General features: G+C 32.4%; 99 protein-coding genes and 1 pseudogene. 33 read left to right on the top strand and 67 right to left on the bottom strand.

Features of this window, described 5'->3' with window-relative positions; translation table 11 throughout:
• The 11 genes and pseudogenes from KLA_RS10470 to KLA_RS10420 form a co-directional block, all read right to left on the bottom strand.
• Nucleotides 1–146: pseudogene (locus KLA_RS10470) on the bottom strand (carbonic anhydrase); the annotation flags it as partial.
• 244 nt (nt 147–390) lie between these two features.
• Nucleotides 391–666 carry a hypothetical protein gene (locus KLA_RS10465; protein ID WP_013620723.1) on the bottom strand — a complete coding sequence of 92 codons (276 nt, stop codon included), beginning with the start codon at nt 664–666 and terminating at the stop codon, nt 391–393.
• Nucleotides 667–730: 64 nt separating this feature from the next.
• Nucleotides 731–1,483 (bottom strand): tetratricopeptide repeat protein, encoded by a 753-nt coding sequence (locus KLA_RS10460; RefSeq protein ID WP_013620722.1) that lies wholly within the window; start codon nt 1,481–1,483, stop codon nt 731–733.
• Nucleotides 1,484–1,485: 2 nt separating this feature from the next.
• A complete protein-coding gene (locus tag KLA_RS10455) occupies nt 1,486–3,264 on the bottom strand; it encodes a BatD family protein (RefSeq protein WP_034645696.1) in 1,779 nt (592 codons plus the stop codon).
• Between the two features lie 8 nt (nt 3,265–3,272).
• Nucleotides 3,273–4,160 carry a tetratricopeptide repeat protein gene (locus tag KLA_RS10450; RefSeq protein ID WP_034645693.1) on the bottom strand — a complete coding sequence of 296 codons (888 nt, stop codon included), beginning with the start codon at nt 4,158–4,160 and terminating at the stop codon, nt 3,273–3,275.
• Nucleotides 4,161–5,207: a vWA domain-containing protein gene (locus KLA_RS10445; RefSeq protein WP_034645690.1), complete on the bottom strand. Its 1,047-nt coding sequence runs from the start codon at nt 5,205–5,207 to the stop codon at nt 4,161–4,163. It lies immediately after the preceding gene.
• Between the two features lie 15 nt (nt 5,208–5,222).
• Entirely contained in the window at nt 5,223–6,221 is a 999-nt protein-coding gene (locus KLA_RS10440; protein WP_013620718.1) for a vWA domain-containing protein, read from the bottom strand.
• A complete protein-coding gene (locus tag KLA_RS10435) occupies nt 6,222–7,895 on the bottom strand; it encodes a hypothetical protein (protein WP_034645687.1) in 1,674 nt (557 codons plus the stop codon). It lies immediately after the preceding gene.
• Nucleotides 7,895–8,761 carry a DUF58 domain-containing protein gene (locus tag KLA_RS10430; RefSeq protein WP_034645684.1) on the bottom strand — a complete coding sequence of 289 codons (867 nt, stop codon included), beginning with the start codon at nt 8,759–8,761 and terminating at the stop codon, nt 7,895–7,897. Before KLA_RS10430 ends, KLA_RS10435 begins: the two co-directional genes overlap by 1 nt.
• A gap of 82 nt (nt 8,762–8,843) precedes the next feature.
• Nucleotides 8,844–9,845, bottom strand: coding sequence for an AAA family ATPase (locus KLA_RS10425; RefSeq protein WP_013620715.1), 1,002 nt, complete (start codon nt 9,843–9,845; stop codon nt 8,844–8,846).
• A gap of 245 nt (nt 9,846–10,090) precedes the next feature.
• Nucleotides 10,091–10,444: a hypothetical protein gene (locus tag KLA_RS10420; RefSeq protein ID WP_034645680.1), complete on the bottom strand. Its 354-nt coding sequence runs from the start codon at nt 10,442–10,444 to the stop codon at nt 10,091–10,093.
• Nucleotides 10,445–10,590: 146 nt separating this feature from the next.
• Here KLA_RS10420 and KLA_RS10415 point away from each other — a divergent pair, with 146 nt between their 5' ends.
• The 7 genes from KLA_RS10415 to KLA_RS10385 all read left to right on the top strand — a co-directional run bounded on the left by KLA_RS10415 (nt 10,591) and on the right by KLA_RS10385 (nt 17,543).
• On the top strand, nt 10,591–11,466 hold the full coding sequence (locus KLA_RS10415; protein WP_013620713.1) for an aldo/keto reductase family oxidoreductase: 876 nt from the start codon (nt 10,591–10,593) through the stop codon (nt 11,464–11,466).
• Nucleotides 11,467–11,481: 15 nt separating this feature from the next.
• Nucleotides 11,482–12,240: an SDR family NAD(P)-dependent oxidoreductase gene (locus KLA_RS10410; protein WP_034645678.1), complete on the top strand. Its 759-nt coding sequence runs from the start codon at nt 11,482–11,484 to the stop codon at nt 12,238–12,240.
• 26 nt (nt 12,241–12,266) lie between these two features.
• Nucleotides 12,267–13,403, top strand: a complete 1,137-nt coding sequence (locus tag KLA_RS10405; protein ID WP_034645674.1) for an ATP-binding protein — start codon at nt 12,267–12,269, stop codon at nt 13,401–13,403.
• Nucleotides 13,404–13,509: 106 nt separating this feature from the next.
• Nucleotides 13,510–14,646: an SPFH domain-containing protein gene (locus tag KLA_RS10400; RefSeq protein ID WP_034645670.1), complete on the top strand. Its 1,137-nt coding sequence runs from the start codon at nt 13,510–13,512 to the stop codon at nt 14,644–14,646.
• A gap of 57 nt (nt 14,647–14,703) precedes the next feature.
• Complete coding sequence (locus KLA_RS10395; protein WP_013620709.1) at nt 14,704–15,786, top strand: hypothetical protein; 1,083 nt, start codon at nt 14,704–14,706, stop codon at nt 15,784–15,786.
• Nucleotides 15,783–16,508: a metallophosphoesterase family protein gene (locus KLA_RS10390; RefSeq protein WP_013620708.1), complete on the top strand. Its 726-nt coding sequence runs from the start codon at nt 15,783–15,785 to the stop codon at nt 16,506–16,508. Before KLA_RS10395 ends, KLA_RS10390 begins: the two co-directional genes overlap by 4 nt.
• Before the next feature lie 39 nt (nt 16,509–16,547).
• The gene (locus KLA_RS10385) at nt 16,548–17,543 is read left to right on the top strand and encodes an acyl-ACP desaturase (RefSeq protein ID WP_013620707.1); all 996 of its coding nucleotides are present in this window, start codon (nt 16,548–16,550) and stop codon (nt 17,541–17,543) included.
• A 73-nt stretch (nt 17,544–17,616) separates the two neighbouring features.
• On the opposite strand, the gene KLA_RS10380 is transcribed toward KLA_RS10385, so the two are convergent.
• The 6 genes from KLA_RS10380 to KLA_RS10355 form a co-directional block, all read right to left on the bottom strand.
• Nucleotides 17,617–18,216, bottom strand: coding sequence for a hypothetical protein (locus KLA_RS10380; RefSeq protein WP_013620706.1), 600 nt, complete (start codon nt 18,214–18,216; stop codon nt 17,617–17,619).
• 20 nt (nt 18,217–18,236) lie between these two features.
• Nucleotides 18,237–19,154 (bottom strand): OmpA family protein, encoded by a 918-nt coding sequence (locus tag KLA_RS10375; RefSeq protein ID WP_013620705.1) that lies wholly within the window; start codon nt 19,152–19,154, stop codon nt 18,237–18,239.
• Nucleotides 19,155–19,539: 385 nt separating this feature from the next.
• Complete coding sequence (locus KLA_RS10370) at nt 19,540–21,093, bottom strand: aldehyde dehydrogenase family protein (protein WP_034645666.1); 1,554 nt, start codon at nt 21,091–21,093, stop codon at nt 19,540–19,542.
• A gap of 114 nt (nt 21,094–21,207) precedes the next feature.
• The gene (locus KLA_RS10365) at nt 21,208–21,750 is read right to left on the bottom strand and encodes a 3-hydroxyanthranilate 3,4-dioxygenase (protein WP_013620703.1); all 543 of its coding nucleotides are present in this window, start codon (nt 21,748–21,750) and stop codon (nt 21,208–21,210) included.
• A 66-nt stretch (nt 21,751–21,816) separates the two neighbouring features.
• Nucleotides 21,817–22,278, bottom strand: a complete 462-nt coding sequence (locus KLA_RS10360) for a CAP domain-containing protein (protein ID WP_051456088.1) — start codon at nt 22,276–22,278, stop codon at nt 21,817–21,819.
• Nucleotides 22,279–22,448: 170 nt separating this feature from the next.
• The gene (locus KLA_RS10355; protein WP_034645663.1) at nt 22,449–22,919 is read right to left on the bottom strand and encodes a CAP domain-containing protein; all 471 of its coding nucleotides are present in this window, start codon (nt 22,917–22,919) and stop codon (nt 22,449–22,451) included.
• A 185-nt stretch (nt 22,920–23,104) separates the two neighbouring features.
• On the opposite strand from KLA_RS10355, the gene KLA_RS10350 reads away from it, so the two are divergent.
• On the top strand, nt 23,105–28,615 hold the full coding sequence (locus KLA_RS10350; RefSeq protein ID WP_034645661.1) for an alpha-2-macroglobulin family protein: 5,511 nt from the start codon (nt 23,105–23,107) through the stop codon (nt 28,613–28,615).
• A gap of 71 nt (nt 28,616–28,686) precedes the next feature.
• Nucleotides 28,687–29,193: a DUF5004 domain-containing protein gene (locus tag KLA_RS10345; RefSeq protein ID WP_034645657.1), complete on the top strand. Its 507-nt coding sequence runs from the start codon at nt 28,687–28,689 to the stop codon at nt 29,191–29,193.
• A 69-nt stretch (nt 29,194–29,262) separates the two neighbouring features.
• Here the strand turns inward: KLA_RS10345 and KLA_RS10340 are convergent, their stop codons facing one another.
• Nucleotides 29,263–29,778: a CvpA family protein gene (locus KLA_RS10340; protein ID WP_034645654.1), complete on the bottom strand. Its 516-nt coding sequence runs from the start codon at nt 29,776–29,778 to the stop codon at nt 29,263–29,265.
• A gap of 94 nt (nt 29,779–29,872) precedes the next feature.
• Between KLA_RS10340 and KLA_RS10335 the strand changes: the two genes are divergently transcribed.
• Together KLA_RS10335 and pbpC are read left to right on the top strand one after the other, a co-directional pair.
• A complete protein-coding gene (locus KLA_RS10335; protein WP_013620696.1) occupies nt 29,873–30,229 on the top strand; it encodes a hypothetical protein in 357 nt (118 codons plus the stop codon).
• A gap of 22 nt (nt 30,230–30,251) precedes the next feature.
• Nucleotides 30,252–32,624 (top strand): penicillin-binding protein 1C, encoded by a 2,373-nt coding sequence (pbpC, locus tag KLA_RS10330; protein WP_034645651.1) that lies wholly within the window; start codon nt 30,252–30,254, stop codon nt 32,622–32,624.
• A gap of 35 nt (nt 32,625–32,659) precedes the next feature.
• Here pbpC and KLA_RS10325 read toward each other — a convergent pair whose 3' ends face one another.
• The 3 genes from KLA_RS10325 to KLA_RS10315 all read right to left on the bottom strand — a co-directional run bounded on the left by KLA_RS10325 (nt 32,660) and on the right by KLA_RS10315 (nt 34,697).
• On the bottom strand, nt 32,660–33,508 hold the full coding sequence (locus KLA_RS10325) for a hypothetical protein (RefSeq protein WP_013620694.1): 849 nt from the start codon (nt 33,506–33,508) through the stop codon (nt 32,660–32,662).
• Nucleotides 33,509–33,521: 13 nt separating this feature from the next.
• On the bottom strand, nt 33,522–34,190 hold the full coding sequence (locus tag KLA_RS10320) for a hypothetical protein (protein WP_034645648.1): 669 nt from the start codon (nt 34,188–34,190) through the stop codon (nt 33,522–33,524).
• A 132-nt stretch (nt 34,191–34,322) separates the two neighbouring features.
• Nucleotides 34,323–34,697, bottom strand: a complete 375-nt coding sequence (locus KLA_RS10315) for an ester cyclase (protein ID WP_034645645.1) — start codon at nt 34,695–34,697, stop codon at nt 34,323–34,325.
• Nucleotides 34,698–34,801: 104 nt separating this feature from the next.
• Here KLA_RS10315 and KLA_RS10310 point away from each other — a divergent pair, with 104 nt between their 5' ends.
• Nucleotides 34,802–35,431 carry a 2OG-Fe(II) oxygenase gene (locus KLA_RS10310; protein WP_013620692.1) on the top strand — a complete coding sequence of 210 codons (630 nt, stop codon included), beginning with the start codon at nt 34,802–34,804 and terminating at the stop codon, nt 35,429–35,431.
• An 11-nt stretch (nt 35,432–35,442) separates the two neighbouring features.
• Here the strand turns inward: KLA_RS10310 and KLA_RS10305 are convergent, their stop codons facing one another.
• From KLA_RS10305 to KLA_RS10250, 12 genes are all read right to left on the bottom strand, one after another.
• Nucleotides 35,443–35,856 (bottom strand): zinc finger-like domain-containing protein, encoded by a 414-nt coding sequence (locus KLA_RS10305; RefSeq protein ID WP_034645643.1) that lies wholly within the window; start codon nt 35,854–35,856, stop codon nt 35,443–35,445.
• Nucleotides 35,857–35,872: 16 nt separating this feature from the next.
• Entirely contained in the window at nt 35,873–36,331 is a 459-nt protein-coding gene (locus KLA_RS10300; protein WP_034645640.1) for a hypothetical protein, read from the bottom strand.
• Between the two features lie 78 nt (nt 36,332–36,409).
• On the bottom strand, nt 36,410–38,983 hold the full coding sequence (locus KLA_RS10295; protein WP_034645638.1) for a DEAD/DEAH box helicase: 2,574 nt from the start codon (nt 38,981–38,983) through the stop codon (nt 36,410–36,412).
• Between the two features lie 4 nt (nt 38,984–38,987).
• Nucleotides 38,988–39,875 carry a DUF1837 domain-containing protein gene (locus KLA_RS10290; RefSeq protein ID WP_034645635.1) on the bottom strand — a complete coding sequence of 296 codons (888 nt, stop codon included), beginning with the start codon at nt 39,873–39,875 and terminating at the stop codon, nt 38,988–38,990.
• A 255-nt stretch (nt 39,876–40,130) separates the two neighbouring features.
• On the bottom strand, nt 40,131–40,709 hold the full coding sequence (locus KLA_RS10285; RefSeq protein WP_034645631.1) for a hypothetical protein: 579 nt from the start codon (nt 40,707–40,709) through the stop codon (nt 40,131–40,133).
• Between the two features lie 22 nt (nt 40,710–40,731).
• Nucleotides 40,732–41,115, bottom strand: coding sequence for a DUF3037 domain-containing protein (locus KLA_RS10280; protein WP_034645630.1), 384 nt, complete (start codon nt 41,113–41,115; stop codon nt 40,732–40,734).
• The gene (locus tag KLA_RS10275; protein ID WP_034645627.1) at nt 41,105–41,884 is read right to left on the bottom strand and encodes a HipA family kinase; all 780 of its coding nucleotides are present in this window, start codon (nt 41,882–41,884) and stop codon (nt 41,105–41,107) included. Before KLA_RS10275 ends, KLA_RS10280 begins: the two co-directional genes overlap by 11 nt.
• A gap of 37 nt (nt 41,885–41,921) precedes the next feature.
• The gene (locus tag KLA_RS10270) at nt 41,922–42,503 is read right to left on the bottom strand and encodes a hypothetical protein (RefSeq protein ID WP_034645624.1); all 582 of its coding nucleotides are present in this window, start codon (nt 42,501–42,503) and stop codon (nt 41,922–41,924) included.
• A gap of 16 nt (nt 42,504–42,519) precedes the next feature.
• Nucleotides 42,520–43,026 carry a DUF2314 domain-containing protein gene (locus KLA_RS17610; protein ID WP_051456087.1) on the bottom strand — a complete coding sequence of 169 codons (507 nt, stop codon included), beginning with the start codon at nt 43,024–43,026 and terminating at the stop codon, nt 42,520–42,522.
• Between the two features lie 11 nt (nt 43,027–43,037).
• A complete protein-coding gene (locus KLA_RS10260; RefSeq protein WP_013620683.1) occupies nt 43,038–43,454 on the bottom strand; it encodes a hypothetical protein in 417 nt (138 codons plus the stop codon).
• Between the two features lie 94 nt (nt 43,455–43,548).
• Complete coding sequence (locus KLA_RS10255; RefSeq protein ID WP_034645621.1) at nt 43,549–44,136, bottom strand: hypothetical protein; 588 nt, start codon at nt 44,134–44,136, stop codon at nt 43,549–43,551.
• Nucleotides 44,137–44,398: 262 nt separating this feature from the next.
• Nucleotides 44,399–45,400, bottom strand: a complete 1,002-nt coding sequence (locus KLA_RS10250) for an NAD(P)H-dependent glycerol-3-phosphate dehydrogenase (protein WP_034645618.1) — start codon at nt 45,398–45,400, stop codon at nt 44,399–44,401.
• Between the two features lie 274 nt (nt 45,401–45,674).
• Between KLA_RS10250 and KLA_RS10245 the strand changes: the two genes are divergently transcribed.
• Entirely contained in the window at nt 45,675–46,595 is a 921-nt protein-coding gene (locus KLA_RS10245; RefSeq protein WP_034645615.1) for a hypothetical protein, read from the top strand.
• 74 nt (nt 46,596–46,669) lie between these two features.
• Here the strand turns inward: KLA_RS10245 and mqo are convergent, their stop codons facing one another.
• Complete coding sequence (mqo, locus tag KLA_RS10240) at nt 46,670–48,151, bottom strand: malate dehydrogenase (quinone) (RefSeq protein ID WP_034645612.1); 1,482 nt, start codon at nt 48,149–48,151, stop codon at nt 46,670–46,672.
• A 154-nt stretch (nt 48,152–48,305) separates the two neighbouring features.
• On the opposite strand from mqo, the gene KLA_RS10235 reads away from it, so the two are divergent.
• Nucleotides 48,306–49,874 (top strand): SulP family inorganic anion transporter, encoded by a 1,569-nt coding sequence (locus tag KLA_RS10235; RefSeq protein WP_034645611.1) that lies wholly within the window; start codon nt 48,306–48,308, stop codon nt 49,872–49,874.
• Nucleotide 49,875: 1 nt separating this feature from the next.
• Here the strand turns inward: KLA_RS10235 and KLA_RS10230 are convergent, their stop codons facing one another.
• Together KLA_RS10230 and KLA_RS10225 are read right to left on the bottom strand one after the other, a co-directional pair.
• Nucleotides 49,876–50,937 (bottom strand): aldose epimerase family protein, encoded by a 1,062-nt coding sequence (locus KLA_RS10230; RefSeq protein ID WP_034645608.1) that lies wholly within the window; start codon nt 50,935–50,937, stop codon nt 49,876–49,878.
• 20 nt (nt 50,938–50,957) lie between these two features.
• On the bottom strand, nt 50,958–51,722 hold the full coding sequence (locus KLA_RS10225) for an exodeoxyribonuclease III (RefSeq protein ID WP_013620675.1): 765 nt from the start codon (nt 51,720–51,722) through the stop codon (nt 50,958–50,960).
• Nucleotides 51,723–51,847: 125 nt separating this feature from the next.
• Between KLA_RS10225 and KLA_RS10220 the strand changes: the two genes are divergently transcribed.
• Entirely contained in the window at nt 51,848–52,366 is a 519-nt protein-coding gene (locus tag KLA_RS10220; protein WP_013620674.1) for a hypothetical protein, read from the top strand.
• A 75-nt stretch (nt 52,367–52,441) separates the two neighbouring features.
• Here KLA_RS10220 and KLA_RS10215 read toward each other — a convergent pair whose 3' ends face one another.
• Complete coding sequence (locus KLA_RS10215) at nt 52,442–53,983, bottom strand: glycine--tRNA ligase (protein ID WP_034645605.1); 1,542 nt, start codon at nt 53,981–53,983, stop codon at nt 52,442–52,444.
• A gap of 36 nt (nt 53,984–54,019) precedes the next feature.
• A complete protein-coding gene (locus KLA_RS10210; protein WP_013620672.1) occupies nt 54,020–54,916 on the bottom strand; it encodes a hypothetical protein in 897 nt (298 codons plus the stop codon).
• An 85-nt stretch (nt 54,917–55,001) separates the two neighbouring features.
• Here KLA_RS10210 and KLA_RS10205 point away from each other — a divergent pair, with 85 nt between their 5' ends.
• Both KLA_RS10205 and KLA_RS10200 read left to right on the top strand, forming a co-directional pair.
• Nucleotides 55,002–55,646 carry a ComF family protein gene (locus KLA_RS10205; protein WP_013620671.1) on the top strand — a complete coding sequence of 215 codons (645 nt, stop codon included), beginning with the start codon at nt 55,002–55,004 and terminating at the stop codon, nt 55,644–55,646.
• A 47-nt stretch (nt 55,647–55,693) separates the two neighbouring features.
• Nucleotides 55,694–57,304 carry an Ig-like domain-containing protein gene (locus tag KLA_RS10200; protein WP_034645601.1) on the top strand — a complete coding sequence of 537 codons (1,611 nt, stop codon included), beginning with the start codon at nt 55,694–55,696 and terminating at the stop codon, nt 57,302–57,304.
• Here the strand turns inward: KLA_RS10200 and KLA_RS10195 are convergent.
• Nucleotides 57,294–58,070, bottom strand: a complete 777-nt coding sequence (locus KLA_RS10195; RefSeq protein ID WP_013620669.1) for a nitrilase family protein — start codon at nt 58,068–58,070, stop codon at nt 57,294–57,296. The genes KLA_RS10200 and KLA_RS10195 overlap by 11 nt on opposite strands.
• 142 nt (nt 58,071–58,212) lie before the next feature.
• Here KLA_RS10195 and KLA_RS10190 point away from each other — a divergent pair, with 142 nt between their 5' ends.
• The 3 genes from KLA_RS10190 to KLA_RS10180 all read left to right on the top strand — a co-directional run bounded on the left by KLA_RS10190 (nt 58,213) and on the right by KLA_RS10180 (nt 61,621).
• Complete coding sequence (locus tag KLA_RS10190; protein WP_013620668.1) at nt 58,213–58,818, top strand: DinB family protein; 606 nt, start codon at nt 58,213–58,215, stop codon at nt 58,816–58,818.
• A 194-nt stretch (nt 58,819–59,012) separates the two neighbouring features.
• Complete coding sequence (locus KLA_RS17605; protein WP_013620667.1) at nt 59,013–61,211, top strand: PAS domain-containing sensor histidine kinase; 2,199 nt, start codon at nt 59,013–59,015, stop codon at nt 61,209–61,211.
• Nucleotides 61,212–61,216: 5 nt separating this feature from the next.
• Nucleotides 61,217–61,621 (top strand): response regulator, encoded by a 405-nt coding sequence (locus KLA_RS10180; RefSeq protein ID WP_013620666.1) that lies wholly within the window; start codon nt 61,217–61,219, stop codon nt 61,619–61,621.
• Here the strand turns inward: KLA_RS10180 and KLA_RS10175 are convergent.
• Nucleotides 61,618–62,970 (bottom strand): DUF5689 domain-containing protein, encoded by a 1,353-nt coding sequence (locus KLA_RS10175; RefSeq protein ID WP_034645598.1) that lies wholly within the window; start codon nt 62,968–62,970, stop codon nt 61,618–61,620. The genes KLA_RS10180 and KLA_RS10175 overlap by 4 nt on opposite strands.
• Before the next feature lies 1 nt (nt 62,971).
• A complete protein-coding gene (locus KLA_RS10170) occupies nt 62,972–65,704 on the bottom strand; it encodes a TonB-dependent receptor (protein ID WP_034645596.1) in 2,733 nt (910 codons plus the stop codon).
• A 65-nt stretch (nt 65,705–65,769) separates the two neighbouring features.
• Between KLA_RS10170 and KLA_RS10165 the strand changes: the two genes are divergently transcribed.
• The gene (locus KLA_RS10165) at nt 65,770–66,831 is read left to right on the top strand and encodes an endonuclease/exonuclease/phosphatase family protein (RefSeq protein ID WP_034645592.1); all 1,062 of its coding nucleotides are present in this window, start codon (nt 65,770–65,772) and stop codon (nt 66,829–66,831) included.
• Between the two features lie 78 nt (nt 66,832–66,909).
• Here the strand turns inward: KLA_RS10165 and KLA_RS10160 are convergent, their stop codons facing one another.
• From KLA_RS10160 to uvrC, 11 genes are all read right to left on the bottom strand, one after another.
• Nucleotides 66,910–67,347 carry a hypothetical protein gene (locus KLA_RS10160; RefSeq protein WP_013620662.1) on the bottom strand — a complete coding sequence of 146 codons (438 nt, stop codon included), beginning with the start codon at nt 67,345–67,347 and terminating at the stop codon, nt 66,910–66,912.
• Between the two features lie 48 nt (nt 67,348–67,395).
• The gene (locus KLA_RS10155) at nt 67,396–68,772 is read right to left on the bottom strand and encodes an endonuclease (protein WP_235183533.1); all 1,377 of its coding nucleotides are present in this window, start codon (nt 68,770–68,772) and stop codon (nt 67,396–67,398) included.
• 140 nt (nt 68,773–68,912) lie between these two features.
• Nucleotides 68,913–70,046, bottom strand: coding sequence for a hypothetical protein (locus KLA_RS10150; protein ID WP_013620660.1), 1,134 nt, complete (start codon nt 70,044–70,046; stop codon nt 68,913–68,915).
• Between the two features lie 20 nt (nt 70,047–70,066).
• Nucleotides 70,067–72,598 (bottom strand): TonB-dependent receptor, encoded by a 2,532-nt coding sequence (locus KLA_RS10145; protein WP_034645585.1) that lies wholly within the window; start codon nt 72,596–72,598, stop codon nt 70,067–70,069.
• Between the two features lie 175 nt (nt 72,599–72,773).
• Nucleotides 72,774–74,420 (bottom strand): glucose-6-phosphate isomerase, encoded by a 1,647-nt coding sequence (pgi, locus tag KLA_RS10140; RefSeq protein WP_013620658.1) that lies wholly within the window; start codon nt 74,418–74,420, stop codon nt 72,774–72,776.
• A gap of 2 nt (nt 74,421–74,422) precedes the next feature.
• Complete coding sequence (locus KLA_RS10135; RefSeq protein WP_013620657.1) at nt 74,423–75,712, bottom strand: peptidoglycan DD-metalloendopeptidase family protein; 1,290 nt, start codon at nt 75,710–75,712, stop codon at nt 74,423–74,425.
• Nucleotides 75,712–76,677: a tryptophan 2,3-dioxygenase family protein gene (locus KLA_RS10130; protein WP_034645582.1), complete on the bottom strand. Its 966-nt coding sequence runs from the start codon at nt 76,675–76,677 to the stop codon at nt 75,712–75,714. Before KLA_RS10130 ends, KLA_RS10135 begins: the two co-directional genes overlap by 1 nt.
• A gap of 6 nt (nt 76,678–76,683) precedes the next feature.
• Nucleotides 76,684–77,463: a DUF3108 domain-containing protein gene (locus tag KLA_RS10125; protein WP_013620655.1), complete on the bottom strand. Its 780-nt coding sequence runs from the start codon at nt 77,461–77,463 to the stop codon at nt 76,684–76,686.
• 316 nt (nt 77,464–77,779) lie between these two features.
• Nucleotides 77,780–78,922, bottom strand: coding sequence for a 4-hydroxyphenylpyruvate dioxygenase (gene hppD / locus KLA_RS10120; protein WP_034645579.1), 1,143 nt, complete (start codon nt 78,920–78,922; stop codon nt 77,780–77,782).
• 211 nt (nt 78,923–79,133) lie between these two features.
• The gene (locus KLA_RS10115) at nt 79,134–81,395 is read right to left on the bottom strand and encodes a patatin-like phospholipase family protein (RefSeq protein ID WP_034645575.1); all 2,262 of its coding nucleotides are present in this window, start codon (nt 81,393–81,395) and stop codon (nt 79,134–79,136) included.
• An 8-nt stretch (nt 81,396–81,403) separates the two neighbouring features.
• A complete protein-coding gene (gene uvrC, locus KLA_RS10110) occupies nt 81,404–83,194 on the bottom strand; it encodes an excinuclease ABC subunit UvrC (RefSeq protein WP_013620652.1) in 1,791 nt (596 codons plus the stop codon).
• A 353-nt stretch (nt 83,195–83,547) separates the two neighbouring features.
• Between uvrC and KLA_RS10105 the strand changes: the two genes are divergently transcribed.
• A complete protein-coding gene (locus KLA_RS10105; protein ID WP_034645702.1) occupies nt 83,548–84,108 on the top strand; it encodes a 5-formyltetrahydrofolate cyclo-ligase in 561 nt (186 codons plus the stop codon).
• Here the strand turns inward: KLA_RS10105 and KLA_RS10100 are convergent.
• Genes KLA_RS10100 through ileS form a run of 4 tightly spaced genes read right to left on the bottom strand, consistent with a single transcriptional unit; the run spans nt 84,080 to nt 89,199 of the window.
• A complete protein-coding gene (locus tag KLA_RS10100; protein ID WP_034645572.1) occupies nt 84,080–84,718 on the bottom strand; it encodes a lipoprotein signal peptidase in 639 nt (212 codons plus the stop codon). The two genes, KLA_RS10105 and KLA_RS10100, sit on opposite strands and share 29 nt — an antisense overlap.
• A gap of 33 nt (nt 84,719–84,751) precedes the next feature.
• Complete coding sequence (locus KLA_RS10095) at nt 84,752–85,372, bottom strand: DUF4097 family beta strand repeat-containing protein (RefSeq protein WP_013620649.1); 621 nt, start codon at nt 85,370–85,372, stop codon at nt 84,752–84,754.
• Nucleotides 85,373–85,408: 36 nt separating this feature from the next.
• Nucleotides 85,409–85,792 carry a TraR/DksA family transcriptional regulator gene (locus KLA_RS10090; RefSeq protein WP_013620648.1) on the bottom strand — a complete coding sequence of 128 codons (384 nt, stop codon included), beginning with the start codon at nt 85,790–85,792 and terminating at the stop codon, nt 85,409–85,411.
• 5 nt (nt 85,793–85,797) lie between these two features.
• On the bottom strand, nt 85,798–89,199 hold the full coding sequence (ileS, locus tag KLA_RS10085) for an isoleucine--tRNA ligase (RefSeq protein WP_034645568.1): 3,402 nt from the start codon (nt 89,197–89,199) through the stop codon (nt 85,798–85,800).
• 343 nt (nt 89,200–89,542) lie between these two features.
• Here ileS and KLA_RS10080 point away from each other — a divergent pair, with 343 nt between their 5' ends.
• Nucleotides 89,543–89,998 carry a hypothetical protein gene (locus KLA_RS10080; RefSeq protein ID WP_034645567.1) on the top strand — a complete coding sequence of 152 codons (456 nt, stop codon included), beginning with the start codon at nt 89,543–89,545 and terminating at the stop codon, nt 89,996–89,998.
• 70 nt (nt 89,999–90,068) lie between these two features.
• On the opposite strand, the gene KLA_RS10075 is transcribed toward KLA_RS10080, so the two are convergent.
• From KLA_RS10075 to KLA_RS10060, 4 genes are all read right to left on the bottom strand, one after another.
• Complete coding sequence (locus KLA_RS10075) at nt 90,069–92,498, bottom strand: TonB-dependent receptor plug domain-containing protein (protein WP_034645564.1); 2,430 nt, start codon at nt 92,496–92,498, stop codon at nt 90,069–90,071.
• The gene (recO, locus tag KLA_RS10070) at nt 92,482–93,201 is read right to left on the bottom strand and encodes a DNA repair protein RecO (protein WP_013620644.1); all 720 of its coding nucleotides are present in this window, start codon (nt 93,199–93,201) and stop codon (nt 92,482–92,484) included. Before recO ends, KLA_RS10075 begins: the two co-directional genes overlap by 17 nt.
• Before the next feature lie 115 nt (nt 93,202–93,316).
• Nucleotides 93,317–94,660, bottom strand: a complete 1,344-nt coding sequence (gene gdhA, locus KLA_RS10065; protein ID WP_013620643.1) for an NADP-specific glutamate dehydrogenase — start codon at nt 94,658–94,660, stop codon at nt 93,317–93,319.
• A 105-nt stretch (nt 94,661–94,765) separates the two neighbouring features.
• Nucleotides 94,766–95,920: a cystathionine gamma-synthase gene (locus KLA_RS10060; protein WP_013620642.1), complete on the bottom strand. Its 1,155-nt coding sequence runs from the start codon at nt 95,918–95,920 to the stop codon at nt 94,766–94,768.
• Between the two features lie 73 nt (nt 95,921–95,993).
• Here KLA_RS10060 and KLA_RS10055 point away from each other — a divergent pair, with 73 nt between their 5' ends.
• Nucleotides 95,994–96,743, top strand: a complete 750-nt coding sequence (locus KLA_RS10055) for a DUF3298 and DUF4163 domain-containing protein (RefSeq protein WP_034645560.1) — start codon at nt 95,994–95,996, stop codon at nt 96,741–96,743.
• A 28-nt stretch (nt 96,744–96,771) separates the two neighbouring features.
• Here the strand turns inward: KLA_RS10055 and KLA_RS10050 are convergent, their stop codons facing one another.
• Entirely contained in the window at nt 96,772–97,233 is a 462-nt protein-coding gene (locus KLA_RS10050) for a DinB family protein (protein ID WP_034645557.1), read from the bottom strand.
• 99 nt (nt 97,234–97,332) lie between these two features.
• Here KLA_RS10050 and KLA_RS10045 point away from each other — a divergent pair, with 99 nt between their 5' ends.
• Nucleotides 97,333–97,686 carry an arsenate reductase family protein gene (locus KLA_RS10045; RefSeq protein WP_013620639.1) on the top strand — a complete coding sequence of 118 codons (354 nt, stop codon included), beginning with the start codon at nt 97,333–97,335 and terminating at the stop codon, nt 97,684–97,686.
• Complete coding sequence (locus KLA_RS10040) at nt 97,683–98,582, top strand: DMT family transporter (protein WP_013620638.1); 900 nt, start codon at nt 97,683–97,685, stop codon at nt 98,580–98,582. Before KLA_RS10045 ends, KLA_RS10040 begins: the two co-directional genes overlap by 4 nt.
• Here the strand turns inward: KLA_RS10040 and KLA_RS10035 are convergent.
• Nucleotides 98,579–99,058: an acyl-CoA thioesterase gene (locus tag KLA_RS10035; RefSeq protein ID WP_034645554.1), complete on the bottom strand. Its 480-nt coding sequence runs from the start codon at nt 99,056–99,058 to the stop codon at nt 98,579–98,581. The genes KLA_RS10040 and KLA_RS10035 overlap by 4 nt on opposite strands.
• A 132-nt stretch (nt 99,059–99,190) precedes the next feature.
• On the opposite strand from KLA_RS10035, the gene KLA_RS10030 reads away from it, so the two are divergent.
• From KLA_RS10030 to KLA_RS10015, 4 genes are all read left to right on the top strand, one after another.
• On the top strand, nt 99,191–100,165 hold the full coding sequence (locus tag KLA_RS10030) for an NAD(P)H-dependent flavin oxidoreductase (RefSeq protein WP_034645551.1): 975 nt from the start codon (nt 99,191–99,193) through the stop codon (nt 100,163–100,165).
• 4 nt (nt 100,166–100,169) lie between these two features.
• Complete coding sequence (locus KLA_RS10025; RefSeq protein ID WP_034645549.1) at nt 100,170–101,132, top strand: YheT family hydrolase; 963 nt, start codon at nt 100,170–100,172, stop codon at nt 101,130–101,132.
• Between the two features lie 41 nt (nt 101,133–101,173).
• A complete protein-coding gene (locus KLA_RS10020) occupies nt 101,174–101,656 on the top strand; it encodes a c-type cytochrome (RefSeq protein WP_013620634.1) in 483 nt (160 codons plus the stop codon).
• 165 nt (nt 101,657–101,821) lie between these two features.
• Nucleotides 101,822–102,862 (top strand): aldo/keto reductase, encoded by a 1,041-nt coding sequence (locus KLA_RS10015; protein WP_034645545.1) that lies wholly within the window; start codon nt 101,822–101,824, stop codon nt 102,860–102,862.
• Nucleotides 102,863–102,932: 70 nt separating this feature from the next.
• Here KLA_RS10015 and radA read toward each other — a convergent pair whose 3' ends face one another.
• From radA to panC, 5 genes are all read right to left on the bottom strand, one after another.
• A complete protein-coding gene (gene radA, locus KLA_RS10010; protein WP_013620632.1) occupies nt 102,933–104,294 on the bottom strand; it encodes a DNA repair protein RadA in 1,362 nt (453 codons plus the stop codon).
• Between the two features lie 89 nt (nt 104,295–104,383).
• The gene (locus KLA_RS10005; RefSeq protein ID WP_034645541.1) at nt 104,384–105,517 is read right to left on the bottom strand and encodes an alpha/beta hydrolase; all 1,134 of its coding nucleotides are present in this window, start codon (nt 105,515–105,517) and stop codon (nt 104,384–104,386) included.
• Between the two features lie 28 nt (nt 105,518–105,545).
• Nucleotides 105,546–106,511, bottom strand: coding sequence for a YbhN family protein (locus tag KLA_RS10000; RefSeq protein ID WP_034645538.1), 966 nt, complete (start codon nt 106,509–106,511; stop codon nt 105,546–105,548).
• A gap of 5 nt (nt 106,512–106,516) precedes the next feature.
• Nucleotides 106,517–106,867 (bottom strand): aspartate 1-decarboxylase, encoded by a 351-nt coding sequence (panD, locus tag KLA_RS09995; RefSeq protein WP_013620629.1) that lies wholly within the window; start codon nt 106,865–106,867, stop codon nt 106,517–106,519.
• A gap of 13 nt (nt 106,868–106,880) precedes the next feature.
• Nucleotides 106,881–107,726: a pantoate--beta-alanine ligase gene (gene panC, locus KLA_RS09990; RefSeq protein WP_034645534.1), complete on the bottom strand. Its 846-nt coding sequence runs from the start codon at nt 107,724–107,726 to the stop codon at nt 106,881–106,883.
• Nucleotides 107,727–107,831: 105 nt separating this feature from the next.
• Between panC and KLA_RS09985 the strand changes: the two genes are divergently transcribed.
• The 3 genes from KLA_RS09985 (at nt 107,832) to glmS (ending at nt 112,490) form a co-directional block, all read left to right on the top strand.
• Entirely contained in the window at nt 107,832–108,641 is an 810-nt protein-coding gene (locus tag KLA_RS09985; RefSeq protein ID WP_013620627.1) for a glycogen/starch synthase, read from the top strand.
• 5 nt (nt 108,642–108,646) lie between these two features.
• Nucleotides 108,647–110,515, top strand: coding sequence for a DUF4270 domain-containing protein (locus tag KLA_RS09980; protein ID WP_034645530.1), 1,869 nt, complete (start codon nt 108,647–108,649; stop codon nt 110,513–110,515).
• Nucleotides 110,516–110,642: 127 nt separating this feature from the next.
• A complete protein-coding gene (glmS, locus tag KLA_RS09975; RefSeq protein ID WP_034645527.1) occupies nt 110,643–112,490 on the top strand; it encodes a glutamine--fructose-6-phosphate transaminase (isomerizing) in 1,848 nt (615 codons plus the stop codon).
• Nucleotides 112,491–112,667 lie beyond the last annotated feature (177 nt).

Genomic DNA, 112,667 nt, shown 5'->3' with positions numbered 1-112,667 from the left:
TGGCCTTCACTAGTGTCATTAACTTGCTCTAACAGGTTGCGGTGAGCTTTTAAATTGTTTTGAAATCTTTGGTTTCCTTCTTTTAAAAATTGCAATGACTTTTCTGGTGTCATTGTAGCTTGTGTTTCTTTTGTATGCGCTTTCATAAAATAATTATGTTTTATATAAGTTGAATTTTTAGTTGATATATTAAACTAAAAAATGAATTTAAATTTTAATAATAGTCAGTCCGTAAATATGCGTAAAAGCAAATTTATAGCTGATAAATTTTTGGTTCTAACACTAAGTTTAAAACTAAAAATAGATATAAAATAATTTGACTTAAAAGTACTGTTTTACTTTTTGGGTGTAGTGTATTTTAGTCTAAAAAAGCTAAAATATAACCAAGTGTTAACTTAGCTCTGGAGGTGGCAATAGTAGGTTAAAATGTGGTTTAGAATAGGTTTTGCTATAATAAACTGGTGTAATACTAGATGTAAAAGGGTGTAAAAAAGTCCAATTAGTGGTTGAAGATATAATCTCTAAAGAGTTGCACTCTTCATCCTCACCAGAATTAAGTGTTATAGATATTTCTATGCTATCATCTAAATGCAAAAGCACGGTTGGAGTAATAATAAAACCAACGAGTAAAATTGCTAAAAATATGGATGAAAACTTTTTGAACATTATAAATTTTAGGAGGGCAAATGTATAAAACTGAAATTTAAATTAGGTTGTAATAAACGTAAAGTTATTTAATTTCTTTTATTTCTTCAGATGAAATCCAGCCCGTTTTACCGTCAGCTAATTTTATTTTATAATACTGTTTTAATTCGTCAAGTACAAAAACTTTAGTGCCCTCATGTAGTCTAAATACTTCTTTGCTTCTAGTATTTGGTTCCTCTAACACTAAAGATTCTTCATTAAAAACAATTGCAGGTCTATTTTTTTTAAAATCAGAATAATTTAAATATGCAGCTGTAATTGCTGTAATTGATAAAAGTAAAAAGGTGATGCTTGCTACAAACGAAATTCTTTTTTTAGTTGAGTAATTAAAAAACTTAAAAGCAATATAACTAATAACAAACAAAATTATTAGCACAACGCTTAAGTATGCCCATTGGTCAAAATTAAAATGACCAACTACTTTATTGTAAATAGATTTTAGTGTAGTAACCGGCAAAGGGTTAATAACATCTAAAGTCATATTTTTTGCATACGCTAAGTTATTTTTTATTTCGCTGTCATTTGGTTTTAGTAATAGTGCTTTTTCATAATAGTAAATACTAGGAGCAACCTTGTTAAGCTTGTAGTAAGAGTTTCCTAGGTTGTAGTAAAGCTCTGCAGAGTGCTTGCCGTTGTCAATTATTTGCAGATAATCTTTTATAGCAGCATCATACTTGCCATTATTATAAGCATCAGTAGCTTTTTTAAATAGGTCGTTGTTTTGAGAATATCCCAAAAACGAAACGCATAAAACAAGTATAAATAGTATTTTTTTCATAATTATAATTGTTTATCCATTTGTGAAATTACTTCACTTGCTTTATTGTAATCTTGTTGCATTTGCACATTAGAAAACGGACTATAACGTGCCATTTCACAGTTTTTTAAGAGTGATATAAATCCGTCTATAGTGCTTTGTTCTATGCCTTTCTGATTTAGTAAATCTGTAATTTTATCTTTACTAAAATCAGATGTTTCAATTTTAAGTTTTGCTTTTAAATAATTATGCAACGCTTTTTCTAGGGCAACATAAAATGCTTCTTTTTTACCCAGAGTTTTCTTGGCTGCAGATAAATATTTACGAGCCAGTTTATTTGCTTTTCTAACTTTGTTACCCACTACGTCAGATGCCATTGCTTCTCTTTTACGACCCAACAATATAGCTATAGGAATTAATAATATAGGCAGTAATAACCATAAATAATAAGCCGTAGACTTAAAAAAGTACGTATTAGAAATTGGCTTTAGGGTGGTTTGCGTTTTTATAAAATTAAATTGCTTGCCTTTAGTTTCTACAACTTGTTTAGTAGTTGCGTTGGCGTTTTTAGCCGCAGTATCTTCTGTGTTAGTTGGTCCTTCTACCACATTTATAACCAATTCTTCTGAGTTAAGCGTGTGGTATTTTTTAGTTTTAGGGTTAAAATAACTAAACGCAATACTAGGTATTGGGTATTTGCCTCTGTATTCTGGTACAATAGTGTAACTGTCACTAATTTTACCTTCCATACCGGTGTAAGAGGTAGTTACTTTTTCGTCGTGTTCAGGATCATAAACCTCTAATGAACCAGGTAAATTTAACGTAGGGATATCAAATAACTTTAAATTACCTTTTCCGTTAATTTCTACTTTAGCTTGCAGAGATTCTGAAGCATTTAAATGGGTTTTACTTGTGGTAACCAAGAAATTAAAATTTCCTACAGCACCTGTAAAACTTGCTGGTTTACCTTCTTCTGGCAAAGGTTTAACATTTATATACCTGTTACCAGCAGATACTCTTAAGTTGGCTTGTGCGTATATTGGTCCACCAAAAAAGTCCCTTCGTTGTGTAGGTACTTGCACACCAACGTCTAAAGAAAGTGGCTCTAAAGTAAGTTTGCCTGTTTTTTGTGGATACAGAACAACACGTTTTAAAATTACAGACCTGTATTCTTCTCCTTTATACGTATCATCTTTAGTTGTGTATCTTTTTACAGGAATATCTTGACTCCAAAAATTATTGTACTTAGGGTTGTCTACAGCTTGGAAACCAGACACCTCTATAGAAGGACTAACATACATTTTATAAACAACTGTAATAGCCTCGTTTAAATAAGGGTTTGGTTTGCTTATTTCTGCAACAAGATGTAAATTTTCTTGAGCTATGTCGTTAGCAGAGGGCGGAGCATTAGGGTTTACAACAGCATCTGTAACCGTTATAGTTTTTGCGTCAGATTTATATTCTTGATCATCTATAGTAATTTTTGCAGGATCTATAGTAATACTTCCTTTGGTAGTAGGCTGTAAAATGTAAGAGTATGATAATGAAAATTTACGCTTACCATTGTTCCAAGATCTACTTATAGATGTTGCTGGCCCCATTAATACAGTAAATCCGTTAAAATTAGGAGCAACAAAATTATCACCTTGTTTATTGGTGGTAAACTCTACCTTTAAACGCTCATTAAGCCCTAGTTTTTCTTTACTAAGTTTTACAGAAAACGTAACTTTATCTTCTTGTGCAACAGCACTACTGAGCGTAAAAAAAGTTAGAATATATAATATGTATAGTTTCGTTTTCATGTGTTTAATTACCAATCTTTTTCGTTCTTTACTTTAGCGCCTTTTACTTTTTGGGCATCCATTTTTTCTTGAACTTTTTTCTCCTCATTCTCCATAGCTTTTAATAGGTTTTTTACCTGTTGCTTAGAGAGCTGATTAGGCCTTGGTTGCTGTTGTTGGTCTTGCGGCTTTTTATCTCCTTTATCATTTGGCTTTTTTTGGTCTTTTTTATCGTCACCTTTGCCGTTCTTATCATCTTTATTTTCTTTGTCTCCTTCGTCCCCTTTATCCTTTTTGTCTTCGCCGTCTTTTTTATCTTTATCTTTTCCTTGGTCGTCTTTTTTATCGTCTCCGTCCCCTTCGTTCTTTTCTTTGTCTTCGTTTTTATCTTTTTGGTCTTCCTTATTGTCTTTTTTGTCGTCCTTGTTTTGGTCGTTTTTCTTTTGCTCGTCTTGTTGTTTTTTTAGTAGCTCTTTAGCCAAGGCAAAATTGTACCTGGTTTCTTCATCAGAAGGGTTATTTCTAAGAGCTTCTTTGTATGCTTCTACCGCTTTTTCATACTCTTTGTTTTTCATAAAAACATTACCCATATTGTGGTATGCCTTATGTTTATCTGCTTTGCTGCTAGCTAACTCACTAGCTTGCTTAAACCTGCCAAAAGCTTCACTATACGTTTCTTTATTGTAATAAGCACTCCCTAAATTATATGGAGCAACAGCATTTTCTGAACTTTTAGAAATTGCTTTACGGTAATTTGCTTCTGCTTGTGAAAAATTATTTTCAGATAGTTCTTTATTAGCCTCCCAAGTTAAATTTTTAGAGGTGTTTAATGCTTTTTCTTTTTCTTTAACGTCTGCATCATCTTGTGCATAAGTAAAGCATCCTATTAAAAAAACAATGTATACTAGCTTTTTCATTTATTCTACTTCTTTTTCGTTAAACAAATTAAGTTTTTGAAGCCATTTTGTTTTTCGGTCTAAAAGAAAAATATCTATAAATAAAAAGAACAATCCAGCACCAATAAACCATTGAAACTGGTCTTTGTACTCAGAAAATTGTTTGGCTTCAAACTCTGTTTTATCCATTTTATTTAATTCTTCTTTAATAATAGTTACAGCATCATTAGTATTTGTACCATCTATAAATTGGCCATTACCTTCATCTGCAATATCTTCTAAAACGCTTTTGTTAAGTTTTGTAATTACAACTTCTCCTTGTAAGTCTTTTTTAAGACTTTGTAAAACTCCATTACGCTTTATAGGTATTGGAGCTCCTTTTTCTGTGCCAACCCCAATGGTAAATATTTTTATACCTTGGTCTACTGCTTTTTCTACTGCACCTTCTGTAGATCCTTCAGAGTGGTCTTCTCCGTCAGAAATTATAAATAACACTCTGTTTGTTTGCTCATCATCATCATAATACGTAGAAGCCAAATCTAACGCTTGGTTAATAGCTGTACCTTGAGATGATAGCATATTGGTGTTTAAACCTTGTAAAAACATTTTAGCCGCACCATAATCTGTAGTAATTGGTAATTGTGGGTACGCTTGCCCTGCGTAAGCAATAATACCAATACGGTCACTACCAAGTTGCGCAATAATTTCTGAAACAATACGCTTTGCTTTAGCTAACCTGCTAGGAGCAATGTCTTCTGCAAGCATACTTTTAGATACATCTACAGCAAAAACAATATCTACACCTTCTCTTTTTACAGTTTCAAGTTTTGTGCCAATTTTAGGGTTTGCCAATCCAACTATTAAAAGTGTTAATCCTAAAATAAATACACAGAATTTTAAAATTGATTTAAAGGTAGATTTAGTAGGTGTTAAGCGTTTTAGTAAGTGTAAATCTGCAAATTTCTTTTGCGCTCTTTTTTTCCAGATTAAAAGCAGCACAAAGATGACCACCATTACAGGAATGATGAACAGTAAATAGAAATATGTTTTTTCGTCTATTTGTATCATTTGTCTTTCTTAATCTTAGATAAAACTTCTAAATAAAGTGTTACGCATTATCCATTCTAGTAAAAGTAAAATACCAGCTAACAGTATTAATGGTCTAAACTTTTCTTCAAAATTGGTATATTTAATTTCTTCAATATCTGTTTTTTCTAGCTTATTAATTTCATTATAAATAGCGGAAAGCTTTTCATTGTCTGTAGCTCTAAAATATTGTCCGCCTGTTACAGTAGCAATTTCTTCCAGCAGTTTTTCATCAATTTCTACTTGCCTCATACCATACCTGTAAGTACGGTCTGGATTAAAAGCAATTGGAGTTAATGCGTTACCATTTGTACCCAAACCAATGGTGTATGTTTTAATTTTATATTCTACAGCTAAATCTGCTGCAGTTTTTGGCTCAATAAAACCAGAGTTGTTTACGCCATCTGTAAGTAATATTATGACTTTGCTTTTAGATTTACTGTCTTTTAAACGGTTAACAGCCGTTGCTAAACCCATACCAATTGCGGTGCCATCTTCTAATTGCCCGTGCGTTATTTGGCGTAATGATGATAGTACAATAGACTTGTCACTAGTAATAGGTGTTTTAGTATAACTTTCAGCAGCATAAGCAACTAAGCCAATACGGTCATTAGGTCTTTTTTTAATAAAATCTGCTGCAACTTTTTTAAGGGCAGTTAGCCTGTCTGGTTTTAAATCTCTGGCAAGCATACTAGAAGATACATCTATAGCCATAACAATATCTATACCCTTAGTAGTTTTTGTTCTGGTAGAAACGTCTTTAGTTTGTGGGCGTGCTAAGGCGGTAATTATTGCAGCCATAGCTAACAAGCGTAAAACAAAAAGTATAGGTTTTAATTTAGATAAAATACTGGTATCTGTAAAACCTTGTGTACTTGATATTTTTAGTGCTGCAGTTTCTTCTTTATGTTTAAAAAAATACCATAGCACAGCCAATGGTAGCAATAATAGCAACCAAAAAAGCTGAGGATTTGCAAAAGTGATATTCTCTAACATTTATTCTTTTTTATCTTCTTTAACTTCAATTGAATTAAATATGCGATCTGCAATTTGTTGTGCATACTCGTCATCTGCCAAGTAGGTTACAAGTATTTGTTGCTGAAAACCTTTGCCTCCAAAACAAATTATTGCATACTCACCATTAACCAATTCTTTAGAATTTGGCATTTTAAACTTGCCAGAACCATATATTTTTAAGCCTTTAGTGTCCGATGAAAATGTATTAAACTCCTCTTGCTTTGTGGTTATATTTTTAGTCCCAGAAGCCTCAAACTCTGCCAATATTTTTTCTGCTACCTGATTAAAATCTGGTTCTGTTTGCGGATTAGCAAATGTTGCAGATGAAACACTAACAGCAAACAGTGTTTTGTTGCTTTTATAGGTGAACAATTGCAGTTCTTTAATATTTGCTTTAGCCTCTGGAGGCAAATTAACTTCTTGTCTAATTAAAACCTCTGGTGTTTCTATTTGTATTGGTGGGTAGCCATAAGAGCTTTGTATCCAATCGTTCTCTAATAATTCTTTTACAGGGTGGCCTAAAGCTGTGTCCTTTACTGTTTTAAAGCCATATACTTTAATTAAGACCCCTAAACCAATTAATAAAGCACCTACAAAAGTGGCAATGGCAATAATCCATTTTTTCTTTTCTTTTTTACGCGCTAATTCTTCTAGGTATTCTTCATTTTTAAGCAATTCTTCCTCTGTAGGCTCTGGTAACGCCTCATGTGTTTTTTCTACAATCTGAGCTATTGCCACGCGGTCTTGTTCTGCAATAGAAGTTTCTGGTTTCTTTTTGGCAAATTTTACTAAATCTGCAGTTTGCAAAACACGTTTAAATTGTGATATAGTATCATTATCTAACTTTAATTGCCCTGCATCTTTTAAAAGTTCTAGCTTGGTAATAAGTTGGTCTGTAGTGCTTTCTAGGGCAGATATTTTTACATCTTCCTCTAAATAAGAACGTACAATAGTGGTAAGCTCAGAGTAATACTCCTTATACTCATCTTGTATAATGTATTTAGAATTTTCTAGTTTTTTAAGTTCTATAATTGCTCGGTCATATGGTGGTAATAGCGCTATTTTTTCTTCTTCAGTTAATGGTTTTTTACGTAAAATAAACCAGTAAATTAAACCTATAACCACTAGTAAACTAGCTACAATAATACTAACTAGCAACCAAGGGAATGAAGAAGATTTTTCTACCTCCATAAGTGGTTTAATGTCGTACATTTTTTGAGCAAAAGTATCTACTTTAACAGTACCAACATTAACCCTTAAAGAATCTGTAAAAAAAGCTTTACCATTAATTTCTATACGTTGTATAGGAATGGTATAAGCACCAGAATCAAACTGAGTAAGGGCATAAGAACGCTGTAATGTAATACGGTCTTTATACTTTGTGGTATCTATTTCTAAGGCCTCAACCATTTCTAAAGGAGAAAAGGTTTGGTCTTCAGGGAACAACACTTGTGCGGTAGAATCTGCATCTACAAAAATGGTATATTTAATTTGCTCACCAATTCTAATAGCAGTAGTATCTATATCTGCTGTTATTTTAGGTTGGTTTTGGGCATAACTAAAAAATGAACCAAAAACAAGGCACACTAAGGCACACATTATTTTTGGTAATGTGTTACTTGTACTAATTATTTGCTTGCTACTAATTGTCATTATCCTCTTCGCTTAAAATAGCCTAATAGCTTTTTAACATAACTCTCGTCTACCCTACAGCTTAGTGTTCCGCAGCCCGATTTTGTAAATGTTTCTTTAAAGTAAGTTACTTTATCTTGGTAGTACTTACCATAAGCTAACCTTACTTTTTTAGATTGTGTGTTTATAAGTTTTATGGCGCCAGTTTCTGCATCTTGCATTTGTACCATACCTATGTTTGGTATAGTTTCTTCTCTTTCATCAAAAATACGTATGCCTGTAACATCATGTTTTTTACCAGTAATGCGTAACGTTTGTAAATAATTATCAGTAATAAAATCAGACAGCACAAATACTATGGCTTTCTTTTTCATTACATTGGTTAAATACTTTAGGGCTTCAGATAAATTTGTTTTAGTGCTTTTTGGTGTAAATTCTAACAGCTCTCTAATAATGCGCAATGCGTGACTTTTTCCTTTTTTTGGAGGAATAAAAAGCTCTACTTCATCAGAAAATAAAATTAAACCAACTTTGTCATTGTTTTGAAGTGCAGAAAAAGCAAGTGTAGCAGATATTTCTGTAATAATATCTTTCTTAAACTGATTGGTTGTGCCAAAGTTTTCAGAGCCACTTACATCTACCATAAGCATCATTGTAAGTTCTCTTTCTTCCTCAAAAACTTTAATGTAAGGTTCGTTATAACGTGCGGTAACGTTCCAGTCTATAGCACGTACATCATCGCCAAATTGGTATTGGCGCACCTCACTAAACGTCATACCACGTCCTTTAAACGTAGAATGGTACTCTCCACCAAATATGTGGTTAGAGAGACGTCTAGTTTTTATCTCAATTTTTCGTACTTTTTTAAGTAATTCTTTAGTATCCATTTTTCAGTTTGCAGTGTACATTATTAGATTGTAGTTTTTGTTTGTATAAAAACAGAACCACGACATATAACTGACGACTGATTTAAGGCACTTCTACTTCGTTTACAATCTTGTTAATTATTTCTTCAGAAGTAATGTTTTCTGCTTCAGCCTCATAAGTTATTCCAATTCTATGTCTTAACACATCATGTACAATGGCTCTAACATCTTCAGGAATAACATACCCTCTACGTTTAATAAAAGCATAACATTTAGCTGCTGTAGCTAAGTTTATACTACCACGAGGAGATGCTCCAAAACTTATAAGTGGTTTTAAATTTTCTAGATTGTATTTTTCTGGGTAACGTGTGGCAAATATGATGTCTAAGATATATTTTTCAATCTTTTCATCCATATATACTTCCTTTACAGCTTTTTGTGCATTTAATATTTGCTGTACAGTAACCACAGGTTTAACCTCATCATAAGAACCTTTTAAGTTTTGACGCATAATTAACTGCTCCTCATTAATTTTAGGATAGTCAATTACTGTTTTTAACATAAAACGGTCTACTTGTGCCTCTGGCAGTGGGTACGTACCTTCTTGCTCAACAGGGTTTTGTGTAGCCATTACTAAAAAAGGTTTTTCTAAAACAAAAGTTTCATCACCAATAGTAACTTGTTTTTCTTGCATTGCTTCTAACAAAGCCGACTGAACTTTTGCAGGGGCTCTGTTAATCTCATCTGCCAAAACAAAGTTTGCAAATATTGGTCCTTTTTTAATAGAGAAATCGTTCTCTTTAATATTGTATATCATTGTACCTACAACATCTGCAGGCAATAAATCTGGTGTAAACTGTATTCTGCTAAAGTCACCGCGGACTGCTTTAGATAAAGTGTTAATTGCTAATGTTTTAGCTAGTCCTGGCACACCCTCTAATAATATGTGTCCTCGTCCTAGTAATCCAATTAGTAGGCGTTCTACCATATGCTTCTGACCCACAATTACTTTGTTCATCTCTAGCATTAGTAGATCTATAAAAGCACTTTCTTGAGCAATTTTCTCGTTAACCGCACTAATATCTACTGTAGTATTTTCTTCCATAAGCCATTAAAATTGTTCTGCAAAATATAAAAGTATTTAATAAGATGCAAAATCTTAATTTATTTACGGTTCTGCTGTTAATAATAGGTTAAATGTTGTATAACGCTACTATTATTATGAACTATTTAAGGAAAATATTTTTAATTTTCACATAGTGTTATGAAAACCAGATGATAGCAGTTAAAAGAAGGATTTTTTGAATGTACTTAAAAAGTTGAAAAAAGTTTTTAAAACCGGACAAAAAATTAGTTCATTTTTTCTTTAGCTTCAAGAGTAATCGGTTTTATAAATATACTAGAAACTTCATCTGGAGATAAATTTAAGTCGTAAGTAGCTAGTTTTTTTCTAAAAGCATCGCTCTTTTCAGCCTTGTTATCTCCTAATTCATTTAGAATATAATAATAACTACTTTTATTTAAAGCTTTTGATGTTGTAAGGTTAAATTTTTTATAGTTAAAAAGGGTATAGGCTAGTAACGAGGAATGCCATTCTTTGTACTCTGTAGTTTGTTTAATTTCTTGCATAATTTTAGAATTGTCTTGTTGAGAAAAACAATTGTAAGAGTTTAAAAAGAAAAGTATAAGTATGAGGTTTTTCATAATTAAGTCGTTTGTTAAAACAATCAACTTAATGAAGTTAAGAAAAAACTCTAAAATATAAAAGGACGATAATAAAATACTTCTTGCTATAATTCATTTCTTATTGTTATTTGTTGGAGATTTTATTTTTTACTTTTACAACTATTATGAAGATAACGCAAAATTACTCGAGAATTATAGCTGGTACAATGACCTGGGGAAGCTGGGGGAAAAACTTATCTACAGCAGAAATAGATAAGCTAATACACCATTGTTTAAATGTTGGTATAACAACTTTTGACCACGCAGATATTTACGGTGGCTATACAAATGAGGCTATGTTTGGTGCTGCATTTGCAAACAGCGGAGTTTCTAGAGAAAATTTACAGCTTATTACCAAATGTGGTATACAATATGTTTGTGATGCTAGAGAGGCTAAAATTGGACATTACCAATACAACAAGGAATATATTATTGAGTCGGTTCATCAATCTTTAAAAAATTTAAAAACAGATTATATAGATTTTTTATTGCTTCATAGGCCAAGTCCATTAATGCATCCTTTAGAAATATCAGAGGCTATTTATCAGCTTAAAAGCCAGGGTAAAATAATAGATTTTGGAGTCTCTAATTTTACACCTTCGCAAATACAAATGATTGAGACTGTGGTTCCTGTTGCTGGTAATCAGGTAGAGTTTTCATTAACCCAAAACACTGTTATGTATGACGGTACTTTAGATGACTGTATTACAAATAAAAGAATGGCAATGGCTTGGAGTTCTTTAGGGTCTTATTTTAAGGAGACAAATGAGCAAACTAAACGTATTAAGGATAGTTTAAATCAACTTACTAAAAAATACAATGCAACCGAAGATCAGTTGTTGTTGGCTTGGGTTTTAAAACACCCTGCTAACGTACATCCTGTAGTTGGGACAGCAACACCAGAGCGTATAGCGGCATCTGTTAACGCTTTAGATATTAAGTTAGAATTAGAAGATTGGTTTGTGTTGTTAAAAGCTAGTCAGGGGCATCCTGTTCCTTAAAAAATTATACAAAAAATGAATAAAAATAAAATTGCATTAATTACTGGCGCTACAAGTGGTATTGGTATGGCAACGGCCAAATTATTTGCTCAAAATAATATAAACTTAGTGCTATGCGGACGCAGACAAGAGCGTTTAGATACGCTTAAAAGGGAGTTAGAGAAAGAGGTTGCTGTGCACACTTTAACTTTTGATGTACGCAACAAAACAACTGTTTTAGCACAAATAGAGAGTTTGCCAAACAATTTTAAAGATATTGATATTCTTATTAATAATGCAGGTAACGCACACGGTTTAGAGCCTATACAAGATGGAAGTTTAGAGGACTGGGACGCAATGCTAGATATTAATGTTAAAGGGTTGTTATATGTTTCTAAAGCTGTAATTCCTAATATGATAGCTAAAAAGTCTGGGCACATTATAAATATTGGTTCTACAGCTGGTAAAGAGGTATACCCAAAAGGCAACGTGTATTGTGCTAGTAAGCACGCCGTAGATGCCATAAATCAAGGAATGCGTATAGATTTAAATCCGTATAATATTAAAATTGGTGCTGTAAATCCAGGAATGGTAGAAACCGAATTTAGTGAAGTAAGGTTTAAGGGAAATACAGAAAAAGCGGCAAAAGTTTACCATGGCTTTAAACCATTACAACCCGAAGATATTGCAGATATAATACATTTTGTTGTAACCAGGCCATACCATGTAAATATTGCAGATTTGGTGGTAATGAGTACAGCACAAGCAAGTAGTACAATTGTAAATAAAAACTGATTTTTTTGTAACGCAGCACTTTTAAAATGATTAATAAGCGACTTTTAGTTAAAAACCTTCTGGCTCATAATGACGAGAATAGTTTTTATGACAAAAAGCGCTTTATAGATATTGGTCAAAAAGAAGGCAAAGCAAAATTTTTAAAGCACGTATGCGCTTTAGCAAATAGTAATCCTCACAACAATTCATTTATTGTAATTGGCGTAGAAGATGAAGATAACACAATAGTTGGTGTAGATTTTTTTGATGATAGTAAAATACAAAATTTAGTAAATGCGTATTTAGATAATCCTCCTTTAATTTCTTATGAAAACATACCGTTTCCTCAGCTTCCAGAAGGTAAAGTGGTGGGGCTAGTAACCATAAAATCTAATGGTAAAGTATGTGCACTGCGTAAAAATATTTGGAAATATTACGGTGGCTCTGTATTTTTTAGAGAGGGTAGTATAAGCTTGCCAAAAGCATATAATGTAGAACTAAAAGATATTAATTCTGCAGCAGTTGCAACTATAGAGAAACACGCCAAAAATAACATAGAACTTACTTTAGATGGTGTTATAGACTTTATAAACAACCGTCATAAAGACCTAACAAGTAATTATAAAGTTTTTAAAGAACAGTTTGTGGTTTGTTGGGCCGGAAATCAAAAAAAAATAAAAGACCAAACATTCTATTCCAGGGTAGATATAGAATTAATTAACGAGCAAGTAAAACTGTTTTATTCTAATTTAGATGAAATAACAATAGCCTTTAATGACGATTCTTTTACCACTACAGAGTATGTGCAATTGGGTTTGGGTAAGCAACAAAAGTATTATCCGTTTGAAAAAGTAATTTTAAATTTTAATGATAACGGAAAGTATTTTATACAAAGTACTTTAATATTTAATCCGCCACAATACAATAAAAAATCATTGCATCATATTTTTAATGCAACCAATACTTTAGTAGATAAGTTAGAAAAGCAACAACAGCTAACAAAACAAGAAGAAGCAGATTTGCTACAGTTGCCAGACATTTATTTAATTTGTTTTTTAAATGATTTTCCTGATGCATTTTTACAAATGGAAAGAGCAAAACCATTAATAAAAAAACACAATAAAAATGTGTATATGTCTTTAAAAGAGGCTTTTAGAATTTTAAGAAAAGTAAAGTACAATTAAACTTGCCTAGTTAAGAACATAAATTTAATAGCTTTTTAAAGTTTTTTAGTTTGATGATAGCCTTAAAAACACTATCTTTTTTCAGTAAAATTAAAACACTACCACAATGGGAATATTTGATGAAATTAAAAAGAAATTAAGTCACGAATTTATAGATATAATAGAATGGTTAGATAATACTGACGATACTATTGTACACCGTTTTGAGCGTTACCAAAACGAAATTAAAAATAACGCAAAACTAATTGTTAGAGAAGGGCAAGTTGCAGTATTTGTAAACGAAGGGCAACTAGCAGATGTTTTTAATCCAGGGACATATACTTTAAACACTCAAAACTTACCAATTTTAACCACTTTAAAAGGTTGGAAATATGGTTTTAATAGTCCGTTTAAAGCAGAGGTTTATTTTGTAAACACACGCTTATTTACAGATGAAAAATGGGGTACTAAAAACCCAATTATGCTTAGTGATGAACGCTTTGGGTTAACAGAAATTAGAGCATTTGGTACGTATAGTTTTAGAATAGAAGAAGCAGGTAAATTTGTAGTAGATGTTGTAGGTACAGATGGTAATTTTACAAACTATGAAGTTAATGAACACCTTAAAAGTTTAATAGTTACACGTTTTACAGATACTGTTGGTGAGGCTAATTTGCCAATAGAACTATATGCAGCTAATACAACAGAATTGTCTGACACTTGCCAAGAGGTAATGAAGCCAGAGTTTAGTCGTATTGGTATAGAATTAGAGAAATTCTACATAGAAAATGTGTCTATGCCAGAAGAGCTTAAAAAAGAAATTTTTGAGTACAGTAGGTTAGATAAGTTAGATTTAAATAAATTAACCCAATTTAAAACAGCAAAAGCAATTGAAGCAGCTGCCAAAAATGATGGTGGTACAGCAGGTGCTGGTATGGGAATGGGAATGGGCTTTGTTATGGCGCAACAAATGGGCGGAATGATGAATCCGCAAATGATGCAACAACAGCCAGCAGTACAGCCACAAGGAGCGGCCGTGCCTCCGCCAATGCCAACACAAGTACAGTATTTTTATGCTGCAAATGGTCAACAAATGGGTCCTGTTACTTTTGATAAGCTAAAAGAGCTTTTTGCAAACAGAACTATTAATAAAGATTCATTAGTTTGGAAACAAGGAATGGCAAATTGGTCTGCTTTGCAAAACGTAGAAGAATTAAAAGTGTTTTTAGGCGGTAACACACCACCACCTTTACCAACAGTATAATACTCTAATCTTCATCAACCTAAAAAAAGTTTTACCCTTTAGTTAGTGGTAATTTTTATGGAAGAATTAAAACAATCTGAACAAAAGAAATCTTGTGCCAATTGTGGTGCAGAGTTAAAATACAAACCCGGCTCACAGCAATTAAGCTGTGGGTATTGTGGGTATGAAGAGTTTATAGAACAAGCTAAAAGTAGTTTTGAAGAGCTAGAACTAGAGCATTACTTAAAAGCTGTTGGAGACAATGCTTATACAGAAACTATAGAGTTGTTGCATTGCAAAAACTGTGGAGCAAATCAGCATATAGAAGAAAACTACAAGTCCTTACACTGTGTGTATTGTAGTGAGCCCTTAATTACAGAAGACATAGAAAAGGAAGGTTGGATTTTGCCAAGTGCTGTAGTGCCTTTTCAAATAGATACAAAAAAAGCAAGAAGCATTTTTAAAAACTGGGTTAATGGTATTTGGTTTGCGCCTAATAAGCTAAAAAAAGCGGCGCTAGATCCAGAAGGTATTCGTGGGTTGTATATGCCACATTGGACTTTTGATGCTAATATGACTGCAGATTATATAGGCAAAAGAGGAGAGTATTATTATGTTACCAAAACATATAAAACCAAAAACGGAACAAGCACAAGGCAAGAGCGTAGAACAAGATGGTACCCAGCATCTGGTACTGTTAATGGCTTTGTAGATGATATTTTAATTAATGCGTCAGAAAAAAAACAGAGAGAAGTACCATCAAAAGTTGCTTTTTGGAATCTGAAAGAATTAAAACCGTACAACTCTAGTTTTTTAGCAGGTTTTGTAACAGAAAAGTATACCATTTCTTTAAAAGAAGGGCATCATCAATCTTTTGCTAAGGCCAAACAAATTGCACACAATTGGATACGAAGTGATATTGGTGGAGATACACAGCAAATATCTTCAACAGATATCAAACTAAAAGATGAAACTTTTAAGCATATTTTATTGCCAATTTATATTAGTGCATACAATTACAATGGTAAAGAGTATAGGTTTTATGTAAACGGACAAACAGGAAAAATAAGTGGTACCAGACCATATTCATTCTGGAAAATATTCTTTTTAATACTTTTTATAGTGCTAGTAATTGCATTATTTATATTATTTGCTCAATGAGAAAATTAGTAATAGGAGACATACACTCAGGCTTAAAAGCATTAGAACAGTTGTTGCAAAAAGCAGCTGTAACTACAAACGATCATCTTATCTTTTTAGGTGATTATGTAGATGGGTGGAGTGATGCCGTAGAAACAATTAATTATTTAATAGCGTTAAATAAAACGCATAACTGTACTTTTATTAGAGGTAATCATGATGAGCTTTGTCTTAATTGGTTAAAAACAGATGAGCATAATGATACTTGGGTTTTACACGGCGGGCAAGCTACACAAACCTCTTACTTAGGTATTGATAATGCTACAAAAAAAGAACATATAGCTTTTTTAGAAAATCTAGAAAACTATTATTTAGATGAAGAAAACAGGCTTTTTTTACATGCAGGTTTTACCAATTTAAAGGGTGTAGATTTTGAGTATTTTGAAAAAACTTTTTATTGGGATAGAACATTGTGGGAGCTTGCCTTAGCAGTAGATCGTGCCTTAGCAAAGGAAGATAAAAAATACCCGCCCCGCTTATTAAAATATAACGAAATATATATAGGGCACACACCTGTTACACGCATAGGAAAAACAGTGCCGCAAAATGCTGCAAATGTTTATAATATAGATACAGGTGCTGCTTTTAAAGGACCTTTATCTATGTTAAATGTAGATACAAAAGAGGTGTGGCAAAGCGACCCTGTTACAACTTTTTATCCTACAGAAAAAGGAAGGAATTAAAAATTATTGTCGACCTTTGTTAAAAATAACTAGTATTATATGTCTGCACACAACATAAGATTAGAGGTAATGAAAGCCATTGAGGACAAAGTAGAAGGTTTTATAGACAGCTACTTAGTTCCTATTGAAAAAATATGGCAGCCAACAGATTTTTTACCAGACTCTCAGAGCGATAACTTTTTTAATGAGGTAGAGCAAATTAGAGAAGAGGCCAAAGAATTAGGATATGATTTTTGGGTTACTTTAGTGGCAGACACTATTACTGAAGAGGCATTACCAACCTATGAGTCTTGGTTAATGGATGTAGAAGGTGTAGACCAACATGATGGTCCTGAAAATGGATGGGCTAAATGGGTTAGAAACTGGACAGCAGAAGAAAACAGACACGGAGATGTGTTAAACAAATATTTATACTTATCTGGTAGAGTGAATATGCGAGAGGTTGAAATTACTACGCAGCATTTAATTGCAGATGGTTTTGATATTGGAACGGATAGAGATCCGTATAAAAACTTTGTTTATACTTCTTTTCAAGAATTGGCTACCAACATATCTCATAAAAGAGTTGGGCAAATGGCTAAGAAAAAAGGAAATACTTTACTAGGTAAAATGTGTAATATTATTGCTGGTGATGAAATGCGTCATCACTTAGCATACAGAGAGTTTGTTAAAGTAATTATGGATCAAGACCCTAACGGAATGATTTTAGCTTTTGCAGATATGATGAAGCGTAAAATTGTTATGCCAGCACACTTTTTGCGCGAGTCTGGCGGTAGCATAGGTACTGCTTTTGAAACTTTTAGTAATTGTGCACAAAGGTTAGGAGTATATACAGCTCAGGATTATATAGAAATTCTTAGCAAGCTTAACGGTTATTGGGATATTGAAAATTTAAGAGGTTTAAATGATTCTGCAGAAAAAGCAAGAGATTATTTAACTAAATTACCATCTAGATTACAACGTATATCAGACCGTATGAAAATTGATGAAGACCAATACCACTTTAAATGGGTACAGGCAAATGGTATGCTTTAATACCGTTTTATACATAAAACAAAACCCCAATTCTTATAAGGAATTGGGGTTTTTTGCTTGGTTGTTGATGTTGTTATAGTTTACCGTGTTTGTGCTCACTTTGCCATTTTTGCAAATCGGCCCATTTGCCTTCATAGCACATTTTTGCTTGCATTGGCCATGAAGATGGGTCATGTATTCTATAACGTTCTCCACCAGAGTTTAAAACTTCTTGGCACTTAGCTACTGTAGCTTCAGATAATGCTTTCCAAGTTTTAATATCAAACGTATGAAAAAGACCTTCAATTTTAGGTCCAATTCCTTCTACTAGTTTTAAATCGTCTTGTTTTACTTTTTTACCAAAAACAGCTTTTGCTGCAGCAGCATCAAAAGCAATGCCGGCATCTTGTGTTGGAGTTGGTGCCATTGCAGCTACAGGTGGTGTAACAACTGCTTTGGCAGCTTCTTTGGCTTTAGCTCTACAAGTATCTAAATCTGCCTGTAATTGTGTATTTTTAGCGGTAAGTTGGTCTTTGTCTGTTGTTAGCTTACTGTTTTTGTCTTTCCATAACTGTAAGTCTTCAGAGTTGTCTATAATCTCTTTATTGCCTTTGCCTAACAGATAGCCAAGAATTGCACAAATTATGCCTACTAAAGCAGGTATAATCCAGCACCAGATGTTTGTGTTTTCCATATTTAAGATAGTTTGTGTGTTTATTTTAATGTTATTACTGTTCTTCTATTTTGAGCTTTACCTTCTTCTGTGTCATTGGTTGCTATAGGCTCATCAGGGCCTTTAGAAGATGTGTTTATTTTAGAAGGAGAAATGCCGTTGTTTGTTAGGTATTCTTTAGCAAATTCTGCTCTTTTAAGTCCAAGGCCAATATTTGTTGTTCGGTCTCCTGTATTATCAGTATGGCCAACTACATTGCACATTGCTCCTTCTACTTTATCTAAATATGTAGATATATCTGCTATTTTTTGTCTCTGTTCTGCAGTTAAATTTATGGCTGCCTGTCCTGTTTTAAAATGAAGAACTAATGGATTGGATTTAATTTTTAAGTAAAGAGCATCCATTTGTGCTGTGTTGTCTTCTGCTATAACAGCGTCATAGGCAACTGGACCAATATAAATACTATCTTTAGGTACCATAGAATTCATTAATTGTCCGGAAATATTTAATTTAGAAGAGGGTACGCCGCTTGCAACTACATAATTTTTAATGGTATTTGCCCTGGCTATACCTAAGTTTGGGTAAGCAGACTTGTTCTCTTCTTCAGCCGTGTAGTAGCCTGTAATGGTAACTGCGTTTTTAGGATCTTTATCTATGTACTGTTGTATTGCAACTACACCTTTATTTACATTTTCAGATAATGGCTCTTGGTATGCAAATTCTGAGCTTTTAAAGTTAAAATTGTCATTGCTGTCAAATTCAAAACCATTTCCTTTTAAAGAAAAAGGATAAGCGGTTGCTTTTGGTTCAATTGGGGTTTGAACTTCTTCATTTGTGTCTGTTACAGTATTTGAATCTGTAGTTGCAAATCCGCAACATGTACAGCACGTAATAAAAAAGTAAGTTCCTACCAGAATTGTGATAATAATTCCGAGTAGATACATTAGTTTTTTTGTCATAATGGTCTGGTTTTTTTGTGTTTACGCTACAATGTAAAAAAAAATTATTTAAAATGTTAAAAATGTTAAAGAAATACGCATTCTTAAACTTTTTTTAATGAATTTTTTACTTTTTGCAGTTTAACTTACCAGTTATGTACTAAAACCTACCAAATATACATTGTTTGCTTGTAAATATATAATTCTATGCAAAACGCAGAAATATTAATATTACTTTTATGGTATCATAGTAGGAAAAAAACCCTGTTCTCCCGCAAAGTGCGGCATTGAATTTGGGTTTTTTTCATTATAATATTAGTTAGTTAGCTAAGTTTATTTAGTGATTACAAAAAAAAGCCGCTGTATACAATTGTATGCAGCGGCTTTGTATGTTGTATTAAACTAGTTACAAGTTAAATTTAATTCCTTGTGCCAGTGGTAATTCTGTAGTATAGTTAATAGTATTTGTTTGTCTTCTCATATATACTTTCCAAGCATCTGAACCAGACTCTCGTCCTCCTCCAGTTTCTTTTTCGCCACCAAAAGCACCACCTATTTCTGCACCAGAGGTACCAATGTTTACATTAGCAATACCACAGTCAGATCCTTGAACAGATAAAAAGTGTTCTGCTTCTCGTAAATTATTAGTCATAATTGCAGAAGACAAGCCTTGTGCAACACCGTTTTGCATTTCTAGGGCATTTTCTACACCACCAGAATATTTTAATAAGTATAAAATAGGAGCAAACGTTTCATGTTGTACAATTTCAAAAGAGTTTTTAGCCTCTGCAATTGCTGGTTTAACATAGCAACCACTTTCATAATCTTCTCCTTCTAAAACACCGCCTTCTACTACAATGTTGCCACCTTCTTTAACAACTTTGTCTAAAGCATCTTGATACATTTTTACTGCATCTTTATCTATAATTGGTCCAACGTGGTTATTTTCATCTAAAGGATTACCAATACGCAGCTGATTGTATGCACTAATAACGGCATCTTTTACCTTATCATAAATAGAGTCATGTATAATTAACCTACGTGTAGATGTGCAACGTTGGCCAGCAGTACCAACAGCACCAAATACAGCGCCAATAACAGTCATTTTTATATCTGCATCTGGTGTAACAATAATGGCGTTGTTACCGCCTAATTCTAACAAAGATTTACCCAAACGCCCAGCAACCTCTTTAGCAACAATTTTACCCATTCTTGTAGATCCTGTGGCAGAAACTAGAGGAATACGGGTGTCTTTAGTCATCATTTCACCAACCTTATAATCGCCATTTATTAAGTTGCAAATACCTTCTGGCAAGTTATTAGCAGCAAAAACTTCTGCAGCAATGTTTTGGCATGCTACGCCGCACATAGGTGTTTTTTCGCTAGGTTTCCAAACGCATACATCTCCGCAAATCCAAGCTAAAGCAGTATTCCAAGCCCACACAGCAACAGGAAAATTAAATGCAGATATAATACCAACTACGCCAAGTGGGTGGTATTGCTCATACATTCTATGTCCTGGACGCTCAGAGTGCATTGTTAGTCCGTGTAGTTGTCTAGATAATCCAACAGCAAAGTCGCATATATCTATCATTTCTTGAACTTCACCTAAACCTTCTTGGTAGCTTTTTCCCATTTCATAAGATACAAGTTTACCAAGCGCTTCTTTTTTTTCTCTTAATTTTTCTCCAAACTGACGTACAATTTCTCCACGTTGTGGAGCTGGCATTGTCCTCCAGGTTTTAAAAGCACTAGTAGCAGTTTGCATTACAATATTGTAATCTTCTTTTGTGGTAGTTTTTACTTTACCAATAAGTTTGCCGTCTACTGGTGAATAACTTTCTATAATGTCTCCGTTAGAGAAATTATTAGAACCGGTAGAAGTTCCTTCATTAATATCTTTAAGGCCCAATTCTTTTAAGGCGCTTTCTATTCCAAAAGATGCTGCTATTTCTGACATTTTTATAACTTTTATATTAAAAATTGTTACGTTTCACACAAAGTTACAAATAAATGTTCTTTGTTTAACAAAACTAGGTATTGGTTTGTTTTAGGAATTTTTATGCTTTGGTAGCTAATCTTCATCTGCCGTATACCTACTATCTACAGGCATTACAGTGCCGCAGTTGTTGCAAGTACGGTGTTCTTTAGAACCATAAAATATTTTAAAATGACTTAGAAAGTCTTTTTCAATATCGTTTAAGGTAAAATAAGCTTCATATAGTTTATGGTTACAATTGTCACAATACCAAAGTAAACCATCATCTACACCAAGGTTGTTTCTTTTGCGTTCTATAACTAAGCCAATAGAGTCTTTGTGGCGTACAGGAGAATGTGGTACTTTTGCGGGGTGCAGGTACATATCTCCAGGGCCTAGTTGCATAGTTTTCTTTTTACCGTCTTCTTGTATGTGTACTTCTATAGTACCTTCTAGTTGGTAAAAAAGTTCTTCGGTTTCATTATAGTGGTAGTCTTTTCTGGCGTTTGGGCCTGCTACAACCATAACTATATAATCACCTGCATCTTTATATAAGTTTTTATTACCTACAGGTGGCTTTAAAGTATCTCTATTTTCAGAGATCCATTTGTTTAAATTAAAGGGTGCTTTTATAGCCATATATCTTTTCTTTTGTTAGCAACAATGCTTATCAAATTTAAGAAAAGAAAATAGTTTAACCGCGTGTTACTTGTATAAGATTTGGGTAACGTAGTGTTCACCGTTGGTGTTTGTAAGTATACAAATTCCTGTATACTCATAATTGGTTTCTATATTATCTTTATGGTTAGGACTATTTAGCCAAGCGTTTAGTATTTGTTGGGCGTTACTGTATTGGTTTGCTACATTTTCTGCTACTAAAGTTGCATTAGTTTCAGAAGATAAATTTTCTGCTCTTTCTATAAAATTATCATGATTAATAGCATTAATTTTTATCATATAAATATTGTGCTCTTTAGCGTACCTGTAAGCATTATTACTTATTTGTAATTTTTCTAAGCCAATATTGGTTCTGTGGTTGTTAATTAAAGTAATTAGTTCAGCCTCCATTTGAGTTGCTGCAACTTCTTCATAAAGTTCATCTACACCATCAGTTTTATTACAGCTTATAAAAAAAATAAGCAAAAGAGAAATTAGGGGAATTTTCATCTTACACATAACAATCAATTTTCATTTAAAAAATATAGTTGTTGTAAAGGTATAAGTATAAGTGCTTGTGTTAGTGTTAAATACTATGTATGACGAATTAAAAACGGTGAAATGTTTTTTTTTAGATTAAGTGCATTATTAAAAGTTAATTGTAGTTACCAATGGTATTTTTACTTGTAAAAAAGTTGGGTATAATAATAATCGCCGTTTTGTTTGTGCATAACACTAATACCTGTGTGGGTGTAATCTCCTTCTAAATTGGCTTTATGTCCTTCACTTTGTAGCCAACTTTGCAATGTTTCTTGAGCAGATGTGTAACTACTAGCAATGTTTTCTGCTATGTAATTGGCTCCGGTTTCATTGGCTATGGCTTTTGCCCTTTCCTCAAAATTAGCATGGCTTAAATCTTTTGTGTTAGCCATATACTCGCTATGTGATGTAGCATATTTTTTAGCAATAGTACTTGTTTTTAATGGCTGTAAACCTAAAGATTCTCTATGAGAATTAACTTGTATGAACAAGTTGTTTTCTAGTTCTGCATTGCTCATTAAGTTAATTTCATCTTCTAAATTATCTTTAGAGCAGCTAAAAACAATAGAGGTTATAAGGAATAGTAATACGTAAGTTAACTTTTTTAACATGGTTAGTGTAAAAGAGGTTTAATGGTTAAGTTGGTTTAATTTATGGTTAAGATAAATAAAAAGTCGCAACAAAAGGATAAATAAATACGTTGTTGTTAAATAATTTATTTTTAACAGGATAATACCCAGTTTACAGGGAGTATTCTATGTATTTTAAATAGTACTTTTACCAAAACTAATTTTTTATGAAAACCAAGTCTATCTTTTTTGTTTTATGTTTAGCCCTTTTTTTTGGGTGTAAAAAAAAGGTCACAACTGTAGATGCAGAGTCCGCAGCAAAATATGCAGAGTATGTGTCTGAGTATACACAAGGTATTATTTCTACAAAAGCACCAGTGCAAATTGTTTTAAGTAAGCCTGTAAATGATTGGACAAATGGTAAAGATTTAAGCTCAAGTATTTTAGATGTTTCTCCTAGTGCATCAGGAAAAATAAAAGCTATAAATGAAAATACTATAGTTTTTACTCCGTCAAAAGCTTTAAAGCAGAATACTGAGTATACCTTTTTAGTAAACTTAAAAGAAATTTATAAAGATATTCCTAGTGATTTAGAAGAGTTTGCTTTTTCTGTTAATACAATAAAGCAAGAGTTTAGTGTAACGTTAAGTCCTATGCAGGCATACTCAAAAGAATATCAATATATAGATTTGCAATTAAGGTCTGCAGACGTTTTAACTCTAGAAACCGTAAAAAAACTAACCACTGCTACTTATAAAGGTACAAAGTTAGCTTTTAAATATAATAACAACCCTAAAAATGGAACTCAGTTTCAGTTTAAGTTAGATAGTATTAAAAGGTACAAAGAAGATGAAAAGTTAGAATTGGCTTATGATGGTAATTCTTTTGATATTGACACAAAGGGTAAAATTGATGTTGTGATTCCTGGTAAAAACAACTTTTCAATATTAAACGTAGATGTAAGACAAACAAGTAGTCCGGTTGTAAAAATTAATTTTTCAGACCCATTAAAAAAAGGTCAAAATTTAAAAGGGTTAGTAGTTTTAGAGAATGATGCAAACCCTAAATTCTCTATTAAAGGAAATACATTATACCTATACCCGTCACAAAACCACACAGGATCCTTATTGTTAGAGGTTTTTGATGGTATACAACGAGGAGACGGTGTAAAACTTAAGAAAAAATATACAGAGCGTATAGCTTTTGAGCAAATTAAACCACAGGTTAGAGCGTTGTCTAACGGTGTTATTTTGCCATCATCTACCAACTTAAAAGTAAATTTTGAGGCCGTAAACTTAAAAGCTGTAGATGTTAAGGTATTTCGTATTTATGAAAACAATGTACTTCAGTTTTTACAAGTAACAGAGTTAGGTGGTAACAACCAATTACGTAGAGTTGCAAGGCCAATTGCAAGTAAAAAACTAGAATTAATAGATGAGCTTACGGTAAATAGTGGTAAATGGCAAGCACATGCTTTAGACTTAACAAAATTAATAACACCAGAAAAAGGAGCTATTTACAGAGTAGAGTTTTCATTTAAGCCGCAATACAGTTTATATACTTGTAGTGATGGCACAAACTTTAGTCCTTTTGATGAAGAGGAAGACAATGATGATTTTGATGAAGAAACTGAAAGTAGCTATTGGGATAATTCTGAAAGTTACTACAACAATGATTATAGCTGGAGTGAAAGAGAAAATCCTTGTCACACATCATACTATGTAAATAAAAAAGTAGGAATTAATGTTTTGGCCACAGATATAGGTGTTACTGTAAAAAAAGGAATTAATAACAGCTATTTTGTTGCAACATCAGACCTAATAACAGCCAAGCCAATAGTAGGTGCCAAAGTTACTTTTTACAATTACCAGCAACAAGCATTAGGTACTGTAACAACAAGTGCAGAAGGAGTTTCTTTTTTTGATGCAGACCACTTAGCATTTTTTGCAGTAGCAGAGTTTAAGGGGCAAAAAACTTACGTTAAACTTAATGACGGTAACGCATTATCTGTAAGTAAGTTTAAAGTAAATGGTGTTAAATTACAAAAAGGAATTAAAGGGTATATTTTTGGAGAACGTGGTGTTTGGCGTCCAGGAGATATGTTGCACTTGTCTTTTGTTTTAAATGATAATGCAAATAAATTACCAGCAAATCATCCTGTAAAATTAGAATTATTAGACCCATATAATGATGTGGTTCATAGAGAGGTAAAAACTGTAGGTGTAAATAATTTTTATAGTTTTCCTATACAGACAGATGAAGATGCTATGACAGGAGACTGGTTGGCAAAAGTATCTGTAGGAGGTGCGCAGTTCACAAAAACCATTAAAATTGAAACCATTAAACCAAATAGGTTAAAAATTAAAAACGATTTTGGAGAGGGCATCTTAAAAGGAGGAAAACCAATAAAAGGAACAATGGAAGTTAAGTGGTTGCACGGTGCAATTGCAAAAAATTTAAATACAGATATAGCTGCTAAATTTAATGCGGTAGAAACAAAATTTAAAAATTACCCAGGCTATATTTTTGATGATCCAAGTAGAGGTTTTTCTGCAGAAGAACAAATGGTTTATAATGGTAAAATAGATGCAGAGGGTAAAGCTAATTTCGCTATAAATCCACAATTAGAGAGTAACCCTCCAGGAATGTTAAAAGCATCTTTTGTAACTAAAGTTTATGAAAACGGAGGAGATTTTAGTACAGATGTTTTTACTAAAGAATACTCTCCTTACCAAACCTATATAGGTCTTAATGTGCCAAAAGGCGATAAGTCTAAAGGGATGTTGTTAACAGACATAAAGCATAATTTTGAAGTGGTTTCTGTAGACGAAAACGGAAAGCCAAAAGCAACTAAAAACTTAAAAGTAGCCATATATAAAATACAATGGCGCTGGTGGTGGGAGACTTCTGAAGATAACCTAACGCACTATGGCAATAGCGGTTACAGAAATAAGATTTTTGAAACTACAATTAGCACAAACTCTAAAGGAAAAGGAAATTTTGAATTTGAATTGAAATATCCAGATTGGGGAAGGTATTTAGTTAGAGTAGAAGATGAGAATGGCGGACACGCAACCGGTAAAGCGGTTTATATAGATTGGCCAGGTTGGGCAGGTAAGTCTAAAAAGAACGATCCGTCTGCGGCTACAATGCTATTATTTTCATCGGATAAAGAAAAATACAATGTTGGTGAAACAGCAACCTTTACATTTCCTAGCTCAGAAAATGGAAGAGCATTGGTTACCGTAGAAAATGGTAATGAGGTTTTAGAGTCTCTTTGGGTAGAAGCCCAAAAAGGAGAAACTAAGTTTACAATACCAATGACAAAAGAGTTTACACCTAACGTGTTTATTCATATTTCTTTATTGCAACCACACGCTTCTACACAAAACGATTTGCCAATACGTATGTATGGTGTAATTCCAATCTCTGTAGAAAATAAAGAAACAAAATTAGAGCCAGAAATTGAAATGCCAGATGTGCTTAGGCCAGAAGAAACAATTAATGTTAAAATAAGCGAAAAAGACGGCAAAGCAATGACGTATACTATTGCTATTGTAGATGAAGGTTTGTTAGATTTAACAAGGTTTAAAACACCTAACCCTTGGGGAACTTTTTATGCAAATGAGGCATTAGGAGTAAAAACTTGGGATATTTATGATGATGTTATTGGTGCCTTTGGCGGTAGAATAAATCAGGTATTTGCTATTGGTGGTGATGATGAACTTGCTGGGGCTAAAAACAAAAAAGCAAATAGGTTTGAGCCTATGGTGGTGCATTTAGGCCCTTTTAAGTTAGAAAAAGGACAAACTAAAGCGCACAAAATAAAAATACCAAAATATGTAGGTTCTGTTAGAACTATGGTTGTTGCAGCAGACTCAGAAAAAGAAGCCTATGGTAGCCAAGAAAAAACAACCCCTGTACGTAAACCGCTAATGATTTTAGCATCATTACCACGTAAAATAACTCCAGGAGAATCTGTAATATTACCAGTTACTGTTTTTGCTATGGAGAAAAAGGTTAAAAACGTAACAGTAAAAATTAAAGAAAATAAAGCCTTTACTATAGAAGCAGGCAATAGCAAGTCGTTAAAGTTTACTACTCCAGATGAAAAAATGGCGTATTTTGTTCTTAAGGTTTCAGACTTTAAGGGTATTGGTAAAGTAGTTGTAGAGGCGTCAGGTAACGGAGAAAAAGCATCTTTTGAAATTCCAATAGATGTGGTAAATCCAAATCCAGTAACAGCAGAGGCTACAAGCTATGTATTAAACGCTAATAGTAGTAAAACCATTAGTTTAGAAACCTTTGGTGTAGACGGTACTAATACTGCATCTGTAGAGCTATCTACATTACCTCCAATGAATTTTAATGGTAGAATGCAGTATTTAATTCGTTACCCACACGGTTGTGTAGAGCAGACTACATCTGGTGCTTTTCCACAGTTATTTTTAGCAGATATTTTTGATATGCCTAAGTCTAAAAAAGAAAAAGTACAGAAAAATGTAGAAATGGCTATAAACCGTTTAGCAGGTTTCCAAAAATCAAACGGAGGTTTATCATATTGGCCAGGTCAAAGTAATGCTAATGACTGGGGAACAACCTATGCAGGACACTTTATGTTAGAAGCAGAAAAAAGAGGATATGTGTTGCCAATAGGGTTTAAATCTAAATGGATTACATATCAAAAAAATATAGCAAAGCAGTATAGAACCAGTGGTAGATATACACTGTTGCCGCAAGCATACCGTTTATACACTTTGGCATTAGCTGGTAGTGCAGATGTTGCGTCTATGAACAGGTTACAAGAAACAAAAGACTTGTCTAACCAATCTAAATTAAGACTAGCAGCTGCTTATGCCCTTATTGGTCAAAAATCTGTAGCAGCTAAGTTAATGAACAGTGCAACGTTAGATTTTACAAATAGTAAACATAATTATGGCACTTATGGGTCTACAGAGCGTAACAAAGCTATGGCATTAGAAACTATGTCTATAATGGAGAACAAAAAAGCGTCTCAGCAGTTGGCAAAAGAAATTGCAGAAGCTTTAAATAGTGATAAGTATATGAGTACACAAAGTACAGCATATAGCTTATTAGCAATGGCTAAGTTTGCAGATATGGTTGGTGGTAAAGGCATTAAAGCTACGCTAAAAGTTAATGGTAAAAGAGATAATGTTAGCACTAGTAAAACATTAGCTAACAGAGCGCTTTCTATTAAAAAAGGAAGCAATTCTGTAGAAATTAAAAATAATGAAGGTAATACACTTTATGTAACCTTAGTTAATAGTGGTAAGTTACCTGTTGGGCAAGAAAAAACAGTGCAAAATAACCTTAGTGTTAATGTAGTGTATAAGTCTAGAAATGGAAATGTTATAGATGCATCACAAATACAACAAGGAACAGATTTTGTTGCTGAGGTTGTACTTAAAAATACTACCAATAGTAAAATTGAAGATGTAGCGTTAACAGAAATTTTTCCTAGTGGATGGGAAATTGTAAACACACGTTTTACAGATTTTGGAAGCTTTGCAGAAAACAATGTAACCTATACAGATTTAAGAGATGATAGAGCTAATTTTTATTTTGACTTAAGAGAAAATGAAACTAAAAGCTTTAGAGTTTTACTAAATGCATCATACCTAGGAACATATTATTTACCTGGTGTGCAAGCAGAAGCTATGTATGATAATGATTACCTGGTACGTACAAAAGGACGTTGGGTAGAGGTTGTAAAATAAATACAACTTCTACGCAACCTTTTTTAAATTTTTGGTTCTAATTAGTATATAACAATTATAAAATTAGAATTATGAAATTTAAATTAGCTTGTATTGGTTTACTTGGTGTTTTATTCTTGAATTGTTCTTCAGATGATGATCTTGTTTGCGCAGAAGATTATACAGGAGAATTAACAGCGGTAGAAAGCGTGTTACAAGGTACTTGGGTATTAACGGCGGTAGAATCTAGTGTGGCGGTAGATTTAACAGATGATGAAGAAGATAACCCTATAAAAGACATTTTTGTACAAAGTACAGATTGCCAAAATGATGCTATATACAGTTTTATGGCAGACAGAAGTTTTACGTTTAAACAAGGTTTAACAGCTGCAGATTGTGAGCAAAAGAGTGATATTTTAGGAACTTGGCAATTTACGGGTAGCGTTTTAAATTTTTCTAGTGCGTGTACAATTTTTAGTTCGCAAATAAATTTAAATGAAGATGAAACAGCTTTTTCTATAGAAAGTCTGTTAAATATAAGAGATATAAATAACCAATTGGTTGAAGCTGAGGTAACATATACCTACACTAAAAATTAATTATAACCAACAAAGCTTAGAGCGTCTAAGTTTTACTTAGGCGCTTTTTTATGCTTAAAAAAGTAGTTTTTAAAGGGTTTCTGTAGGGTGTTCTTGTGTTTGTGTTTCTTCCATAACAAAAGTAAAAACTAGCTCGCCTATAGTTTTTATAGGTGTGTAAAGAGCAGAACTTTTTATAGTTTCTTGTTTTACAATTTGTAGTTTGTTGTTGGCTTGGTCTAAAAACAAAAGTAATGCTCCAATAATCACGGCAACCTTTAACGCACCAAATAGTCCGCCAGCAATTCTATTTAAAGTGCCTAGCATAACAGCTTTAGCTACTTTGGTAAGTAATTTGCCAACCAAATTAATAATAAGTACAACAACAATAAATGTTAATATAGAAGATGCAATATGTATAGTGCTTTGGTCCCATTGCCATTTTTCAGTTAGGTAATTGCCAATAATATAAGAGAAGTGTATGGCGGTATAAATACCAGCAACTAAAGCTACTAGGGAGGCTATCTCTATTAAAAGTCCGTTTTTAATGCCTTTGTAAAGTCCCCAAATTAGTAGTATGCCAAGTATAATGTCTAAAAAATTCATTCTCAAGTGTTTTTACAAATATAGGATATTGATTTGTACCTTTACATCTTATTAAAAAACAGAATAAAACAACATAAATTTTGCAACTATAACAATGTCAAGAGATACCGAATTAAAAGAGAGATGGGATGTTTTAGTAGAAAAACTATCAGCACAATTTGCAGATGGTGATACGCTAGAGCTAGATGCAATTATATACTTGGTAGGCATACAAGAATTAGGTAAACCACACGCTAAATATAAAAAAGACGAAAAAATAAATTTAATGCATATTGCCATATGTAGGTTACTAGAGCCTTATGGTTATTATGAGTTTGAAATGTTTGATGAAGACGGATGGCCACATTATAAAATAAAAGAAGAGTTGCCAACATTAAAAGCAGGCGAACAAAGTGTTTTAATGAAAGAAGCTTTGGTAAACTATTTTGTAGAAAAACAATACATAGACTAAATGGTAAAGTACAATTATTAATATGGGTTTTGTAGGCAAACTTAAAAATACGGTAATTGGTAAATTTTTACGCAACAACCCTAAAAAAAGCATAGCAGTAGCAGTACTGCTTATTGCATATTATTTTTGCTTACCAAAACAACTTTTTAATGTGCCAACAGCTACTGTTGTAGAGAGTGAAGAAGGTTTGCTTTTAGGAGCGCAAATTGCTAGTGATGGTCAATGGCGTTTTCCTAAAGTAGATAGCATACCTAAAAAATTTGAGCATTGTTTACTACAGTTTGAAGATGCACACTTTTACAAGCATTTTGGTTTTAATCCTGTTTCTATAGCAAAAGCTGTTGGGCAAAATATAAAAGCAGGTAAAACAGTACGTGGTGGTAGCACCATAACACAACAGGTAATACGTTTAGCGCGTAAGGGAAAAAGCAGATCTTATGCAGAAAAATTTATAGAGCTTATATGGGCAACACGCCTAGAGTTTAGGTATAGCAAAGAAGAAATACTAAAAATGTATGCTAGTAATGCACCCTATGGAGGTAATGTTGTAGGCTTAGAGGTTGCATCTTGGCGTTATTTTGGACTAAAATCTCATCAATTATCTTGGGCAGAAACTGCAACATTGGCCGTTTTGCCAAATGCTCCAAGTTTAATATATCCGGGTAAAAACCAGCAACGTTTGTTAGTAAAAAGAAATAAATTACTGCGTAAGTTGTTAGCTAATGGTATAATTAACAAAACAACTTATGACCTAGCCTTGCTAGAAGAGTTGCCTCAAAAACCATATGCTTTGCCGCAAAATGCACAGCATTTGGTTACACATTTATCAAAAAAACATAAAGGAGAAAGGGTAGTAAGTACTATAAAAGCTCCCTTGCAGGCAAGTGTAAATGCTGTAGTACAAAAACACTACTCTCACTTAAAACAAAACCAGGTTTACAATGCTGCTGTTCTAGTTTTAGATGTAAATACACGAAAAGTATTAGCATATGTAGGTAACACAAAAACAGATAAAAATCACCAAAAAGATGTAGATATGGTGCAAGCCAACCGTAGCGCAGGTAGTACCATAAAACCATTATTGTATACCGCAATGTTAGATGCTGGTGAGCTATTACCCAATATGTTGGTTGCAGATATACCTACACAAATTGCTGGGTACACACCTCAAAATTTTAATGAAGACTTTAGTGGTGCTGTAGAGGCTAAAAAGGCATTAGCTAGATCATTAAATATACCTGCTGTTAGGTTGTTACAATCCTACGGGCTGCAAAAATTTAGAGATCAGTTAGACTTGTTTAACCTAAAAGGTATAAACAAATCTGCAGATCATTATGGATTAACATTAATTTTAGGAGGTGCAGAAAGTAGTCTTTGGGACTTGTGTAAAACTTATGCATCTATGGCATCTACGGTAAACCATTTTAATACAACATCTAGCGAATATTTTACAAAGGAATTTGCAGAACCAGTGTTAAAAGCAAATGAAACTGTAGATTTTGGAAAAAAATCTACTGAAAAAACAATTTTTGATGCAGCAAGTATATACCTCACTTTTGAAGCAATGAAAGAGGTAAATAGACCAGAGGGACAAGAATCTTGGGAGTTTTATGACTCGTCTAAACCAATTGCCTGGAAAACAGGTACCAGTTTTGGTAATAAAGATGCTTGGGCAATTGGAGCAACCAAAAATTATGTTGTTGGTGTTTGGGTTGGTAATGCAGATGGTGAGGGTAGGCCAAATGTTACAGGTGTTACTAGTGCAGCACCAATTTTATTTGATGTTTTTAATGTTTTACCTAAAACAAGTTGGTTTTTAAAGCCTTTAGATGAGTTTACAGAAATAGATGTATGCAGTAATAGCGGTTATTTAGCAACGCCTAACTGCCCTACTAAAAAAATAAGTATACCTGCCAAACAAAACTATGTAAAGGCTTGCCCTTACCATAAATTAGTGCATTTAGATGCCAAGCAGCAGTTTCAGGTAAATACTTCATGTGAGTTGTTAGAGAATATGGTAACTAAGCCTTGGTTTGTATTGCCTCCTATACAAGAGTTTTACTATAAAAAAACCAACGTTACGTACAAAACATTACCAGATTTTAGAAACGATTGTAAAACTGAAAATGCTAAGGTAATGGAGTTTATTTACCCAAAATCTGGAGCAAAAATAACCTTGCCTAAAAATTTTGAAGGAGAAACCAATGAGCTGGTTTTAAAAATAGCACACTCTAAATCTAAAACAAAAGTATTTTGGTATGTAGACGATAGATTTGTAAAGCAAACAACAACATTTCATGAAATAGCTATTTTGCCAAAACCAGGCGTGCATAAAATTACCGTTGTAGATGAGGTTGGTAATGATGCTGTTATTTGGATAACAATACTAGAGTAGTGGTAACTGTAGCTACCCTAGTATTATATTATATTTTATGGTAAAAGAACACTAGCTATTTTAAACTTTAGTTCTTTTAATGCTTGTTCGCTTTCTACTAAAACTTCTATAGTCCAGTTTGGCTGTGCTTCTTCTTTTAAGCTAATACTAAGCTTATGTGAGCCATACTTACTACTGCCGTAATTCATTTTTTCACCATCAGCATTATAAATTAAAATTTCAACAATTTTTTCGTTAGGATCTTCTACATAGAAAGACAATGCATTTTCATTTCCAAAGCTTCCAAAACCATCAAAAAACTGTTTAAAAGCATCAACAGTTTCTGCCATACCTTCTGCTATTACTCCAGATTCTTTTAACTCGTTAAGCTTTTTTTGGTATTCTTTTTCATCTTTTTCTTTAAGTTTTTCCAAAGCAGCTTTGTCTACTAAGGTAACTTTAACGTCTTTGTATTTTTTACCAAGTAAATTTTTATTGTAGTAGTTAAGCGGATTTTTAACAACTACTTTTCCTCCATTAGCTTCGGTAGGACTAAAATATTTTAAAACACCTTCTATGTTAACCAAATTAGTGGCTTTACGCGTTGGTGCTTCAAGCTTAATATCTAATTCGTTATTATTGCTATAGTCATCACCAAAAAAGCTTTCCTTTTTTTGTAATGTGCTACCATCATCAGCAGCTGCGTTAGTGATAGATTTTATTTTTACCTGGTTAAATTCATCAACCTTAATGCCTTTAATTAGAGCAGAAAGTTCTACAAAACTTTTATCAGACTCTAAATGTCGTTCTTCTTTAATATCATTTACAAATAAATTTACGTCTTGTGCTAATGTTAATTTGGTGCATAATCCTAATGCTATACAAACAAGTACTTTTTTTGTCATTTTTTTAATGTTTTTAAAGTTGAATAGTAGAAAAATAGATGGTTTTTTTAAAACCTGCGGTGTATAGTTTATTTCGTATTTTTTTATACTGCTGCACGTGTGTTGGTGTATAAATAAAATAGGTAGGAATCTCTTGGTTGTCTACGGTTAAAAACAGTGGTATTAATGCTTCAGTTTTATTCTCTAACGGTAGTTTGTGCATTACTTTATATTCGCATTTTATACCTTTAGCCTCACATTCTTTAGTTATTTCACTAATAGCAATAATAGCATCTACCCTAAGTTTGCCAGTTACACTAATTTCCGGAACATTTAAAAATAGCTCGTTGTTAATATTGGTTTTAAAAGTAAGATTGTCTTTTTCTAAGTTTAAATCTTGATACTGAAAAAACAAGCCCTCGTCTAACAAATTATTTACTTTTTTGGTGCCCATTGCACTTCTTATTAAAATAATTGGAGCAATAATAACAAAAATAATAATGGCTAAAATTAGCCCAATGATTGAGGAAATAATAGCGCGCCCACTAAAGCAACTTTTAAAAATTAAGTCCCAATAATTGGCAATAGAGTTGGTTTGAAAACAGTATTTAACAATTTTAATAATGTTTCCAGAGTTGATAAAAAAATTGATAAGTAAAATAATAACACCTGCTACAAGCAAAAGTACTCTTAGTCCGTCCATAAGGTTATAAATTTGGTTAAGGTTATTTGTTTTAGGCAAATGCTTAAAACTGGTTAAAACTTATAACGGAGCTATTTTTGTAAAAGTACTTTTGGGTAGTTTTTTTAGTTCTAGTGCATAAAACAATGCACATTAGTACATTGTATTTGGGTTTTTAGACGTTTTAGGTATTTGCTGTATAGCATCCCAGTGTTCTACAATTTTACCATTTTGGTCAAATCTAAAAAAATCCATAGTAACGTATTGGTCGTTACCAGGCCACGTTTGGTGCGTGTGTAAAGCAACAAGGTTACCCTCTGTAATTGCTCTTACAAACTCAATGCTTTTATCTGGGTATTCTGTTTGCATACGCTCAAAATATGCTATAAAACCTTCTGTGCCATTCTCAACATCTGGGTTGTGTTGTATATATTCTTCACCAACATATAATTCTACTGCTTTTTTAGGATTTCCTAAATATGCAGTTTTGTAAAATGCAATTGCCTTTTCTTTTAAATCCGTACTCATTATCGCTTTTTTATTTTAAAGATAATGCTTTTTCAAGGGAGTTGTTATCTGCGTGTTTTACGCACACTTTTTTAATCTATATTTGCCGACTTTCTTAAAAGAATTTGAACACTGAAATACAAATAGAGAAGTGGCTCTCCTGGGTGGATGAGCTTTCTTGTAACGATTATGTGGTAATTGATAATTTTTTAGATACAAGCACGTATTTAGAAGTTAGAGAATTCTTTTTATCTAAGCTAAATTATTTTGCACAAGCAGGTATAGGCGCATTAGATAAAAATGCAGTACACACAGAAATTAGAGGCGACTATACTTTTTGGTTAACTAAAGAACGAGATACAGAAATTGCTGCATTTTGGGAGGTTGTAGACCAAGCAATACAAGTGTTTAATAGGTATTGTTTTTTAAGTTTATCTGGGTACGAGTTTCATTTTGCAAACTATCCTCCAGGCGGTCATTACACTAAACATCTAGACCAATTTAAAAACCGAAATAACCGTACCATTTCTTTTATTGTGTATTTAAATGAAGGTTGGCAAAAAGGAGATGGAGGAGAATTAGAAATTTTTAAACCAGATAATAGCTCGTTTTTAGTAGAGCCATTAGCAGGTAGGTGTGTATTGTTTAAGAGTGATGTTGTGCCGCACGCTGTACTAAAATCTTATAAAGATAGATATAGTTTAACAGGATGGTTGCTACAGACACCATTTAAATTAGGGCAGTTTTTAGGGTAGAGACTTACTATTTAAAAGAAAGACAATATTTTTTCTCCCCAGATGGCAAAAACAATGATGGTTATAGTTAGGGCTGTCATAAAAAAGTAAAACCAACGGTACACTAAAAAAAAGCAAATTAAACCTATAGCAGCAGCTATGTAAAACGTATCTGTAAAATGCTCTAAAGTTATCCAGTAGCCAAAAATAAAAGCAATTGTACTTATAGCAAGTTTAATAAATTTAGTGTTTTTGTTTGGTTTAGGACCAGTTTTATCCGTACCCGAAGTTGTAGGAGGTTTTGGTGGTGGCGGCTGTATAGGGTCTGCTATTCTAATGTTACCTGTGCCATCACAAGCGTTACAATGTTCTGTGGTAGCGTGTGTACCACCTACAAAAGTTTTTTGTCCAGTACCAGAACAAGCATTACAGGTTTTATATGCCATAACAGGGTTATTTTTATTACTTACTACGCATTGCCATATTTCTAAGATCAATAAGAGTTTGCTCTGCGTCTTTACTCTCAAAAGAAAGTAAAGATCTATTGTTCATTATTAGGTATTTCTCTTGACTTTTGTCTTCGTTTTGCATTTCTACAATAGTGTATTTAGATCTTTTTAAATGAAAAGACTTTGGATATCCTATTTTATCAAACGGGTAGTGTTTAGCTGCTCTAAACTTCTTTTTTAACACTAGTTTGTCTCCAATTACACGAGCATCACAGATGTACATAAATTGGTACACAATAAACCCAATAAGCGCTATAAAAACAGCAGCAGCTACAATCATACCCATATGAAAATCTTGATCTTGGGTGACTTTTGCTAAAATTGGAATCATTATGAGTACTACAATTGTACCCAAGTACAAACCAAGGTTGGTCCAGTTAGATGATAATTTAATTTCTGTATTACTTCCCATTTTTTTCTTTTAAAGATATGAAAGTTTGTGGTTCGTAGTCGTTATAGTTGTTTTTTTGAAGTAGGAATTTGATTTTTTTTAAAGAATTCTGTTTATTTCGTCATATTCAAGTGTTCCGTTTTTAAACTCTGATAATATTAAATTTTTATTTATACTTTTAAGTTTGTCTTCTTCTACATTAAGAGCGCGCCTACATTTTCTATAAATAGCTAAAGCTGTATGTCTTGAAAGACCAATGTTTTGAAGTGCTATAGCAATTCTGTTTTGTGTTCCATATTCAAGTAAAGAAGCCCAATTTTCACCCGCGGAATCTTCTCCTAAAATATTAGAAATAACTTGGTAATAATGATTAAAATATTTTTCAAACAAGAATCTAAGAACATATTCTATATCTTCTATAATTTTTTCTATTAAGGCATTGATGTGATCTACGTTGCCTTTCTCATATTGAATAAAATTAGGTTTATTATCAATGTAACCTAAATGAATTAAACTTCTGTTGTTTTCATAATGTTCTATTGACATTTTAATTATTTGATTTAATCCAAAACCATTAATCCATTGGTTCATTAATAGAGCATAATATTTCAGGCTTTTTTCGTTATTAAGTTTTTTTTCTGCTTTATCCCATTCATACAAAATGTATAGGTTTTTAAGTGTGTCAAGGCATATTTCGTAATTTATATGATTACTAATAAGTTTTATGTTTTTACCTTGTTTATGTGCTTTTTTTATAAGATTAAAAACTTTGTTTTGAATAGTTAAGTTGATTGATTGATTTGAATTTAGAATGTATGATGGTATTTCAAAATCTTTAACTTTAGAATTTGCAAGTTCAATTATTTTATCTTTTTTCTTTTCAATCAGTTTCTCTATTAATGGACTCTTATAATTTGATTTTATCTCTAGAGTATCTACACTTATAATATTCGCGATATATCTTAGTATTGCTTGTTCTTCTTTTGATCCTGTTATTTTTTGGTTTTTAAGTATACTTTCTATTTTTCGTAAGTTTCTATCAATTTTAGTTAAAACAGTTGGTTTTAAAATTATCTCAGTTTTGTTCAATATCTCTTTATTTTCCCATAACCAATCCGAATGTTGAACACAAAAGATATTTCCATAGAGTTCTTTAGATAATCTGCCTGCTCTTCCAGATAAATTCCAAAAATCTATTTGTGATAAAGGTTTACGACCATTTTTTCCATTTAAAATAAAAATATTCTGAGTAGGCATATTTACACCTTCAAGTAATGTTGAAGTGCAAAAAACATTTTGTATTTCCTCTTTCTTATACAAATCTTCAACAAGATTTCTTATTAATTGAGGAAGTTTTCCATAATGAAAAGCAACTTTATGTTCTAATAGATTAGCTAAGTAGTATTGCGGATGAATATATTCTTTAATTTGTTTTATTGCTTTTTTTAAAGCTTCGCTCAATTGAAATTTACCAACTATTTTTGAAAACTCATTCGCTTCAAAAATAGTTTTAGACTTACTGTTACAGTAAATCAAGTTGTTTTTATCGAAGCCTAAATGTTGAATAAGTGTAGTTGTAGAATTAACTACTTGAAATAAATTTGAGTTTTCAATATTGACATTATTGTCTTTTTGTATCAATTCAACATTTTTACTCAATAAATCTATAAAAAACAAATTTTGTGAAACTGGAGATTCGTTTGTTTTAAATGTGTTATTTGGTTTATTTCGGTCAAATAGTTTGAGGAAAACTTCAGGATTAGATACATTTGGAGAAGAAAAATACAATTTTATGTTACCATACTTTTTAATTGTTTTTTCTATTGCTGTATAGGTTGTTACACTTCTTGAATCTTTTTCATTAGCTAATTTGTGTGCTTCATCCACAAATACAAACCCAATTGGTGGATTATTATCTTGTGATAAATAGCTAATAAGTCTTTCTGGTGTCAATATTAGAATGTAATTATGAGGTTCATCACCTATGAAACCATTCACATTCGAATTTGTAAGAATGCGATATTTATATTGTTCAGAAAGTTCTCTTATTTCGTCTTTTAAGTCAAGTGTAAATTGATTTATCAAAGCTCTTGTTGGAACAATAATTACTAAGTTTTCAGGAGGACTATTTCTCATTACTTTTTTTATAAAAGCTTTGATAATAAATGATTTTCCCATTGACGTTGGTCCAGAAAAACTATATTCAAGTGTGTTGCTTAGTTGCGAATATAACTCAAACTGCGAATCTGTAAAAACGAAATTTTCTGAATCAGGAACTTTTTGAATGACTTTTTTTGCCTCAACCTCTATGCTTCTAAAAAAAGGCAATGTTGCAATATTTGCATTGTAGTTAGTTAAATAGTTAATAGCTGGAAAATTTCCCAATTTTGAATAAACAGCTTTGGAAACAGTTCTGTAAATCTCATTATTTTTAAATTGATGATTTAAGTACGTTATTATTTGATATGCTTTATTCCGTGCTTCTGAATTTTTTGAATTAGAGAGGATATCAGAGAACCTTAAAGCATCTGTTAATTCTTTATTAGTCAAAATATTGTCAGAGAGCTCAATATTTAAGTTATTTTCTGCTGATATTAAAGAACATTTACTAAATATTAACTTGAAATATTCATCATTCAAAACATCTTTTGTTAACTTTTCTATTATGGTCATAGCTTTAAGTTAACTGTTGAATGATTTCTTTTCTTTTCTCTGCTAAATTTGAAAAAGGTATAATATACAAATGAAAATTATAGCCAGTAAATTCTGATTTGTTTATTTGAAAATTTATTGAATCAATTAAATTTTCTACTTCTTGCTTAATTTTCTGTCTGATATGAGTTCTAAATTCACTATTTGATTTATTACTTTCTTCTTCCGTTATTCCAACATCATAACCTAAAAATATACCAAAAGAATAATCAGTACTTATTTTATTCTCACGAGCATTTGGAATAATTACATTTTTAAGAAATTCATATAATTCAGGATTAGCTGTTTCCTTGATTAATTGACTATTTACTAAACCAATTTCAAATTCAATTTTATTTTCACTTAAAAGTTTAGATAGTGAGCCAAATGCCTCATATATTCCTGTTTTTAAATTTGAATTAAGTTTTGACTCTCCAAATATTAATTGATAATCTGTTTCTGTTACCTTTAACAAGTGAACACCGTCAGCTCCTTTTACATAATCGTTTTTTGCAGTTTTAATTTCTAATTTTGTTAGAATTTTAGGTGCATTTAAATGTGATTCTAATAAACAATAAAGCAAAATTTCACCTAGTTCTCCTTCATTTGATGAATAACGTCTAAGCTTATCTTGTGCCTTAGAAACTAGTGTTGCATATTCCTTAGCATCAATTAGTTTTTGAACCTCTGTTCTTGATAATGCAAAATGGTAGAGTTGGTTTGATATGAGCTTCACAAGTTCATCATATGCAAATGCATTGTTTTTCACTTTTAATGTAAAGACATTAACCTTATTTGATTTGGCTAATTCTAAATTTTCTATATCGTGATAGAACAGGTCTAAAAAGATGTTTTTGACATTTGTTTCTATCATAAATTTAAGTATTTCATTTTTTAAGTATTAATCTGCGCTTATAACTTCTCAATTTACTCCCTTCCTCTTTACCAAAAAAACAGATTTCCGTAAATGGTATGTAATAGTGTATACTTTGCAGTTTTTTAAGGGTATTTGGTAGTTGTGGTTTTTTGTATGCTGTTGTAACTAACTCTAATACAAACAAAAACCTTTACTTTTTAGAGGTTTGTCTAAAAAGTAAAGGCTTAATTTTTTATGGTAAATGGGTAAAAGTTACTCTGTTTCTTCTACTTCTTTTATAGAGTAAATAATTTTATCTAATTCATTTTTATACAAATTTTCATTACTTGCCAACGTCCAACTGTTTGCTTGGTAATATCTTGTTTTACCTTTAAAAATACCTATAGAGTAAAAAATGTCTACGCCGTTAATTGTTCCTCTTAAATGCGTGGTAATTGCTTGCATATTATTAACTACAGTGTCTTTTGTATTAAACATTTCTGCGTTTGTAAGCTGTGTTTTATAATCGTCTAGTGTCATTTTTTTATAATCTTCTAGCGTATTTTTGTAAACTATATTTTCTTCTTCTTCATAATATTCAATAGCAGTCTCTACTTCCTCAAAAGATTCTTCTATTACTGCTATATAAAATTCTCTTCTTTCATTTTGGTACTGTAGTGTTGCATCATCATTTAAGTCATTGGTTTTGGTTAAAAAAGAAGGTAAAACAATTGAAAATCTGTTTTTAACGTTAACTGTCTCATAAGTGGTTTCTATATTGCAAGACTGTACTATAACTGCCGTTACCAATAGTAAAAAAATGCTTTTTGTGTATTGTTTAATGTTGGTCATTTTTATAGGGTTTTGTTGGTTGCTACAATACGTAAGTAGCAAATAATTTTTCTAATGTTTCTTCTGGGTTGTTGCACAAACCAGGGTGTGTTTTAGAGCTTTGTATAACGGTGCTTCTAGAGGCTGCTAACCACCTAAACCTGTCAGATAGTTCTAACTTACCAATTGGTCCGCCTGCGGGCTCACCTTTGCAAACCAGTTCCCAGGCTTTTAGGTAATCTTCTAGCAAATTATAGTTGAGCTCCTTACAAAAAGCTTCTAGTTTAGTACGGTCTATATGGTATTTTACACCTAAAAATTTTTTTCGTTTACTAAATAAAATAACGCCAATGTTAAAAAACTCTTCGCGTTCTACTTTGGGTACAATGCGTATAATTGCATACTCAAATGTAACTTTATCTTGCATCTTTAGCTTCTTTTATTAGCGCATCTACCATACCCAATTTTGCATTTAAATAGGTGGTGTAGGCAGCTCTCATTTGCGCAGGAGTTAAAGAATCGGTTTGGTTTGTTAGCCAGTCTTCTGGTATACTGTTGGTGATGTTTTTTATAATTTGCGGTGTAATTTTACTTGTAATTTCTTGTTTTGCGTACTCTAGTTCTGTAGCCTGTGGCAATAATACGTGGTCTTTTATTAACGGAAAAGTTCTGGTTAAGTGGTTTTCCCACAAAGGCCAGTTATGATGAAAATAAAAGCTAGCACCATTGTCTATAATCCACAACTCTTGGTTCCAAATAAGTAAGTTGGTGTTTTTTGCAGTACGGTCTATGTTGCTAATAATACTATCTAGTAGTACCACTTTAGAAGCGGTTTTTGCATCTACGGTAGTTACCAACGGATCAAAAGTTATAGCGCTAGATAAATAGTGTAGCCCTAGATTTAAACCAACACTAAATTTTAGTAAATCCTGAATTTCTTCGTCGGGTTCTGTTTTGCTAAATGAGTCGTCTAGGTTAGCAAATACCAACTCAGGTACTTTTAGTCCAATAGCACGTGCAAGCTCGCCACCAATAAACTCGGCAATAAGTGCTTTTGTGCCTTGGCCAGCGCCTCTAAATTTTAAAACATAAAGGAAATCGTCATCTGCCTTAACAATAGCAGGTAAAGAACCACCTTCTCGTAAAGGTTGCACATACTGTACAACGTTTACGGTTCTAACGTCTAATTTGTTCATACATCTAAGGTACTAAAATTTACAAGTTGTATGGTTATTATTTGCTTAGCAAACGTACTAATTGTGGTCTGTACAAGTTGTCTTTTTCGTTTAAACCAATGGTGTTTAGTAAAAAATTGAAGTTTACAAAAAGCTCTGCATTTTCTTCATCGTCCTCTAAAAATATTTTAAATCTACTACTGCCATTTTTGTAATCTACAGCATCTTGATTAAGGTTAGCGCAAGTAAAAATTTGTTCTTGTTTTAATGCATAGTCTTTAGCAGGTAAATTATATTTTTTACGCATAAAGTTTAATAATCTGTTGCTTTGCTCTCCAATAGATGTAAATTTAATACCATTATCTACAAACATATTTTTTGGCTCACCATTAACAAAACCAGCTTTAACACCTTTTTTTAAAGAAACCAACATACCAATAGTGTCATTATCTACAGTAGCCTTAATGGTGTATTGGTAATAGTCTTTATCTTCTTTAGTGTTGGTAATAGTAAACGGAAAATCTATAAAACCATCTACCGAATATAGGTTAGATAAATTGCTTACTTTTTGCTCTTGGTCTGTTTTACAACTTGTAATAGTTAGTACAACAAGCGTAATAATGGTTAGTGTTTTTTTCATATTGTTTTTTAGCTAGTTATTCAAATAGTAATCCGCTTTGTATGTCAAACTGCTTTTGTTCTTCTGAAGACATTTGGTCACGTAGCACTTTAATAGTGTATGCGCCTTTTGTTACTTTACCATCAAAATACATCCAATCACTAATATTAGACTCGTCTACCACAATAGTATCTCCGTATTTTACATTAATCTCGTATAGTGGTTTATTACCAACAATACCTTTAAATTTATTGTTATTAAAAGTAACGTCTTGTATCCATATGTGCTCTGAATTGCCTTCTGTATCTGTAAACTTTTGTTTAAGCGTAAAACCTTGATAGTTTTTGTTATTGCTTTGTATAGCACTTTTGAAATTAGATAATGTTTTGTTTGCTTCTGCAATGGCTTGGTTCATTGCAATATTTTCATTAGCTACATTCATTACATCTGGCTCGCCTTCACGTTCAATTTTAGAAGAAGAGTTCTCTTTACAAGAAGTAATTGTAAGAATAATAATAGCTGTAATAGTTAAGATTTTTTTCATATTGTTTTTAATTATTTTATGCGTACGCTTTCAAAATCGTTTTTTATTTTATCTAAAGTAGGACTTAAAAATACCATATACAGTATAATTAAAAGTCCAAAAAGCATAAAGTCTGGTTTAAGAAATAGAATGATAAAAGCAGCACCCTCTAAAATTGCCCATCTTATAATTGATGCAGTTTGGTACACACCAAATTTGTCTTCGAGCTCTTTAATGTCCTTGGCTTGTTTTAGAGTGTTTTTAAATACAAAATTACTAGCAAAAACAGCAATTAGTGGTAGTGCTAAAAATACAACTGAAGACGCATCTAAAGCAGGTACTTTAAAACTTTTTAAAGCCGTAATATCTCCTAAAGTAAAATAAATAGCAACAATCCCAAAGGTTATAGCTAAGTGAATAATTTTTAATGTTTTTATTTTCTGATCCATAGTTTTATGTTAGTTTTTTATAAGTCTCAAGTTTTGGTTCTTGACTCTTTTATCTCTTCTCTATTTTCTCCTTTAAACGATCTTGTCTCTCCATTTACTTAGGTAAAAACCTATTAGGGTCTTCTTTGGCTTTACGGTCTTGTTCTTTTTGTTCTGCAGAACGTGTATCTGTATTAGTAGCAATTGGTTTTTTAGCTTCTTGTACTACTTTAGGTTCTGGAGCTTGTTTACCTCCAAAAAATGAGAGTACCATAAGCAGCGCTAAAATTCCCCATACAATACCAAAAATAAGGTCTGTTACAGATTTTCCTTTTTTATTTTCGGTATCAATATCTGCTTGTGGGTCTTCAGAAACTATATTAGGGTTTTCTTTTAAGTAGTATAGTTTTAGTTGAGGGAAGTTTGGCAGTTTAGTTAACGAAATTTCATCAGCATAAGTTCGTCCATCAACAGTAAAAGAGTAATTAAATTTATACATTTTTATAACCCTAGCCAGAGTGGTTTCTGTATACTCGTTAGATAAGTCTGCCATAACAAAAGTGTTATCATCTAACATTTGTTGGCGTTCTGCAATTTTATCTTTGTCGCCTTCGTAAATATAATCGCTAACACAAGATTTTGCTAGGAAAGAAAATACAATAATAAATACAATTCTGTATAAAACAGATTTTACTTTTTTCATAGGTTTACTGGTCTTTGGTTATTTGTTTTGATCTATTTTATAGGTATTAAGTCTTGCATCTTGGTTCTTGACTCTTGTTTCTCATTTTGGCCTCTATTCTCTCCTCTATATTCTTTTCTCTTTTTTTTAAAAACCGAATCAATTTCTTACAATTTATGTTGTTTTTAGAAATACACAAATAAAAAAGCTTGTTTTTAGAGCAATTGCATAGAATTACTATAAAAACAAGCTTTATATAATTTAGCCTTAGTTAAGGTAGCTTTTAGTCTAACTTATCGGTTAAATTATTAAATACTTTTTTAGGGTTTTTTCCATCATACAAAATAGCATAAACCGCGTCTATAATAGGAGTTTTAGACTTTTTGTTATGTTTTTCATTAATTAAATGAGCACTTTTAGTGGCGTAGTAACCCTCTGCAACCATACTCATTTCCATCATAGCACTTTTAACAGTGTATCCTTTACCAATCATATTACCAAACATTCTGTTTCTACTAAAAACAGAATAGCCAGTAACAAGCAAATCACCAAGGTAGGCAGAGTTGTTAATGTTACGTTTCATATGGTGTACACGTTTAATAAAACGTTTCATTTCTCTAATAGCATTACTCATAAGCACACTCTGAAAATTATCTCCGTAGCCCAAACCGTGAGCCATACCAGCAGCAATAGCATAAATGTTTTTAAGCACGGCAGCGTACTCGGTACCAATAATATCGTCAGATGTTTTTGTCTTTATATAATCGCTACTTAAGTTTTTAGCCACCAATTTGGCTTTTTTCTCATCTGCGCAGGCAATAGTTAAGTAAGACAAGCGCTCTAGGGCAACTTCCTCTGCGTGGCAAGGACCAGCAATAACACCAATATTTTCTAATGGTATATTATAGGTTTGGTTAAAATGTTCACCAACAATTAAGCCTGTTTCTGGTACAATACCTTTAATAGCAGAAAATATAATTTTATTCTCTAAAGACACTGTAAGTTTTTGTAGTTCTGTGACTAAAAAAGCAGACGGAATTGCAAAAATTACCACATCAGAATTTTCAATAGCAGTATTAATATCTGCAGTTAGTGCTAGTTGTTGTGGGTTAAATTCAACAGCGCTTATATAATTAGGGTTGTGACAGTGCTCTTTTATATGTGCAATAGCATCTGTATTGCGCATATACCAATTTACTGTACTTACATTTTCAGTAAGCATTTTTACAATTGCAGTAGCCCAGCTACCACCACCCAAAACAGCAAATTTTGTAGTATTCTTCATAAAATAAATTTAGAAAATCAAAAGTAGATAAAATTTAATTGAAAGCAGAAATTTATGCCTTCTATAGCTTTAATTTAATAAAACTTTAGGGTACTGTCAACCTTAATTTTACATACTATTTTATTAGTACTTTTTATGCAGATTTAGTTTTTATTAATCTAGAAAATGTTAGCATAGGTAAAGTTTAAAATGTTTATGTATCTGTAAATTAGTGATTTAAAATTTTTGGCACGCCCTTTGTTTTATACTTGGCAGAACCAATACATTTTTTATTATGAAAACAAAATTACTATTAGGATTACTGTTATTGGGAACCTTAGTTTCATCATGCTATTCTGAAATAATAATAGAAGACGATTTTATAGAACCAGGATTTTCTGTAGAACACGCAATACATAAATATGACCTTTGGTATGTAGATATTAACGCAACACAAGGTAACGGGGAAGTTCCTTTTTTACAACGTGCATTTACTATAACATTTAACAATGGCCGTTTGTATGCTAATAATAATATTGTTGGTATTGGTAAAACCGGTGGCGGCTATGGTGTAGATGTTGGTAATTATGATGTTTTTAATGATGGTATACGAGTAAACCATAGTGTAGATGGTAGGTGGCCACTAGAAGTGTATGTGGTAAATAGCAATACATTAGAGTTGTTAGATGTTGCCACAAACACATCATACTACTTAAGGGGGTACAGACAAAGTACGTTTGATTATGATTATGTTTTTTATGATAATTTAAAATACTTTTTACAGGAATATGATGCTTGGGAAAAAACATACACAAGTAAAGAAGGTGCTATAAATGATTTTGATGCAGAAAACTTTTTGCAATTTTTTACAGATGGTAATGCCGATGTTTTTAGGTCATCTATAGATAATAATGGTACCAGACCAAGAAACTTACATTGGGATTATGAAGGTGAGTATAAGGTGTTTGATGTAGAAGGAGATGAAACCTTAAAGTTGCTAGAACTAGATTATGATTTTTTGGGTGATGATTATTTTGAGTTTTATGTTATTAATGATAGTACAATAGAACTGTACCATCCAAATTCTGGCACGGTTTATGAATTTACAGGAATAGGATACATACAATACTTAAAAGGTGATGTATCTACTACAGATAAAAAAAGAACAAAGTCTACTAACAGTGTAAAAACAGTAAAGAGACAGCGTATAAAATAAAAAGAATTTTTAGGTTGGTTATTAGTTGTAAAACCGTCTTAAACAGTAGTATGTTTAAGGCGGTTTTTTTATGTTTATTGGTCTTCTAATTTTAAAATAGCCGTTGTATAATTTCTTGTGTTTATACATAGTTTTTCATCTGTAATTAGTGAACGTCCTAATGACGGAATCATTTCTGTTAACTTTTGCTGCCAAGCTTTAGATTTTACTTGCATTGGAAAACATTGGTTTAATACAGATAACATTATAGATACAGATGTAGATGCACCTGGTGATGCACCAAGCAAAGCAGCCAACGTTTTGTTTTTGTTGGTTACAATCTCGGTTCCAAACTTAAGCACGCCACCTTCTTTGGCGTCTTTTTTAATTATTTGTACACGTTGCCCAGCTGTAATAAGCTCCCAGTCTTCAATTTTAGCATTTGGGTAGTATTTTTCTAATGCTTTAAAGCGTTCTTCTGGCGACTGTACAACTTGTTCTATTAAGTATTTGGTTAGTGATATGTTGTGTAAACCAGCCCTAAGCATAGGAAAAATATTATGTGCATCTATAGACAATGGTAAATCAAAATAAGAACCATTTTTTAAAAATTTTGTAGAAAAACCAGCATATGGTCCAAAAAGTAAAGAGCGTACGCCATTTAGCATTCTAGTATCTAAATGCGGAACAGACATTGGTGGTGCGCCAACTTCTGCCATGCCGTATACTTTGGCTTCGTGTTGTAAAATAACTTCAGGATTATTACATTTTAAAAACTGTCCGCTTACCGGAAAACCACCGTAACCATCTGCTTCAGGAATATCAGATTTTTCTAATAGTTTTAAAGCACCACCACCAGCACCAATAAACACAAAATTACTTTCTATTGTTTTTTCTTTATCTGTATGTAAATCTTTAACCTCTATTTCCCAAGTGCCATCTTTTTTATCATCAATATCTTCTACTTGGTGACCTAAAAATACTTCTACACCATCACAAGACTGCAGATAGGCAATCATCCCTCTGGTAATAGTTCCAAAATTTACATCTGTACCTATAGGCATTCTTGTGGCTCCTATAGTTTGGTTTTTGCTACGGCCTGTCATCATTAAAGGTACCCATTCTTTAATTTCATCATAATTTTCAGAATGCAACATATCTTTAAAAATAGGATAAGCTGTAAGTGCTTTGTGTCTTTTTCTTAAGAAGTTTAAATTTTCATCACCCCATACAAAACTCATATGGTCAATGTCATTAATAAAAGGATCTTCTGCAGGAAGTAAATTGTTTTTTACCAAATAAGCCCAAAGTTGTTTAGACACCTCAAAAGATTCACTAATTTTTAATGCCTTAGAAATATCTATTTCTCCTTGTTCATTTTCTGGTGTGTAGTTTAACTCACAAAAGGCAGAGTGCCCAGTGCCAGCGTTGTTCCAAGCATCAGAGCTTTCTGCGCCTACTTTATCTAAACGTTCATAAATAGCTATTTTAGCATCTGGTATTAGTTGTTTTAATAAAACGCCAAGCGTTGCGCTCATAATGCCAGCTCCTATAAGTGTAAAGTCTTGTTTTGCCATTGTATAGTTGTGTTTACTACAAAGCTAAGAAACGTTTTGGTAGTGAGTAGTGTTAGATTTTTATAATTTTAAGGTGTGTTTCTTAGTTTTATAGAGTTTATTTCTCTAAAAGCGTAATAAAGACTATTTTTGCGCCCTTAATTTATAGGCTAAAATGAAAAAGTATTTAAATTTATTTGATTTCCAGCAGAAGGTAGATTATAAAAATGAAATTTTAGCAGGATTAACGGTGGCAATGACAATGATTCCAGAGTCATTAATGTTTGCTATTCTTGCCGGTTTTTCGCCTTTAGTAGGTTTGTACGGTGCTTTTATTATGGGATTAGTAACAGCAATATTTGGCGGTAGACCAGGATTAATTTCTGGTGGAGCTGGTGCAACCGTAGTAGTCCTTATGGCGTTAATGAACTCTCACGGTTTAGAATATGTTTTTGCAGCAGTTGCTTTGGCAGGTGTTATTCAAATGATAATAGGTCTTTTAAAACTAGGTAAGTTTATACGCTTGGTTCCACAGCCGGTAATGTTTGGGTTTGTTAATGGTTTAGCTATAATTATTTTTATGGCTCAAATGGACCAATTTAAGGCAGGTGTGGGAGATGCAGCAGTTTGGCTAACAGGTGAGACATTGTATACTATGCTAGGTTTGGTATTGTTTACAATAGCAATAATTGTTTTTGTTCCTAAGGTTACTAAGGCAGTGCCAGCTTCATTAATAGGAATTATTGTTGTGTTTTTAGTAGTGTATTTTTTTAATATAGAAACCAAACAAGTAGTAGATATTATAAATCAAGATACATTACCAGGAGAGCCACTAAAATCGCTAAGTGGTACATTACCTTCTTTTCACATTCCTACTATTCCGTTTACATTAGAAGCCTTTAAAATTATTTTACCTTACGGATTAATAATGGCAGCTGTAGGTTTAACTGAAGGTTTGCTTACGTTAAACTTGGTAGATGAAATTACAGGAACAAAAGGAAATAGTAATAGAGAGTGTGTAGCTCAAGGTGGGGCAAACATATTAAACGGTTTCTTTGGCGGAATGGGTGGTTGCCCTATGATTGCACAAACTTTAGTAAACTTATCTGCAGGTTCAAGAGCAAGATTATCTGGTATAATTGCTGCGTTAACTATATTGATTATTATATTGTTTGGAGCGCCGGTAATAGAGCTTGTGCCTATAGCTGCATTAGTTGGTGTTATGGTAATGGTTTCTGTAGGTACTTTTGAGTGGGCTAGCTTTAAGGCTTTACGAAGAATGCCTAAACCAGATATTTTTGTAATGATATTGGTTACCTTAATCACTGTATTTTTACATAATTTGGCTTTAGCTGTATTAATAGGAGTAATAATTTCTGCATTGGTATTTGCTTGGGAAAGTGCTAAGAGAATTAGAGCTAGAAAGTATGTAGATGAAGACGGAGTTAAGCACTATGAGATATACGGGCCTTTATTTTTTGGATCTACCACATTATTTAATGAAAAATTTGACGTACAAGGTGATCCAGATAAAGTAATTATAGACTTTAAAGAAAGTAGGGTTACCGATATGAGTGGTATTGAAGCTTTAAATAAGATAACAGAACGTTATGCTAAAGTGGGTAAAAAGGTTCACTTAAGGCATTTAAGTAAAGATTGTATACGTTTGTTGTGTAATGCAGATGATATTATTGATGTAAATGTAATGGAAGACCCAACGTACAAAGTAGTTGCTAATAAGTAAACTATTTTGCTACACTAAATTTATATAAAGTTACGCTGTGGTATTCTTCTTTAGGACGCAATACCACAGTAGGAAACTGAGGCTTGTTAGGACTATCTGGATAATGCTGTGTTTCTAAACAAAAAGCAGCTCTAGGATGGTATTTTTTACCCGATTTACCTACTAGCTTATCACTTATAAAATTACCCGTATACAATTGCACTCCTGGCTCTGTAGTGTATACATCCATAGTAATACCTGTACTTGGCTCAGTTGCTGTAGCAGCTAAATTTAAAGTTGTGTTTTGGTCTATAACATAGTTATGGTCATAGCCATTACCAATAATTAACTGCTCATAATCTGCATTAATATCTTTGCCAATTGTTTTTTCTTTTCTAAAATCCAAAGGTGTATCATTTACAGCTGTTAGTTCTCCTGTAGGTATGCAAGTTGTGTCTACACTTGTAAAAGAAGACGCATTAATTTGTAGTTTATGATCTAAAATGTCGCCATTACCTTCTCCTTTTAAATTAAAATAAGAGTGGTTTGTTAGGTTTACAACCGTTATTTTATCGGTAATTGCCCAATATTTAATTTTTATGGCATTTTTATCTGTTAGGTGGTATTGTACTTTAACCGCTAAGTTACCAGGGTAACCTTCTTCCATATCTGCAGAAACGTAGGTTAATTCTAGCGTATCTCCGGTAGGTTGCTTAGCATCCCAAACAACAGCATCAAAACCTGTTGTGCCACCGTGTAAGTGGTTTTCACCATTGTTAACAGCTAAATTGTATGTTTTGTTGTCTAGTGTAAATTTACCCTTTGCAATTCTGTTGGCATATCTACCCACAATACTGCCAAAATAGGCATTAGGATTGGTTTGGTATTCGTGTAAAGATTTATATCCTAAAACAACATCTTTAAAATCATTGTTTTTGTCTTTTACCCATAATGATGCTAAAGTGCCGCCATAGTTTGTTATTTGTGCAATAGAGCCTTGCGCATTTTTTAAAGTGTATAGCGCTACTCTTTTACCGTTTATTAAGGCTTCAAAATCTTTTGGGTTTAGTAGTTGTGGTGCCATTTAAAAGTTGGTTTAGGTGTTTAGTTTTTTAGTTCTACTAAAATTGGACAGTGGTCACTGTGCTTAGCTTCTTTTAAAATAACAGCTCTTTTTAAGCGGTTTTCTAAGGTTTTGCTAACCATACCGTAATCCAATCGCCAACCTTTATTATTGTTTCTTGCGTTAGCTCTGTAGCTCCACCAAGAGTAGTTGTGTGGCTCTTTATTAAAGTGTCTAAAACTATCTATAAATCCGCTTTCCATAAAATTTCCAATCCACTCGCGTTCTACAGGTAAAAATCCAGATACGTTTTTATTGCGTACAGGATCATGAATATCTATAGCTTCATGACATATATTATAGTCGCCTACTACAATAATATTAGGTTTGTCTTTTTTTAATTCATTAATATATTTCTGAAAGTCATCCATATATTTTAGTTTAAAATCTAGTCTAGCCAAATTTGTACCAGATGGTAGATACATACTCATAATAGAAATATCTCCAAAATCTGCTCTAATATTTCTGCCTTCAAAATCCATATAATCTATACCTGTACCGTAGGTAACATTATCTGGTTCTGTTTTAGATAAAATAGCAACACCACTGTAGCCTTTTTTTTGTGCGCTATACCAATAGTTATAGCTGTAACCAGCCTCTTCAAACAAAGATAAATCTAACTGTTCTTTAAGTGCTTTTATTTCCTGAAGGCATATAACATCTGGGTCTGTAGCGGTAAGCCAATCTATAAAACCTTTATTAATTGCTGCGCGAATACCGTTAACGTTATAGGATACTATTTTCATTATATGTAATTAAAAGGTTAAAAATAGAAAAAACAAAGGGTTCTATGAAAAATGAATGACAGAGATTCTTACAAAAAGTTCTATTTTTGCCAATTGAAAAATGAGATATAGAAAACACTAACATTATGAAAAAAGGATTATTAGTAGTAGTATTTTTATTGGGAGCCAAAATGGCATTTGCTCAAGCTTACTCTAATTTTGATAAAAACCAAGAAATTAAATTTAACATTGGTATGTTTTTAGCAACAACTTCTGTAGAATTTGGATACGAGTATTTTTTAGGTGATGATACTAGTGTTGGTGCAATTCTTCATTTTGATGGTGACGGTGAAGATTACAATGGTAGCTTTGGTTTTGGACCAAACTTTAGAGCTTACTTTGGAGATTTACCTAGAAGTGGCGCTTTTGCAGAAGCTTTTGGTTTGTATTTAAAGGGAGAAAAAAAATACAATGATATGGGCTCTAGAATTGTTGGAGAATACAGTGGTGTAGCTCTTGGTTTAGGTGGTGGTTACAAGTGGGTAACACGTAGCGAACGTTTTACATTAGAGCTAAATGGTGGTTTTGGTAGAAATATAAATCCTAAAGAATTTCAGGACGATTTTATTTTTAGAGCAGGTTTATCTGTAGGGTTTAGATTTTAAAAAAATAAAGTCATAAAAAAAGAGCTCACTACTGGCAAATGCTTTAGTGAGCTCTTTTTGTATAGGTACTTAAAATTATATTTTTTTAAGCCATTCTTTCATAGATACTTCTGCGTTAATAATAGATTTTAAATCTGCTATAGCTACACGTTTTTGCTCCATAGTATCTCTGTGACGTATAGTTACTGTTTTGTCTTCTAAAGTTTGGTGATCTACTGTAATACAAAACGGAGTACCGTTGGCATCTTGTCTTCTGTAACGACGACCAACAGCATCTTTTTCATCATATATTACTTTAAAATCCCACTTTAAATCCTCTATAATTTCTTTAGCAACATCTGGTAAGCCATCTTTTTTAACAAGAGGTAAAATAGCAGCTTTTGTTGGTGCTAATACAGCAGGTAGCTTAAGAACGGTTCTTGTAGATCCGTTTTCTAATTCTTCTTCTATAAGAGAATTAGAGAAAACAGCTAAAAACATACGGTCTAAACCTATAGATGTTTCTACCACGTAAGGTACATAGCTCTCGTTAATTTCATGGTCAAAATATTGTAATTTTTTACCAGAGTGCTTTTCGTGGCTACTTAAATCAAAATCTGTTCTAGAGTGTATACCTTCAAGCTCTTTAAAGCCAAACGGGAATTTAAATTCTATATCTGCGGCAGCATCTGCGTAGTGTGCTAATTTATCATGGTCATGAAAACGGTAATTGTCTTCTCCCATACCTAAAGATAAATGCCATTTAATACGGTTTTGTTTCCAAGCCTCGTACCATTCTTTTTGTGTGCCAGGACGCACAAAAAACTGCATTTCCATTTGTTCAAATTCTCTTTGGCGAAAAATAAATTGTCTTGCAACAATCTCGTTTCTAAAAGCTTTTCCTATTTGGGCAATACCAAAAGGAATTTTCATACGTCCAGTTTTCTGTACGTTTAAAAAGTTTACAAATATACCTTGTGCTGTTTCTGGTCTTAAGTAAAGATCCATAGCACTGTCTGCAGAAGCTCCTAGCTTGGTGCCAAACATTAAGTTAAATTGCTTAACATCTGTCCAGTTTTTAGATCCAGATACTGGGCAAACAATATCTAATTCTTCAATTAAACTCTTTACGTCTGCTAAATCTTCATTTTCTAAAGACTTACCCATTCTAGATAAAATAGTATCAATTTTTTCTTGATAACCTAAAACGCGTGGGTTGGTAGTAACAAATTCTTGTTTATTAAAAGCTTCACCAAAACGTTTAGCAGCTTTGGTAACTTCTTTATTTATTTTGTTTTCTAATTTGGCACAGTAGTCTTCAATTAAAACATCTGCTCTGTACCTTTTTTTAGAATCTTTATTATCTATTAATGGGTCGTTAAAGGCATCTACGTGTCCAGATGCTTTCCAAACCGTTGGGTGCATAAAAATGGCAGAGTCTATACCAACAATGTTATCGTGCAATTGCACCATTGCTTTCCACCAATATTGCTTAATATTGTTTTTTAATTCTGCTCCGTTTTGTGCGTAGTCATATACAGCACTTAAACCGTCGTATATTTCACTAGATTGAAAAACGTAACCGTATTCCTTAGCGTGAGATATAACCTTTTTAAATTTGTCTTCTTGATTTGCCATATGGCAAAAATAGAACTTTAGTGTTAATAGATTGAATTATTTTAATTCAAATTCTATAGAAGAAAGTAATTTTTCTTCTTCAAAAACATTTAAAGTATACATACCCGGCTTTAGAGCGCCTGTAGGAAACTTAATGTGCTCACAAATTTCTTCATTAACACCTGTGTAAATAATATCTACAGCTTTGCTATACTCATTACCTTTTACATTAATAATATTAGCATTGTTAGCTATTACTTTTTTGTTAGGGTCTAAAAATTGTAAGTACAACCTTTTTTCTATGTTAATGTCATTTGGGTTGCCACTAATGGTAGTGCAAGCTCTTAATTTAGAAATTAGACTTGCTTTATTGGTATTAATATCTCTACCATTACGCACTCTAAAAGCTAGAGCCTCAGAGCTTCTAATTTTTAAATATGTTTTATTTTTTAATTCTTTATTTAATTTGCTGTTGGCATCTTTTAAGTCTTCTTCATTCTGCGCAGCAGCAAGTGCTTGAGCCTTGTATTGTTCTGCTCGTTTTTTAGCATTTTGTACGGTTTCGCTTAAAACAACATTGCTATATTTTAAGGCATTGTATTTCATGTTAAGACTGTCGTACTTAAGTTGCCACCTGCGTAAATCTCTTTTGTTTTGATCGTATTTTTTACTATCAAAATTTAACTGCCCAATAGAGTCTAATAATCTAGATACATCATTGTTTGCTACATCTAAATCTATTTTATTTACTTCTATTTCTGATGATAAACTTTCTATGTTAGCTTGCATATTGGCAAGCTTATCGGTAAGCATTTTCTTTTCTCGTTCCAGGTAACTTATATTACTGTTGGACTGTGCGTTGCTGTAATAAAAAGCAATTAATATACCCAGTATTACGGCCGCAAGCGCAGCTATAATTACTTTGTATTTTAAATTGTTATCTTGTGAGTCCATCAAAAGTTGGAGGTAATTTTAAGTAGGGTTAAATTTGGGACATTATAAGTTGTCAAATATACTAAATCATATCAATAAAATACTAATGCCCTTAGGGTGTTTTGGATGTAATACACCTTTGCGTAAAGGTGAACGATTAATTTGTACCGTTTGTCGAAATGAATTACCACTTACCGAGTACAATTTTACCGATGAAAACCCAATTGACCGTGTTTTTTATGGCAGAATTAATGTTAAAAAGGTTAATTCTTTCTTATTTTTCACAAAAAATGGGGTGGTAAAAAACATAATTCATCATTTAAAATATAAAAATCAGCAACAACTAGGGACCTTTTTTGGGCGCTGGTATGCGCAGTCAATTAAAGAACGTTTAGATATAGATATTGTTGTGCCCGTACCTCTACATAAGAAAAAATTAACAAAAAGAGGGTACAACCAAGTTAGCTTATTTGGGCAAGAATTGGCATTGCATTTTAATGCTAGTTACCAAGAAAATGTTTTATTTAAAACTGCTAATACTAGAACGTTAACTAAAAAAAATAGGTTTTCTAGATGGAAAGTAAATCAGGATTTATACAAGTTAACTAATGAAGAAAATGTGGCTGGTAAAACCATTTTATTGGTTGATGATGTAATAACAACCGGAGCTACAATTGAGGCTTGTGCTACTGCATTACATAAAGCAAAAAATGTAACAATTTATGTAGCAACAATTGCCGTAGTGCCATAGTTTTATGTTTGTGTAAATTGTTGTTACTTTGCGTTAATATTTAGGTTATGGCAAGACGTATTTTTAGCTTACTTTTTTTAGTGTTGGTTGTGTTTGCATTGGTGCATTGTGCAAGAAGAGGAACACCGTCTGGCGGACCAAAAGATATTACGCCTGCAGAGCTTATAAAGGCTACACCTGCTAATAAAAGCATAAATTTTAAATCTAAAACTATTAGGTTGGAGTTTGATGAGTATATAAAATTAAAAGATATACAAAAGCAACTTATTGTATCTCCTCCTTTAAAATATCAGCCAGATATTACGCCACAGGGTTCTGCTAGCAAGTATATAGAAATTACTATAAAAGACACTTTAAAACCAAATACAACTTACACATTTAATTTTGGACAAAGTATTGAGGATAATAACGAAGGAAACCCAAGTAGTTTTTTAAGTTATGTTTTTTCTACAGGAGATTATATAGATTCTTTAAGTATTTCTGGTGTTGTAAATGATGCTTTTAAACAAAAGGTAGACGAGTATGTAAGTGTTATGCTGTACAAGGTAGACAGTACGTATACAGATTCTACTATTTATAAAGAGCCACCTTATTACATAACTAATACATTAGATAGTACTAATATTTTTTCATTAAAAAACCTTAAAGAAGGTGAGTATGCTTTATTTGCATTAAAGGATGAAGGCAATAACAATACATTTGATCAGGGTATAGATAAAATAGGTTTTTTAGATCACTATATAACAATACCAACAGATTCTATTTATGTGTTAGATTTGTTTAAAGAGGTGTCAGATTTTTCTATGTCTGTACCAAGTTATGCATCAAAAAATAAAATAATATTTGGGTACAATGGTGATGGTAGTGATATTGAAATTATTCAGAAAAGTTACTTGCCAGATAGTGTAAAAACTAAAGTAACTAAAGAATTAGAAAAAGATACTCTAAATTATTGGATTACTCCTTTTGAGGCAGACTCTTTAATTTTTAATGTAGTTAGTAATCGCCAAAAAACATTAGATACATTTATTGTTAAAACAAGAAAACTTCCTGCAGACTCATTAAAATTTACAGCTGTTTCTAATAAAAGAATTAGTTTAGAAAACCAATTTTGGGTTGCAGCCAATACACCAATTAAGTCTATAGACACATCAAAAATAAAAATAGTAGATAAAGATACATTACCTGTTTTTGTGCCAATTAGTTTAGATACTATAAAAAATAGGTTAGATTTTGATATGGTTGTGCCATTAGAAAACGAGTACAGTATTACAGTATTACCAGAGGCAATTACAGACTTTTTTAATGCTGTAAATGATACCATACAATACCGAGTTTCTTTTGTAGATCCCACAGAAAATAGCTTATTAACTGTAAACTTGGCTGGTGAGGTAACTTACCCAGTAATTGTACAATTAATAGATGGCTCTGGTAAGCTTGTAAGAGAGCAATTTGCTACAGAGCCAAAACCTTTTGTGTATAAAAATGTTAAGCCAGGAGAATACCAGGTTAGAGTAGTAGAAGATACCAACGGAAACCAAAAGTGGGATACAGGTAATTATTTACAAAAAACATTTCCAGAAAGAGTTAGTTATTCACCTGCATTAAACTTAAGAGCTAACTGGGAAGAAACACTTACGTTTCAAATTACAAGGTAAAAGTATCTCTGTCATCTAAAAACTTTAATTTGTTACGCATATCAATTATGTGTTGTTTGTTAATTGTAGTGTGTAGAATTTCATCATCATTAGAAAAACAAATTTGGTTGCCAAGTACGTCGTAAGCAGCAGAATGTCCAGTGTACTCATATCCAGAGTTGTCTGTACCTACTCTGTTTACACCAATGCAATAGCTCATATTTTCTATAGCTCTAGCTTTAAGCAATGTGTCCCAAGCTGTAACACGCTGTTTTGGCCAATTTGCAACATAAAGTAATATGTCATAATCTTCTGTGTTACGTGCCCATACAGGAAACCTTAAGTCGTAGCAAATTAAGGGGCAAATTTTAAATCCTTTATAATCTACAATTAGCTTTTTGGTACCTGCTTTATACACCTTGTCTTCACCAGCCAGTGTAAAAGTGTGTTTTTTATTGTAGGTTTCATAAGTTCCGTTAGGGTAAACAAAAAATAATCTGTTGTAAAACGTGTTGTTTTCATAAAATAGAATACTACCTGTAATTGCTATTTGTTTGCTTTTTGCAATAGTTTGCATCCAGTTTCTTGTTTTTTCTCCCTCACTTTTAGCAATTTTAGATGGGTTCATTGTAAAACCAGTGGTAAACATTTCGGGTAAAATAACTAGATCTGTTGCAGTGGTTATTGCATTTATTTTGTTTGATAACACATTTCTGTTTTCTTCTGGGTTTTCCCAAACAATAGGTGTTTGTACTAGTGTAATATGTAAAGAGTTGTAAGAGCTCATTATATTATTTTTTTAAACTGATGATGTACTAGCATAAAAGTACTACTTTTAATACAGAAAGTGCATTGGTTTTTGTGCCTATACAGGTAATTTAATCAGACCAAAAACAACAAACAATGCAGAACTTAAAACAATCAAAAAAATGAAGAAATTAGTTTACGGATTATTGGCATTACTATTATTAGGTTTTGTTCCATCAAAACAAGGGTTAAATAATGCAGATAAAGAGTTAGTAGTAACAGAAATGACTAGGACAAGTAAAAAGTTGTTAAAAACTATTAAAGGATTAAGTAGTGAGCAGTTAAACTTTAAAGCAAGTCCAGAGTCTTGGTCTGTAGCAGAGTGCGTAGAGCATATAGCAATATCAGAGAGCTCTATTTTTAGTGTGGTAGAAAAGGCAGTGCAAGTGCCAGCAGACGCATCTAAAAGAAAAGAAGTTAAATTTACTGATGATGAGGTGATTGGTGTAATGTTAAATAGAAAAAATAAAGCTAAAGCGCCATCTGCAATTGAGCCTAGCGGTAAGTTTGGCAGCCATAAAGAAACTATTAAAGCTTTTGTTGCAAAAAGAAAACAAAATATTAAATATGCTAAAAAAACAAAAGATAACTTAAGAAATCATTACGGAGAAATGTCTTTTGGTACATTAGATGGTGTACAATTAATGGTATTTATTTCTGCTCATTCTGAGAGACATACACTACAGATAAAAGAAATAATGAATAATGAAAATTTCCCTAAAAATTAGTGAATAGTTATAATGTTTTACTGTAAAAGGCTGTGTTTTTAACAAAAGCACAGCCTTTTTTTCTTTTAATTGATTGATATTTACGGTATTTGCAATATTTTTTATCATTTTTGCACTAAAAAATATTTTTTAAATAAAGTTATTTCTTACTTGGTTAGAAATATGCTATATTTAAATTAAAGAGAGGCTAAGCTTTGCAGAAAACACATACAAATATATTTATTGATGACGCACCTATAGAGATAGGTGTTCTAGATGTTAATATGCATTTTGTAAAATGCTCTAAATTTTGGTTGCGTAAAATAGGAAAGACAGAAAAAGAAATTATTGGTAAGTCTTATTATGAAGTTTTTCCTGACACAACAGATGATATAAAAAAAATACACGAGTATTGTTTAAAAGGCAGCTATATTAGTTTTGAAGGAGAAAAGGTTGTAGATAAAACCGGAAAAGTACAATGGTTTAATTACAAAATTAACTCTTGGGAAAATGAGAAAGACAAAGTAGGAGGGCTAATTATAGTAAGAGAAGATATTTCTCATAAGCGAAACGAAGATGAATACCGTTTAAAAGCACAAGAAGTAGCAAACGTAGGTGGTTGGGAGGTAAACCTAATAAGTAATGAGGTGTACTGGACCAGCATTACAAAAAAAATACACGGTTTAGATGATGATTATGTGCCTAATTTAGAAACCGGAATTAACTTTTATAAAGAAGGATACCATAGAGAAAAAATAGTTTCTTTAATAAGCGAGGCTATTAGTAACGGAACTCCTTGGGATGAAGAGTTGATAATAATTACGGTTAACGGAGAAGAAAAATGGGTTAGGGCTATTGGTAGAGCAGAGTATATAAATGGCAAAGCTGTAAAATTAACCGGATCTTTTCAAGATATAGATGAAAGAAAGAGAGCAGAATTAGTGCACTCTGAAGTTCAAAAAAGATTAAATATTGCCACTAAAACAGCAAATATTGGTGTTTGGGACTATGATTTAGCTAAGCAAGAACTTAGTTGCGATAATGAAACTTTAATTTTATACGGAGCGGAAACATCTACACAAAAAAATTTACACAAGGCCTGGAAAAGTATACTTGTAGAAGAAGATAGAGATAGGGTAATAAATGAAATGCATTATGCCATACAGAATAAAGATGAGTTTAATACCGAGTTTAGAATAAAACAGAGAAACGGGAGTATAAAGTACATAAAATCTATTGGGCAATTACACAAAGACCAAAATACTGGTGCTGTAAAAATGATAGGGGCTAATTGGGATATTACAGAATACAGACATGCAGTTTTAAAATTAGACAAAAGAAAAGAGTCTTTTGCGGGGGTTTTTAACAACTCTTCTGTAGGTATGGCTTTAATTGGCTTAGATGGTAAATGGCTAAAAATAAATAAAAGTCTTTGTAATAGTTTGGGGTATACTAAAGCAGAGTTAATGAATTTAACTTTTCAAGATGTAACCCATCCAGATGATTATTTAAAAGATCTTAATTTTTTAGATCAATTAATTGCAGGGGAAATTGATAATTACCAAATAGAAAAAAGATATTTTCATAAAAAAGGACATACCGTTTATGTAATTTTATCGGTAACAAAGGTAACAAAAATAGATGGAAGCTTATCTCACTTTATATCACAGGTGGTAGATATTACATCTCGTAAGGAAGCAGAAAACAAAGTAAAATCAGTATTAAAAATTACTGCAGACCAAAACGAGAGTTTAACTAACTTTGCACATATAGTATCTCATAATTTAAGGTCTCATTCTACAAACCTATCAATGCTTACGGGATTTTTAATTAATGAGACAGACCCAGAAGAAAGGGCTAATTTAATTAATATGTTAAATGAGTCTTCTGATAGTTTAGATGAGACTATTACGCATTTAAACGAGGTGGTTAGTGTTAAATTAAATGTGCTTGGTAAGTTAGAGGGTGTAAGTATTTTAGAAACTTTTGATTCTGTTAGGAAAAGTATAATAGCCCACCTAAAAGAAAATGATGTTATCTTAAACATACAAATACCTAAAGAGTTTGTAGTTAGTGCTGTGCCTGCATACTTAGAGAGTATTTTATTAAATTTACTTACAAATAGTATTAAATATAGTTCCCCAAAACGCAGATTGGTAATAGATGTAAAAACCAAAAGGGAAAGAGATAAAGTTGTACTTACTTTCTCTGATAATGGTTTAGGCATTGATATGAAAAGGCATAGGCACAAAATTTTTGGAATGTATAAAACATTTCATAAGCATAAAAACTCCAAAGGTATTGGGCTTTTTATTACCAAGAGTCAAATAGAGGCTATGAACGGAAAGATAGAAGTTGAAAGCTCTGTAGACATAGGTACAACATTTACACTATATTTTAATTGTTTTAAATAATTTGTATGAATAAAATTTTTAGCGCTTGCATAATAGATGATGATCCAATCTTTGTTTATGGCACTAAACGTATAATGAAAGAAGTAGGTTTTTCTGAGGAAATTGAAGTTTTTGAAAACGGTTTGGATGCTATTGAAGAATTAACTCAAAAATCTATAGTTGAAAAAAAATTACCAAGATTAATATTTTTAGATCTTAATATGCCAATAATGAATGGCTGGGAGTTTTTAGATGATTTTGTAAAAATACCAGAGGCTATTAGAAAAGATGTTGTTATTTACATAGTTAGTTCATCTATAGACCCAAGAGATATAGAGAGGGTTAAGACCTATGATATTGTTACAGATTATATTTTAAAGCCAGTTACGCCAAAAGATTTAAAAAATATGTTAGATGATTTGAGTGCCTAACGCACTTTAGGAGAAAAATCATCTGGTGCATTTTGCGGTGTATTTGTAGTGTTACTGCTACCGGTGTCATTAAAAATTAACCACTGGTTAAACATATATGTGCTAGAGCCCATACTTATAGTTTCTTTACGTTGGGCTTTGCCATCTTCAAACTCATGATTGGTATTAGTACCATCTTCGCCAATAACACCAAAAATATCTATAGTAGTGCCAAATGGATCTTTTAGCACTAAGTTATCATCACCATTAGAGTCTGCAACACTATTTTTTCCTATGCTTATGTCTGGTTCAAAGCCATAAACAGTAATAAATTCATCCTTATTAGGAGAAATTACAAGCGTGCTTTTTGCATTAATACTATAGCCAGTTAGGTCTAAGCTAGAGCTAATATCTGTACTTGCGTTGGTGTACCTATTAATTTTCCAATTGTTTAAGTCTAAAGATTCGTTGCTAGAGTTGTATAACTCTATAAACCTTGCGCCAGTGTTATTGTTAGGGTCTGCTATTTCTGAGAAAAAAATAGCAGTAGAGGTAAATTCGGTTACAATAGGAGGACATCTGTTGTTGTTAAAGCTTAAATCTGCAATTGTTCTAATTTTTAGTTTTAATTCGTTTTTATCTTCAATTAAAACAGCTGTAATATTTCCGTTTTTATTAGGCAGTACATTAGTTGCAAAATCTGCATAACCACTGTTAACAAGCTTTATTTGGTTTCCTAGGCAATCTTTAAGTACTCGTTCTGTTTCTTCTTTTTCGTTTGCAAACGTTTTACTTAGTTCTTCCTCAATAAACTCCAAGTTATCTAGTTCTACCACAGTATTAATCATACTAAAAGATAAATCTTCTATAGTGGTTTTTGTAGCTTTAGCAGTTTGGTTGGTGCATATTGCATACATATGTTCTTGCACTTGTAAACTTGGTAGCCGGCCAACAGACTGGTTCCCAAAAGAAGTAAAAACACCACCAATTACAAAAGCATTATTTTTTTTAGCTATGTATAGCCCTTTTAGTTTTATAGCTACTTTTTCTCCTAGTTTATATTGTAAATAATAATCTCTTAAATCTACTAGGAAAGAAATACCGGTTGTAGGTTCTATTGCTTTGTCTTGAATATGTATTGTTCCAAAAAAATTATTTTCTATGTCTGATGATACAATGTAGCCTTCTATAATTATGTCTTCTTGCACTTGTGTAATATCTCCCTCAGTAATAGTGTTTAAGTTAATTAAGCTTAAGTTGTATACCAGCTCTGAACATTTGGTTTTTGAAATGTCAAAATCCTTGTCCTTAACACAGCTTATTATTAAAAAAAATGAGATACTTATTGTTAGGTGTTTTTTTAAAATCATATTAAAAGCTAATTGCTAAATTTAAAAAGTATGTACGCCCATAGCCATACCAGTATTTAGTGCCAAATGATGGGGAGGTGCTTAAATTGTCTTGTTTCATTTGCCCATAGTTTCCGTTTCTACTCTGTTCGTAACCACCAGTTTTAAAAACGGTATCAAAAACATTATTAACACTAGCAAATACACTAACATATTTGCCATTTATAATCCAAGATTTTCCGCCAACAATGTTTAGTAAGTAAAAATCTTTCATTTTATTTTGAGCAAGTAATTTGTTTACGTTCTCTGGGGTAGCGTCTGTAAAGGGTTCATTGGTGTCTGGGTTTAAGTAAAAACTACGGGTTCTGGTAATGGTAGATATATTAGCGTAGTTATTACCTAAAAAGTTAGCAGAGCCACTAATCCACCAGTATTTAGGGTCTCTATACTCTAAGCCTATTGCAATTGCTTTTTGTGGCCCTTGAGCAAGCTTGTAATTTTTAATGTTGCTTTCTCCTAAGTTGCTATACCCTTCTAAGTTTATTGCATTTTCATCATTGTTAGTGGTGTCAAAATTTATAGCAACATTAGGGTTGTTATTGTAGGTGTAGTCTGCTATTGCTGCTACGCCTGTAACTTTAACGGCAGAAGATAACTCATATTCCAAGCCAATCTCAATACCCTTGTGTTTTTTGTCTATTCCTGTAACTACCTCCTGTACAAAGTCAGACCCAATTCCAGATTCTACAAAAAAGAAATTAACATCAGTTTCGTCATTAAACAGAGAGTAAAATGCAGAAACACGACCAGTTAGTTTTGGCAAGCGTATAAAGTAATTTACATCTCCTGTTCTAATTGTTTGGTTTTTAATATTGTTAACAACTGCATTGTTTTCTCTTGGGTTAATAAAGGTATTTTGTATTGTTGGAGGTTTTTTTATGAGTGCAAATTTGCCATTAACCCAATGTCTCCCGTTTATTTTATAGGTAAAAGATCCTTTAAAATTTAGTGCATTAAAATTTACTTTATTGCTTTTTCCTATTGATGTTTCAGGGTAGCGTTCATTTTTAAATAAACCATTTCTTTGGTAACTAATTGTATTTGTGTTTATAGCTAATGATGCATACCACTTTTTATACGTAGCTTTTATTTGTGCAAATGCATTTAAATTACTTGCGGTTAAGTTGTAGTTATAGCTAAAAATTTGATTGTTTGTTTTGTTGTTATTTCCATTAACATCATTGCTAGTATTAGAGAATGTGTCAATATCCAAATGGTATTCTGCTCCTAATAAATCATCAATAATAGCATAATTTTTAGCGCTGAGGTTTTTGTATAATATGCCAGAATCTATAGTGAAATGCTTGTTAAGTGTAATATTTGCCGTAGAGTTAAAAGTTATAGTTTTATCATCTACAACATCATTATATAAAACATAAGATGCCTTAGCATCTTCATAAGTGTTATTTGCGTTATAAATATTACCCCAGTTTATTTGAGAGTTTTTAATAAACGATTGTCTTGCTGTTTCTGCACTTTCAAAATTAGCGCCAATTGGACTATTTATATAAAAACTAGGAAGATAACGGTAGTATGTAGCATCTGGGTTTGGAGCATTGTAGTAGCCTAGCCTACTTTTTTTATGTGGGCCAAATTTGTAACTAACCCCTGTATTTATAGTGGTGTTTGTAGTTGTGTAAATATGATTAAACATTAAAATAGGTTGTGTAATTTTACGTTCTCTAGAATTTCTAATTTTGTTGTTTTGTAGTCCCCAATACGGATTATATTTTCTTCCTTTTAGTAAAAAGACTTCTTCTGTTACTGCAGAAGACCGGCCTCTACGGTTAGTTGCAGCTATTGCTGTTGCTAATAATGTGTTTTTTGAATTTAACTTGTATTCTAAGGCGCCAAATACTGAATAAGCATCATATAATGTTCCATTTAAATATCCCTGTTTTGCCCATCTTCTAGAGGCAGATATGCTGTAGGTTATCCCTTTTTTGTTTGTTGATGATGTGTGGGTAGTCATTACGCGTCCTGTATAAGTTCTGTTTGCTGCAGAAAATGAAACTCTTGTTCCAGGTCTCATTTTAGACGGTTGTGTATTAATATTTGTTGTTCCTAAAATACCGCCAAAACTATACTTTGCAGGTTGTAGTCCATAAGTAAATTCTTGGTTTCTTGTGACATCATTTAATCCTCCCCAGTTATTCCATTGAGGTCTTCCATCGCTAATATTATTCATAGCAATACCATTTATTAATACTTTGCTATATTTAGAATCGTATCCTCTAACTCTAAAAAAAGCCTGTCCAAAATCAAAGGCAGCTCTTGATAAAAACACGTCTCTGGTTGCTTGTAATAAGCCCGATGTAATTGTACTGGTTTCTTCTTCAGATAGAGCCGCATCTGTTAAGGTTATTAAGTTGTCTACTTTCTCAACGGTAATATCTTTCTGTAAATAAATAGTACCCAAATCTATATTGTCGTTTGTAATTGTTATTGGTAGCTTTACTATGCTGTAATCTTTAACCGTAATTTTTATTATGTAGTTGCCTTTGTTAACAGATATTTTAAAAGCATTATTTATAATACTTGTGGTAGAGTTTGTATTTTGTATGTCTACAGTACCAGCTAATTGTAATGATTTTTTTTGTGGGTCTTCTACTGTTGCTTTAATGGTATATTTACCTTGAGCAGCTACTATATTTACTGCAAATAATAAAGATAAAATATTGATAAACAATCGCATAACTCTGTGAAAATAGAGTTTTTTAAGGAAATTTCTTTATTTTTATATGAAAAATTGTTAATCAAATGAATATCACTAGTAAATGTATAGGTTTTTTCTTGATAATTTATTTATGTACTAAAGTAACTTTAATAGCTCAGTCTAAGCAACGTTATCAAATTAGAACTATTGCTTTTTACAATTTGGAAAATTTATTTGACACAATTAACAATCCTAATACTTTTGATGATGATCGTACACCATTAGGAAAAGATAAGTGGACTAGCGATAAGTATATGGCAAAACTTAAAAATATGTCTACTACATTGGCTAAAATTGGTAGTAGTGTTACTAATTCTTCACCAGATATAATTGGTGTTTGTGAGGTGGAAAATGATACAGTTTTAACAGATTTAATTCAGCAACCAGCATTAATAAATAAGGGGTATGGGGTTATACATTATAACTCTCCTGATGAAAGAGGTATAGACGTTGCCTTATTATATAAAAAACAAGCATTTATACCAACATCTTTTAAAAGTCATAGACTACTTTTATTTAAAGATAGTAATTATAGAGATTACACTAGAGACCAATTAATTGTTGGTGGATTATTAGATAATGAGGAGATTTATTTTATTGTAAATCACTGGCCATCTAGAAGTGGAGGTGAGGCGCGGAGCAGACCCAATAGAATAGCAGCTGCTATTCTTAATAAAAGAATTATAGACTCTGTTAAGCGGGTGAATATAAATGCTAAAATTATTAGTATGGGTGACTTTAATGATGACCCAACTAACAAGAGTTTTAAAAAGGTACTACAAACTGAAGGTAGATTAAAAAAGGTTTCAGATAGTATATTGTTTAATCCTATGGATGAACTATATAGAAAAGGCGAGGGCTCTTTAGCCTATAGGGATAAGTGGAATGTTTTTGATCAAATATTTTTTACAGGAAATTTGGTAAATAAACAAAAGGATAGCTACTCTTTCTGGAAAGCGTGTATATATAATGCCCCATATTTAATAACTAGTAAGGGTAGGTACAAAGGTTACCCTAAAAGAACATATTCTGGAGGTAGTTATACTGGAGCTTACAGTGATCATTTTCCGGTGTACATTTATTTAATTAGAAAAGAGGATAATTAATTTGTCTGCTTTTAGGTATAAAAAAACCAAGTGAATTGTATCACTTGGTTTTTTAGTATTTTGTTTTTTGTATCTATTTTAGAACCATTGTCCCCAAGGAATTCTACTTAAAAGGCATAGTAATCCTAAGCCATAAAAAATGGCTATTAGTTTAAATTTTTTAGCACTCTCCATTACTTTTTTATGTTTAGACCAGCCAATTGTAATAAACACTATTGCAATTATGTTTATAAATGGATGCTCTACGGCTAATAAACGAGCCGCAGAACTTAATCCGCCCATTCCGTTAGTTGTAATTGCTTCTAGTCCGTTAGGAGAAACAAAAAATAGAATTAGGCCAATAAGTAACTGTAAATGCGATAATATTAGTGCAAATAATGACACTCTAAAGTCTTTACTTAAGTTAAAATCTCTTTTAGATGTTAACCCAGAAATAGCATTTATAACAGCTAAAATTAAGATAGCTAAAACTATAAAAGCAAAGTAAGAATGTAAGTTTAAAATTGTAGTATACATAGTAAATTGTTTAACTATAAAAGTAATAAAAAATAAGGTTTTTTGGGCTTATTCCCATTTATTTTCTGCTTCGTTACCACCCCAAACTATTGTTGCTAAATAAGGGTTGTCTATAAATGGATTTCTGTTGCCCTGTGCTTCTTCAATTACGTTGTTACGTTGTATTTCAAAACTAGATACGGGGTCAGCTGCATTCCATTCTAAAAATAAGTCCATTGTTCCTACTTGCGTAATATCTTCATTGTATCTAATATTTAGGTAAAGTACCATACGTGCAACATCTCCTCTCCAGTCGTCTCCAGGATACCATTTGTTGCTATCTATTAATTTGTACTCGCCAGATCCATTTGTATACGCAAAATTACTTCTGTCTTCATTTACTATAGCATCACAAGAACGTAAATGGTGTAAATCTGAAACGGCGATATTAGAACCTAATTTAGACTGTGGGAAAATATGTTCTGTATTAAATGTTTGTGGTGAATGACTATTAGAGCCAGACTGATATTCTCTGTGGTCTCTACTTTCACCAGAATACATTAAAATTACGTTGTCTGCTATAGTTTCATCTTCGTCTGCATTATACAAATAATTGTGTCTTTGCCCGTAAGATAAAATAGTTGTGTGTTTGTTAGTTGTGTGCTCTTTTAAAGCGTTTAAAGTAACTTCTGCATTGTTAGAAAAAGCAACGTTAGAATAATATTCTTGTAATTCTACTGGTATATTAAAACTTAATTTTTCGGCAATTGTAATGGTAATTGTTGCTGTTGAGCAAGTAGCATCAGGCTTATCATTATCACAAATGGTATATGTAAAAGAATCATTACCAGTAAAGTTGCTTTGTGGTGTATAAACAATTTCTCCGTTGCTGTTAAGCTCTACAGTTCCACTAGATCCACTACCATCTACAGATGTTAATATGGCATCATCAATAATAGTGTCATTATCTAAAGCAGTTGTAATTGTGGTAGCTGTATTTTCTACAGTTGCGTAGGCATCATCTATAGCTACAGGGTCTCCTTCATCTACAATAGAAACGGTTACTGTAGCTGTAGAACAGTTGGGAGTTTCTTCAGTATCACATATTGTGTATGTAAATGTATCTACGCCTATAAAATCTGCTTTAGGGGTATAAGTGTAAGTGCCATCTCTATTTTCAATAATTGTGGCACCACCGGTGCTGGTAGCGTCAAAGGAAGTTATTGTGGCTCCAATTCTAGAGTCATTTTCTAAAAGTGAACTTATAATTAACTCTTCATTTTCTATACCTGTTACTTCATCATCTACTGCAATTGGTTTGTTTACAGGAGTTGGTTCTGGGTCTGGTTGTTCTGTGCCTCCATCAGAGCTACTGCATCCTAATATAATTGCAGATAAAAGTATAGTGTAAGTGTATTTTTTTATGTTTAAAATAGATTTCGTCATCATCTTGTCTTTACTAAAAATTGATACTTTAAAAGTATGCAGCTAATTTAAGCCTTTGTTTTTTTGCGTTAAACTTTTTCTATAAAAAAACCTCTATCTAAATGTATAGATAGAGGTTAATTTTTTAAAATGTTAGCCTATTATTGTAGAACGTATGCTCCACCTTCTAAAATAACATTCATAATCCAAACTTCGTTAGATCCAGAGTATACACTGTAAGTTACAGAGAATTTTTGACCTTCTTCAGAATTAGGGAAATTAGCAAGCAAAATTGTATTTATTTTAGCTAATCTAGATTCAACTGTAGCTTCAGCTTTACCTTCTCTAACATCAAAGTTATTGTATTGCCCATTACCTACTGAAGCATAATCTGCAGCAGTTAAAGTGTACTTAATTGTATTGTCAGGAACCCAAGTAATACCGTTGTGTGCAAACTGAATAGTTTCTGTAGCAACATTATTGTATTTAGACCAGTTAGCACCATCAAAAATAAAATTGCTAGTGTAAGTAACAGTTCCTCTAATGTCGTTACCATTTGCATCTTCTCCTACTTTAGTGTAAAGCTCATAAGTTGCAACTACAATATCACCAGCTTCTTTAGCATCAAATTTAAAACGCTCAGGTAAAGTAACAGGTATTTTTAAAGCAGCTTCATCATGGCTAGAAAAGTTAGGGTAGCTTTCTCCCATTTCATTATATTCTGCAGGTGTAAAACCAGCATATCTAGTCCAAGCTCCGTTTTCAAATAAGAAACCATCTGTAAGCTCAGTAGTAGTACCTGCGTAGTACTCATAACGTAAAGAAACAAAATCACCTTCTTCAGCAGCAGGGTATTCAGCAGCTAAGAAATCAAATACATGATCTTCATCAGAAAAATTACCGTAAGTTTCTCCTGTTATAGCATTATGCTCTTCTGCAGTTAAAACTCTAATTTCTGCTTCATAAGTTGGTATTCTATTGTACCAATCAAAAGTTATTAAAGCAGAAGAAACTTCTTCAACTTCTTTATCGTTATTATAGGTAACTCCTAAAAATGGGTAAGTTTCTGTTAAGTAATTAGGAATTAATGCTTTTGCATCATCTACAGAACTAAAGTTAGCAAAGTCAAACTCAAAGAAATCTTTGTAATCGTCCTCGGTAAATGTATATTCAAGGTTTCCTATCTCAGAATCTATAGCATTTAAAACATCTAACTCTTTGTTAATGTCTTCCATTGGGTCGCAAGAGGTTAAGAATAACCCAATTGCGATTAGTGAATATATAATTTTTTTCATCTTAAAATATGCTTTTTTAATTAAAATCTAATTTTTGTGCTTATGCTAAAAGTTCTTCCAAAACCATAGAAAACACTAGCAGTTAATGCATCGTGGTCACCACCATCTTGTGCATCTGCAATGTATCTTGTGTCAAATACGTTGTTCATTCTTAATGTAACAGTAGTATCAAACTCACCTAATTTAAATCCGTGTCTTAAACCAGCATCAAATAAACCGTAATCTGGCACTTTCCAAGCTTCTGGAGTAGACGCATCTCCACGGTCACTAGGATCGTAGTTAGCATATAAGTTATCATAGTAGTTGTAATCTACAATAAGGTTGGTTTTTGGCATAACTTCATAGTTAAGTCCTAAAGCCATTGTAGTTTGTGCAGCATCACCAACACGTAAATCTTTAATGTAGATATCTACTGTGTTAACTAAGTTTTGATCTTCATCAAAAATTTCTACATCTGTAACATTGTTTTGCCATCTCCAGTCACCAAAAGAAGCCATACCTGTTATAGTTAACTCGTCTGTAGCTCTATATGTAAAATCTAATTCTATACCTTGGTGTAGTGCATTTACTCCTAAAATGTTAGCAGTACCTAATGTTCCATCAGGGTTGTTAAATGTAGCTGTTTCAGTTCTATCATTCCAAGTAGTTCTGTAAATGTTAAGGTTTGCAGCTAATTTTTCACTACGGTAACCGTATCCTATTTCAGCACTAAATATTTTTTGGTTTTCTGCATCTGGGTTTTGGTTTTCGTTGTCAAATCCAACAAATACACCACCAAAGTTTGCAGCTTTTTCAAAGTAACCAATGTTAGCAAAAACATTATGGTTGTCATCTATATTGTAGTTAGCACCACCTTTTACACTATAACCTAAAAAGTTATATCTATCAGTTTTTTGATCAGGATCAGAATCTAAATAGTTAAAGTAATCTATTCTTTGGTATGATGTATTAGATATTGCAGTAGATAAAAATGCAGAAAGTTTGTCTTGAGAGTACTCTGCTTGTGCAAAGAAACCTTGCCAACCTACATTACCAACATTATGATACTGACGCTTGTCACCTACTTGTAACCTAGCATTAGGGTTGTTTTCATTGTCATTATCTAAAGCATAGCTACCACCTAATAAATCTGTAACTTCAGAATAGTGATCACCAGTGTAATCTCTTAAATCAATACCTACTAATAAATCTAAGTTTTCAGTTAAAGAGTTTTTGTAAGTAGATAAGAATCCAAACCACTCGTGGTTGTTTATAGAAGCTCTTAAATAAGCATCAGAACCAAAACCTTGACGGCCATTTTCACGGTTAATTTCTACGATGTTGTCTAAGTCTACTGGTTGATCAAAACCACCTAATCTAGTGTTAAATAAGTCTGTGTTACCAGCAGTACCACCACCACCACCTTTACCCCAAGAGGCATATAAAGCAGAAGATAAGATTGATTTGTCATTAATATTCCAATAGTGGTTTAATGAAGTTTGAGATTTGTGGTAGAAGTTGTCTTCTATGTGAGTAACTTGACCGTTTTTGTAACCCCAATCTGGGTTAAATCTAATACCACTTTCAGCATTTCTGTAAGTGTCAATAGAACTTCTGTTTTGACGTTGGCCATGTGTTTGTGGAGCACCAAAAGAAGTTAAAGATAATTTGTGGTTATCATTAATCTGCTTAGAGATGTTTACAAAATAGTTAAAACCATTAAATTGCGTACCGTCTACATAACCTTCACCAGTTGTTTTAGATGCAGATACTGTAGCAGCAAATCCGTTATCCATTAAACCAGTAGATAAAGTAGCACCGTATTTTTGGTATCCATCATTACCAACACCACCAATAATATTTCCACCTTTTTCTACGTCTGTAGTTTTAGATAAGATGTTTATTGTACCACCAATAGAAGGTACAGCTACTTTAGAAGCACCTAAACCTCTTTGTACTTGCATAGAAGAAGTAACATCTGATAAACCAGCCCAGTTACTCCAGTATACTCTACCGTTTTCCATATCATTAACAGGTACACCGTTAATCATTACAGCAACGTTTTCAGAGTCAAAACCTCTAAGGTTAATTCTACCATCACCAAAACCACCACCAGACTTAGTAGCGTATACACCAGGTGTAGATTTTAATACTTCAGGAAATTCTTGTGTTCCTAATTTTAGTTCAATGTCAGCAGCTTTAATTGTAGAAACAGCAACCGGAGTTTTTCTGTCTACAGCTACAGAAGCTACAATAACAACTTCTTCTAAAGCCTCTGCATCTGGCATTAATGTAATGTTACCTACATTTCCAACTGCATTAAAGCTTACTTCTTTAGTGATGTATCCAATATAAGATACCACTAATACACCAGAGTTGCTAGGTGCTTCAATGCTAAAGTTACCGTCAAAATCGGCAGCCATACCATTTGTAGTTCCTTTTACAACTACACTTGCTCCTGGTAGAGGTCCTCCTAAATCACCATCCAATATTTTACCAGTGATGGTTCCTTGAGAAAATGCGAATGCCGTACATAATAACATAGCGACAAAAACGAAGTACTTTTTTTTCATTTTTCTTTTGTTCTTTAGTTTTTTTATTAACGGCACAAAAGTGTATAATTTCTACTACTTGTACGTTAACAGAATGTTAAATCAGTTAACGCAAAAATAACATAAATTTAAGTTAAAATGGCGTTGATAAACAAGAAGTTATCAACGCCATTTTAATAATTTTAGTAGGTAGTTTCTATTTTTTGTAACCCTCTAAAATTTGTAGTGTAGATGGGTCATGAGTTTCATTTTTGTCAGAATTTATATCTTTTAAAACTGTACTGGCTAATTGTTTTCCTAATTCTACACCCCATTGGTCATAGCTAAAAATATTCCAAATAATGCCTTGAACAAATATTTTATGTTCATAAAGAGCTATTAATTTTCCTAAGCTTTTTGGCGTTAATTTGTTTATTAGTAATGTAGTTGTTGGCTTATTGCCTTCAAAAACCTTAAAAGGGAGTAGGTCTTCTATTTCTTTATCAGAAAGTCCTTTTTCTTGTAATTCTGCAAGTACTTCTTCTTTTGTTTTTCCGTTTAAAAGAGCTTCGGTTTGTGCTATAAAATTAGCCATTAGTTTGTCTTGATGATCTTGATCTCCAAACAAAGACTCTTTAAAGCCTATAAACTCTGCAGGAATAACTTTAGTTCCTTGATGAATTAATTGAAAAAATGCGTGCTGAGAGTTGGTTCCTGGTTCTCCCCAAATAATAGTTCCTGTTTGGTATGTTACAGGGTCTCCATTGCGGTCTACACTTTTTCCGTTGCTTTCCATTATTCCTTGTTGTAAATAAGCAGAAAATCTACTTAGGTACTGCGAGTAAGGAATTATAGCTTCGGTTTCTGCATTGTAAAAATTGTTATACCATATAGTTAGTAGGGCAGATACAACCGGTATGTTTTCTGAAAAATCTGTATTTCTAAAGTGCTCATCCATTTCGTTAGCACCCATTAATAGGTTGTTAAAATTGGTAAAACCTACAGATAAAGCAATGCTTAAACCTACGGCGCTCCATAAAGAAAAACGTCCGCCAACCCAATCCCACATAGGAAATACATTGTTTGCATCTATACCAAATTCTGCTATTTTAGTTGCATTGGTAGATACGGCAGCAAAATGTAGTGCAATATCACTTTCTTTGGTTTTAAATTCAGGGTTTAAAAACCATTTTTTTATAGTGGTAGCGTTACTAAGTGTTTCTTGTGTTGTAAAAGTTTTAGAAACTACCACAAATAATGTAGTTTCTGGGTTTAGTTCTTTTAGTATTTGGTGTACGTGGTCACCATCTACATTGCTTACAAAATGCATTTTTAAATGATTTTTGTAAAACTTTAAAGATTCTACAACCATTGCTGGTCCTAGATCAGACCCTCCAATACCAATATTTACTACATCTGTAAAAGCTTTACCTGTGTAGCCTTTGCTTTTGCCAGATATTATACTTTCGGTGTAATTTTTAATTTTTTCTTTAACAGCATAAATTTCAGGTATTACGTTTTTACCATCAACTAAAACTGTGTCAGATTCTTTTGCTCGTAAGGCAGTGTGTAAAACAGCTCTTCCTTCGGTTTGGTTTATTGGTTCTCCTTTAAAGTAGTTTTCTATGGCTCCTTTAAGGTCTACCTGGTTTGCTAATTCTAATAAATGCTTTACAGTATCTTCTGTAATTCTGTTTTTAGAATAGTCAAACAAAAAATCGTTATCTTTTATGGTTAGTTTTTTAGCACGATTTTCATCATCCTTAAACAAATCTTTAACCTTAAGATTTTTAGTGTTAGTATAGTTTTCTTGTAATTTTTGCCAAGCGGCAGTTTTAGTAGGGTTGGTGTTCTGTAATGCCATTATTATGGATTAATTATGTTTTCTTCTTTATCTTCTTCTTGAGTAATTATTTTTTTAGGAAAAACAATTTTATCTAACTGAGACATTTTTGGTTTAATATATTCCAAATAACCAGTTTTTAAACTGTCGGCAATTGCTTCTGCAGTTGGTAGTTTTTCTCTTAAAGGATCTACTTGTCTTCCATTTTTCCAGAACCTATAACAAACGTGAGGACCACCAGTATTACCTGTCATACCTACCCAACCAATTACATCTCCTTGTAAAACGTAGTCTCCTTTTCTAACGTTTTGGTTTTTCATATGTAAATACTGCGTGCTATATGTACCGTTGTGTTTAATTTTTACAAATTTACCATTGCCACCACGTCTTGTAGATTCTACTACAGTACCATTTGCAGTAGCAATAATTGGTGTTCCTATTGCTGCAGCATAATCTGTACCTTTATGTGGCCTTACCTTATAGCCATAATATTTAATTCTTCTTTTTAAATTGTAACGAGAAGATATTCTGTAATTAAACTTAATAGGAGCTTTTAAAAATGCTCTTCTTAAGTTGTTTGCTTCTTGGTCATAGTAATCTGCTATTTGTTTTAGAGAGTCTGTTACGTACTCAAAAGCATAAAAAGGTTTGCCATTATGCTCAAAGTAGGCAGCTTCTATTGGTTCAGATCCGGCATAAATACTATCATTAATATAACGTTCTTTATATATAACCTTAAACTTGTCTCCTTTTTGTAGTCTAAAGAAATCTATAGACCAAGCATATATTTCAGATAAATTATTAGTTATATTGTAATCTATGCCTTGTTCTAAAATAGCCTCAGATAAAGATGTGTTTATAATACCAGATGCCTCGCGCTCTACGTAGGTAACTTTTTTCTTTTTCTTATAAACGTTTACAGAGTCTCTTAGGTCTACAACCGTGTAATTAATACGGTCGTTTTCATAAATAAAATATTGTGCAGTTTGTGTAGTGTCTTTAGATTTTAAAATAACATAAGGTTTGCCAACTCTAATACGGCGTACATCAAAACTATCTTTGTATTCTTCAGATATTTTATAAATTTTTGGATAATCTACTTTATTGTTAGTCATTAACTCTCCAAAACTATCGCCGCTTCTAATTGTGTCTTGTAAAACAGTAAAGTTATCTAGGTTAAAACCATACTCCATTGCTACTACAGGTTTTTCTATAGTTTCTACTTCTGGTATGTTGTTATTAGGCTTTACCTTGCTATCCTTGCAAGAGATAAAAATAGAAATTGTTAAAAGTGTAAGAAGAAATTTTTGCATTATTTAGATTTTTCGGGGTTAAAGATATGGTCTATCCATTCTTTTCCCCAATTATTTAACTCTTCTTTTGTATATAAATAAGGGAAAAACACTACTTTTTGAAAACTTGGAGGTAAATATTGTTTCCAATTGGTTCCTCCGGTAGCATCTATAGCTTCTTTATCTTTAGCTAAATATTTGTAAGCAGAGCCCATATGCATTAGTGGCCAATTTACATTTGCATTTATATCTAATGCTTTTAATGCGCTTATTAACTCCTTGTTTTCTTGACTTTTTTTAGGCAAGGCAAGGTATTTGTGATAAACTGTATTGTCTTTTACTTGGTTGGCAATACGTATTAAACGCGGTGTGTACCTGTACTCAAATTGTTTAAGTGTTAGTGTTTTTTCTCCGGTATCTTTGTCTGTAGCTCCGTTTTTCCAGTAAATTTCTTCATAAAGTTCTTCAATACTGTTTTCTGATGAGTACTGTTCTCTTTTTGTTTTATGAACTAAGTTCTCTAAAGGAGCAGCATAAAGTTCTATCATTCTGTATTGTGCAGACTGAAAACCACTAGCTGGCAATAGCGCCATTCTGTATTTTAAAAATTGCTCTCTATCCATACCATTAATCATAATACTAAATGAAGATATAAGAACTTTAAAATAGCTGTTTATTCTATTGGCCTTTTCTATAAAAAAATCAACATCTTGAGATTTGTCATCTACAATTTGCTTTTGCTCATGTAAAATTAACTTAAAGTACAATTCCGTTATTTGATGATACATTATAAAAATTTCCTCATCCGGAAAATGTGTTCTTGGTATTTGTAAACTTAAAAGCGTGTCTAAATGAATATAATCCCAATAGGTAAGGTATTTTTCATAAAGTAACCCATCTAGGTATGAGCTTAAATCTTGTCCAGATCCTTTGTATTTTTCTTCTAATTTTAAAATTTGAGACGCTATCTTTTCTTTATTGTCCATTAAATGTTAGTCCATTATTATTTTAAACTGATGCTTTAATCCGGCATAACCATCTAGGTCTGCCTTTATAGAGCCAACAGCTAGGTCTGCTTTTATTCTAATAGGAATTCTATTGTCATCATTAGAAACCCATAGTGATAAGCTTTCTTGTTCTTTAAAAACACGACCAGACTCTACGTAGGGTCTAAATTTATGACATTCTACTTTACCGTATTTAGTTTTTAAAGTTTCTTTTCCTAAATATTTTAGTTTAAACTTAAAAATACCATCATCATCATAAAGTAAATTTAAAACAACAAATTCCCCTTTTTTTAAATCTTCTGGTTTATAGTTGTTTCTAAGATAGTAAAAAGCAGATATTAAGTCTTGTATTTTATGGTCTATAGAAAAGTCTAACTTTCTATCTTTTTTATGATCGTTTAGAGTAGCTTTTTTGTTTTTATAATCAAAATCTATATCTAAATCTAAGGTGTAGCTACCTTCACTTACTTTTCTAACAAATTTATAGGGTTTGCCATTATTTTTGTCAAAATAGCTCTCGTAAGTATCATCTACTTTAAAAAATACACGTGCTAAACCTGTGGTTCTTCCTTTGCCAACAACGTGGTAAACAGATTTGTTGTCTATTTTGTCATTTTTAACTTGTAGTGTGGCGTAACTAGCATTAAAAATTCCGTAATGAATTCTAAAGCGTAGCCATTCTCCTGCTTTAAACGCACTGTGCGTATTTTGGGAGTTAGCAGAAAAAGTTGCTAGTAATAAAAGGGTTATGTATACTTTTTTCATATCGTTATGATGTAAAATTACTAAAATTGAAAATACAATTAAATGTCTTTACAATTATTTAAACAATTTTTGTTCCAAAGTATTGCATAAAAAAAAGCCCAGTCTTAAAACTGGGCTTTTCCTAAATAACCAACCAAACTTTAAATTATGAAAAACCAATACTTAAAGTTAATAAGGGAACCACCCCTTATGCCGTCAAAAGTACTACATTAATTCAGAGTAATAATTGGTTTTAACTTACTTTAACTAAAGTGTTAACACTACCTTAGCTTTTAAATGCAAAAATTACTGCATTCATAATAATATAGTGGTTTTGTTAAAGGGTTCCTCTAGATTCTTGCTCTCTTTCTATGGCTTCAAATAGAGCTTTAAAGTTTCCTTTACCAAAAGACTTTGCGCCTTTTCTTTGTATAATTTCTATAAACATTGTTGGTCTGTCTAAAATAGGCTTCGTAAATATTTGTAATAAGTAGCCTTCATCATCTTTATCTATTAAAATGCCTAGTTCTTTTAAAGGTGCTAAGTCCTCATCAATTTCACCAACTCTGTCTAAAACATCTTCGTAATAAGAGCTAGGAACAGTTAAAAATTCTACGCCACGATCTCTTAATGCAGTTACAGTTTCTATAATGTTATCTGTAGCTAATGCCATATGTTGTACACCTGCTCCGTTATAAAAATCTATGTACTCTTCAATCTGAGATTTTTTTCTTCCTTCCGCAGGTTCGTTAATTGGAAATTTAATACGGCCATTACCGTTACTCATAACCTTACTCATTAGAGCAGTGTATTCTGTAGATATGTCTTTATCATCAAAAGAAACAAGCTGTGCAAACCCCATTACTTTAGCATAAAACTCACACCATTTGTTCATCTCATTCCACCCTACATTACCTACCATATGATCTATGTATTTTAAGCCGGTATCTGCAGGCTTATAATGTGGGTTCCAAGCTTTATAACCTGGTAAAAATATACCTTTGTAATTGCTTCTTTCTACAAAAACGTGTACAGTTTCACCATAAGTATGTATTCCAGAGAAAACAACTTCTCCGTTTTCATCTTCTTCTTTTTTTGGTTCAAAATAACTTTCTGCGCCTCTGCTAGTTGTTTCTTTATAACTTTTTGTAGCATCATCTACCCAAAGGGCAACTGTTTTTACGCCATCTCCATGAGAGTCAATATGCCTGTTTATATCTCCTCCAGAATTTAAAGGAGAGGTTAGTACTAACCTAGTTTTACCTTGTTCTATTACGTAAGATACACGGTCTTTTAAACCAGTTTCTAGGCCAGCGTATGCTAGTGGCTGAAAACCCCATGCAGACATATAATAATGTGCTGCTTGTTTTGCATTACCTACATAAAGTTCTACATAGTCTGTTCCTAATAATGGTAAAAAGTCTTCTGCTTCTAAATTTTCTTTTGGTAATTTAAGCGATGTATTGTCTAATGTTGACATAATATTTTGTTTTAAAGTTTATATAATTTGATATGATAAAATTTTCATCTTTTAGCAGAAAGATGAAATACAGGTTTAAAACATTTGCTTCACCACATTGCCCTAAGATGGGCGGTAATATCAATTCTAAATAATAACATAAAACAGTTTTGTTCTTACAAATATCGTAAAAATAGATGAACCTTAGGTTTGCTTATAGTTAATTGGCAAATTAAAACCAGTAACCTATGCTAAAAAATAGTCTTCCTTTGTTTTTTTCTGGAGACCAAGAGTATATTGTTTGTATTGGTCCTAAAAAGGATTCAAATCCGTAACCAACACCATAACCAGTATAATCGGGCAGTTTAAACCACTCAGCGGTTCTAAAAATATCATCATCTATGTTGGCAAAATTTGCGGCTAATAATAAATGATTTTTGGGGCTAAACTCATAATCTAACCTAGTAAGTCCTTTTATATAACTATTACCAGTTAAACTAATAAAATCATACCCTAAAAAGGAAACGTAGCCGTCTCCTAAATTGTTTCCGTAACCACCCATAATAAAGTCTAAAGATCTAACATTAGAATTTCCTAATTTAAATCCTCCACCAGCTTCTATATTTAAAGATAAATTATTGGCAATAGGAAAAGCGGTACCAACAGTGCCTTGTGCAATAGAAAACTCTTTAAAGTTATTGTTGTAGTCTGATGAAAACATGTAAAAATGTAAGTCGCCATTAAAATATACTCCCTTACTTGGGAAATATTTATCATTGTAGGTGTCTAGTTTTAACTTGGCAAATGTACTATAGTAGTTACTTTTTTCAAAAATGGTTCTAAAGTCTTCGTTGTTTTCAGTATCATCTTGCTGTAGCGTTCGCGAAGTGTATTTTAAAAACCTATGTTCTGCGCCTAAACTAAAGGCAAATTCTTCGTTCCAAACGGTTTGTATATATGCCTGGTTTGTGAGGTTAGTAGCGTTTATGTTAATGTTGTTAATACCCGTGTCTGGAACAACAAAATTAGATTTGATAATGTTGTAATCTATTTCGTAATTGTAGTCATTAAAAGTAGAATTTAGTCCAAAACTCCAGTAAAAACCTTTATCTAGGTAATATTGCATTTTGTACCTAATGTTATCTCCTAGAATAAAATCAAAAGAGCCAACATCATCTTGTAAAAAAATATTTTTTTTAGTGAGGTTTATAATGGCTGCACTTTTATAAATATCATCATAATGAGCACCCATTTTAATAAACATTTTATTTTTATTTTCTTTTATTTTTAATTTTAAAACAAGTTCATCTTCCTCTGAGTCTAAAGATGGTCTGGTGTCTAATGTATAGCGTATTGTTTTAAAATTATTAGTGGCAGCTAAGTTGTTAATGCCTTGCTGTAGTTTGTTAAAAGATATTTGTTTGTCTAAATCTAACCTTAGTTTACCTTTAATGTAAGCTCTTGTGTAGTCTTCATTACCAGAAATAATTAGTCTGTTTATGGTAATAGAGTCGTGTGGTTTTATACACTGTTTTTGTTCTGTTACAATACCACGTTGTTTGGCAATGTTTTTAAGTTCGTTTATTTTTTTTTGGGCAGCAGCTTCTCCAGATGCTATAATTTCTGATCCAAGGTCAAAATCTATAACAGAATATTTTTCTATTGATGGTTTTATAAGCACATCTGTTAATTTAGCTTTACTTTTCATATCATTAACAGTTCTGTAATTGTTAATTTGTAGTAAAACTTCTGTGCCAGAGCTAAGCTTCTCTCGGTCTGCTAAACCATCTTGTACGTCTATACCAATAACAATATTTGCGCCTAATTTTTTTAATTTTTTAATAGGATAATTGTTTACTACTCCACCATCTATTAATATTTTATTGTCTATTTCAGCAGGCTCAAATAAAGAGGGGAAGGTGCCACTTGCCATAATAGCTTCAGGTAAATATCCTTTGTTTAATAAAATTTCTTGCCCAGTTTCTACATCTGTTGCTATGCAAAAAAAAGGAATTGGCAGCTGGTTAAAATCTTTAGTGTCTTTAACGTGGTACAGTAGCTTAACAAGTAAGTTGTAAATGTTTTGTCCGCTAGATATTGCGGAAGGAAACGAAACTTTAAAATTGTTAAAAGGCAAACTTAAAGCGTAGCGTTCTGCGTCTTCTTTATCATAAAAAGTTTTTGCTCCTCTTGGCAGGTTATCTTGTATAAGTAAAGATACATCTACACTTTTAAAAATAGAATCTAGTTCATTTGCAGAATAACCAGATGCGTACAAGGCGCCAATAATAGCACCCATACTTGTTCCTCCAATGTAGTCTATTTTAACACCAGCTTCTTCAATAACTTTTAGGGCGCCAATATGTGCCAACCCCTTAGCGCCACCACCACTAAGTACTAAGCCAACTTTTACACTGTCTTTAGGTGCTTTTATTTGAGCTAAAGCTGTGCAGCTAATTAAAAGTAGCGTTACAATAACTATTGTTTTCTTCATTTTTTTATTTAATGAAAGGTGTTATATATTTTTTGAGCTTTAGACATCCCTACAACTTCGGCAAGTTTTTCTATACTGGCTTCTTTAATTCTTTTTACAGATTTAAACGATTTTAAAAGATCTGTAGCGGTTTTTTCTCCAACGCCTTCAATTCCTTCTAACTCAGAATTTATAGCAGCATTACTGCGTTTTTTTCTGTGAAAAGTGATGCCAAATCTATGTGCTTCATTACGTAGTTGTTGTACTATTTTTAAGCTTTCAGATTTTTTATCTAAATATAACGGAATTGAATCTCCTGGGAAATAAATTTCTTCTAATCTTTTTGCAATGCCTATAATTGCTATTTTTCCTCTTAATTCTAAGGCATCTAAACTTTTAAGAGCAGAAGATAGTTGTCCTTTACCGCCATCAATAACAATTAGTTGTGGTAAAGGCTGTTCTTCCTCTAATAATCTTTTATAACGTCTAAAAACAACCTCTTCCATAGAGGCAAAATCATCTGGTCCTACAACAGTTTTTATGTTGTAATGGCGATACTCTTTTTTTGCAGGTTTACCATTTTTAAATACAACACAGGCTGCAACCGGGTTTGTACCTTGTATGTTGGAGTTGTCAAAACACTCTATGTGTCTTGGTTCTTCAGACAAACGTAAATCTTTTTTCATTTGCGCCATTATACGGTTTGTGTGCCTGTCCGGATCTGTAACTTTTAATTGTTTAAAACGCTCCATTCTAAAATACTTTGCGTTTCTTTCAGACAACTCTAGAATTCTTTTTTTATCGCCAAGTTTGGGTATTGTAACTTTTAAATTGCGGTCTACAGTTACAGGAAAAGGCAGGTATAATTCTCTAGAGTGCGACTTAAAACGTTGTCTAATTTCTATAATTCCTAATTGAAGAAGTTCTTCATCAGTTTCATTCAGCTTTTTCTTTAGTTCTAGTGTGTGAGATCTAATAATTGCTCCGTGAGACAATTGTAAAAAATTAATGTAAGCGTAGCTCTCATCAGATATAATTGAAAAAACATCTACATTATTAATCTTAGGATTTACAATAGTAGTTTTTGCTTGATAGTTTTCTAAAACCTCAATTTTCTCTTTAAAATCTTGTGCTTCTTCAAATCTCATTTCCGAAGCTAAAAATTTCATTTGAGTTTTAAAATAATGTAAAGACGATTTAAAGTTGCCTTTTAAAATGTCTTTAATTTCTACAATTTGTCTTTGGTATTCTTCTGTAGTTTGGTAACCTTCACAAGGGCCTTTGCAATTACCTAAATGATACTCTAGGCAAACTTTGTATTTGTGTGCGTTAATTTTTTCTGCAGACAAATCATAATTGCAAGTGCGTAACGGGTATACACTTTTAATTAAGTCTAGTAAAACCCTAACGGTTTTCATATTTGTGTAAGGTCCAAAATATTCAGACCCATCTTTAATTAAGTTTCTTGTGTAAAATACACGCGGAAAACGCTCATTTTTTATGCAAATCCAAGGGTATGTTTTATCATCTTTTAGTAAAACGTTATACCTAGGTTTGTACTTTTTTATTAAGTTGTTTTCTAGTAATAGCGCATCAGACTCTGTGTCTACTACAATATGTTTAATATATACTATTTTTTTTACAAGAACCTTAGTTTTGCCATTATCATGTGTTTTGTTAAAGTAAGAGCTTACTCTTTTTTTTAAGTTTTTAGCCTTACCTACATATAATATTTTCTCTTCTTTATCGTAAAATTGATACACTCCTGGACTATTAGGTAATGTACTTAATTGTAATTTTATGGATATTTCTTGCGGCATAGAGTAAAAATAATCTCTTTTTTTGATTGTGCTGGTTTTAGCTTAGTCTTTTTACTTGTACTAACGCTTTTTTAACAATTAAATATAGATTTTACTGTATGTTGTAAAAGTTTTATATATTGAGGTACTTCTCCTGTAAAAAGTAGTATTATCTTTATTAACTATACTTTTAATCGGTAAAAATGCACTCTTAATCGATTTTTGTGAAAAAAAATGATTACATTGTAATCCTAAAATTTTGAAAAGCATGGAGTTATACGTTGTAGCTATGGGTGCTTATTTATTAATGATGATTTTTTTGGTAATTTACGAAGCTATATCATCTAATGAATAAAAACGCTATTAAAGAACCAATGGTAAAAAAAGAATTACGCGCAAAGTACGTTTTACTTAGGGAAAAAATGAGTGCTGATGCCGCAGACAATTACAGCGTAGAAATTGCGAACCAACTGCTAAAAATGCCTATTTGGGATTTTAATTATTATCACATTTTTTTATCTATAGAAGAAAAAAAGGAAATAGATACAAGTACTATTTTAACAATATTACAAGGTAAAGATAAACACGTTATTTTACCTAAAATGAATGCAGATAATACACTTGCCAATTTTTTGCTTACAGATAATACGGTTATAAAAAAGAATAATTTTAATGTACCTGAACCTGTAGATGGTATAGAAATATTACCTAATAAAATTGATGTTGTTTTTGTACCTCTCTTAGCTTTTGATAAAAAAGGAAATAGAATAGGGTATGGTAAGGGTTTTTATGATGCCTTTTTAAAAGATTGTAAGCCTAACGTATTAAAAATTGGACTGTCTTTTTTTGAAGCAGAAGAGCAAATAACAGATGTGTATGAAAGTGATATACCGTTAAATTATTGTGTTACTCCTCAACAGATTTATCAGTTTTAGAGCCAAATGCTTTTTTGTTAAAAACCAATAATATACCAACGCCAGTACTAATTGCTGTATCTGCTACATTAAATACGGGTTCAAAAAAGCTAAACGTATTGCCACCAATTACAGGTATCCAAGATGGTAAAACAGCATTTTGTACAATTGGAAAATAAAGCATATCTACAACTTTACCATGAAAAAGACTGCTATATGGATCGTCTGAAAATAAAGTAGCTACTTTGCCATAGCTTTCGTCAAAAATAGCGCCATAAAAAACAGAGTCTATAATATTACCAAGTGCACCAGCAAATATTAATGATACTGCAAAAATTAAAACTTTTGGTGCGTGCTTTTTTATAGTGTCAAAAAGCCAATAGCCAATACCTGCAACAGCAAATAGTCTAAAAACGGTTAGTATTAATTTTCCTGTGCTGTCTGCAATAGGGAAAATATCACTTAATTTGGCACCCCAAGCAGCGCCTTCATTTTCTATAAATAGAATTTTAAACCAACTAAATACTTCTACAGATTGCTGGTACGTAAAAGTAGTTTTTACGTATATTTTACTTATTTGGTCTACTAATAAAATTAGTATTACTATTAATGCAGATTTTTTTAAACTCATTCTTTACAAGATAGATTTTGCAAAAATAGACAATTATTTGGTTTTACTGATGTGTATATCTCCAGTAATAGAAGATAAGTTAAAATTTGTGTTGCCTTTAGCAAGTTTGTCTTGGTGTATTTTACCATATTTTGTTGCTGCTTTTACAACTGCATTATTGCTTTTAACTAATATATTGCCGCTCTGTGTAGTAGCGGTTATAGTTTCTGTTATATTTTGCAATGCACAATAACCATCTAATAAGGTAATGTTTAAATTTTTGTAATTACCAGATGCTATAATGTTTGAGCTTTTACCATACAATTTTACATTTTTGTACTGTGGTACAATAATGTGTAGTGATATAGATATCACTTTGTGTGCGCTAAGTTTGTCATTAGGGTTGCTAAATGTAGGGCTAAAACCAGTAGTAATAAAAATGCTAGCGGCTTCCTCTTTAATTTCTAAAACTAAGTCTTTTTTATATTCTCCTTCTATATTGGCAGACACAATAACATCTTCATTTTTACCTGTTTCTAAAGTAACTTGGTAGCAATTTTCAGTATCAATATTAATTAAAGAGATATGATCATTTAAAACTGTTTTTTCTACAACTTTTTGGGCATTTAAAAAACCGAAAGAAATTAGTAATAAAATGTATAAAGTAGTTTTCATATAATGTATTAAAAAACGCCCTAAAAGGGCGTTTTTTTATTTTTGCATATTTTTAGCTTCAATGCTAAGTGTAGCGTGTGGTACTAATTTTAATCGTTCTTTATTAATTAGTTTTCCGGTTACTCTGCATACACCGTATGTTTTGTTTTCAATACGTAACAAGGCGTTTTTTAAATCGCGAATAAATTTTTCTTGACGAATTGCTAATTGCGTATTTGCTTCTTTACTCATTGTTTGTGAGCCTTCTTCAAATGCTTTAAATGTTGGCGATGTATCATCTGTACCATTGTTGCCATCATTCATATAAGAACTTTTTAAAAGCTCTAAGTGCTCTTTAGCTTTATTTATTTTTTCAGTAATTAAAACTCTAAATTCTTCTAAGTCTTTGTCACCGTATCTCACGTTTAAATCTTGCGCCATAGTTTTTAATGTTTTTGGATAAACAATTTTGTATTTACTTCATCAAAAGCAATTGTTGTGCCATTGTCCAGTTTTTCCTCAAAATTAAGTTCCGCTGTTAATGTTTCAGTTTTAATATATGTTATGTTGTCTGCAACAGCATTTTCTACATAACCATCTTTTAATATTTTAATATCAATTTTGTCAGTTACTTCAAAACCAGATTCTTTTCTTAAATTCTGAATTCTATTTACTAGTTCTCTAGCAATACCTTCTTTTCTAAGATCTTCACTAATTGTAACATCTAAAGCAACAGTTAAACTGCCTGAACTAGCAACTAACCAGCCTTCTATGTCTTGAGACAAAATCTCTACATCTTGTAACTGTAAATTAATACTTTTATTCTCAATAACAATAATTATTTCGCCATTTTGCTCAATTTTTTGGATGTCATCTTGATCTAAATCACCTACTGCTTTGGCAATCAGCTTCATATCTTTTCCGTACTTAGGACCTAAAACTTTAAAATTTGGTTTTATTTGCTTTACCAATATGCCAGAAGCATCATCTAAAAGTTCAATTTCCTTTACGTTTACCTCAGATTTTATCAAATCGGCAACAGCTTCTATCTCGTGTTTTTGTTTTTCGTCTAGTATAGGAACCATTATTCTTTGTAATGGTTGACGTACTTTTATTTTTTCTTTTTGACGAATAGACAATACTAATGATGATATGGTCTGCGCTTTTTCCATTTTACTTTCTAGCTCTTTATTTACAAGGGCTTGATTGTATTTTGGAAAGTCTGCCAAATGTACACTTTCAGCTTTTTCTTTAGTGGTTGCTTGGGTTAAATCTTTGTAAAGTCTGTCCATAAAGAACGGAGCTATAGGTGATGATAGTCTAGCAACAGTTTCTAAACAAGTGTATAATGTTTGGTATGCAGATATTTTGTCTTGTTGGTAATCTCCTTTCCAAAAACGTCTTCTACATAAACGAACATACCAGTTACTTAGGTTTTCTTGCACAAAGTTAGATATTAGCCTTGCTGCTTTGGTAGGCTCATAATCTGCATAGGCTTGGTCTACCTTATTTATTAAGGTATGTAACTCTGATAAAATCCATTGGTCTATTTCTGGACGCTCGTTTAAAGCAACATCCTCTTCAGAGTAACTAAACTTATCTATGTTAGCATACAAAGCAAAGAAAGAGTAGGTATTGTATAATGTACCAAAGAATTTTCTTTTTACTTCTGCTATACCTTCTAAATCAAACTTTAAGTTGTCCCAAGGGTTTGCGTTAGAAATCATATACCAACGTGTGGCATCTGGTCCAAACTGGTTCATAGTTTCAAACGGATCTACAGCATTGCCTAAACGTTTAGACATTTTTTTACCGTCTTTATCTAAAACCAAACCGTTAGATACTACATTTTTATATGCAACAGAATCAAAAACCATTGTAGATATTGCGTGCAGTGTATAAAACCAGCCACGCGTTTGGTCTACACCTTCTGCAATAAAATCTGCAGGATATGCTTTGTTTTCATCTATTAGTTCTTTGTTTTCAAAAGGGTAGTGCCATTGTGCGTAAGGCATAGAGCCACTGTCAAACCAAACGTCAATTAGGTCACTTTCTCTTTTCATTGGCTTTCCGCTAGCAGAAACCAATGTTATTTGGTCTACAATGTTTTTATGAAGATCTATTTTGGCATAGTTTTCTTCAGACATATCACCAACAACAAAGTCTTCAAAAATATCTTTTTCTAGAACGCCAGCAGCAACCGCTTTTGCCATTTCTTCTTTTAGTTCCTGTACAGAACCAATTATTATTTCTTCTTTACCATCTTCTGTTCTCCAAATTGGTAATGGAATACCCCAGTAACGAGATCTAGATAGGTTCCAATCATTTGCATTAGCCAACCAGTTGCCAAAACGGCCTTCTCCAGTAGATTTAGGTTTCCAGTTTATAGTTTCATTAAGGCTAAACATTTTTTCTTTAACGTCTGTAACCTTTATAAACCAAGAGTCTAATGGGTAGTATAATATAGGTTTATCTGTACGCCAACAGTTAGGGTAACTGTGCACGTATTTTTCAACTTTAAAAGCTCTGTTTTCTTCTTTTAATTTTATAGCAATTTCTACATCTATAGAACGTTCAGGAGCTTCGCCATCTGCGTAATATTCATTTTTAACATATTTGCCTCCAAATTCTTTTAGTTCTTTTCTAAACTTACCTTGTAAATCTACTAAAGGAACAGGGTTGTCATTTTCATCTAATACCAACATTGGTGGTATTTCTGGAGTTGCTTGTTTAGCAACCATAGCATCGTCTGCACCAAAAGTTGGTGAGGTATGTACAATACCAGTACCATCTTCTGTTGTAACAAAGTCGCCAGAAATAACTCTAAATGCATTTTCTGCATTTTGGTAAGGTAGTACGTAGTCTATAAGCTGCTCATAAGTAGCATTAACTAAATCTGTACCTTTTACCTCTCCTATAATTTGGTAAGGTATTTTTTTGTCTTTTGAGCTGTAGCTTTTTAAATCTTCGCTACTTTCTGCTTCAATAAACTTACCGCTAAATTGTTTGCCTACTAGGCTTTTTGCAAGTATAACTTTAATAGGCTCAAAAGTATATTGATTAAAAGTCTGTACTAAAACATAATCTATTTTAGGACCAACTGTTAAAGCAGTGTTAGATGGTAATGTCCAAGGAGTTGTTGTCCAAGCAATAAAATAAACGTCTCCGTCTACATTTTTAAAAGCCTCTGGCAAGGTTTCTTTATGAGCCTTAAACTGTGCAGTTACCGTAGTATCTGTAACATCTTGGTAGGTACCTGGTTGGTTTAGCTCATGAGAGCTAAGTCCTGTGCCGGCCTTAGGGGAATATGGTTGTATTGTGTAACCTTTGTAAATTAGGTCTTTGCTATAAATTTGTTTTAGCAACCACCAAACAGACTCCATATATTTAGACTTGTAAGTAATGTAAGGGTCGTTCATATCTACCCAATAACCAACTTGTTCAGTCATTTTGTTCCAAACATCTGTGTAGCGCATTACAGCTTTTTTACAAGCGGCATTGTACTCTTCTACAGATATTTTTTTGCCAATATCTTCTTTGGTAATTCCTAGTTCTTTTTCTACTCCAAGTTCTATAGGTAGGCCGTGTGTATCCCAGCCAGCTTTACGCTTAACTTGGTAACCTTTCATTGTTTTATAACGAGGAAAAATATCCTTAATGGTACGTGCCATAACGTGGTGAATACCTGGCATACCATTTGCAGATGGTGGGCCTTCAAAAAATACATATCCTTCTCCGCCTTCTCTATTGGTAACACTTTTTTTAAAAATGTTATTCTCTTTCCAATATTCTAGTATGTTTTCTGCTACCTTAGGTAAATCTAATCCTTTATATTCCTCAAACTTCATATTAAGTGCTTCTGGTACTACATTTTAAGTTTGCAAAACTAATGAATTTTGTGTAAAAAACACTTTTTCAAAAGCAAAAGAGACCCCTTTTTAATTCTTTCTTTTTTTTTACTGATATTTTGGTGTGTAAAAAATTGTGCGTGAGTAAAACAGATGCTTTTTGTAAGTGAAGTAATTATTTTTTTAACGTTTATAAAACATTATTTTTAAGCTATTTGCTGATATTTTTATGTTTTTGTTAACATAATTGCCAAAGTTTTTTTAGGTTTGTACATCTAAATTATGTTTTCTAACGTAAATTAGGTATAACATATATTATAACAAACAATAAAAACTAAAAAGAATGAAAAAATTAATCTTAGGTTCTGCATTAATGTTAGCTTTTAGCGTATCATTTGTATCTTGTAAAGAAGCTACTGACAAAGCTAAAGAAGCTGCAGAAACAGTAGAAGATAATGCTAAAGAAGCTGCAGACAAAGTTGCTGATGAAACTAGTAAAGCTGCTGAAGAGGTAAAAGAAACTGCTACAGAAATGGTAGACGGTATTCCAAGTTTTGATGACGCTGCAGTAGCAGAATACGTTAAAACATATGACGAATACGTTAGTGAATATAAAGAAGCTGCTGAAAGTAAAGATATGACTGCTTTTGCTGCTTTAGGAACAAAAGGACAAGAATTAGCTACTAAATCTCAAGAGGTTATGAAAAACCTTTCTGCTGATGATGCTAAAAAGTTAACTGAGTATATGACAGCTAAGTCTAAAGAATTGCAAGAATATGCAACTAAAATGACTAACTAAGATATATTTTTAAATATACTTTAAAAGCTCGATTATTAATTTAATCGGGCTTTTTTTATGTCAAAGCTTTTTAAAATTGATAACTAATAGATGAAATTAGGTTTGTGCCTGGCGCAACAATACCAGACGAGTATGTTCTGTAGCGTTGGTTGGTTATGTTCTCCCAGCCTAACGTAGCTTTTATGTTATTTGTAATTTGATAACTGGCATTAAAGTTTATTGTTTGCCAATTTGGACTGTAAGGATTGCCGTTTTTGTCTGAAGCATATATATAATCTTTACTCTTTTCAGAGTCAGATAAGTCGTTATAAGATACCTCACCATTAAAGTTGAAAAATAAATCGGTTTTTAATTTATCGTTTTTCCATATCAAATGCACATCTCCAAAAGTTGGTGCTACGTGTCTTCCTGGAGACTCTGTGCCATCTTCCTCTTCTTCAATACCTTTTGTAAATGTTAAGTTAGAGCTTAATGATAGATGTTCTGTAAAATAAGCGTCTACACCAAACTCAACACCATGAACATAAGCTTTTGCTGCATTTTGTATTGCTTGTACGTTGCTTAATTCTCCGTGGTATTCTATTTCTGTTTCACCGTTAAAAGTAAAATCTCTGCGTACTAAAGCATCTACTAAATAGGTGTAAAAACCAGTAGCGTTTACAATTACTTTGTCATTAAAATTCTTTTGTATACCTAAGTCTACATTATAAGCATATTCCGCTTCTAAATCTGGGTTGGGTACAACTACAGAGCCCGGTTCAGAATCAAATATTTTACCAACATCATCTATATTAGGAGCTCTAAAGCCCGTAGAACCATTAAAGGTTATTTGTAAGTTTTCTTTAGGAAACCAGCTTAAACCAATACTACCTGTTAAAGCCCCTGTATTTAAATTGGCATCATCAAAAGGAAAAGGATAAAAAGTTTTATCAAATTCTGCATTAATCCAAACGTGGCTATAGCGTAAGCCAGACAGTAAGGTTAGGTTTGGCTGTGCTTTATACTCAGAGTTTATATAACCAGCAGTTGTTTGCCAAGTAGCGCCATCTGGGTACCTAGATGCAGCATTTGTAACTTGGTTATTTTCAATATTTGTTTCAAAACCATTAGAGTTTACTTTGTTAAATACATACTCTACACCATAATACAAGCGTAAATCCCCAATACGTTTATTTTCTAAATCTATATTTGTAGATAGTGCATGTACGTTTTCTTTTGTGCTACTTAACGTAGTAGATCCAAAATTTCTGTCATTTCTACTTTCGCCAAAATGTTGGTAAGCTGTGTTAATTTTTAGCCTATCATAAAACCTTCCTTTGCCTTGGTGCTGCAAGCCTATTTTTGCCATAAACCACTCTTGGGGCCCGTAATACCATTCTGCAGAGCGTAAACCATCACCGTCACTAGTTGGTCTAATTAAGCGGTCGTACCTCCCGTAGTCCGATGTTTCTGAAAAATAAAGACCAAGGTCATAATTCCAATTGTCATTAGGTTTAAAAGCAATTTTTTGCATTGCATTTATTTGGTTGTAGCCAGACCCAACTTGTTTGTTAGGGGAGCTATTTTCTACCAATTGGTCTATTCCATTTATTGTGGTAACATAGTTGTTTCTTACATAGGAATCTGGACCGTTGTTACCCATTTTTAAATCATCAAAATTGGTGTAACTAATACTGGTTAAAAAAGCCCACTTTTGTTTGCCGTAATTAACATCTGCATGTATTGTGTTTTCTGTATTTGCGGATGAAAACCTGTAAGTGGCATTGCCGGTAATAAAAGCCTCTTCAGTTTTTGAATGTTTTGGTTTTTTGGTGTAAAAATTTAAAACACCACCAATGGCATCACTACCGTAAATAACAGAGCCAGGTCCAAAAATGACCTCTGTATTTTGTATAGAAAACGGATCTATAGAAATTACATTTTGTAAATTTCCTCCTCTAAAAATAGCGTTATTCATACGTACGCCGTCAACAGAAATTAGTAATCTGTTTGTAGCAAAACCTCTAATCATTGGGCTGCCACCACCAAGCTGACTTTTTTGCACAAATATTTTTCCGCTGTTTTGTAGAACATCTGCGGCAGTTTGTGGGTTTGTAAATGATATAGCCTTAGAGGTAATAGAGGCAACCTTTTGCGGAATATCTTTTTTTTGTTGTTCCCATTTAGAAACCGACATAACAACACCATCTAACTCCTCTGCGGTTAACACCATATAAATAGTTTTGCCTCTTTTAAGTAGTAAATTTTTTGTTGTTTTTTTAGTTTGATAACCAATATGTTTTAAAATTATCTTTTCATTTTTACTGAAAATTGATAGGTCTACACTGCCATTTTTAGCAGTTAAAGCTGTTTTTGTTTTATCAATATTAAAAATAGCAACATCTGGTATTGGTTCTTGAGTATCTTGGTCTACAATAACAACTTCCTGAGCAAAAGCACCAGTAAAAATTAATAAAAAAAGTATAAATAAAGCAGTACGCATACTAACGAAAAATTTCATTTAAAATAACAAGAGACTTTGGTTTTCTAAATCCTTGTAAGTGTAATTCAAAATATAAAATAAGCGATTTTAACAACTCTTGTCTGTCAGTTTTGTTCATTTTAATTGTATGTATTGCATCAAAATTTATGCCTAAGAAGGTTTTAAAGTAATTTAAATTTGTGCCTTGTATAACTGGGTTTAAAGAGGGTTTGTTGGTAAAGCCTCCTTCAAGCAAATCAAAATATAAAAAACTATTGTTTTTGCTGTCAGGATAAAAGCCTAAATATTTGGTAATGCTCAGCAAAAAATGAAGGTGAAAATTTGCTATTTGTGATTCTGTGTCTAGCCATTGTAAAGCAGCCTCTATGTAATTAAAAAGGTTTTCGTTAGGCTCTTCTTCTAGCAAGCTGTTGCTTAACATTTCTGCTAAAAACTGAGTCATTGCATTTTTAGCAATATTACTGTGTAGTGTTTGGTAGTGGTAACTTGTTTTGGCTTCTCTAACACTTTCTAAAGTACCCTTGTTTTTATGTACTGCAATAAGCTCTAATTGTGTTAGCGGCTGAAAGTATGCTGCTTTTACCTTTCCTTTTTTAGAAGATAAAACTCCTTTTAATAAATAAGACTTTAGACCGTCTGATAATGTATATGCTTTAACAATTAAACTATTGTCGCCATATTTAAGCGCTGAAAGTACAATAGCTTTTGTGGTTACTTGCATTAGTTGTTTTTAGGTATTGTAAATATAGTGATTTGAAGAATTATTATTTTTAGATTGAAAATAAAAAAGCTCCATCAAGAAAACTTAATGGAGCTTTTAAAATATATGTTATGTTTTAAATAACGCCTTGAGCTAACATAGCGTCTGCAACCTTAACAAAACCAGCAATATTTGCTCCTTTTACATAGTTACAGTAACCATCTTTGTCCTTACCGTATTCAATACATGAATTATGAATATCCTCCATAATTGTTTTTAATCTTTGGTCTACCTCTTCTCTTGTCCAGCTAATACGTAAAGAGTTTTGAGACATTTCTAAACCAGAAGTAGCAACACCACCTGCATTAGAAGCTTTTCCTGGAGCAAATAATATTTTTGCTTCATGAAATTCATGAATAGCTTCTGGAGTAGAAGGCATATTTGCACCTTCTGCAACACAAATACATCCGTTTTTAACTAAAGCTTTAGCGGCTTCACCATCTAATTCATTTTGTGTAGCACACGGTAAAGCAATATCACAAGCAACATCCCATGGAGTTTCTCCTTTGTGGAAAGTAGCAGAAGTATATTTATTTACATACTCAGAAATACGTCCTCTTTTGTTGTTTTTAAGATCCATTACAAAAGCAAGTTTCTCTGCGTCTATACCATCTTTATCTAAGATGTAACCTTGAGAATCTGATAATGTTAAAACTTTAGCACCTAATTGTAATGCTTTTTCTGCTGCAAACTGTGCAACATTACCAGAACCAGATATTACTACATTTTTACCTGCAAAATCTTGTCCTTGAGTTTTAAGCATACTTTCTGCAAAATAAACAGTACCGTAACCTGTAGCTTCTGGTCTAATTAAAGAACCACCCCAAGAACGACCTTTACCTGTTAAAACACCAGTAAACTCATTTCTTATTTTTTTATACATTCCAAAAAGGAAACCTATTTCTCTTCCTCCAACACCAATGTCACCAGCTGGTACATCTGTATTTGGTCCAATATGGCGGCAAAGCTCTGTCATAAATGCATGGCAAAAACGCATAACTTCGTCATCAGACTTTCCTTTAGGGTCAAAATCAGATCCTCCTTTACCACCACCCATAGGTAATGTAGTTAAGCTATTTTTAAATACTTGCTCAAAAGCTAAGAATTTAAGAATACTTGCGTTTACACTTGGGTGAAAACGTAAACCACCTTTGTAAGGTCCTATAGCAGAGTTCATTTGTACTCTATAGCCTCTATTTACATGGATGTTTCCATTGTCATCTACCCATGATACTCTAAAAGAAATTAATCTTTCAGGTTCTACCATACGCAAAAGTATGTTTTTGCCATTGTAAATATCATGATCAGCAATATAGGGGATTACTGTCTCGGCAACTTCTTGTACCGCTTGGATAAATTCTGGTTCATGACCGTTACGGGTCTTAACCTCATCCATAAATGCATTTATTTTTGCTTCCATATAGAAACCTTTATAATTGTTAAATTATTGAATTAAAATTATAACGGCAAAATTATACTATTTATATAATTTACACCGTGTTTTTTTAAAAATTTGATAAAAATATTATCCAATGGCCTGTTCAAGGTCTTCTATTAGGTCGTTTTCATCTTCAATACCTATACTAAGTCGTATTAAAGCATCTACAATTCCACTTTTTTCTCTTTCTTCTTTAGGTATACTTGCATGTGTCATACTTGCCGGGTGACCTGCTAAACTCTCTACTCCACCTAAGCTTTCTGCTAAGGTAAAAACTTGTAGCTTTTTAATTATTTCAATGGCATCATTATAATTAGCTCCTTTAGGAATAAAAGATAGCATACCACCAAAATCTTTCATTTGGTTTTTAGCAATTTCATAATTTGGGCTCGACTCAAAACCTGGCCAAAAAACTTTTTCCACCTTTGGGTGGTTTTTTAGGTAATAGGCAATAGCTTTTCCGTTTTCACAATGGCGTTGCATTCTAACATGTAATGTTTTTATACCTCTTAAAACTAAAAAACTATCCATTGGGCCACAAATTGCACCGCTGGCTTTTTGTATAAAGTATAATTTTTCTGCTAATTCTTTGTCGTTTACAATTAATGCACCCATAACAACATCACTGTGTCCGCCTAAATATTTTGTGGCAGAATGCATAACAATATCTGCGCCTAAATCTAAAGGAGTTTGTAAATAAGGAGTGGCAAATGTATTGTCTACAGCCAGTGGTATACTGTGTTTTTTAGCTATTTTACTTGCCGCAACAATGTCAATAATATTCATCATTGGGTTTGTTGGTGTTTCTACCCAAATAAGTTTTGTGTTATTGGTAACGTAGTTTTCTATATTATTTACATTGGCCATATCAACAAAATGAAATGTAATGCCAAATTTCTCATAAACTTGTTTAAATAAGCGGTAACTGCCACCATACAAATCACTGGTAGAAATAACTTCGTCTCCAGGGCTTAAAAGTTTTATAACCGCATCTATAGCAGCAATACCACTTCCAAAAGCAATACCGTAGTTGCCATTTTCTATACTGGCTAAAGATTTTTCTAAGGCTGTTCTGGTGGGGTTAGCACTTCTAGAGTACTCATATCCATTATGTTTACCCGGGGCGGTTTGCGCGTAAGTAGATGTTTGGTAAATAGGAGGCATAACAGCTCCGTATGCTTTATCTGGCTCCTGACCTCCGTGAATGGTTTTGCTGTTAAATTTTAAATTATTTTTGCCCACACTTCTTTATTTATAACACAAATGTATCGTTATCTTTGTAGAATACAATGCGCTTGCACAATCTTATTTAACTATGAATAATAAATTTTTCTTATACTTTTTTATAATTGTTTTAATTGGCTGTAATAATAAAAAAGAAATTTCTTTTGAAACCTTAAAAATTAGTACAGAAAAAGAAGTTAATAAGCCGCTAGTTGTAATTAATGTTCCTAAGGCAATAAAAAAATCAAAAGTTAGTGAAACAATTAATAAAACTATAAAAGATAAAATAATATCACTTTTAATTTTTGATGATGAAGTGGTTGTTGATAATATAGATGATGCCATATCTTCTTTAAACGACGAGTTTTTAAGTGTAAAAGAAAAATTACCAGGGGATGCTACAAGATGGGAGGCAACTATAAATGGTAAAGTTATTTATGAAACAGATAAAATAATTACTATAGATTTAGAAACATATGAGTTTACAGGTGGGGCTCACGGTTATGAATCTAGTATTTTATTAAATTTTGATGTTGTAAAAGGAGAGCTAATACCAAATGAAGAATTGTTTTCTAGCAAAGAAGAATTTTACAATATAGCAGAGTCTACTTTTAGATTGCAAGAAAAAATTCCGGCAAATGTACCTATTAACGATACAGGATTTATGTTTGAAGAAGAGGTGTTTACCTTGCCAAATAATATAGGTTACACAAAAAAAGGATTAAAGTTGTTATATAATACTTATGAAGTTGGGTCTTATGCAGATGGCCAAATAGAAGTTTTATTACCGTATGCAGAAATAAATAAAATGCTAGTTGTAAAAGGAGAAAAACAAGAGTAACCTTAGTTAAAGATTACTCTTTTGTTTGTTAGGCAGTAATGTTTCTTTTTAATGCAAGTATAGCGCCTATATGTATGCCTTCATGTAGAGCATTAAATTTCATAGCTTCTACAACGTTGCTTAAAGTAATGTTTAAACTTGTAGTGTACGCAGTATAGCTTTTAAAATTGCCAGCTTTATAATCTTTTTCAGTTTGCTTTAATGTGCTAAACAAAAGATCTTTAATTTGTGTTATTTCTTCATCTGTAGCTGTGCCATCTGGAAAAGTACCTTTTTTGTATTTTTCCACCATTTCATCAGAAACCAGCATAGGCATACCGCTAAATTTGTAAACAAGTAGTTGTTGTGTAACTACAACATGCGCAATGTTCCACCAAATATTATTATTAAAGTTTTTAGGAATTTCTAATAATAAATCTTTAGGGGTTTCATCTAAAATTTTTAATAGTATTTTTCTAATTTGCTTAGAGTTGTCAAGTAAATATTCCACAATTATGTTTTTTGATAAAAATAGTACAATTCAACCAAATTGGGTTTCTTTGTACTTAGTTTTTTGTTTCTAAATAATATTCTAAATCGTTTAATAAAAATGAAGAAAATATATCATTTAAGTACCTGTGATACTTGTAAAAGAATTTTAAAAGAATTACAACCTCTAGATGGTTTTGTACTGCAGGATATTAAAACCGAGGAAATAACTGAAGAACAGTTAAAAGAAATGTATGCTTTAACGGGTAGTTATGAGGCTTTATTTAGTAAAAGAGCAAGGTTGTATAAAGAAAAAGGTCTTGCGCAAAAAGAGCTGCAAGAAGAAGATTATAAAAACTTAATATTAGAACATTATACTTTTTTAAAACGACCAGTTATTATAGTAAATAATGCTGTTTTTGTTGGTAATAGTAAAAAAGTTGTAGCGGCAGCAAAAGAAAAAATACACAGTTGAGTAAAAGAACATTAGCCATATTAGCTTGTTTAGGGGCCACTACAATTTATGGATTAAACCATACCATTGCCAAGGGGGTTATGCCAACTTATATTAAACCTTTTGGATTTATTATGGTGCGCTTACTTGGTGCCTCTTTTTTGTTTTGGATGTGTTCTTTTTTTATTCCTAAGCAAAAAATAGAACGTAAAGATTGGGGACGACTTTTTGTTTGCGCCTTAACTGGTATGGGAATAAATATGCTTACTTTTTTTAAGGGACTGGAATTATCTACACCAATTAATAGTGCTGTTTTAATAACTATAGTTCCAATATTAGTAGTTGTAATGTCTGCTATTTTTATTAAGGAGAATGTTACAATGCAAAAAGGCCTGGGTATAGTGTTAGGACTTGTGGGTGCTTTGTTTTTAATTCTTTATGGAGCAGAGTTAAGGCAAGATGCGCCTAATATTCCGTTAGGTAATATTTTATTTGTGGTTAATGCTGTGAGCTTTGGAACTTATTTAATTTTAATAAAAAAACTGCTAGAAAAGTACCATATGTTTACACTGTTAAAGTGGCTTTTTACAATAGGTTTGGTATTGTGCTTTCCTGTAACAATAGCAGAGTTTAATCAAATACAATGGGGTACAATACCAGCAAGTGGTATTGGCTCCATTGTATTTGTTATAATTGGCACTACATTTTTAACCTATTTGTTTAATGTATTTGGGTTGTCTCAGTTAAAAGCATCTACGGTTAGTGCTTTTTCTTATGCGCAACCATTAATAGGTATATTGTTTGCTGTTGCTACAGGTAAAGATAGCTTAACACTGGTTAAAGTTGTAGGTACGCTTTTGGTTATTGTAGGCTTGTATTTAGCAACTAAAAAGCCAAGGCCAAAGCAACTAACCTAAATAACTAAATCTTTTGGTTGTTTAGCGTGCTTACGGGTGTCTTCTTTGGTAAGTGTTTTAAAATCTTTAGACTTTTTTACTTTAGAGAAAGCTGTTAAAAACTCTTCAGGTAAGCCGGTTAAACTTCTTGTTTGTAGATTTATCCATGCTCCTAAAATTTCGCAATGTGCAAAGTTTCTTCCTTTAGAGTCAAAAAAATTATGGTGAAATTTAAAAAATTTACCGTCTTCACTTAATCCCATTAATTCTAAAGATACTTTTACAGGTTTGCCAAAAAATGCTTCTTTAAAATAATAAATGTGTTCGTAAAAAACTACAGGTCCAATTTTATGGTCTGCCATAGTCTTTTGGTTAAAGCCTAGTTCCATTAAAAAGCCCATTCTAGTTTGGCTCATAAAATTAACGTAAGCAGAATTGGCTAAATGCCAGTTAGCATCAATATCACTCCATCTAATTTCAAACTCTTTTAAGTACATATTTTTTAGAATTAATTGTTATGCATGCATAATAAATGATAAAAATACTATAGTTTTGAGAAACTTAAACATATTACTTTATAAAAAGTAGTTAAATTTCTAAATTTATAGTATTAACTAAAAACCATATTCATGAGAACAGTAGCCCCATTTGTAAAAGATCTTTCTTTACCGGTTATAGCCGCACCAATGTTTTTAATTTCAGGACCAAAGTTGGTTATAGAATGTTGTAAAAACGGAATAGTAGGTACTTTTCCTGCTTTAAACCAAAGAACAAGTGAGGGTTTTGAAGAATGGTTAATTCAAATTAAAGATGAGTTAAAAGCTTTTGAAGAAGAAACAGGTAAAAAAGCTGCTCCGTTTGGGGTTAATTTAATTGTACACCAAACTAACCCAAGGCTAGAGGCAGATCTTATGTTATGTATAAAACATAAAGTGCCATTAATTATTACATCATTAGGTGCTGTGTCACAGGTTGTAGATGCAGTACATAGTTATGGAGGTCTTGTTTTTCATGATGTTATTAAAAAGCGTCACGCAGAAAAAGCTGCAGAAGCTGGGGTAGATGGTTTAATAGTTGTTGCTGCTGGTGCAGGTGGTCATGCAGGTACATTAAATCCTATGCCTTTGGTTGCAGAGATTAAAAAGTTCTTTACTAAAACGGTTATATTATCTGGTTGTATTAGTACAGGAAGAGATATAGCTTCTGCAAGGCAAATGGGTGCAGATGTTGCTTATATGGGAACTCGTTTTATAAATACTGTAGAAAGTAAGGCTACAGAAGATTATAAGAAAATGATAATTGATGCTGGCGCTAGTGATGTTGTTTATACAGCATCTATATCTGGTGTACATGCCAACTTTTTAGGTGCAAGTTTAAAAGCCGCTGGTATTACAGAAGAAGATTTAAAAAAGGATACTAAAATAGATTTTGGTAAAGAGATGGATACCGAAGCTAAAGCATGGAAAACAATTTGGTCTGCTGGGCAAGGTGTAACTAACATTAGCAATGCTGTTCCTGTAACCGAATTGGTTGCTGCCTTAAAAACTGAATTTGTAGAAGCTATTGAAGAGCAAAAGAAATTATTAGAAGTATACCCTAAATAATATAATGCCAATATTACAACCAGCTTACAATCCTCCTCTGCTTTTTAAAAGTGGGCATTTTTCAACATTATACACAGGCTTGTTTAGGTCTGTAAAAATGCCAATGCAAAAAAGAGAACGTATACAATTATATGATGGTGATTTTTTAGATTTAGATTGGAGTTTTACTTCTACAAAAACGGCTAAAGTTGCTATAGTTGTACATGGTTTAGAGGGTAACGCACAAAGACCATACATTTTAGGAGCAACAAGAGAGCTTTTGCTATGTAACTATAATGTGTGTGCAGTAAATTTAAGAGGTTGTAGTGGAGAAACTAATGTGTTATTTAGGTCTTACCACTCTGGCGCTACAGAAGATTTAGATGCCGTTGTGCAGCATATTTTAGGTTTAAAAACATATTCTAAAATAGTATTGCAAGGTTTTAGTTTAGGAGGTAATTTAATTTTAAAATATTTAGGAGAGAATAGACAAAGACCACCAGAAATTAAAGCTGGCATAGGTGTTTCTGTTCCCTGTAGTTTGGCTAGTTCTTTAGAAGAATTGTTAAAGCCAAAAAATATGCTGTATGCTGCTAATTTTAAAAAACGTTTGCTTGAAAAGTTGCGAATAAAACATGAGCAATATCCAGATAAAATTGATGCATCAGAAATAAATAGAATTAAAACTTTAAAAGATTTTGATGATGTATACACTAGTAAAGCAAATGGTTTTTTAAATGCTTTAGATTATTATACTAAGGCAAGTTGTTTGCAGTTTTTGTCAGAAATAGATGTGCCTACAATAATTTTAAATGCAAAAAATGATTCTTTTTTAGGGGAAGCTTGTTACCCTATTAAAGAAGCAGAGCAAAATAGCAATTTGTATTTAGAAATGCCGTTGTACGGAGGACATGTAGGGTTCTATGGCGACAATAATGTTACGTATGCAGAAAAAAGGGCAGTTAAATTTTTAGAAGAGCAGGTTTAAATAAGAGTATTGCTTATATTAGTGCTTTAAAACTTAAACACATGAAAAAATTACTTTTAATCTTAGTTGCAGGCGTATTTATGGCGAGTTGTGGCGACAAAAAAGAGGATAAAAAATCCGATGGTTTTGAAATGAACAGAACCAAAAAAGAAGATAAATCAGCAGCAAAACAAGAGGGTGTTCCTGTAGATATGGACAACAAAGGTGTTGGCCCTATAAAATCTTTAGACTTAGGTGCAGAAATAGATAAAGAAATGGCAGCAACAGGGGAGTCTATTTTTAGCTCTAAATGTGTGGCATGCCACGCAACAGATATGCGTTTAATTGGTCCTGCTGTAAAAGGTGTTTTGGATAGAAGAAGCCCAGAATGGGTTATGAATATGATTTTAAATCCTGATGGGATGTTAAAAGAAGATCCAATAGCTAAAGCGTTATTTAAAGAGTATAATAATGCTTTAATGACCAACCAAGGATTAACAGAAGATGAAGCAAGAGCTATAACTGAGTATTTCAGGACGTTATAAAAAAATCTTACTTAACTTTTTAAAAGCAGCGTTTGTCTTAACTTAGATAAACGCTGTTTTTTTATTGTAAAATCTAAGATAAATGCCAATATATATGTTTGATTAGAGTATTTATTTCCCTAGCTTTGGTTAAGAACATGAAGAATTTTTACCATATTAATGACTATGAAATACACAAAATTACCACATACTAATTTGGAGGTAAGTGAAATCTGCTTAGGCACAATGACTTGGGGCAGACAAAATAATATTGATGAGGCATTTGAACAAATGAATTATGCTTTAGAACAAGGAGTTAATTTTTTTGATACTGCAGAATTGTACCCTGTACCGGCAAAGGCAGAGTTGTATGCAGAGACAGAGAAAATTATTGGTAAGTGGTTTAAAGAAACTGGTAACAGAGACAAAGTAGTACTAGCTTCTAAAATTGCAGGTAAAGCAGATTTTACCAAGCATATCAGAACAACTGGTTTCCAAAAAGAAGGGTTAATTTCTGCAGTAGAAAACAGTTTAAAACGCTTACAAACAGATGTTATAGATTTGTATCAATTGCATTGGCCAGAACGGCAAACAAATTACTTTGGGCAAAGAGGTTATGAGCATAAAATAAATGACTTTTGGGAAGATAATATTCACCAAGTATTAGATACTTTAGGCGATTTAGTAAATGACGGAAAAATTAAGCATATTGGTTTGTCTAATGAAACCCCTTGGGGAACTATGCGTTTTTTAGAGGAAAGTAAAGTGCACAGAAGATTGCCGCGCATGTCTACTATACAAAACCCTTATAGTTTGCTTAATAGAACTTTTGAAGTTGGTTTAGCAGAAATATCAATGAGGGAAGATGTTGCTTTAATACCGTATTCTCCATTAGGTTTTGGTGTGTTAAGTGGTAAATACCTTGGAGGTTTGCAACCGGCAAATGCAAGGGTAACTCTTTTTCCTAATTACAACAGATATAGTGGAGAAAATGCACAGAAGGCAACACAAATGTATTGTGATTTAGCCCGTGAGCACAGCTTGTCTTTACCGCAAATGGCATTGGCATACGTAAATTCTAGACCGTTTGTAAAAAGTACAATTATAGGAGCTACAAATTTAAAGCAACTAGAGGAAAATATTGGAAGCGTAAATGTAAAATTAAAAGATGAGGTTTTAGAAGGTATAGAGGCTATACATAAGCAAATACCCAACCCAGCTCCTTAATATTTAATAGACAAGTAAAATAGAAAAGAGGCTGTACATATTGTGCAGCCTCTTTTTTGTTTACAGTTGTTTAATTAAACAAACTTCTTACTACATCTTCAATTTTTGAGACCAAGTGTACTTTTATAACTGTATTTTTTAAGGTGATTTTATTGTTTTTGGATACAAATATGGCTGTAAATCCAAGTTTTTCTGCCTCGGATATACGTTGGTCTACGCGTTGTATGGGCCTAATTTCTCCTGCTAAACCAACTTCAGCGGCAAAACATACACCTTTAGGAATTGCAATGTCTGAGTTGCTAGACAAAATTGCTGCAATTACAGCTAGGTCAATAGCAGGGTCATCTACAGAAATACCTCCAGTTATATTTAAGAAGACATCTTTTGCACCAAGCATAAAACCAGCACGTTTTTCTAAAACGGCTAATAACATGTTAAGTCTTTTTGCATTAAAACCTGTTGTAGACCTTTGTGGTGTTCCGTACACAGCAGTACTAACAAGGGCTTGTATTTCTATCATTAAAGGGCGCATACCTTCTATAGAGGCAGAAATAGCTGTTCCGCTTAGGCCTTCGTCATTTTTAGAAATTAAAATCTCTGAAGGATTGTTTACTTCGCGTAAACCGCTACCCAACATCTCATAAATTCCTAATTCTGCTGTAGAGCCAAACCTGTTTTTTAATGCACGTAAAATTCTGTATACATAATTTCGGTCCCCCTCAAATTGTAAAACAGTATCTACCATGTGTTCTAAAATTTTTGGTCCGGCTATAGTGCCATCTTTTGTAATATGACCAATTAAAATAACGGGAGTATTTGTTTCTTTTGCAAACTTTATAAGTTCTGCAGTACATTCTCTAATCTGTGATATGCTACCTGCGGCAGACTCTATGTAGTCTGAGTGGAGTGTTTGTATAGAATCTATAACTAAAATATCTGGTTCTATAGCTTCAACCTGTTTAAAAATATTTTGTGTTTTGGTTTCTGTAAGTATAAAACACGTATCATTATTTGTGGTAATACGGTCTGCCCTCATTTTTATTTGTTTCTGACTTTCTTCTCCAGATACATATAATGTTTTATAAGGTAATTTAAGTGAAATTTGTAGTAATAGTGTACTTTTTCCTATTCCGGGCTCTCCCCCCAAAAGTGTTAATGAGCCAGGAACCAAGCCGCCACCTAAAACCCTGTTAAACTCAAGGTCATAGGTGTTTAGGCGTAATTCTTTTTCTGTACTAATTTCTTTAACACGTAAAGGTTTAGTTGCAACTTTAGGGGTGTTACTAGGTGTTTTCCAACTGCTTTTTTCTTCTTTTTGTATAACTTCTTCAACAATAGTGTTCCACTCTTTACAAGCGCCACATTGTCCCGCCCATTTAGCATATTGTGTGCCACAATTTTGACAAAAAAAAGCTGTTTTTGTTTTAGCCATTACCTAATTTATTGGTTTTAGCCAAAGGTACTATAAAGTTTATAATTTTATTTTTTAAGTTTAAAAATAGTGCTTTTGTGCACTTGTTTTTAGTAGCCAAAATCGGCTTTTAAAGCATCAATTTTTTCTAAAGCCATATCTTTGGTTAAAAAGTCTATTTCATCCATTCCAAAGGCTTTTTCAAAAGTACGTAGTGCTTTTTTTGGTTCTCCAATCTCTTCAAAGTATTCTCCTTCAAAATAAAAACCTAGCATAGTATCTGGAAATTCTTTTTTACACAAATCAGATAATTCTTTTAAAGATTCTGGGTCCTCTTTCTTTTTACTTGCAGAATAAATAGCCATAACATCATTAAGATCTACTCTTTTTGTAAAACCAAATGTTTCTTTAATAATATTGTATTTGGTTTCTAAATATGCATAAGCAGGCTCTTCTGATGTTAAAATTTTAGTTTTATATTCTTTAGGGCTAATTGGTTTAAATATTTCAAAAATATCATCAAAAGCTTTTCCTAAACCATATGTAGCTATAGAGGTGTGGTCTGTATCGTACACATCAAAATAATATTTAAAAGTTTCCTTTTCTATAGTTTTTAAAGATGTGTTAAGTTCTGCTAGCTCTTTAGCGTTTCTATTTTTTTCTACAATTAAATGATAAAAAATTTGTTTGTCTATTGCTCCAATTCTATTGGCAACTCTAGATTCCATTTCTGGTGCTAAAGTTGGTGATATACTTATGTATGAGCTAAAAAGTGGATTTTCTTTAAATAGATAAAAGTTTTCAAAGTTAGCTGTAATGTCATAGCCTACAATCATTTTAAAAGGTGAAATGTTATAGGTGCTTTCTATATTGGGAACAACTTCCATCCCTAAAAATTCAAAAAAAGCTTTTCCTTCTTCAGTAGGTAAGCCATTGTCTTCGCTAAAAGAACAGTCTTTAAAACGTGCTTGCTGTGCTTGTTGATGAATACCTACCACTATTGCAGGTGGCATACCATGAAATCTGCTGTAAAATTTAGCTTTGGCTACAACGTCATCAAATAAATACTCTGCGTCTAAAACAACAATTAGTGTATGTTGGTCTTCTTCATTGTATTCTTCAGGAATGTAATAACTAATGTCTCTTTTTTGTTGAAGCTTAAAAGATTCAAAAATTTCTGTTTTTACTTGTGCAAATGCGTTTAACCCTATAAATAGGGCAAAGGTTAAGGTGATTTTTTTCATTTTTGGGTTTGTTCTTTAGTCTAAAAAACTATTTGGTTCTTTTTAATAACGGCAATAGTAGAAAAGATATTGCCCCAAAAACAACAACTAATAAAGTTTGTGAAATCCACATAATCCAACCAAAAGCATCACCAGAAACACTGCTAATGCCAAATATAGCTAAAGCGCTGCTTACTACAATTGGGTAAAGCCCTATGCCACCATTAGTTGCGGTCATAGCAAAGGCTCCAAAAATAAAAGCAACTAAAAGCTGACTAATAGATAGGTCTATGGTTTCTGGTACTGTAAATTTTATAACCCAAAACATACCAATGTAAACACTCCATATAAATAGTGTGTGAAAAATAAAAGGCCATTTATTTTTCATTTTAAAAATACTGGTAACACCTTGTAGAAGGCCAGTTACAAAGTCTTTAATTTTTACTAAAAACGGATGTGTAGATTTTTTTATAAAATAAAAGAAAGCAAGAGCGCCAATGGTGGCAACACCAAGCAGTACAAGTATTTTTGTGATATTAAAACCTTTAGATTTAAAAAAGTCAATAATAATATCGGTCTGTAAAAAAAAAGTAATAACAATAATTAAAAGTAACATAATAAGGTCTATAACCCGCTCTGTTACAATAGTTCCAAAACCTTTTTCAAAAGGAACATCCTCATACGTTGTTAATGCCGTTGCGCGTAATATTTCTCCGGATCTAGGAATGCCTAAATTGGCAAAGTATGAGGTTAGTATAATAAGTATGTTATTAATTATTTTAGGTTTGTAGCCAAGTGGCTCTAAAAGATAGTTCCATCTAATAGCTCTAGAAACGTGGCTTAAAACACCCATTAATAATGAGATGCTAACCCAAAATAAATCGGCCTCCTTTATGTAATAAATTATTTGTTTTCTGTCTTCTTCTGAAGTAGAATTGTATGAATACCATACTAAAAACAGCCCAAAAGCAATTGGTAAAACTGTTTTTAATGTTTTTTTTAAGGAGGCGGTCAAGTATGTTAGTTTAATAAATTATTTTCTTCATTAGGGAATACTAAAGAAGGGTTAAATTTTTTAGCCTCTTCAATATCCATACGTGCATAGGTAATTAAAATAAGTATATCGCCAGCGGCAACTTTACGTGCAGCAGCTCCATTAAGTGTAATTTCTCCACTTTTTCTAGGTCCTGGTATTGCGTACGTTTCTAATCGTTCTCCATTATTGTTGTTAACAATTTGCACTTTTTCTCCTCTAATAATATTAGCGGCATCCATTAAATCTTCATCAATAGTAATGCTACCAATATAGTTTAAGTCTGCACCGGTAACTTTTACACGGTGAATTTTAGATTTTACTACTTCTATCTGCATAATACAAAGGTAATTAATTTAAAGCTATATTGTCTATAAGTCTTATGTCATTAGCATAAACGGCAATAAAGGCTCTATATTTTTTATTTTTAGATTTTCTTTTTATTGTTTGTAAATTATCTGCATTAGTAATGGTAAAATATTCTAAGTCTAGTAGTTTATTTTTATCAAATTGTGCAGTAACCCACTTACTTACTTCTAAAGCACTTTTTGTGCCAAATTTTATTTTAGCTTCTTTTAATGTCTTGTAAATAAAGGCAGCTTCATTACGTAATTCTGCAGAAAGTCGTTCATTTCTAGAGCTCATTGCTAGTCCGCTTTCTTCTCTTACTATAGGGCAACCAATTATGTTTACTGGTATTTTTTTAATGTCAACTAGTTTTTTTATAATTTGTAGTTGTTGGTAATCTTTTTCTCCAAAATAGGCATTGTCTGGTTTGCCAATATTTAATAATTTTTCAACAATTGTACCTACTCCGTCAAAATGACCGTCTCTAAACTCTCCTTCCATAACTTTTTCTAGTCCGCCAAAGTTATAGCTGTCAGATTTTATGTTACTGTTGTAGATTTCGGAAGCAGAAGGTGCAAAAACAATAATTTTGTCTGAAGCTTCTTTTAAAAGAGTAATATCTTCTTGTAAAGTTTGAGGGTATTTTTCTAAATCCTCTGCGTTATTAAATTGCGTTGGATTCACAAAAATGCTCACAATTACGTAATTATTCTCGTTTAAAGCCTTTTTAACTAAAGAAATGTGTCCGCTGTGTAAAGCACCCATTGTTGGCACCATACCCACAGTTTCTTCTTTAGATACGGTAGAAAAATGATTTTTTAACTCTTCTATTTTATGAAAAATATGCATAAATTTAATTTAAAACGACAGCAAACTTACTATAATTACCGTTAATCTCTATAATTTTTGTAATTTTGCATCCTACGCTTTTTTGATAAATAAAAATCAGCTTCTATGAATGGTAAAAAGATATTGTTTGTATCTTCAGAATTAATGCCCTATCTCCCAGAGAATCAAGTTTCCCAAATGTCTTATGAAACACCACGTATGGTGAACAGTAAAGGCGGGCAAATAAGAATATTTATGCCACGTTATGGCAATATTAATGAAAGAAGGCATCAGTTGCACGAAGTAATTCGTTTGTCTGGTATGAATTTGGTAATTAACGATATGGATATGCCGTTAATTATAAAAGTGGCTTCAATCCCTAAAGAACGTATTCAAGTTTATTTTATAGACAATGAAGAATACTTTAAAAGAAAAGCAACTTTTACAGATGAAAACGGAACTTTGTTTCCAGATAATGATGAAAGAGCTATCTTTTTTGCAAAAGGTGTTGTAGAAACAGTTAAAAAATTAAATTGGTCTCCAGATATTATTCACGTGCATGGTTGGATGGCCTCTTTGGTACCTTTGTACTTGAAAGAATTTTATGCAGATGAGCCATTGTTTGCAGAAAGTAAAATTGTAACATCTGTTTACAATAAAGGTTTTGATGAGGAATTAGACAAAGACATTGTTAAAAAAATTGGCTTTGATCAGATTGCTGAAGATAAAGTTGGGGTTTTAGCAGCGCCTAACTATAATAATTTGTTAAAAGTAGCTGTAGATTATTCAGATGCTGTTATTTTAGCCTCAGAGGAAGTGCCAGAAGAACTTACAGAGTATGTTACTGGTCTTGAAAAACCTGTGTTGTCATACGTGCCTCTTCAGGAATTTGAAGAAGCGTATACCAACTTTTACAACAATGAAGTTTTAAAATAAGTTACATGAATTTTTACAAGAAATTTGTTTATTCTGCATTTGCAGGGTTGTTTGTGGTGTCTGCATTTGTATCGTGTGAAGACGAGTTAGATACAATTGGAGGAGAAGTAATCTCTGGTGAACCTTTTACAGCTAAAAAAGCTGTGTATGATGTGTTTGCGTATAATAAAAAGGTGAAAGCTGTACAGACAAATGGCTTACCAATTTATCAGTTAGGTACTTATAATGATCCTGTTTACGGAAAAACAACTGCTTATGTAAATTCACAACTAAGACTTGCTGGAGGAGTTGGTAATCCTATTTTTGGACTTTATAGCCAGTCTACTGAAGATGAGTCAGATACAGATGATAGTGTAACAACAATTGAGGAAAATGAAACAGTAACTGGTGTTACTTTATTCATTCCTTTTTTAACAAAGTCAGATTCATTAAGAGATACAGATGGTGATGGTGTTGATAATGAGTTTGATGATGAGCCAGAAGATCCTTCTAATGATACAGATGGTGATGGACTTACTAATGCAGAGGAAGTTGCTTTAGGTACAAACCCTCAAGATGCAGATACAGATAAAGATGGCATTAATGATGGTGATGAAGAGGATATAATTGAAGGGGCTTACGCAAGACAGTATGAGGTAGATAGTATTTACGGTAACGTAAGTGTTCCTTTTAACTTTAAGGTAGAGCGCTCTACGTACTTTCTTAGAGATGTTGATCCAACTCAGAACTTTGAGGAAAGACAGATTTATTATTCGGATTTTGAGTTTTCTCCAGCCTTTATTGGTGAAACACTTTATGACGGAGAAGCAAATTTTACAGATACTGAAACGGTAATTTATTATGAAATAGATGATCCTGATACAGATGAGGATGAAAAAGGAACTGTAAAAAGAAGACTAGCTCCAGGTATAGTTGTAGATTTAGAAGATGTTATGCCGTTTTTTCAAGAAAATATCTTAGATAAAGAAGGCCAAACAGAACTGTTGAGTCAAACTAACTTTCAAGAGTTTATTAGGGGTTTGTATTTTACGGCTTCTGGTGGAGATGGTGATCTTATGATGCTTTTAAATTTTACTGCGGCTAAAATATATGTAGATTATGTTTATGATAAAGTAGATACTAATGATACCGCAGATGATACTTCTGATGATACTATTGTTGAAGAAGAATCTGTTTATATATTAGATATTAATGCGGCTTCAGGAAACACTGTTAATTCGTTTGTAAATGATGAGTATCCAGTAGATATTGCTAATAAAATGGATACAGGAGAAAATGCAGATCGTATATACTTAAAAGGCGGCGCTGGTTCTTTTGCAGAACTTAAATTATTTGATGAAGAAAATGGTAGAGATGCTATAACTGAAATTAAAAATAATAATTGGATTATCAATGAGGCAAATCTTGTGTTTTATATAGATAGGGAAACTTTAGATGCGGCAGGTGTTACAGGAGATGCTGTAGCAGAACCGCCAAGGTTATATCTGTATAATGCAGAAGATAATACATCAATTTATACGTATCCATTAACTGGTACAGATGTAGAAAACGGACCATTAAGTCTTCAGACGTTAACTGGTTATGATGGTATTATTGAGACTTCTAGTGATGGCAAAGGAGTTAAGTATACTATTAGAATAACAGAATATATTAATAATCTTGTTGTTCGTGATGCAGAGAATATTACATTGGGGTTGTCTTTAACCTCAGATATAAGATTTAGTGCTAACGCACAGGCAATGTTAGAAGATGGTGAAGGAGAAATCCCATTACTATCTGTTGTTAGTCCTCTAGGAACTGTTCTTTATGGTAGTAATATAGACGATGAGGATAAAAAGCTTAAACTAGAAGTTTTTTATACAGAGACTAATTAAAAACTCTGTCTACTTATACCTTTTGTAGTATTTTTAGGTTATTATAACTGTTAAGTGCTTTTTATTTTTGCATTTATATTTAGATTTGTCATAAACATTAACTATAATAATTAATAACTAATACATTATGTGTGGAATTGTAGGGTATATAGGTCACAGAGAGGCTTATCCCATTATTATAAAAGGATTAGAACGTTTAGAGTATAGAGGATATGATAGTGCAGGAGTTGCATTATTTGATGGAGATAAAATAAATTTAGCTAAAACTAAAGGTAAAGTATCTGATTTAAAAAAGAAGTCAGAGGATACAATATCTACTAAAGGTTCAATCGGTATTGGTCACACTAGGTGGGCAACTCACGGTGTTCCTAATGATGTTAACTCGCATCCGCATTATTCTAATTCTGGTGAGTTGGTAATTATTCACAACGGAATTATAGAAAACTACGAGTCTATAAAAACAGAATTAATCAAAAGAGGGTATACTTTTGAATCAGATACTGATACAGAGGTTTTAATCAATCTTATAGAGGAAGTTCAGAAAAAAGAAAATGTAAAGTTAGGTAAAGCAGTCCAGTTAGCCTTAAATGAGGTTGTTGGTGCTTACGCTATAGCTGTTTTTGATATTAAAAAACCAGATGAAATTGTAGTCGCTAAATTAGGTAGTCCACTAGCAATTGGTATGGGAGATAATGAATTCTTTGTGGCTTCAGATGCATCTCCTTTTATTGAGTTTACAAATAATGCTGTTTATCTAGAAGATGAGGAAATGGCTATTATTAGACTTGGTAAAGAAATTAAGTTAAGAAAAATTAAGAATGATGCTGTTGCATATCCAAATATTTTGGAATTGCAAATGAATTTAGAGGAGATAGAAAAAGGTGGTTATGATCACTTTATGTTAAAGGAGATTTATGAACAGCCAAGAGCTATTTTAGATACTTACAGAGGTAGATTGTTAGCAGATCAAAAGCTAATAAAAATGGCAGGAATAGATGAGCATTTAGATAAGTTTGTAAATGCAAATCGTATAATTATTGTTGCTTGTGGTACATCATGGCATGCAGGTTTGGTAGCGGAGTATATTTTTGAAGATTTAGCACGTATTCCTGTAGAGGTTGAATATGCGTCTGAGTTTAGGTATAGAAATCCGGTTATTACAGATAAAGATGTTTTAATAGCAATTTCCCAGTCTGGTGAAACTGCAGATACTTTGGCTGCTATTAAGTTGGCTAAAGAAAACGGAGCATTTGTATTTGGTGTTTGTAATGTAGTTGGTTCTTCTATTGCAAGAGAAACTAATGCTGGTGCTTATACTCATGCAGGTCCAGAAATTGGAGTTGCTTCAACAAAAGCGTTTACTACTCAAATAACAGTTTTAAGTTTAATTGCTTTAAAATTGGCTCAAGAAAAAGGAAGCTTAACAGATGAGCAATTTACAAGTTTCTTAACTGAGTTAGAGTATATTCCAACTAAAGTAGAAGTTGCTCTACAATCTAATGATGCAATAGAGAAAATAGCAGAGGTGTATAAAGATTCTCCTAACTGTTTATATTTGGGTAGAGGTTATAATTTCCCTGTTGCTTTAGAGGGAGCTTTAAAGTTAAAAGAAATTAGTTATATCCATGCAGAGGGGTATCCGGCTGCTGAGATGAAACACGGACCTATTGCTTTAATTGATGAATCTATGCCGGTAATTGTAATTGCAACTAATAAGGGGCATTATGAAAAAGTGGTGAGTAATATTCAAGAAATTAAATCAAGAAAGGGTAAAATCATTGCAGTTGTTACTGAAGGAGATGTTCAAGTTAAGGAATTGGCAGACCATGTAGTTGAGGTTCCAGAAACTTTAGAGGCTCTTACGCCGTTATTAACAACTATTCCTTTACAGTTGTTATCGTATCATATCGCATTAATGAGAGGTTGTAATGTAGATCAGCCTCGTAATTTAGCAAAGTCTGTTACAGTAGAGTAATCTAAAATTATAATTTATATAAAAGCTTAGGGTGTAAACTCTAAGCTTTTTTGTTTTGGATACAGGCTTTGTGGTTTTTAGGAGAAATTAATTCTGATTTATGTTAATGCAAACGTAAATTCTTTAGCCCTACAATCACCTTTTTAGCGGTAAAGTAATATTGTTTTAGGCTAGTTT

It is taken from the genome of Cellulophaga geojensis KL-A, assembly GCF_000568425.1.
Taxonomy (GTDB): Bacteria; Bacteroidota; Bacteroidia; order Flavobacteriales; family Flavobacteriaceae; genus Cellulophaga; species Cellulophaga lytica.
The sequence above is the reverse complement of the archived record's forward strand: the minus strand, read 5'-3'. Positions and strand labels throughout refer to the sequence as shown.

What these genes read in the sequence shown, in the direction of transcription:
- KLA_RS10465 (WP_013620723.1), bottom strand. Translation starts at nt 666, where the DNA reads ATGTTCAAAAAGTTTTCATCCATATTTTTAGCAATTTTACTCGTTGGT.
- KLA_RS10460 (WP_013620722.1), bottom strand. Translation starts at nt 1,483, where the DNA reads ATGAAAAAAATACTATTTATACTTGTTTTATGCGTTTCGTTTTTGGGA.
- KLA_RS10455 (WP_034645696.1), bottom strand. Translation starts at nt 3,264, where the DNA reads ATGAAAACGAAACTATACATATTATATATTCTAACTTTTTTTACGCTC.
- KLA_RS10450 (WP_034645693.1), bottom strand. Translation starts at nt 4,160, where the DNA reads ATGAAAAAGCTAGTATACATTGTTTTTTTAATAGGATGCTTTACTTAT.
- KLA_RS10445 (WP_034645690.1), bottom strand. Translation starts at nt 5,207, where the DNA reads ATGATACAAATAGACGAAAAAACATATTTCTATTTACTGTTCATCATT.
- KLA_RS10440 (WP_013620718.1), bottom strand. Translation starts at nt 6,221, where the DNA reads ATGTTAGAGAATATCACTTTTGCAAATCCTCAGCTTTTTTGGTTGCTA.
- KLA_RS10435 (WP_034645687.1), bottom strand. Translation starts at nt 7,895, where the DNA reads ATGACAATTAGTAGCAAGCAAATAATTAGTACAAGTAACACATTACCA.
- KLA_RS10430 (WP_034645684.1), bottom strand. Translation starts at nt 8,761, where the DNA reads ATGGATACTAAAGAATTACTTAAAAAAGTACGAAAAATTGAGATAAAA.
- KLA_RS10425 (WP_013620715.1), bottom strand. Translation starts at nt 9,845, where the DNA reads ATGGAAGAAAATACTACAGTAGATATTAGTGCGGTTAACGAGAAAATT.
- KLA_RS10420 (WP_034645680.1), bottom strand. Translation starts at nt 10,444, where the DNA reads ATGAAAAACCTCATACTTATACTTTTCTTTTTAAACTCTTACAATTGT.
- KLA_RS10415 (WP_013620713.1), top strand. Translation starts at nt 10,591, where the DNA reads ATGAAGATAACGCAAAATTACTCGAGAATTATAGCTGGTACAATGACC.
- KLA_RS10410 (WP_034645678.1), top strand. Translation starts at nt 11,482, where the DNA reads ATGAATAAAAATAAAATTGCATTAATTACTGGCGCTACAAGTGGTATT.
- KLA_RS10405 (WP_034645674.1), top strand. Translation starts at nt 12,267, where the DNA reads ATGATTAATAAGCGACTTTTAGTTAAAAACCTTCTGGCTCATAATGAC.
- KLA_RS10400 (WP_034645670.1), top strand. Translation starts at nt 13,510, where the DNA reads ATGGGAATATTTGATGAAATTAAAAAGAAATTAAGTCACGAATTTATA.
- KLA_RS10395 (WP_013620709.1), top strand. Translation starts at nt 14,704, where the DNA reads ATGGAAGAATTAAAACAATCTGAACAAAAGAAATCTTGTGCCAATTGT.
- KLA_RS10390 (WP_013620708.1), top strand. Translation starts at nt 15,783, where the DNA reads ATGAGAAAATTAGTAATAGGAGACATACACTCAGGCTTAAAAGCATTA.
- KLA_RS10385 (WP_013620707.1), top strand. Translation starts at nt 16,548, where the DNA reads ATGTCTGCACACAACATAAGATTAGAGGTAATGAAAGCCATTGAGGAC.
- KLA_RS10380 (WP_013620706.1), bottom strand. Translation starts at nt 18,216, where the DNA reads ATGGAAAACACAAACATCTGGTGCTGGATTATACCTGCTTTAGTAGGC.
- KLA_RS10375 (WP_013620705.1), bottom strand. Translation starts at nt 19,154, where the DNA reads ATGACAAAAAAACTAATGTATCTACTCGGAATTATTATCACAATTCTG.
- KLA_RS10370 (WP_034645666.1), bottom strand. Translation starts at nt 21,093, where the DNA reads ATGTCAGAAATAGCAGCATCTTTTGGAATAGAAAGCGCCTTAAAAGAA.
- KLA_RS10365 (WP_013620703.1), bottom strand. Translation starts at nt 21,750, where the DNA reads ATGGCTATAAAAGCACCCTTTAATTTAAACAAATGGATCTCTGAAAAT.
- KLA_RS10360 (WP_051456088.1), bottom strand. Translation starts at nt 22,278, where the DNA reads ATGAAAATTCCCCTAATTTCTCTTTTGCTTATTTTTTTTATAAGCTGT.
- KLA_RS10355 (WP_034645663.1), bottom strand. Translation starts at nt 22,919, where the DNA reads ATGTTAAAAAAGTTAACTTACGTATTACTATTCCTTATAACCTCTATT.
- KLA_RS10350 (WP_034645661.1), top strand. Translation starts at nt 23,105, where the DNA reads ATGAAAACCAAGTCTATCTTTTTTGTTTTATGTTTAGCCCTTTTTTTT.
- KLA_RS10345 (WP_034645657.1), top strand. Translation starts at nt 28,687, where the DNA reads ATGAAATTTAAATTAGCTTGTATTGGTTTACTTGGTGTTTTATTCTTG.
- KLA_RS10340 (WP_034645654.1), bottom strand. Translation starts at nt 29,778, where the DNA reads ATGAATTTTTTAGACATTATACTTGGCATACTACTAATTTGGGGACTT.
- KLA_RS10335 (WP_013620696.1), top strand. Translation starts at nt 29,873, where the DNA reads ATGTCAAGAGATACCGAATTAAAAGAGAGATGGGATGTTTTAGTAGAA.
- pbpC (WP_034645651.1), top strand. Translation starts at nt 30,252, where the DNA reads ATGGGTTTTGTAGGCAAACTTAAAAATACGGTAATTGGTAAATTTTTA.
- KLA_RS10325 (WP_013620694.1), bottom strand. Translation starts at nt 33,508, where the DNA reads ATGACAAAAAAAGTACTTGTTTGTATAGCATTAGGATTATGCACCAAA.
- KLA_RS10320 (WP_034645648.1), bottom strand. Translation starts at nt 34,190, where the DNA reads ATGGACGGACTAAGAGTACTTTTGCTTGTAGCAGGTGTTATTATTTTA.
- KLA_RS10315 (WP_034645645.1), bottom strand. Translation starts at nt 34,697, where the DNA reads ATGAGTACGGATTTAAAAGAAAAGGCAATTGCATTTTACAAAACTGCA.
- KLA_RS10305 (WP_034645643.1), bottom strand. Translation starts at nt 35,856, where the DNA reads ATGGCATATAAAACCTGTAATGCTTGTTCTGGTACTGGACAAAAAACT.
- KLA_RS10300 (WP_034645640.1), bottom strand. Translation starts at nt 36,331, where the DNA reads ATGGGAAGTAATACAGAAATTAAATTATCATCTAACTGGACCAACCTT.
- KLA_RS10295 (WP_034645638.1), bottom strand. Translation starts at nt 38,983, where the DNA reads ATGACCATAATAGAAAAGTTAACAAAAGATGTTTTGAATGATGAATAT.
- KLA_RS10290 (WP_034645635.1), bottom strand. Translation starts at nt 39,875, where the DNA reads ATGATAGAAACAAATGTCAAAAACATCTTTTTAGACCTGTTCTATCAC.
- KLA_RS10285 (WP_034645631.1), bottom strand. Translation starts at nt 40,709, where the DNA reads ATGACCAACATTAAACAATACACAAAAAGCATTTTTTTACTATTGGTA.
- KLA_RS10280 (WP_034645630.1), bottom strand. Translation starts at nt 41,115, where the DNA reads ATGCAAGATAAAGTTACATTTGAGTATGCAATTATACGCATTGTACCC.
- KLA_RS10275 (WP_034645627.1), bottom strand. Translation starts at nt 41,884, where the DNA reads ATGAACAAATTAGACGTTAGAACCGTAAACGTTGTACAGTATGTGCAA.
- KLA_RS10270 (WP_034645624.1), bottom strand. Translation starts at nt 42,503, where the DNA reads ATGAAAAAAACACTAACCATTATTACGCTTGTTGTACTAACTATTACA.
- KLA_RS17610 (WP_051456087.1), bottom strand. Translation starts at nt 43,026, where the DNA reads ATGAAAAAAATCTTAACTATTACAGCTATTATTATTCTTACAATTACT.
- KLA_RS10260 (WP_013620683.1), bottom strand. Translation starts at nt 43,454, where the DNA reads ATGGATCAGAAAATAAAAACATTAAAAATTATTCACTTAGCTATAACC.
- KLA_RS10255 (WP_034645621.1), bottom strand. Translation starts at nt 44,136, where the DNA reads ATGAAAAAAGTAAAATCTGTTTTATACAGAATTGTATTTATTATTGTA.
- KLA_RS10250 (WP_034645618.1), bottom strand. Translation starts at nt 45,400, where the DNA reads ATGAAGAATACTACAAAATTTGCTGTTTTGGGTGGTGGTAGCTGGGCT.
- KLA_RS10245 (WP_034645615.1), top strand. Translation starts at nt 45,675, where the DNA reads ATGAAAACAAAATTACTATTAGGATTACTGTTATTGGGAACCTTAGTT.
- mqo (WP_034645612.1), bottom strand. Translation starts at nt 48,151, where the DNA reads ATGGCAAAACAAGACTTTACACTTATAGGAGCTGGCATTATGAGCGCA.
- KLA_RS10235 (WP_034645611.1), top strand. Translation starts at nt 48,306, where the DNA reads ATGAAAAAGTATTTAAATTTATTTGATTTCCAGCAGAAGGTAGATTAT.
- KLA_RS10230 (WP_034645608.1), bottom strand. Translation starts at nt 50,937, where the DNA reads ATGGCACCACAACTACTAAACCCAAAAGATTTTGAAGCCTTAATAAAC.
- KLA_RS10225 (WP_013620675.1), bottom strand. Translation starts at nt 51,722, where the DNA reads ATGAAAATAGTATCCTATAACGTTAACGGTATTCGCGCAGCAATTAAT.
- KLA_RS10220 (WP_013620674.1), top strand. Translation starts at nt 51,848, where the DNA reads ATGAAAAAAGGATTATTAGTAGTAGTATTTTTATTGGGAGCCAAAATG.
- KLA_RS10215 (WP_034645605.1), bottom strand. Translation starts at nt 53,983, where the DNA reads ATGGCAAATCAAGAAGACAAATTTAAAAAGGTTATATCTCACGCTAAG.
- KLA_RS10210 (WP_013620672.1), bottom strand. Translation starts at nt 54,916, where the DNA reads ATGGACTCACAAGATAACAATTTAAAATACAAAGTAATTATAGCTGCG.
- KLA_RS10205 (WP_013620671.1), top strand. Translation starts at nt 55,002, where the DNA reads ATGCCCTTAGGGTGTTTTGGATGTAATACACCTTTGCGTAAAGGTGAA.
- KLA_RS10200 (WP_034645601.1), top strand. Translation starts at nt 55,694, where the DNA reads ATGGCAAGACGTATTTTTAGCTTACTTTTTTTAGTGTTGGTTGTGTTT.
- KLA_RS10195 (WP_013620669.1), bottom strand. Translation starts at nt 58,070, where the DNA reads ATGAGCTCTTACAACTCTTTACATATTACACTAGTACAAACACCTATT.
- KLA_RS10190 (WP_013620668.1), top strand. Translation starts at nt 58,213, where the DNA reads ATGAAGAAATTAGTTTACGGATTATTGGCATTACTATTATTAGGTTTT.
- KLA_RS10180 (WP_013620666.1), top strand. Translation starts at nt 61,217, where the DNA reads ATGAATAAAATTTTTAGCGCTTGCATAATAGATGATGATCCAATCTTT.
- KLA_RS10175 (WP_034645598.1), bottom strand. Translation starts at nt 62,970, where the DNA reads ATGATTTTAAAAAAACACCTAACAATAAGTATCTCATTTTTTTTAATA.
- KLA_RS10170 (WP_034645596.1), bottom strand. Translation starts at nt 65,704, where the DNA reads ATGCGATTGTTTATCAATATTTTATCTTTATTATTTGCAGTAAATATA.
- KLA_RS10165 (WP_034645592.1), top strand. Translation starts at nt 65,770, where the DNA reads ATGAATATCACTAGTAAATGTATAGGTTTTTTCTTGATAATTTATTTA.
- KLA_RS10160 (WP_013620662.1), bottom strand. Translation starts at nt 67,347, where the DNA reads ATGTATACTACAATTTTAAACTTACATTCTTACTTTGCTTTTATAGTT.
- KLA_RS10155 (WP_235183533.1), bottom strand. Translation starts at nt 68,772, where the DNA reads ATGACGAAATCTATTTTAAACATAAAAAAATACACTTACACTATACTT.
- KLA_RS10150 (WP_013620660.1), bottom strand. Translation starts at nt 70,046, where the DNA reads ATGAAAAAAATTATATATTCACTAATCGCAATTGGGTTATTCTTAACC.
- KLA_RS10145 (WP_034645585.1), bottom strand. Translation starts at nt 72,598, where the DNA reads ATGAAAAAAAAGTACTTCGTTTTTGTCGCTATGTTATTATGTACGGCA.
- pgi (WP_013620658.1), bottom strand. Translation starts at nt 74,420, where the DNA reads ATGGCATTACAGAACACCAACCCTACTAAAACTGCCGCTTGGCAAAAA.
- KLA_RS10135 (WP_013620657.1), bottom strand. Translation starts at nt 75,712, where the DNA reads ATGCAAAAATTTCTTCTTACACTTTTAACAATTTCTATTTTTATCTCT.
- KLA_RS10130 (WP_034645582.1), bottom strand. Translation starts at nt 76,677, where the DNA reads ATGGACAATAAAGAAAAGATAGCGTCTCAAATTTTAAAATTAGAAGAA.
- KLA_RS10125 (WP_013620655.1), bottom strand. Translation starts at nt 77,463, where the DNA reads ATGAAAAAAGTATACATAACCCTTTTATTACTAGCAACTTTTTCTGCT.
- hppD (WP_034645579.1), bottom strand. Translation starts at nt 78,922, where the DNA reads ATGTCAACATTAGACAATACATCGCTTAAATTACCAAAAGAAAATTTA.
- KLA_RS10115 (WP_034645575.1), bottom strand. Translation starts at nt 81,395, where the DNA reads ATGAAGAAAACAATAGTTATTGTAACGCTACTTTTAATTAGCTGCACA.
- uvrC (WP_013620652.1), bottom strand. Translation starts at nt 83,194, where the DNA reads ATGCCGCAAGAAATATCCATAAAATTACAATTAAGTACATTACCTAAT.
- KLA_RS10105 (WP_034645702.1), top strand. Translation starts at nt 83,548, where the DNA reads ATGGTAAAAAAAGAATTACGCGCAAAGTACGTTTTACTTAGGGAAAAA.
- KLA_RS10100 (WP_034645572.1), bottom strand. Translation starts at nt 84,718, where the DNA reads ATGAGTTTAAAAAAATCTGCATTAATAGTAATACTAATTTTATTAGTA.
- KLA_RS10095 (WP_013620649.1), bottom strand. Translation starts at nt 85,372, where the DNA reads ATGAAAACTACTTTATACATTTTATTACTAATTTCTTTCGGTTTTTTA.
- KLA_RS10090 (WP_013620648.1), bottom strand. Translation starts at nt 85,792, where the DNA reads ATGGCGCAAGATTTAAACGTGAGATACGGTGACAAAGACTTAGAAGAA.
- ileS (WP_034645568.1), bottom strand. Translation starts at nt 89,199, where the DNA reads ATGAAGTTTGAGGAATATAAAGGATTAGATTTACCTAAGGTAGCAGAA.
- KLA_RS10080 (WP_034645567.1), top strand. Translation starts at nt 89,543, where the DNA reads ATGAAAAAATTAATCTTAGGTTCTGCATTAATGTTAGCTTTTAGCGTA.
- KLA_RS10075 (WP_034645564.1), bottom strand. Translation starts at nt 92,498, where the DNA reads ATGAAATTTTTCGTTAGTATGCGTACTGCTTTATTTATACTTTTTTTA.
- recO (WP_013620644.1), bottom strand. Translation starts at nt 93,201, where the DNA reads ATGCAAGTAACCACAAAAGCTATTGTACTTTCAGCGCTTAAATATGGC.
- gdhA (WP_013620643.1), bottom strand. Translation starts at nt 94,660, where the DNA reads ATGGAAGCAAAAATAAATGCATTTATGGATGAGGTTAAGACCCGTAAC.
- KLA_RS10055 (WP_034645560.1), top strand. Translation starts at nt 95,994, where the DNA reads ATGAATAATAAATTTTTCTTATACTTTTTTATAATTGTTTTAATTGGC.
- KLA_RS10045 (WP_013620639.1), top strand. Translation starts at nt 97,333, where the DNA reads ATGAAGAAAATATATCATTTAAGTACCTGTGATACTTGTAAAAGAATT.
- KLA_RS10035 (WP_034645554.1), bottom strand. Translation starts at nt 99,058, where the DNA reads ATGTACTTAAAAGAGTTTGAAATTAGATGGAGTGATATTGATGCTAAC.
- KLA_RS10030 (WP_034645551.1), top strand. Translation starts at nt 99,191, where the DNA reads ATGAGAACAGTAGCCCCATTTGTAAAAGATCTTTCTTTACCGGTTATA.
- KLA_RS10025 (WP_034645549.1), top strand. Translation starts at nt 100,170, where the DNA reads ATGCCAATATTACAACCAGCTTACAATCCTCCTCTGCTTTTTAAAAGT.
- KLA_RS10020 (WP_013620634.1), top strand. Translation starts at nt 101,174, where the DNA reads ATGAAAAAATTACTTTTAATCTTAGTTGCAGGCGTATTTATGGCGAGT.
- KLA_RS10015 (WP_034645545.1), top strand. Translation starts at nt 101,822, where the DNA reads ATGAAATACACAAAATTACCACATACTAATTTGGAGGTAAGTGAAATC.
- radA (WP_013620632.1), bottom strand. Translation starts at nt 104,294, where the DNA reads ATGGCTAAAACAAAAACAGCTTTTTTTTGTCAAAATTGTGGCACACAA.
- KLA_RS10005 (WP_034645541.1), bottom strand. Translation starts at nt 105,517, where the DNA reads ATGAAAAAAATCACCTTAACCTTTGCCCTATTTATAGGGTTAAACGCA.
- panD (WP_013620629.1), bottom strand. Translation starts at nt 106,867, where the DNA reads ATGCAGATAGAAGTAGTAAAATCTAAAATTCACCGTGTAAAAGTTACC.
- panC (WP_034645534.1), bottom strand. Translation starts at nt 107,726, where the DNA reads ATGCATATTTTTCATAAAATAGAAGAGTTAAAAAATCATTTTTCTACC.
- KLA_RS09985 (WP_013620627.1), top strand. Translation starts at nt 107,832, where the DNA reads ATGAATGGTAAAAAGATATTGTTTGTATCTTCAGAATTAATGCCCTAT.
- KLA_RS09980 (WP_034645530.1), top strand. Translation starts at nt 108,647, where the DNA reads ATGAATTTTTACAAGAAATTTGTTTATTCTGCATTTGCAGGGTTGTTT.
- glmS (WP_034645527.1), top strand. Translation starts at nt 110,643, where the DNA reads ATGTGTGGAATTGTAGGGTATATAGGTCACAGAGAGGCTTATCCCATT.